The organism is Pseudomonas serbiensis, assembly GCF_030580745.1.
Classification (GTDB): domain Bacteria; phylum Pseudomonadota; class Gammaproteobacteria; order Pseudomonadales; family Pseudomonadaceae; genus Aquipseudomonas; species Aquipseudomonas serbiensis.
This window is the reverse complement of sequence record NZ_JAUQOO010000004.1, coordinates 1-114,865: the sequence shown is the minus strand read 5'-3', so window position 1 is coordinate 114,865 and position 114,865 is coordinate 1. Positions and strand designations below refer to the sequence as shown.

The 114,865-nt window shown below is 58.5% G+C and carries 108 protein-coding genes and 1 riboswitch; of the genes, 41 read left to right on the top strand and 67 right to left on the bottom strand.

Translation table 11 applies throughout. From position 1 onward, the window contains the following. Nucleotides 1-146: 146 nt before the first annotated feature. Entirely contained in the window at nt 147-1,322 is a 1,176-nt protein-coding gene (locus Q6A51_RS07135) for a winged helix-turn-helix domain-containing protein (protein ID WP_304574428.1), read from the bottom strand. Nucleotides 1,323-1,397: 75 nt separating this feature from the next. Beyond that, nucleotides 1,398-2,144, bottom strand: coding sequence for a sulfite exporter TauE/SafE family protein (locus tag Q6A51_RS07130; protein WP_200999910.1), 747 nt, complete (start codon nt 2,142-2,144; stop codon nt 1,398-1,400). A gap of 205 nt (nt 2,145-2,349) precedes the next feature. On the opposite strand from Q6A51_RS07130, the gene Q6A51_RS07125 reads away from it, so the two are divergent. The 3 genes from Q6A51_RS07125 to Q6A51_RS07115 all read left to right on the top strand — a co-directional run bounded on the left by Q6A51_RS07125 (nt 2,350) and on the right by Q6A51_RS07115 (nt 4,532). Next, nucleotides 2,350-2,823, top strand: a complete 474-nt coding sequence (locus Q6A51_RS07125) for a MarR family winged helix-turn-helix transcriptional regulator (RefSeq protein ID WP_304574426.1) — start codon at nt 2,350-2,352, stop codon at nt 2,821-2,823. Nucleotides 2,824-3,067: 244 nt separating this feature from the next. Continuing rightward, a complete protein-coding gene (locus Q6A51_RS07120) occupies nt 3,068-3,487 on the top strand; it encodes an organic hydroperoxide resistance protein (RefSeq protein ID WP_201019379.1) in 420 nt (139 codons plus the stop codon). 25 nt (nt 3,488-3,512) lie between these two features. Continuing rightward, nucleotides 3,513-4,532 carry an alpha/beta hydrolase gene (locus Q6A51_RS07115; RefSeq protein WP_201019380.1) on the top strand — a complete coding sequence of 340 codons (1,020 nt, stop codon included), beginning with the start codon at nt 3,513-3,515 and terminating at the stop codon, nt 4,530-4,532. Nucleotides 4,533-4,598: 66 nt separating this feature from the next. Here Q6A51_RS07115 and Q6A51_RS07110 read toward each other — a convergent pair whose 3' ends face one another. Further along, entirely contained in the window at nt 4,599-5,168 is a 570-nt protein-coding gene (locus tag Q6A51_RS07110; RefSeq protein ID WP_025261272.1) for an elongation factor P, read from the bottom strand. A 99-nt stretch (nt 5,169-5,267) separates the two neighbouring features. Then, nucleotides 5,268-6,401 (bottom strand): elongation factor P maturation arginine rhamnosyltransferase EarP, encoded by a 1,134-nt coding sequence (gene earP / locus Q6A51_RS07105; protein WP_304574425.1) that lies wholly within the window; start codon nt 6,399-6,401, stop codon nt 5,268-5,270. 115 nt (nt 6,402-6,516) lie between these two features. On the opposite strand from earP, the gene Q6A51_RS07100 reads away from it, so the two are divergent. From Q6A51_RS07100 to Q6A51_RS07085, 4 genes are all read left to right on the top strand, one after another. Beyond that, nucleotides 6,517-6,903: a hypothetical protein gene (locus Q6A51_RS07100; RefSeq protein ID WP_201019382.1), complete on the top strand. Its 387-nt coding sequence runs from the start codon at nt 6,517-6,519 to the stop codon at nt 6,901-6,903. Between the two features lie 3 nt (nt 6,904-6,906). Then, nucleotides 6,907-7,389: a GreA/GreB family elongation factor gene (locus tag Q6A51_RS07095; RefSeq protein WP_304574424.1), complete on the top strand. Its 483-nt coding sequence runs from the start codon at nt 6,907-6,909 to the stop codon at nt 7,387-7,389. A gap of 110 nt (nt 7,390-7,499) precedes the next feature. Continuing rightward, complete coding sequence (locus tag Q6A51_RS07090; protein WP_200999917.1) at nt 7,500-7,706, top strand: hypothetical protein; 207 nt, start codon at nt 7,500-7,502, stop codon at nt 7,704-7,706. A 261-nt stretch (nt 7,707-7,967) separates the two neighbouring features. Further along, complete coding sequence (locus Q6A51_RS07085) at nt 7,968-8,507, top strand: PaaI family thioesterase (RefSeq protein WP_201019384.1); 540 nt, start codon at nt 7,968-7,970, stop codon at nt 8,505-8,507. 93 nt (nt 8,508-8,600) lie between these two features. On the opposite strand, the gene Q6A51_RS07080 is transcribed toward Q6A51_RS07085, so the two are convergent. Together Q6A51_RS07080 and Q6A51_RS07075 are read right to left on the bottom strand one after the other, a co-directional pair. Then, complete coding sequence (locus Q6A51_RS07080) at nt 8,601-9,878, bottom strand: HAAAP family serine/threonine permease (protein WP_200999919.1); 1,278 nt, start codon at nt 9,876-9,878, stop codon at nt 8,601-8,603. 253 nt (nt 9,879-10,131) lie between these two features. Beyond that, nucleotides 10,132-11,622 carry a DASS family sodium-coupled anion symporter gene (locus Q6A51_RS07075; RefSeq protein WP_304574423.1) on the bottom strand — a complete coding sequence of 497 codons (1,491 nt, stop codon included), beginning with the start codon at nt 11,620-11,622 and terminating at the stop codon, nt 10,132-10,134. Nucleotides 11,623-11,887: 265 nt separating this feature from the next. Here Q6A51_RS07075 and Q6A51_RS07070 point away from each other — a divergent pair, with 265 nt between their 5' ends. Together Q6A51_RS07070 and Q6A51_RS07065 are read left to right on the top strand one after the other, a co-directional pair. Then, nucleotides 11,888-12,433, top strand: a complete 546-nt coding sequence (locus Q6A51_RS07070) for an RNA polymerase factor sigma-70 (RefSeq protein WP_201019386.1) — start codon at nt 11,888-11,890, stop codon at nt 12,431-12,433. Nucleotides 12,434-12,657: 224 nt separating this feature from the next. After that, nucleotides 12,658-13,224: a TetR/AcrR family transcriptional regulator gene (locus Q6A51_RS07065; RefSeq protein ID WP_304574422.1), complete on the top strand. Its 567-nt coding sequence runs from the start codon at nt 12,658-12,660 to the stop codon at nt 13,222-13,224. Nucleotides 13,225-13,313: 89 nt separating this feature from the next. Here the strand turns inward: Q6A51_RS07065 and Q6A51_RS07060 are convergent, their stop codons facing one another. The 13 genes from Q6A51_RS07060 to mtnA all read right to left on the bottom strand — a co-directional run bounded on the left by Q6A51_RS07060 (nt 13,314) and on the right by mtnA (nt 31,174). Further along, entirely contained in the window at nt 13,314-13,646 is a 333-nt protein-coding gene (locus Q6A51_RS07060; RefSeq protein WP_201019388.1) for a ComEA family DNA-binding protein, read from the bottom strand. Between the two features lie 175 nt (nt 13,647-13,821). Beyond that, nucleotides 13,822-15,825, bottom strand: coding sequence for a polysaccharide biosynthesis protein (locus Q6A51_RS07055; protein ID WP_304574421.1), 2,004 nt, complete (start codon nt 15,823-15,825; stop codon nt 13,822-13,824). 105 nt (nt 15,826-15,930) lie between these two features. Then, nucleotides 15,931-16,947, bottom strand: coding sequence for an MraY family glycosyltransferase (locus Q6A51_RS07050; protein ID WP_304574420.1), 1,017 nt, complete (start codon nt 16,945-16,947; stop codon nt 15,931-15,933). Nucleotides 16,948-17,136: 189 nt separating this feature from the next. After that, complete coding sequence (locus tag Q6A51_RS07045) at nt 17,137-18,579, bottom strand: MBL fold metallo-hydrolase RNA specificity domain-containing protein (RefSeq protein WP_304574419.1); 1,443 nt, start codon at nt 18,577-18,579, stop codon at nt 17,137-17,139. A gap of 405 nt (nt 18,580-18,984) precedes the next feature. Beyond that, nucleotides 18,985-19,227 (bottom strand): lipopolysaccharide assembly protein LapA domain-containing protein, encoded by a 243-nt coding sequence (locus tag Q6A51_RS07040; protein ID WP_200999927.1) that lies wholly within the window; start codon nt 19,225-19,227, stop codon nt 18,985-18,987. A 24-nt stretch (nt 19,228-19,251) separates the two neighbouring features. Beyond that, complete coding sequence (ihfB, locus tag Q6A51_RS07035) at nt 19,252-19,548, bottom strand: integration host factor subunit beta (protein ID WP_003369729.1); 297 nt, start codon at nt 19,546-19,548, stop codon at nt 19,252-19,254. Between the two features lie 321 nt (nt 19,549-19,869). Next, the gene (gene rpsA, locus Q6A51_RS07030) at nt 19,870-21,555 is read right to left on the bottom strand and encodes a 30S ribosomal protein S1 (protein WP_025261287.1); all 1,686 of its coding nucleotides are present in this window, start codon (nt 21,553-21,555) and stop codon (nt 19,870-19,872) included. 122 nt (nt 21,556-21,677) lie between these two features. After that, nucleotides 21,678-22,367, bottom strand: coding sequence for a (d)CMP kinase (cmk, locus tag Q6A51_RS07025; RefSeq protein WP_200999928.1), 690 nt, complete (start codon nt 22,365-22,367; stop codon nt 21,678-21,680). Continuing rightward, a complete protein-coding gene (locus Q6A51_RS07020) occupies nt 22,364-24,607 on the bottom strand; it encodes a bifunctional prephenate dehydrogenase/3-phosphoshikimate 1-carboxyvinyltransferase (protein WP_304574418.1) in 2,244 nt (747 codons plus the stop codon). Before Q6A51_RS07020 ends, cmk begins: the two co-directional genes overlap by 4 nt. Nucleotides 24,608-24,703: 96 nt before the next feature. After that, the gene (gene pheA, locus Q6A51_RS07015) at nt 24,704-25,798 is read right to left on the bottom strand and encodes a prephenate dehydratase (protein WP_200999930.1); all 1,095 of its coding nucleotides are present in this window, start codon (nt 25,796-25,798) and stop codon (nt 24,704-24,706) included. Continuing rightward, a complete protein-coding gene (gene serC, locus Q6A51_RS07010; protein ID WP_221577502.1) occupies nt 25,798-26,883 on the bottom strand; it encodes a 3-phosphoserine/phosphohydroxythreonine transaminase in 1,086 nt (361 codons plus the stop codon). The genes pheA and serC overlap by 1 nt, the downstream gene beginning before the upstream one ends. Nucleotides 26,884-27,065: 182 nt before the next feature. After that, nucleotides 27,066-29,840, bottom strand: a complete 2,775-nt coding sequence (gene gyrA, locus Q6A51_RS07005) for a DNA gyrase subunit A (RefSeq protein WP_200999932.1) — start codon at nt 29,838-29,840, stop codon at nt 27,066-27,068. Nucleotides 29,841-30,097: 257 nt separating this feature from the next. Beyond that, nucleotides 30,098-31,174: an S-methyl-5-thioribose-1-phosphate isomerase gene (mtnA, locus tag Q6A51_RS07000; protein ID WP_201017227.1), complete on the bottom strand. Its 1,077-nt coding sequence runs from the start codon at nt 31,172-31,174 to the stop codon at nt 30,098-30,100. 123 nt (nt 31,175-31,297) lie between these two features. Here mtnA and Q6A51_RS06995 point away from each other — a divergent pair, with 123 nt between their 5' ends. From Q6A51_RS06995 to Q6A51_RS06975, 5 genes are all read left to right on the top strand, one after another. Beyond that, entirely contained in the window at nt 31,298-32,626 is a 1,329-nt protein-coding gene (locus Q6A51_RS06995) for a TRZ/ATZ family hydrolase (protein WP_304574417.1), read from the top strand. 71 nt (nt 32,627-32,697) lie between these two features. Further along, nucleotides 32,698-33,396: a bifunctional 2-polyprenyl-6-hydroxyphenol methylase/3-demethylubiquinol 3-O-methyltransferase UbiG gene (ubiG, locus tag Q6A51_RS06990; RefSeq protein WP_200999935.1), complete on the top strand. Its 699-nt coding sequence runs from the start codon at nt 32,698-32,700 to the stop codon at nt 33,394-33,396. Between the two features lie 3 nt (nt 33,397-33,399). Further along, entirely contained in the window at nt 33,400-34,071 is a 672-nt protein-coding gene (mupP, locus tag Q6A51_RS06985; RefSeq protein ID WP_200999936.1) for an N-acetylmuramic acid 6-phosphate phosphatase MupP, read from the top strand. A gap of 39 nt (nt 34,072-34,110) precedes the next feature. Beyond that, a complete protein-coding gene (locus Q6A51_RS06980; protein ID WP_200999937.1) occupies nt 34,111-34,851 on the top strand; it encodes a YciK family oxidoreductase in 741 nt (246 codons plus the stop codon). Nucleotides 34,852-35,065: 214 nt separating this feature from the next. After that, entirely contained in the window at nt 35,066-35,992 is a 927-nt protein-coding gene (locus Q6A51_RS06975) for a GGDEF domain-containing protein (protein WP_304574416.1), read from the top strand. A 58-nt stretch (nt 35,993-36,050) separates the two neighbouring features. Here Q6A51_RS06975 and Q6A51_RS06970 read toward each other — a convergent pair whose 3' ends face one another. From Q6A51_RS06970 to Q6A51_RS06935, 8 genes are all read right to left on the bottom strand, one after another. Continuing rightward, entirely contained in the window at nt 36,051-37,670 is a 1,620-nt protein-coding gene (locus tag Q6A51_RS06970) for a methyl-accepting chemotaxis protein (RefSeq protein WP_304574415.1), read from the bottom strand. A gap of 404 nt (nt 37,671-38,074) precedes the next feature. Then, complete coding sequence (locus Q6A51_RS06965) at nt 38,075-38,860, bottom strand: TenA family transcriptional regulator (protein WP_201017230.1); 786 nt, start codon at nt 38,858-38,860, stop codon at nt 38,075-38,077. Next, nucleotides 38,857-41,355 (bottom strand): EAL domain-containing protein, encoded by a 2,499-nt coding sequence (locus tag Q6A51_RS06960; protein ID WP_304574414.1) that lies wholly within the window; start codon nt 41,353-41,355, stop codon nt 38,857-38,859. The genes Q6A51_RS06965 and Q6A51_RS06960 overlap by 4 nt, the downstream gene beginning before the upstream one ends. Nucleotides 41,356-41,497: 142 nt before the next feature. Then, the gene (locus Q6A51_RS06955) at nt 41,498-43,315 is read right to left on the bottom strand and encodes an ABC transporter ATP-binding protein (RefSeq protein WP_405046131.1); all 1,818 of its coding nucleotides are present in this window, start codon (nt 43,313-43,315) and stop codon (nt 41,498-41,500) included. After that, a complete protein-coding gene (locus Q6A51_RS06950) occupies nt 43,308-43,940 on the bottom strand; it encodes a DsbA family protein (RefSeq protein ID WP_200999942.1) in 633 nt (210 codons plus the stop codon). The genes Q6A51_RS06955 and Q6A51_RS06950 overlap by 8 nt, the downstream gene beginning before the upstream one ends. A gap of 3 nt (nt 43,941-43,943) precedes the next feature. Beyond that, entirely contained in the window at nt 43,944-44,882 is a 939-nt protein-coding gene (gene trhO, locus Q6A51_RS06945; RefSeq protein WP_201017515.1) for an oxygen-dependent tRNA uridine(34) hydroxylase TrhO, read from the bottom strand. Nucleotides 44,883-45,052: 170 nt separating this feature from the next. Further along, nucleotides 45,053-45,346 (bottom strand): BolA family protein, encoded by a 294-nt coding sequence (locus tag Q6A51_RS06940; RefSeq protein ID WP_201017232.1) that lies wholly within the window; start codon nt 45,344-45,346, stop codon nt 45,053-45,055. Nucleotides 45,347-45,361: 15 nt separating this feature from the next. Continuing rightward, nucleotides 45,362-45,889 carry a DUF2059 domain-containing protein gene (locus Q6A51_RS06935; protein ID WP_200999944.1) on the bottom strand — a complete coding sequence of 176 codons (528 nt, stop codon included), beginning with the start codon at nt 45,887-45,889 and terminating at the stop codon, nt 45,362-45,364. A gap of 181 nt (nt 45,890-46,070) precedes the next feature. Between Q6A51_RS06935 and Q6A51_RS06930 the strand changes: the two genes are divergently transcribed. Both Q6A51_RS06930 and Q6A51_RS06925 read left to right on the top strand, forming a co-directional pair. Next, nucleotides 46,071-47,465, top strand: coding sequence for a class II fumarate hydratase (locus Q6A51_RS06930; protein ID WP_201017233.1), 1,395 nt, complete (start codon nt 46,071-46,073; stop codon nt 47,463-47,465). Continuing rightward, entirely contained in the window at nt 47,458-48,072 is a 615-nt protein-coding gene (locus Q6A51_RS06925) for an NAD(P)H-dependent oxidoreductase (protein ID WP_304574413.1), read from the top strand. The genes Q6A51_RS06930 and Q6A51_RS06925 overlap by 8 nt, the downstream gene beginning before the upstream one ends. A 22-nt stretch (nt 48,073-48,094) precedes the next feature. Here the strand turns inward: Q6A51_RS06925 and Q6A51_RS06920 are convergent, their stop codons facing one another. Both Q6A51_RS06920 and Q6A51_RS06915 read right to left on the bottom strand, forming a co-directional pair. Beyond that, nucleotides 48,095-49,051, bottom strand: coding sequence for a DMT family transporter (locus Q6A51_RS06920; RefSeq protein WP_201017235.1), 957 nt, complete (start codon nt 49,049-49,051; stop codon nt 48,095-48,097). A 105-nt stretch (nt 49,052-49,156) separates the two neighbouring features. Then, on the bottom strand, nt 49,157-49,753 hold the full coding sequence (locus Q6A51_RS06915; protein ID WP_304574412.1) for a tRNA-uridine aminocarboxypropyltransferase: 597 nt from the start codon (nt 49,751-49,753) through the stop codon (nt 49,157-49,159). Between the two features lie 180 nt (nt 49,754-49,933). Between Q6A51_RS06915 and Q6A51_RS06910 the strand changes: the two genes are divergently transcribed. After that, nucleotides 49,934-50,191, top strand: coding sequence for a hypothetical protein (locus tag Q6A51_RS06910; RefSeq protein ID WP_200999949.1), 258 nt, complete (start codon nt 49,934-49,936; stop codon nt 50,189-50,191). Nucleotides 50,192-50,295: 104 nt separating this feature from the next. Here the strand turns inward: Q6A51_RS06910 and Q6A51_RS06905 are convergent, their stop codons facing one another. Then, on the bottom strand, nt 50,296-50,418 hold the full coding sequence (locus Q6A51_RS06905) for a PA1414 family protein (RefSeq protein ID WP_117164006.1): 123 nt from the start codon (nt 50,416-50,418) through the stop codon (nt 50,296-50,298). A 185-nt stretch (nt 50,419-50,603) separates the two neighbouring features. Beyond that, nucleotides 50,604-51,968: a DNA recombination protein RmuC gene (rmuC, locus tag Q6A51_RS06900; protein ID WP_304574522.1), complete on the bottom strand. Its 1,365-nt coding sequence runs from the start codon at nt 51,966-51,968 to the stop codon at nt 50,604-50,606. 1,020 nt (nt 51,969-52,988) lie between these two features. Here rmuC and Q6A51_RS06895 point away from each other — a divergent pair. The 3 genes from Q6A51_RS06895 (at nt 52,989) to Q6A51_RS06885 (ending at nt 55,384) form a co-directional block, all read left to right on the top strand. Then, on the top strand, nt 52,989-53,213 hold the full coding sequence (locus tag Q6A51_RS06895) for a hypothetical protein (RefSeq protein ID WP_201000272.1): 225 nt from the start codon (nt 52,989-52,991) through the stop codon (nt 53,211-53,213). Between the two features lie 254 nt (nt 53,214-53,467). Then, nucleotides 53,468-53,953: a hypothetical protein gene (locus Q6A51_RS06890; RefSeq protein WP_200999950.1), complete on the top strand. Its 486-nt coding sequence runs from the start codon at nt 53,468-53,470 to the stop codon at nt 53,951-53,953. Nucleotides 53,954-54,100: 147 nt separating this feature from the next. Further along, nucleotides 54,101-55,384 (top strand): OmpP1/FadL family transporter, encoded by a 1,284-nt coding sequence (locus Q6A51_RS06885; RefSeq protein WP_201017237.1) that lies wholly within the window; start codon nt 54,101-54,103, stop codon nt 55,382-55,384. 88 nt (nt 55,385-55,472) lie between these two features. Here Q6A51_RS06885 and Q6A51_RS06880 read toward each other — a convergent pair whose 3' ends face one another. The 13 genes from Q6A51_RS06880 to cobO form a co-directional block, all read right to left on the bottom strand. After that, nucleotides 55,473-56,024, bottom strand: a complete 552-nt coding sequence (locus tag Q6A51_RS06880) for a glutathione peroxidase (protein ID WP_201017238.1) — start codon at nt 56,022-56,024, stop codon at nt 55,473-55,475. A 57-nt stretch (nt 56,025-56,081) separates the two neighbouring features. Beyond that, entirely contained in the window at nt 56,082-56,204 is a 123-nt protein-coding gene (locus tag Q6A51_RS06875) for a hypothetical protein (protein ID WP_260417455.1), read from the bottom strand. Next, on the bottom strand, nt 56,201-57,409 hold the full coding sequence (locus tag Q6A51_RS06870; RefSeq protein WP_201017239.1) for an MFS transporter: 1,209 nt from the start codon (nt 57,407-57,409) through the stop codon (nt 56,201-56,203). Before Q6A51_RS06870 ends, Q6A51_RS06875 begins: the two co-directional genes overlap by 4 nt. Before the next feature lie 162 nt (nt 57,410-57,571). Further along, the gene (locus Q6A51_RS06865; RefSeq protein WP_304574411.1) at nt 57,572-58,312 is read right to left on the bottom strand and encodes an adenosylcobinamide-GDP ribazoletransferase; all 741 of its coding nucleotides are present in this window, start codon (nt 58,310-58,312) and stop codon (nt 57,572-57,574) included. Nucleotide 58,313: 1 nt separating this feature from the next. Continuing rightward, nucleotides 58,314-58,886 (bottom strand): alpha-ribazole phosphatase family protein, encoded by a 573-nt coding sequence (gene cobC, locus Q6A51_RS06860; protein ID WP_304574410.1) that lies wholly within the window; start codon nt 58,884-58,886, stop codon nt 58,314-58,316. Next, the gene (cobT, locus tag Q6A51_RS06855) at nt 58,883-59,935 is read right to left on the bottom strand and encodes a nicotinate-nucleotide--dimethylbenzimidazole phosphoribosyltransferase (RefSeq protein ID WP_304574409.1); all 1,053 of its coding nucleotides are present in this window, start codon (nt 59,933-59,935) and stop codon (nt 58,883-58,885) included. The genes cobC and cobT overlap by 4 nt, the downstream gene beginning before the upstream one ends. Continuing rightward, a complete protein-coding gene (gene cobU, locus Q6A51_RS06850; protein ID WP_304574408.1) occupies nt 59,932-60,453 on the bottom strand; it encodes a bifunctional adenosylcobinamide kinase/adenosylcobinamide-phosphate guanylyltransferase in 522 nt (173 codons plus the stop codon). Before cobU ends, cobT begins: the two co-directional genes overlap by 4 nt. A gap of 1 nt (nt 60,454) precedes the next feature. Further along, the gene (locus Q6A51_RS06845; protein WP_304574407.1) at nt 60,455-61,915 is read right to left on the bottom strand and encodes a cobyric acid synthase; all 1,461 of its coding nucleotides are present in this window, start codon (nt 61,913-61,915) and stop codon (nt 60,455-60,457) included. Next, nucleotides 61,912-62,913 carry a threonine-phosphate decarboxylase CobD gene (cobD, locus tag Q6A51_RS06840; RefSeq protein ID WP_304574406.1) on the bottom strand — a complete coding sequence of 334 codons (1,002 nt, stop codon included), beginning with the start codon at nt 62,911-62,913 and terminating at the stop codon, nt 61,912-61,914. The genes Q6A51_RS06845 and cobD overlap by 4 nt, the downstream gene beginning before the upstream one ends. Further along, nucleotides 62,906-63,814 (bottom strand): adenosylcobinamide-phosphate synthase CbiB, encoded by a 909-nt coding sequence (cbiB, locus tag Q6A51_RS06835; protein ID WP_201017246.1) that lies wholly within the window; start codon nt 63,812-63,814, stop codon nt 62,906-62,908. Before cbiB ends, cobD begins: the two co-directional genes overlap by 8 nt. Beyond that, nucleotides 63,811-64,461, bottom strand: a complete 651-nt coding sequence (gene bluB, locus Q6A51_RS06830) for a 5,6-dimethylbenzimidazole synthase (RefSeq protein ID WP_200999961.1) — start codon at nt 64,459-64,461, stop codon at nt 63,811-63,813. The genes cbiB and bluB overlap by 4 nt, the downstream gene beginning before the upstream one ends. Then, nucleotides 64,458-65,753 (bottom strand): cobyrinate a,c-diamide synthase, encoded by a 1,296-nt coding sequence (locus Q6A51_RS06825; protein ID WP_200999962.1) that lies wholly within the window; start codon nt 65,751-65,753, stop codon nt 64,458-64,460. The genes bluB and Q6A51_RS06825 overlap by 4 nt, the downstream gene beginning before the upstream one ends. 10 nt (nt 65,754-65,763) lie before the next feature. After that, nucleotides 65,764-66,375, bottom strand: coding sequence for a cob(I)yrinic acid a,c-diamide adenosyltransferase (gene cobO / locus Q6A51_RS06820; RefSeq protein WP_200999963.1), 612 nt, complete (start codon nt 66,373-66,375; stop codon nt 65,764-65,766). Between the two features lie 92 nt (nt 66,376-66,467). Further along, nucleotides 66,468-66,689: riboswitch (cobalamin riboswitch) on the bottom strand. Nucleotides 66,690-66,794: 105 nt separating this feature from the next. On the opposite strand from cobO, the gene Q6A51_RS06815 reads away from it, so the two are divergent. After that, entirely contained in the window at nt 66,795-68,114 is a 1,320-nt protein-coding gene (locus Q6A51_RS06815) for a PQQ-dependent sugar dehydrogenase (protein ID WP_304574405.1), read from the top strand. Nucleotides 68,115-68,265: 151 nt separating this feature from the next. Here the strand turns inward: Q6A51_RS06815 and Q6A51_RS06810 are convergent, their stop codons facing one another. From Q6A51_RS06810 to Q6A51_RS06785, 6 genes are all read right to left on the bottom strand, one after another. Beyond that, on the bottom strand, nt 68,266-68,814 hold the full coding sequence (locus tag Q6A51_RS06810; RefSeq protein ID WP_200999965.1) for a C40 family peptidase: 549 nt from the start codon (nt 68,812-68,814) through the stop codon (nt 68,266-68,268). A gap of 84 nt (nt 68,815-68,898) precedes the next feature. Continuing rightward, a complete protein-coding gene (locus Q6A51_RS06805) occupies nt 68,899-69,576 on the bottom strand; it encodes a C40 family peptidase (protein ID WP_304574404.1) in 678 nt (225 codons plus the stop codon). 75 nt (nt 69,577-69,651) lie between these two features. Further along, a complete protein-coding gene (locus tag Q6A51_RS06800; protein ID WP_304574403.1) occupies nt 69,652-70,416 on the bottom strand; it encodes an NAD-dependent deacylase in 765 nt (254 codons plus the stop codon). Further along, nucleotides 70,410-71,114, bottom strand: a complete 705-nt coding sequence (gene hda / locus Q6A51_RS06795) for a DnaA regulatory inactivator Hda (protein WP_200999968.1) — start codon at nt 71,112-71,114, stop codon at nt 70,410-70,412. The genes Q6A51_RS06800 and hda overlap by 7 nt, the downstream gene beginning before the upstream one ends. 205 nt (nt 71,115-71,319) lie before the next feature. Next, on the bottom strand, nt 71,320-72,393 hold the full coding sequence (locus Q6A51_RS06790; RefSeq protein WP_201017251.1) for an AI-2E family transporter: 1,074 nt from the start codon (nt 72,391-72,393) through the stop codon (nt 71,320-71,322). A gap of 49 nt (nt 72,394-72,442) precedes the next feature. Beyond that, complete coding sequence (locus tag Q6A51_RS06785) at nt 72,443-73,528, bottom strand: DUF2066 domain-containing protein (protein WP_201017252.1); 1,086 nt, start codon at nt 73,526-73,528, stop codon at nt 72,443-72,445. Between the two features lie 471 nt (nt 73,529-73,999). Here Q6A51_RS06785 and purM point away from each other — a divergent pair, with 471 nt between their 5' ends. The 4 genes from purM (at nt 74,000) to Q6A51_RS06765 (ending at nt 76,852) form a co-directional block, all read left to right on the top strand. Beyond that, complete coding sequence (gene purM / locus Q6A51_RS06780) at nt 74,000-75,058, top strand: phosphoribosylformylglycinamidine cyclo-ligase (protein WP_117185134.1); 1,059 nt, start codon at nt 74,000-74,002, stop codon at nt 75,056-75,058. After that, entirely contained in the window at nt 75,058-75,708 is a 651-nt protein-coding gene (purN, locus tag Q6A51_RS06775) for a phosphoribosylglycinamide formyltransferase (RefSeq protein ID WP_304574402.1), read from the top strand. The genes purM and purN overlap by 1 nt, the downstream gene beginning before the upstream one ends. An 8-nt stretch (nt 75,709-75,716) precedes the next feature. Next, on the top strand, nt 75,717-76,430 hold the full coding sequence (locus Q6A51_RS06770; RefSeq protein ID WP_201017253.1) for a DUF3108 domain-containing protein: 714 nt from the start codon (nt 75,717-75,719) through the stop codon (nt 76,428-76,430). A 242-nt stretch (nt 76,431-76,672) separates the two neighbouring features. After that, a complete protein-coding gene (locus tag Q6A51_RS06765; RefSeq protein ID WP_200999973.1) occupies nt 76,673-76,852 on the top strand; it encodes a hypothetical protein in 180 nt (59 codons plus the stop codon). A 44-nt stretch (nt 76,853-76,896) separates the two neighbouring features. Here the strand turns inward: Q6A51_RS06765 and Q6A51_RS06760 are convergent, their stop codons facing one another. The 5 genes from Q6A51_RS06760 to cysM form a co-directional block, all read right to left on the bottom strand. Beyond that, a complete protein-coding gene (locus Q6A51_RS06760; RefSeq protein WP_201017254.1) occupies nt 76,897-77,436 on the bottom strand; it encodes a DUF2058 domain-containing protein in 540 nt (179 codons plus the stop codon). A gap of 30 nt (nt 77,437-77,466) precedes the next feature. After that, a complete protein-coding gene (gene mazG / locus Q6A51_RS06755; protein WP_304574401.1) occupies nt 77,467-78,300 on the bottom strand; it encodes a nucleoside triphosphate pyrophosphohydrolase in 834 nt (277 codons plus the stop codon). A 73-nt stretch (nt 78,301-78,373) separates the two neighbouring features. After that, the gene (relA, locus tag Q6A51_RS06750; RefSeq protein WP_201017256.1) at nt 78,374-80,614 is read right to left on the bottom strand and encodes a GTP diphosphokinase; all 2,241 of its coding nucleotides are present in this window, start codon (nt 80,612-80,614) and stop codon (nt 78,374-78,376) included. A 158-nt stretch (nt 80,615-80,772) separates the two neighbouring features. Next, the gene (gene rlmD / locus Q6A51_RS06745) at nt 80,773-82,128 is read right to left on the bottom strand and encodes a 23S rRNA (uracil(1939)-C(5))-methyltransferase RlmD (protein ID WP_201017257.1); all 1,356 of its coding nucleotides are present in this window, start codon (nt 82,126-82,128) and stop codon (nt 80,773-80,775) included. After that, entirely contained in the window at nt 82,128-83,030 is a 903-nt protein-coding gene (gene cysM / locus Q6A51_RS06740) for a cysteine synthase CysM (protein ID WP_200999978.1), read from the bottom strand. Before cysM ends, rlmD begins: the two co-directional genes overlap by 1 nt. Nucleotides 83,031-83,274: 244 nt before the next feature. Here cysM and Q6A51_RS06735 point away from each other — a divergent pair, with 244 nt between their 5' ends. From Q6A51_RS06735 to Q6A51_RS06720, 4 genes are all read left to right on the top strand, one after another. Continuing rightward, nucleotides 83,275-86,028, top strand: a complete 2,754-nt coding sequence (locus Q6A51_RS06735; protein WP_201017258.1) for a response regulator — start codon at nt 83,275-83,277, stop codon at nt 86,026-86,028. Between the two features lie 176 nt (nt 86,029-86,204). Beyond that, a complete protein-coding gene (locus Q6A51_RS06730) occupies nt 86,205-87,200 on the top strand; it encodes a 2-hydroxyacid dehydrogenase (RefSeq protein WP_201017517.1) in 996 nt (331 codons plus the stop codon). Between the two features lie 27 nt (nt 87,201-87,227). Then, nucleotides 87,228-87,665 (top strand): hypothetical protein, encoded by a 438-nt coding sequence (locus Q6A51_RS06725; protein WP_200999980.1) that lies wholly within the window; start codon nt 87,228-87,230, stop codon nt 87,663-87,665. Further along, nucleotides 87,662-88,066, top strand: a complete 405-nt coding sequence (locus tag Q6A51_RS06720; RefSeq protein ID WP_201017259.1) for an META domain-containing protein — start codon at nt 87,662-87,664, stop codon at nt 88,064-88,066. The genes Q6A51_RS06725 and Q6A51_RS06720 overlap by 4 nt, the downstream gene beginning before the upstream one ends. Before the next feature lie 55 nt (nt 88,067-88,121). Here Q6A51_RS06720 and Q6A51_RS06715 read toward each other — a convergent pair whose 3' ends face one another. Then, nucleotides 88,122-88,589 (bottom strand): TlpA disulfide reductase family protein, encoded by a 468-nt coding sequence (locus tag Q6A51_RS06715; protein ID WP_201017260.1) that lies wholly within the window; start codon nt 88,587-88,589, stop codon nt 88,122-88,124. 119 nt (nt 88,590-88,708) lie between these two features. On the opposite strand from Q6A51_RS06715, the gene arsC reads away from it, so the two are divergent. From arsC to Q6A51_RS06695, 4 genes are all read left to right on the top strand, one after another. After that, nucleotides 88,709-89,062, top strand: a complete 354-nt coding sequence (gene arsC / locus Q6A51_RS06710; RefSeq protein WP_200999983.1) for an arsenate reductase (glutaredoxin) — start codon at nt 88,709-88,711, stop codon at nt 89,060-89,062. Further along, nucleotides 89,059-89,664 (top strand): NAD(P)H:quinone oxidoreductase, encoded by a 606-nt coding sequence (wrbA, locus tag Q6A51_RS06705; RefSeq protein WP_201017261.1) that lies wholly within the window; start codon nt 89,059-89,061, stop codon nt 89,662-89,664. Before arsC ends, wrbA begins: the two co-directional genes overlap by 4 nt. Further along, nucleotides 89,657-90,073 carry a DUF2069 domain-containing protein gene (locus tag Q6A51_RS06700; protein WP_304574400.1) on the top strand — a complete coding sequence of 139 codons (417 nt, stop codon included), beginning with the start codon at nt 89,657-89,659 and terminating at the stop codon, nt 90,071-90,073. The genes wrbA and Q6A51_RS06700 overlap by 8 nt, the downstream gene beginning before the upstream one ends. Before the next feature lie 145 nt (nt 90,074-90,218). Beyond that, nucleotides 90,219-90,890 (top strand): DNA-3-methyladenine glycosylase I, encoded by a 672-nt coding sequence (locus Q6A51_RS06695; RefSeq protein ID WP_304574399.1) that lies wholly within the window; start codon nt 90,219-90,221, stop codon nt 90,888-90,890. Nucleotides 90,891-90,894: 4 nt separating this feature from the next. On the opposite strand, the gene ttcA is transcribed toward Q6A51_RS06695, so the two are convergent. After that, nucleotides 90,895-91,719 (bottom strand): tRNA 2-thiocytidine(32) synthetase TtcA, encoded by an 825-nt coding sequence (gene ttcA / locus Q6A51_RS06690; RefSeq protein ID WP_025261351.1) that lies wholly within the window; start codon nt 91,717-91,719, stop codon nt 90,895-90,897. 227 nt (nt 91,720-91,946) lie between these two features. Between ttcA and Q6A51_RS06685 the strand changes: the two genes are divergently transcribed. Beyond that, nucleotides 91,947-92,546 (top strand): Yip1 family protein, encoded by a 600-nt coding sequence (locus tag Q6A51_RS06685; protein ID WP_200999987.1) that lies wholly within the window; start codon nt 91,947-91,949, stop codon nt 92,544-92,546. Nucleotides 92,547-92,668: 122 nt separating this feature from the next. Beyond that, entirely contained in the window at nt 92,669-93,163 is a 495-nt protein-coding gene (locus Q6A51_RS06680; protein ID WP_200999988.1) for a SprT family zinc-dependent metalloprotease, read from the top strand. 70 nt (nt 93,164-93,233) lie between these two features. Here Q6A51_RS06680 and Q6A51_RS06675 read toward each other — a convergent pair whose 3' ends face one another. From Q6A51_RS06675 to Q6A51_RS06660, 4 genes are all read right to left on the bottom strand, one after another. Then, the gene (locus tag Q6A51_RS06675) at nt 93,234-94,577 is read right to left on the bottom strand and encodes a dicarboxylate/amino acid:cation symporter (protein ID WP_200999989.1); all 1,344 of its coding nucleotides are present in this window, start codon (nt 94,575-94,577) and stop codon (nt 93,234-93,236) included. 346 nt (nt 94,578-94,923) lie between these two features. Next, nucleotides 94,924-96,267, bottom strand: coding sequence for an ATP-binding protein (locus Q6A51_RS06670; protein WP_200999990.1), 1,344 nt, complete (start codon nt 96,265-96,267; stop codon nt 94,924-94,926). Continuing rightward, the gene (locus Q6A51_RS06665; RefSeq protein ID WP_304574398.1) at nt 96,264-96,941 is read right to left on the bottom strand and encodes a response regulator; all 678 of its coding nucleotides are present in this window, start codon (nt 96,939-96,941) and stop codon (nt 96,264-96,266) included. Before Q6A51_RS06665 ends, Q6A51_RS06670 begins: the two co-directional genes overlap by 4 nt. Nucleotides 96,942-96,952: 11 nt before the next feature. Beyond that, the gene (locus Q6A51_RS06660) at nt 96,953-97,303 is read right to left on the bottom strand and encodes a hypothetical protein (RefSeq protein ID WP_304574397.1); all 351 of its coding nucleotides are present in this window, start codon (nt 97,301-97,303) and stop codon (nt 96,953-96,955) included. 172 nt (nt 97,304-97,475) lie between these two features. Between Q6A51_RS06660 and Q6A51_RS06655 the strand changes: the two genes are divergently transcribed. Next, nucleotides 97,476-98,264, top strand: a complete 789-nt coding sequence (locus Q6A51_RS06655; RefSeq protein WP_201017264.1) for a dienelactone hydrolase family protein — start codon at nt 97,476-97,478, stop codon at nt 98,262-98,264. A 79-nt stretch (nt 98,265-98,343) separates the two neighbouring features. Next, nucleotides 98,344-99,069, top strand: coding sequence for a 4'-phosphopantetheinyl transferase family protein (locus Q6A51_RS06650; RefSeq protein WP_201017518.1), 726 nt, complete (start codon nt 98,344-98,346; stop codon nt 99,067-99,069). A gap of 1 nt (nt 99,070) precedes the next feature. Here the strand turns inward: Q6A51_RS06650 and fhuF are convergent, their stop codons facing one another. From fhuF to Q6A51_RS06635, 3 genes are read right to left on the bottom strand one after another with little or no spacing between them, the layout of a single operon-like run. After that, complete coding sequence (gene fhuF, locus Q6A51_RS06645; protein ID WP_304574521.1) at nt 99,071-99,796, bottom strand: siderophore-iron reductase FhuF; 726 nt, start codon at nt 99,794-99,796, stop codon at nt 99,071-99,073. Further along, nucleotides 99,754-101,364, bottom strand: a complete 1,611-nt coding sequence (locus Q6A51_RS06640) for an ATP-binding protein (protein ID WP_201017265.1) — start codon at nt 101,362-101,364, stop codon at nt 99,754-99,756. The genes fhuF and Q6A51_RS06640 overlap by 43 nt, the downstream gene beginning before the upstream one ends. 5 nt (nt 101,365-101,369) lie before the next feature. After that, nucleotides 101,370-102,107 carry a response regulator gene (locus Q6A51_RS06635; protein ID WP_304574396.1) on the bottom strand — a complete coding sequence of 246 codons (738 nt, stop codon included), beginning with the start codon at nt 102,105-102,107 and terminating at the stop codon, nt 101,370-101,372. A 681-nt stretch (nt 102,108-102,788) separates the two neighbouring features. Here Q6A51_RS06635 and Q6A51_RS06630 point away from each other — a divergent pair. Continuing rightward, complete coding sequence (locus Q6A51_RS06630) at nt 102,789-105,701, top strand: ribonucleoside-diphosphate reductase subunit alpha (protein WP_201017267.1); 2,913 nt, start codon at nt 102,789-102,791, stop codon at nt 105,699-105,701. A 233-nt stretch (nt 105,702-105,934) separates the two neighbouring features. On the opposite strand, the gene Q6A51_RS06625 is transcribed toward Q6A51_RS06630, so the two are convergent. Continuing rightward, the gene (locus Q6A51_RS06625) at nt 105,935-106,813 is read right to left on the bottom strand and encodes a LysR family transcriptional regulator (RefSeq protein WP_221577444.1); all 879 of its coding nucleotides are present in this window, start codon (nt 106,811-106,813) and stop codon (nt 105,935-105,937) included. Between the two features lie 99 nt (nt 106,814-106,912). Here Q6A51_RS06625 and Q6A51_RS06620 point away from each other — a divergent pair, with 99 nt between their 5' ends. From Q6A51_RS06620 to Q6A51_RS06610, 3 genes are all read left to right on the top strand, one after another. Then, on the top strand, nt 106,913-108,082 hold the full coding sequence (locus tag Q6A51_RS06620; protein WP_201017269.1) for a mandelate racemase/muconate lactonizing enzyme family protein: 1,170 nt from the start codon (nt 106,913-106,915) through the stop codon (nt 108,080-108,082). 95 nt (nt 108,083-108,177) lie between these two features. Next, on the top strand, nt 108,178-109,485 hold the full coding sequence (dctA, locus tag Q6A51_RS06615; RefSeq protein ID WP_304574395.1) for a C4-dicarboxylate transporter DctA: 1,308 nt from the start codon (nt 108,178-108,180) through the stop codon (nt 109,483-109,485). Between the two features lie 719 nt (nt 109,486-110,204). After that, a complete protein-coding gene (locus tag Q6A51_RS06610; protein ID WP_201017272.1) occupies nt 110,205-111,452 on the top strand; it encodes a ribonucleotide-diphosphate reductase subunit beta in 1,248 nt (415 codons plus the stop codon). A 116-nt stretch (nt 111,453-111,568) separates the two neighbouring features. Here the strand turns inward: Q6A51_RS06610 and Q6A51_RS06605 are convergent, their stop codons facing one another. Both Q6A51_RS06605 and Q6A51_RS06600 read right to left on the bottom strand, forming a co-directional pair. Next, nucleotides 111,569-113,170, bottom strand: a complete 1,602-nt coding sequence (locus Q6A51_RS06605; protein ID WP_304574394.1) for a 5-guanidino-2-oxopentanoate decarboxylase — start codon at nt 113,168-113,170, stop codon at nt 111,569-111,571. Beyond that, nucleotides 113,167-114,684, bottom strand: a complete 1,518-nt coding sequence (locus Q6A51_RS06600; protein ID WP_201000007.1) for an amino acid ABC transporter permease/ATP-binding protein — start codon at nt 114,682-114,684, stop codon at nt 113,167-113,169. Before Q6A51_RS06600 ends, Q6A51_RS06605 begins: the two co-directional genes overlap by 4 nt. Between the last annotated feature and the right edge of the window lie 181 nt (nt 114,685-114,865).

Here is a 114,865-nt window from a genome sequence, read left to right as displayed (position 1 = left end):
AAGGTCAGACAAGGCGAAAACAGGCGAGGAACGGTCGGAGTCGCGCTCGACTTTACGTGTTGTAAATGAGCATTGCGATGGGGGCGCCCAGCCCGGACTCGCGCACGAGCCTGTTTTCAACGCAGCATGGCCGAGCACAGTAGTTTTCACACGGTCTGTACGATTCGTATATCTGGCAGCCCCAGCCAGTCGGCCAACTGGCGCAGGTTGCGGGTCAACGCCTCTCTGCCCTCCTCGCCCAACCCGCGCGCCTCTTCATGCACGGCATGCACCGCCAGACAGCCTGCCGCCCGTTCGGAACGAAGGTCGACCCGCGCGGCGATACGCTCGTTGTGCAGGAACGGCAAGACGTAATAGCCGTAAACCCGCTTGTGCTGTGGCGTGTAGATCTCCAGTCGATAGCGGAAATCGAACAGCCGCTCGGTGCGCGCACGCTCCCAGATCAGTGAGTCGAACGGCGACAGCAAGGCGCTGGCCGACACTTTTCGAGGCTCCGGGATATCCGGCAGACAGAAAGCAGGCTGTTTCCAGCCTTCGACCCGAACCCTTTGCAACTCGCCCGTTTCGACCAGCTCGGCAAGAGCCAGACGGCTGGGGAGCGGATCCTGTCGAAAATAATCCCGCAGGTCCTTTTCCGTACCGACGCCCAAGGCCTTTGCCGCATGCAGCAACAGACCACGCTGGGCCTGGGCCTCGTTGATTTCCGGCTGATCGAGGATGGTAGCCGGCAACACTCGCTCCGGCAGGTCATACAGACGCTCGAAACCTCGACGCCCGGCCACCGTGACTTCACCCGCAGCAAACAACCATTCCAGCGCAAGCTTCTCGGCACTCCAGTCCCACCAGGGGCCTGCGCGCTCCTGTCGGGAACTGAGGCTGCCAGCCCCCAGCGCACCCCGCTCATGAACAGCCTGCAAGACTCTCTCGATAACCGGCTGCTGCTCACGACCAAAGCGGGCCAGTTGCTGATAAATGCCTTTGCCCTGGCCTGCACGCTTCATCCGCCAGCGCATCAGCGGATAAAGCTCGACGGGGAGCAGCGATGCCTCGTGCCCCCAATACTCGAACAACGTGCGATGCCGCCCCTGACTCCAGGCAGCCTGATCCAGCAACGTCTGCGAATAGTTGCCCAATCGTGAATACAACGGCAGGTAGTGTGAACGAACCAGCGCATTGACCGAGTCGATCTGCACCACACCGAGTCGCCGGATCAACTGCGCGACGTGGCTGGCCTTGATGGTGGCTGGCGGCTGGCGCCCACTGAAACCCTGAGCAGCCAGTGCCAGGCGACGTGCTTGCTTGAGGGATAGCTCTACAGACATTCAAGACTCCCGACTTAGCCTGCAACGCTAGCCGATTATGCGACGCTCTGTCAGGGCTTTAAGCGTAGAAAGACCTCAGAGCTTGAACATCAGGATCACGGCACAGAACACCAGAAACAGGCAGAACAGGTAGCGCAGCAGCCGCTCTGGCATCGAGTGCGCCAGCTTCACGCCCCAACTGACACTGGCCAGGCCACCAATTGCCAAAGGAATGCCCATGGACCAATTGACATGGTCATGCAGCGCATAGGTGAACAAGGTAATCGCCGTGCTCGGCACCGCCAGCGTCAAGGCAAGCCCCTGCGCAACAACCTGAGTCGCACCGAATACGCTGGTGAGAATCGGCGTGGCAACCACCCCGCCGCCAACCCCGAACAACCCACCGGTGACGCCAGAGCCGACTCCCAGAAGCCACAGCCAGTTGACGTGACGCAACTGCGTACTGGCCTGCCCCTTGCGCGAGAACATCTGGGCAAGGTTGAAAATCGTCAACAGGATCAGGAAAACCACGAATCCGATACGCATGTGTTGCGCATCGACCCTGACCGCCAGCAGGGAGGTCAACCAGGCCAGGAAGAAACTGGGAATGACAAGCATCAACGCATTGCGTAACAGCACACGATTGCGCTGGTTATAACGCCACAAGGCCAGCAAAACGTTGGGCAACACCATCAGCAATGCCGTGCCTTGCGCCAATTGCTGATCAAGCCCGAACAATACTCCCAGCGCCGGAATTGCGACCAGTCCACCACCAATTCCGAAGAGCCCACCCAGGGTGCCCATCGCGGCCCCCATCAATACGAACATCACAACTTCAATCACACCACGCCCCCAGTCAGCCCACGGGTGTGAATGCTACGCAGTCTTGGCCCGCAGGCATACGATCAATGCATGAGAATCCATCGGGATCCTGTGCCTGGGCCGGCTACGATTCGCATCCAGCACCCACGATCGTCCTGATTTATCTGGCGCATTAAAGATCGCAGCACTAAATTAGATACATTTTCACCGCTTACGAGGATTGGCCATGAATGCCGAAGACCGTCTTGACCCCGATACTTCTGCCGATTGCGACTCGTTGCTGCTCGATAACCAACTGTGTTTCGCCCTCTACTCCACTTCGCTGATGATGACCAAGGTCTACAAACCCTTGCTCCAGGCACTGGGGCTGACCTATCCGCAGTATCTGGCGATGATGGTGCTGTGGGAAAAAGACGGCTTGACCGTCGGTGATGTCAGCACGCGCCTGCTGACCGATCCCGGCTCATTGACGCCACTGCTCAAGCGTCTCGAAACCGAAGGCTTCATCAGCCGCACCCGCAGCAAGGAAGACGAGCGAGTGGTCTTGCTGCATCTGACAGAACAGGGACGCGCTCTTCAGCAAAAGGCCAGAGACGTTCCCGGCTGTATCCTCTCGTCCAGCGGACTGACTCTGGATAAATTGCGCGTGCTGCAGAGCGAGCTGCTGGAGCTGCGTACCCAACTGCATGACAGCCTTTAAGCGAAGCGCAAGCCATCCCGTGCCTTGCGGCGCCATGCCGACGAACGGCAAAAAAATCATAAGCCTTTGTTTTAAATAGATTTAAATCCATGTCCGGATGACGATTCCATCCTTGCGGATGCGTAGGCAGCCCTGATTTTCAAAAATTAACTTGCGCGCTAAATATTTGCGCTATAAATTTACAGCCACTTAGTTAGCGCACAATATTTTTGCGAACAATCAAACCAACCTGCGAGGTAATGCCATGAACACTCTCTATACCGCTGTTGCAACTGCTACCGGTGGCCGTGACGGCCGTGCTGTTTCCAGCGACAAGATCCTCGACGTCAAACTGTCGACCCCTAAAGAACTTGGTGGCGCAGGCGGTGAAGCCACCAACCCGGAGCAACTGTTTGCTGCCGGCTATTCGGCCTGCTTCATCGGCGCCCTGAAATTCGTCGCTGGCCAGAGCAAGCGCAGCATTCCGGCAGACGCTTCGATCACTGCTCACGTTGGCATTGGTCAGATTCCAGGCGGCTTCGGTCTGGACATTGATCTGCACATCAGCCTGCCGGGCCTTGAACAAGCCGATGCCCAGCAACTGGTCGATGCCGCTCACCAGGTCTGCCCTTACTCCAACGCTACCCGCGGCAATGTCGACGTACGTTTGCATGTAACCGTCTAAACCCGCCCAGGCACAGGAGTCGAACATGAAAACCTTCAGCAAAGTCTTGACCTGTACTCTTCTGGCCCTGTCCGTTGGCAGCGCCTTTGCAGCCGGCAGCACAGACATCGAGCACAACACTCAGGCCTTTCTGGATGCCTTGAACTCAGGTACCGGAAAGCCCATCGAGCAGTTGTCGCCCAAGGATGCCCGTGCGGTATTGGTCGGCGCTCAAGCCGGGGTCAAGCTGACGCTGCCCAAGGCCGAGGTCAGCGAGAAAACCATCAAGGTGGACGGTCAGTCCATCAGCCTGAACATCGTGCGACCTGCCGGTGTGAAGGGGACCTTGCCGGTATTCATGTTCTTCCACGGCGGCGGCTGGGTTCTGGGGGACTTCCCGACTCACGAACGTCTGGTTCGTGACCTGGTGGAGGGTTCCGGGGCAGTGGCGGTCTTCGTCAACTACACACCATCACCGGAGGCGCATTACCCGACGGCAATCAACCAGGCCTATGCCGCGACCAAGTGGGTCGCCGAGCATGGCAAGGAAATCAATGTCGATGGCAAGCGCCTGGCCGTAGCGGGTAACAGTGTCGGCGGCAACATGGCGGCAGTGGTCGCCCTGATGGCCAAGGACAAGGGCACTCCGGCGCTCAGATATCAGGTGCTGCTATGGCCTGTCACGGATGCCAACTTCAATACCGGTTCCTATGACCAGTATGCCGAAGGGCACTTCCTGACTCGCAACATGATGAAGTGGTTCTGGGACAACTACACCACTGACGCGGCGCAACGTAACGAGATCTATGCCTCGCCACTGCGCGCCTCCATCGATCAGTTGAAAGGTCTGCCACCTGCGCTGGTACAGACAGCCAGTGCAGACGTCCTTCGCGACGAGGGTGAAGCCTATGCCCGCAAGCTGGATCAGGCTGGAGTGGCTGTCACGGCCGTACGCTACAACGGCATGATCCACGACTACGGCTTGCTCAACGTGGTCAGTCAGGTGCCCGCTGTTCGTTCCGCGATGCTGCAAGCTTCGCAAGAGCTGAAAGTACATCTGAAGTAAAACCGGCAGAAACAAAAAACCCGCATCGCTGCGGGTTTTTTGCGTATCGGGGTTACAAGACCATGCTTATTTGGCACGGCCTTTGTAGGAACCGCCGTCACGGGTGTCGATCTCGATCATGTCGCCGATTTCGATGAAGTCAGCAACGCTCAGCTCGGTACCGTTTTTCAGTTTGGCAGGCTTCATGACCTTGCCCGAAGTGTCGCCACGAGCGGAACCTTCGGTGTAGTCGATCTGACGCACGATGGTGGTCGGCAGCTCTACGGAAACCAGACGCTCTTCGAAGAACACAGCTTCGCAAACGTCGGTCATGCCTTCTTCGACGAATGGCAGAACGGCTTCGATGTCTTCAGCGTTCAGCTCGTACATGGTGTAGTCAGTGGTGTCCATGAACGTGTATGAGTCACCGCTGATGAAAGACAGGGTGGCTTCTTTACGATCCAGGATCACGTCGTCCAGCTTGTCGTCAGCGCTGTATACGGTTTCAGTCTTGTAACCGGTCAGCAGGTTCTTCAGCTTGGTCTTCATGATCGCGCTGTTACGACCGGACTTGGTGAACTCGGCCTTCTGGACCAGCCAAGGATCGTTGTCGATACGAATCACGGTGCCGGGTTTCAGCTCTTTACCAGTTTTCATTGCATATATCCGAATTTGGATTGAAATAGCCAAAGGCTCTGTACGAGAAATAGCCTGCGCAGGCACTTTTCGTACAGAGCCTGATATCAAGGCCGCGTATCATAGCGAATTTCGACAAAACTGTACTAGCGCCGCAGCAAGATCGGTTTGCGAGGCCTGTTCCAGACACCAGCGCTCGGCATGTTTTTCGAGTTCGGCCCAGTGAACGCCCAGCGCCAGCCAGCTTGCCCCAAGATCCCGGCCCGCACTCCAGGCCTGCCACAACTCATTCAGCGCTTGCCCGGCAGCAGGCGAAAGCCCGGAGAGGTAAAGCTCCAGAAAGGCATCTAGCTTGGGCAAATGGGCATCGCCTTCCTGCTGATAGATATGCCACAGCATCGGACGCCCCGCCCATTGGGCACGCACGAAAGAGTCCTCACCCCGCACGACATTGAAATCACAGCACCAGAGAAGCCGGTCATAGTCTTGCTGTCGGACGAATGGCAACACCTGAATGCAGAGGGCGCCACGTTGCTGCAAAGCTCCGGCCTGCAAGGCATCGGTCCCCAGCCAGCGCTGCACATCACCCAGCACACGACCTTCGGGCACCAGCAAATGGGTGGGGCGTTCATCATTGGCCAGCAGATCCAGCCAACTGCCAATGCCGGGGTTTTCGTAGGCAAACACCGAAATCAGGCGAGCACCGGCACACGGCTCGACACCCAACTGCTGCAGGAAATCTTGCTGTGCCGACTTGTCATGCTGAAAAGCCTGACGCTGCGCAATGAGCCCCTGCTCACGCAACAGACCGCCGGTCGTCTCGCGAAAGCCGGGAAAGAAAAAGAACTTCTTCAAGCCGCTCGACTGCAACGAAGGCAGACCATGGCAGCCGGTGACCCATTCTTCAGCGCTCAGATAATCCAGGTTCAGCCACAAAGGCCTGGGCGAACGCTGCAACATCGCGTCGGTGTACACGGGTGGCAGGCGGCAGGCAAAAGCCTCGATCACGACATCCGGCACCTGCGTATCCACCCAGGACTCGGGCCAGTGACAGACGCTCACGCCCTCCTGCCACTGCTGCGCCGCCTCGGCACTGGCCTGAGGATACAGGCGCACAAACGCCGACAGATCGTCGATCCACAGGCGTACGCTTATCCCATGCTCGGCCACCAACTGGCGGGCCAGACGCCAGGTCACGCCGACGTCGCCATAGTTATCGACGACGCTGCAAAAAATGTCCCAAGAGGCTTTCATCCCGGCTCCCTGAGGCTGGATTGATAAAAACGCTGATTGTCCTTCAGAACAACAGGTTTCCACCAGCGTAAGGCATGGCACAATTGCCACTGTCGCCCACGTCTGGAGTCCAGCCATGCCGTCCTACCCAAACCGTCGCGAACTGTATGTCTCCCTGAAGCTGATCCTCTGTATAGCACTAGGCATCTGGCTGGGAGCAATGGCGGTCGCGCTGACGGGCATGCTGTATTACAAGAATCTGCCCCCGGCCCAGATACAGGCGCTGGAAAAAGCCGCCGCTCAACTGCGGGCACCTGCTGCGCCGCCGGTCGAGCCGGAAAACACCATGTTCCAGAAATACGAGCAGAGCCTTCGGGAAAGCGAAGCCCGTCAGGCGCGTGAGCAGGCCCAGGAGCAACAGCAGAAAAACTTCAGTCGCTCGAAATGCGACTTCTGGATGCAGCAGGACCGCACGGCCCCCAGCGATAAAAGCCGGGCGGGCATCAATCAATACTGCGGATAGACCATGAACAAGGCAGACGTTCTACAACAGATTATCGACAGGCTGAAAATCGATCTGGATATCGCTCTGCGTGCAGCGCAGACCGCTTATGAAACCGCGACCCACGAAGAAAACATCGCCGAGAACAAATATGACACGCTAGGGCTGGAAGCTTCCTACCTGGCAGCGGGTCAGGCTCGCCGTGTAGAAGAAATTCGTCAGTCGCTGGCGCTTTACCAGGGCTGGACCCTCAAGCCATTCGATGACGCACGCGGTATTCAGACAGGTGATCTGGTCGCCCTTGAGGCCAGCAGCGATCAACCGCAATACCTGTTCATTGGCCCGGATGCGGCCGGGCTGAAGATCAATTCAGACAATCAGCCGATTACTGTCATCACCGCACGCGCCCCTCTGGGCCAGAATCTGCTGGGCAAATCTGAAGGTGATACTGTAGAAATCACCATCAATGGCAACCGCCAATCCTTTGAAGTCACTCAAGCTCTGTGACACGCCCGTCATTTTCAGGGTTCCCGCACAGAGTTTTTGTGGGTAATGTAAACCGCTGTTAAACAGGGGCTACACCGCAGCAAGCAAGGACTAAATCAAGGAGATATTTCATGACGAACGTCATCGCCTTTCCTGACGCCCATGAACGTGATCGCCTGAAGTCCAGCGAAGAACCGGCGTTAAGATACTTGAACAAGAAAGAGCGGCTGCTGATCGATCAACTGCGTTCGACCAGCCATGCAGGACGCCAGTATGTGTATGACTATGCGAGCATCATGCACCTGTCAAAACCTCTGTACCCGGAGCCGGTGGATTAAAACACTAGCTCATCCATAGCACTGCCTGACTGAACGGGCAGTACGGCAATCCGCAACTTGGGGCATTCACGCCCCAATGATGCATTCCTGTACCCGCGCTTTATAAACAGCCCTCCTCCCTCGCCACTGCCTTCGCGTACCTGCTGCGCTCGAACGGCGGCACGCCATCCTTTTTTGCGCTTTACATTGCTGCAACAATCAAATAAATATTATGAGCATAATTTTTCTGACAATCCCTGTTCCGCTCAGGAGTAAGGCGCCATGCAAAACCTTTCGCGCGATGAAAAACTTGCTTTATGGCATGAGGAAGAAAGATACATGCGGGCGCGTCTGGGGCCGGTGGGTACTACCAGCCTTGCTGAAGTGGCCGCACTGGAACCTGTCGATTTTCTGGAAGGCATCGGCCGGGGTGAATTCCCCTCCCCTCCGATTGGCGATCTGATGGACTTCATCCCGTTGCAGTGGCTGCCTGGCCTGTTCATTTTCCAAGGCACACCCGACAAGCGTCACTACAACCCGCTTGGAAGCGTGCATGGTGGATATGCCGCAACATTGCTGGACTCATGCATGGGATGCGCTATCCATACCCAACTCAAGAAAGGCCAGGGCTACACAACCCTCGATTTGCGGATCAGCTATGTTCGAGCACTGAGCGACAAGGTCGGACCGGTAAGGGCCGAAGGCAAAGTCATTCATCTTGGACGTTCGACGGCGCTGGCCGAAGGCCGTCTGTATGACGTGGATGATCGTTTGTACGCCACCGCCAGCACGACCTGCATGATTCTGGACATGAACCGGTAAGTTGGGCGTAGCGCAAGGATCTGGCAGGAAGGGAATCTGAAACCAGGTAAACCTTCCACAGAGTCAGAGCAGACTCTGTGGAAGATCAATGGCTTACTGCAACAGCGAATAAACCAGCGCGGTAATCGCCACGATGCCAGCCGTTACCACGAAGATGTTGGAGAGCTTGCCAGCGTATTGACGCATGGCAGGAACCTTGTGGATGGCATACATCGGCATCAGGAACAGCAACGCCGAGATAATCGGACCACCCAGGGTTTCAATCATGCCCAGGATGCTCGGGTTGAGTGTCGCGACCAGCCAGCACACCAGCAGCATGAAACCGGCAGTCACTCGGTCCAGGGTACGAGGCGCAGGACGACGACCGGTTTTCACGATCAGACCTTTCAAGCCTTCGCTGGCACCGATGTAGTGACCCAGGAAGGACTTGGCGATGGCCACGAACGCAATCAGCGGTGCGACAAAAGCGATGGTCGGGTTGCTGAAGTGGTTGGCCAGATACGAGAGGATCGAAATGTTCTGCGCCTTGGCTTCGGCCAGTTGTGCGGGCGACAGGGTCAGCACGCAACTGAACACGAAGAACAGCACCATCACCACCATCAAACCGTGGGCACGGGCCAGAATCTGCGAACTGCGCACATCTGCGTTCTTGCCGTACAGGCGCTTCTGATCCACGGCAAAGGCTGAAATGATCGGCGTGTGGTTGAAGGAGAACACCATCACCGGAATCGCCAGCCACAGCGCCGGCAGGAACGCCGATGGCTCAGGCAAGGTGGTCGCGGTGCTCAGAATGCCGCCGGTCCAGTGCGGAATCAGGTACACCGACAGAAACACAAGCGCCACGATGAACGGATACACCATCAGGCTCATGGCCTTGACGATCAGTCTCTCGCCACAACGCACGACAGACAGCAGGCCAAGAATCAGCAGGAAGGCAAGCAACGCCCGCGGCGGAGCCTGTACGTGCAGCTGGTGTTCGAGAAAACTGGTGACCGTGTTGGTCAGCGCCACGCTATAGATCAGCAGGATCGGGAAGATCGCAAAGAAGTACAGCAGCGTGATCATTGCACCGGCGCTCTTGCCGAAATGTTGCTCGACCACTTCGGTGATGTCGGCCCCGTCACGTCCGGAAAGAACGAAGCGAGTCAGACCGCGGTGTGCATAAAACGTCATGGGAAAAGCCAGCAACGCCAGCGCCAGCAACGGCCAGAAACCACCGATACCTGCGTTGATCGGCAGAAACAGGGTGCCGGCACCGATAGCGGTACCGAACAGTCCCAGCATCCAGGTTGTATCGTGACGACTCCACGCGGCTATGCTCGCGGGTTCTGCATCCAGGCGTTCTACGACGCCATTGGCCTGATCATTCATCCGGTCTAGTCTCCGTGGCCGGTTATTCAAATCGGGTGGGACATATCGAAACTTGGCAGTTAAAGGTCCCACCCAAAACAGGGGGCCGCGATTGTCAGGGATCACGGACAGAAATCAAAGAGTTATCAGACCGAAAGCCCGATCGTGAGGAGGAAATGAACGGGGATGTGCGAAGGCATCCTGGCTTGTCCCGGATATCTGTTACAGGCCGGGTAAAGACAGAACATTCCCTACCCGACCTGACGATTGCGGATTACATCCAGCCAAGCCACTTCCAGTACGTCATGCCGAATACCAGCATCAGTACATAACCAATGATGGTCATGGGAATACCGACCCTGGCGAACTGACGGGCATTGAAGGTTTCCGTCCCCAGGCAGACCATATTCTGCGGCGCATTGATCGGCAGGATAAAACCGTAGCTGACCGCAAACCCCAGCAACATGGTCATACCCAGCCGGTTGAAATCCCCTGGCAAGGTTTGCAGCACTGCAATCAGGATCGGCAATAACGCCGAGGTCAAGGCCGTGGCGCTGGCAAACCCCAGATGAATCAAGATCAGAAACGCGCCCAGAATGGCGAAGATCCCCAGCGGCCCGACCTGATCGAGCCCGGTTCTGCCGACCACCTGGCCTCCCAGCCATTGACCGGCCTGGGTCGTCAGCAAAGCCGTCCCCAGACTGATACCGACACCGAACACGATCACTGTGCCCCAGGGAATACGTGACTGCACATCCTTCCAGGTCATGACACCCCAGCGCGGCAGAAGCAGAATCACCAAGCCTGCATAAGTCGTGGAGGTCGTATCGAAACTGTGCAACTTGCCCTCGGTCGACCAGAACAGCAGCAACAGTACAGAGACACTCAATAAACGTTTCTGCGCGCCGGTCATCGGGCCGATATCAGCCAGCGATTGCGCAACCGCTTCCTTGCCGCCGGGAATGCTGTCGCTTTCCGGCGGCAAGAGCTTGAGGACCAGCAGAATCAGTACACCCGACATGATCAAGGCCCAGGGTGCGCCGGCGATCAGCCAGTCGATCCAGGAAACCCGCTGCCCAAGCATCTTGTCCATGAAACCTGCCGTCAGCAGATTCTGCGCGGCTGCCGTCTGGATACCGATGTTCCAGACGCTGGTGCCCTGGGCCACGATAATCATGATCGCCACCGCGATATTCGAGCGTTTGTCGACACCAAATGCCGCAATCACCCCCATCATGATGGGCACGACACAGGCACTGCGCGCCGTTGCGCTGGGCACCACAAGACTGAGCAGGATCGTCACGGCAATCGCGCCGATCATGATCCTGCGGGTGCTGGTGCCGATTCGCGACAAGGTCACCAGCGCGATACGCCGATCCAGCCCGGTATGGGTCATGGCGGCGGCAAGAAAGAGCGCACCTGTCACCAGCGCCAGTGCCGAATTGGAAAATCCGCTCAGGGCCATGGTGATCGCTGCGGACGATCCATAAACCACTGACGGGTCTTGCAAGGTAGGAGCCGAGCCGACCAGGAACGCCATGAGCGAGGTGATCATGATTGCGCTGGCTTCGTAGGAAACGGCCTCGGTAATCCATACCACTACGGCAAAAGCCAGAATCGCCAGCATCCGCTGACCGGCAACTGGCAAGCCTGCGGGCATGGGCAAGAACAACACCCCGATCATGGCCAGTACACCGATCACCAGACCGACCGGAATCCTTACCTTGTCCGGCGGTGCTTCAGGCGTATCTACAGAGGCGTTCATGCTGATTCCTGTATCCCATTCCATCGAAATTCACGCCCGCAAAAACGGGCACTACGGTCCCGGCCATTCTGGGCCCGTGTCGGCTTCATGCCTTTGATATCAGTCAAGCCAGGATCAGATGCCCCATCCGTGAGGAAAGAGCCCCGGATATCTGAAATTAGTTACTAACTACAATTGACAATGATTATCATCCACACTAATTTGTTGCGCGATATGTCGGGGCCTCCCTGCAAACCTCTGCTGCCATTGCTGTCAGGTGATTTCCATGCCGGAACGACTAACCACAAGTACGTGTGATACTCCTCTGCTACAGGCTTTCGTCGAAAACCGTACGATCCTGGTCAAGGTCGCAACCCGTATCACCGGCTGCACGTCCCGTGGAGAAGATGTCGTGCAAGATGCTTTCTTCCGTCTGCAATCGGCCCCTGAAATCACCTCGTCGATCAAGGCCCAGCTCAGCTACCTGTTTCAAATCGTGCGCAATCTGGCCATTGACCACTATCGCAAGCAGGCGCTTGAGCAGAAGTACTCCGGCAGCGAAGAAGAGGGGCTGAACGTGGTCGTGCATGGTGCATCCCCCGAAACCTCACACATCAACTTTGCAACGCTGGAGCACATTGCCGACGCATTGGCTGAGTTGCCCAGCCGCACTCGATACGCCTTCGAGATGTACCGCCTGCATGGTGTGCCGCAAAAAGAGATCGCCCGGGAACTGGGGGTGTCACCGACGCTGGTCAACTTCATGATTCGCGATGCGCTGGTCCATTGCCGCAAGGTTTCGCGCCAGGATGCGTCGTCCCCGTCCCCCTGATCCCCCTCTGACGAGCGGTATCATCCTTTCGTAGTATGCCGATCGGCAGGTTCTGCCTTGCGTAAAAACACGTAACATGAGCCCATCTTGAACTTGCATTGCCAAATGTGTCTAACACCCGGATGCTGTAAATGCGATTTAAGAAATCATCGCTGCATCGATTAACCTATCCATGTGAAAATACGCAGTAACAATTTAAGAGCCATAGTCGGGAGGCTCACCACATGCGTTATGCCCTGGATCACAAAGCCCAAACCCATGAGCGCATCATCAAGGAAGCGTCGGCACGCTTTCGCCGTGACGGTATTGGTGCCACAGGCCTGCAGCCATTGATGAAAGCGCTGGGCCTGACCCATGGCGGCTTTTATGCCCACTTCAAATCCAAGGATGACCTGGTAGAGCAGGCCCTGCGTAGCGCCGCGAAAGAAGCGGAGGAAACCATCGGCAAGTTCTTCGCCATGGAAGACCCGCTGTCTGGCCTCATCGACCTGTACCTCTCGACCGAGCACCGCGACTCTCCCGAATCAGGCTGTCCGCTGCCAAACATTTGTGCAGAACTGGGGCAGACAGGCAAACCCAGCATAACCACCGATGAAATCATCCTTCATCTGCAATCGTCATTTGCCAAGGTATTGCCAGGGGAAAACACCGAGGAAAGAAGCATCAGCATCCTGTCGACACTGGTTGGAGCCCTGGTACTGTCGCGCAGTACTCAGGACGCCAAACTGTCGGAGCAGATTCTGAACAACACACGCGACAGGCTCAAACAGGAAATAAAAGAGGTTCGTTGAGCGTCCAACCCGCGAGGCTGGAGCTGCACGAGCGTCATTCCCGTGCAGAGGATGAAAGCTCGGCGATTGACCGGACTTTCAAGGCGCTATCATTCAACCGCCAACTTGTCGCGATTCTTGTCCAGAAGAGCCTTGCCAATGCCCTTTACTTCAATCAGTTCTTCGACGGATGCAAACTCACCGTTGGCTTCCCGATAAGCAACTATCGCACTGGCTTTATTTTTACCGATACCCACAAGTTCCTTTTGAAGTGTGTCGGCATCGGCCTTATTGATATTGACAGTTCCGGTTTGCTGTTGCTGGGCAACAGAATGAGGGGCAACGGTATCAGTCATCATCTGGCCAGCAGGTGCCGCCGTAACGGCAACCGAGAAGCTGGCAAGCAAGGCAAATAACAACGAGGACAAAAAATCAGTTCGCATAGATAACGCTCCATAGGATTCAAAGGCAGCACTCCAAATGCCGCCCTCATAATCTAGACCACTCGTTATCAGTATCAAAGGAACGGAAAGTGTCTACTTGTTTCCACTTTCAGTTTAAAACAGTGAAACATTTTAATTGCATGAATATATATTCAAGATATTAATGCGCACCTGCTTACTTCAAGTCAGCTCCCCGGCGACGCTCCTGATATATCCAGTCAACAATTTCCCCTTCAGGGCTATAGCCACTGACCGTTTCGCGCAGCAATTGGCGAACACTGTTGTAATCATCTTGATCAACGGCTTCAAGTAACGCCGTCAGTTGCCCTTTCAACACATCCCATTGCAGATGATCTTCGTTGGCGCTCATGATCATCGGGTGCTCGGTGGCCACGACGTTTTCACCAATGAGCAATTCCTCGTAAAGCTTTTCCCCAGGGCGCAAGCCTGTGAACTCGATGGAGATATCGCCTTGGGGGTTCTTCTCCGAGCGAATGCTCAGGCCTGACAGATGAATCATCTTTTCGGCCAGTTCGGTGATCCTGACGGGCTCACCCATGTCCAGAACAAAGACATCACCTCCCTGCCCCATCGAGCCCGCCTGAATGACCAGTTGCGCCGCTTCGGGAATGGTCATGAAGTAACGGGTGATCTTCGGATGAGTGACTGTTACCGGCCCGCCAGACTGGATCTGCTTGTGGAACAGCGGAATCACCGACCCCGAAGAACCCAGCACATTGCCAAAGCGAACCATGATGAAACGGGTCTTGTTGACCTGATGGACATTGGCCACGTCACCAAAGATCACCGGTGCGGTTTCACGGCTCAATGCCTGCAGGATCAGCTCGGCAAGCCGTTTGGTACTGCCCATGATGTTGGTCGGCCTGACAGCCTTGTCGGTAGAGATCAGGACGAAGTTGGAAACTCCGGCCTGCAAAGCCGCCTGAGCCGTATGAAGGGTGCCCATGACGTTATTGGCAACCCCCTCTGCAATGTTGTGCTCGACCATCGGCACATGCTTGTAGGCGGCGGCGTGATAGACCGTATCGACCTTCCAGGTCCTCATGATGTCCAGCAGCTTTGGAGGGTTACGTACAGACGCCAGAATAGGCAGCAACTTGACCCGCAAGGATTCACGCGCCACACGCTGCTCAAGCTCCGACAAGATGGAGTAAAGATTGAACTCGCCATGGTCGAGCAACAGCAGCTTCGTAGGCCCCAGCTCCAGTATCTGCCGACATAACTCCGAACCAATGGAACCGCCCGCCCCCGTCACCAGGACCGTCTGCCCCTTGATGCAATGCTCAAGCAGGTTTTCCCTGGCGGGCACAGGGTCACGCCCCAGAAGGTCCGCGATGTCGACCTCTTGAAGGTCATCGACCTTGACGCGCCCCGAAGCCAGATCCATGAACCCTGGAACACTTCGCACGTGCAGAGGAAAGCCCTCCAGAAACCCGAGAATCTCTCGACGGCGCCCACGTGAGGAAGACGGAATCGCCAACAGAATTTCCTGCGCACCCGTGACTTCGATCATGCGCTGGATATGTTTGGGCCTGTAAACGTGCAACCCGGAAATCACGCGGTTGGAGATCGACCTGTCATCATCGATGAAAGCAACGGGGCGCATGAGCCTGCCCATTCGCAAGGCTGCCACCAGTTGATTGCCTGCGGCACCAGCGCCATAGATGGCGACCTTTGGCAGGCCATCGTCGCGATTGGCGAAAGGCATGTGTTGTGCGGCCACGAACCAGTCGCCGAGAAAATACTGCCGCATGGCCAGGCGCAGGCCGCCGATCATGATCATGCTCAGCCACCAGTAGTTGAACATGATCGAACGGGGAACCACATGCTGGTGGTTGCTGTACAGATAGACCACGCACCCAAGGACGAGCGCAGACAGCGTTACGGCCTTGATAATCGCTATCAGAGCATCGTTACCGAAATAACGCATGACCGCGCGATACATCCCGAACCGGATAAACAGCGGGATGGCAATGATCGGCGCACTGACGAAAAGCCAGGTGTGTTTTTCAAGAGGGTTGATCAGGTCCTCAACGCCCAGACGAACGACAAATGCCATCCACAGAGCAAACCAGACCAGAAAGAGGTCAGCAACGACTTGAACTATTCGCTTTCTCCGCCGCGGCAAGGCCAGCAGCAAAGCTCGTAATCTGTTCATGCCTCCACGACCTCTCGATCCTCTACAAAACGTTACACCCGATATCCGAAGCAAATGCAGACATGCAATGTCTCAATTTAGATGAAAAAGCGCTAATACTTAAACTCAATTGGATTCCAGGCGGCCCGCATCGAATTTAAGGGCCAATATGACGAGCGGCACATAGGCAATCAGCAAGCCCGTCGAACCGTCGCCATCGAATAGCGAAACCCACAACGCCACAGGCAGAAGCCAGAAGACATTGATAAAGCCGACAGCCAGGGTCACCGGAAGGTGCCTGCCATAACGACGCGAGGCGAACTGATACGCATGGCTTCGATGGGCTTCGTATACCTTGTCTCCACGCAACAGACGGCGGGCAAGCGTCACAGTGGCATCGACGATAAATACCCCCAGCAAAATCAGCCAGGCCCAGAACAACTGAGGTGAAGCCCATGCAGCCTGCAGGGAAAGCACGCCCAGCGCGATGCCCAGAAACCCGCTGCCTGCATCGCCCATGAATATCCGTGCAGGAGGAAAATTCCAGTAGAGAAACCCCATCACCGCAGCAGCCAGCAGTACAGGCCCCCACAGCAACTCGCCAAAGCCGCCCAGTACATAAATGAGGCTGACACCGCCACAGACCGTTACCGCCTCGATGCTCGCGATGCCATCGATGCCGTCCATGAAGTTATAGAGGTTCAGCATCCAGACCAGGTAAAAAGCGGCAAGAACATGGCCGACAATCCCGAGGTCGAGGGTGAAACCAAAGAAATCGAGTGGCGCCAATCCTCCCAGCCAGGCAAGCGCCCATGCCGCCGCACTGAAATGCCCCAGCAAACGCCAGCGTGCGGCGATGTGCCCATGATCGTCCATGAAACCGATCACGGCGACCAGTCCGCCCGCACCAAGGATGGCCATCAGAGCCGAAAACGGAATCCGGTCTCCAAGCCCCAACAGCAGAATGGCAAGCAAAAAGGCTACAACAATGGAAACCCCGCCGCCTCGCGGTGTGGGAATCTTGTGTGAGCTACGAGCATTTGGGATATCCATCAGGCTTCTGGACAGGGCGTACCTGCGAAGCACTGCCGTCAACCCTAAAGATAAAACCGCTACAGCGACTACCGAAAACCACTCAACCATTTTTTGCGTTCCAGAAAAGACCGTACTGTTTCTTCCATCGTGTCATTCACCCCCAGCAGTGATGCCCACTTGAACATCGTACAGGTTTTGGAAATATCGACCTGCAAAGAATCACAAAGCTTTTGTGAAAAACATGCCTTGCCCTGTATTACGCGCCCTGAAAACCAGAATGACTTTCAGCGTACGGGCTCAAGGTATGACCAACTCCAGACGCCGGTTTGCCAGTGAGTACTTTCGATTTAAAACATTGCCCAGCGCCTTCTTGGCACTCGCCTCGCCATGTACCAGCCTTATCTGCGCTGGCCACTCGGCCATGTCCGTTACAAATCTGACCAGTTCCTCCTGATCCGCATGCGCGGAATAGCCCGCCACGGTAGAGATACCGGCACGAATCTCGAAGCGTTCTCGATCAAGCTCGACATACCCGCCCACAGGGCCATGCTTCTGGATCGCAGCCCCTGGCGTGCCCTTGGCCTGATAACCGACAAAAACCACGTTATGCCGCCTGTCTCCCAGCATGGCTTTCAGATAGTTCACGATCCGCCCGCCGGCACACATGCCATTGCCTGCGATAACAATAGCGGGTCGTGCAGTACTGGCCAGATAGTTGACCGTCTGCAAATGCCGGGCATGGCTATCGATGGTAATCAATTGAGAAAACCCCAAAGGCCGTCTTCCGCTCTTCAAGCGCTCTTGAGCATCCTCATCCCAATAGTCCTGAAATGCCTGATAGACCCCGGTGAAGCGGCTGGCCAGAGGGGAGTCGAGAATGATCGGGAGCTGCGGCCAGTCCATCGGCAAGACAGACGTGTCAGCAGGCCCGACATCCTGATCGGACAGCCTGCCCGGCAGTGTCTTGCGACGCAGGATATCTTCCAGCTCGTACAGCAACTCCTGAGTGCGACCAATGCTGAATGCGGGAATCAAGACCGTGCCATGATCCTCCAGAGCCTGGTCAATCACCTGCTCAAGACGCAATTGCCGCGTGCTGCGGTCTGCATGAAGGCGATCGCCATAAGTGCTCTCCAGCACCAGAATGTCAGCCTGCTCGGGTGACTTCGGGGAAGGAAGCATCGGTGCATGAGCAGCGCCCAGATCCCCCGAAAACACGACACGCTCCGTACGCCTTTGCAGCGGATAGTGCAGATCGCACTCGATATACGCAGAGCCCAGGATATGTCCTGCACGTTGCAAACGAACCTTGCAGATCAGCGAATCAGTATTGACCAGAACAAACCAGTGATCGAAGGGCAAGGCAATCACGCGCTTTTCAATCAGCGCCAGATAGCGGTCAATCTGCTTGCGGTCATGGTGAAACTCAATCTTGAGGAGATCTTCCATTACCAGAGGCAGCAAATGCGCAGAAGGCTCGCTGCACAGTATCGGGCCTTGATAACCCGCAGCCAGCAACCCGGGAATTCGTCCTACATGGTCGACGTGTACATGAGTGACAATGAAAGCCTTGATGTCAGCTGGCGAAAAACCGAACTTGCCTGTGTCCGGCACCACACTTTCATGTTGAATCGCCCCACAATCAATCAGCAGGCTACTGGCAGATTCCATGAACAACTGGTGACAAGAACCCGTGACACTATTAGTTGCGCCATGATGAATGATTTCAGGGAAAGACATGCAGCCACCTGTTCTATAAGTCGGCCCCTATGAATAACGTCAGGGCGTGACATCGAATGATTGAAAGATGGCCTATTCTGCGCTGCAAAGACTTATCTTCAAGTCTTGACATGCGAGCACAAGAACAACAGAAAAATCGCCTGACATGGATAAACGACACTAAACAGCCCGTAGAGCGGGGCAAACTAAAAACAGTCTAAAAAAGACTACGAACAGGAATTAACTTTCTCTAAGAACAACAAGAAAATTCCTACAAATAAAATCAGCACATAACTTATCAAGTAAAAGACGAGCCTGGCAGCCCCATCAAGTAAAACGCAAGGAATGCCCAGAATCGGGAGAAGACACAGAAAAGCCAGGCTCGCGTAAGCTTCTCGTACAACAGCAGGCGCCGGGATGCCTGCTCTAAATTGAACGAGCCGAGCGCGTACGCTTTTTACGCAGGCTTACCAGCCAGGCAAGTACAGGCCCGACCAACATCCCCAGCAGGAGCGCCAGAACGACAGGGATGGCCTGGGAAAGCCGAGGGGCAGACCAGCCGAAAAAAACCAACGTGACAGGCTGCTGATTCTCAAGCATGAATACCGTCGTTGCCAGAACGACAAGCAACACAACGACGATCAAGATGATTCGTTTGAAGATGTGCATCCGCTGGTCCTTTAGTTATCGGCCTCAGAGGCCCTCTTCTTCATCCTCGTTGACTCGATCCCGCAACTCCTTGCCTGGCTTGAAGTGAGGAACGAATTTTCCGTCAAGACTGACAGACTGGCCCGTTTTAGGATTGCGCCCTACCCGCGGTGCGCGGTAATGCAGGGAGAAGCTGCCAAACCCGCGTATTTCGATGCGGTCGCCTGTTGCCAGGCACTGAGACATTTGTTCAAGCATGGTCTTGATGGCCAACTCGACATCCTTGGATGAGAGCAGCCCTTGATGGGTGACAATTCGTTCGATCAACTCCGACTTCGTCATATTTTTCCCTTCTTTTTCAAGCAGCTAGATCAGCGCTCCGAAGGTTTTAGCATGACCGGATGATTTTGAACAGCCCATGTATTGACTTATGTGAACTCATATCAACCAGGCATGAATCCATGACAGGAGCATGACTGCAAGGGCGGGAATGGAGGACAAGGACAGTGACGCGAGGCAGGATGCGGCCTGCAAGGCATCTGGAGGCGTTTAAAACGTTTAAAGCACCCAGACAGCGGCTACAGAAACCCAGCGTTATAACCCCCAAATAGCGCCCACAAAAAAGGGCGACCGAAGTCGCCCTTTTTCATGGTCAAGCAGAACTTAGTTCTGTTTTTCCATTTGCGCGCGCAGCAGGTCACCAATAGTGGTTGGACCAGTGCTTTCAGCAGCTTCAGGCTTGCTACGCAGGCTCTGGATAGCTTCTTTCTCGTCTTCAACGTCTTTCGACTTGATGGACAGGCTGATTACGCGGCTCTTGCGGTCAACGCTGATGATCTTGGCTTCGATCTCTTCGCCTTCTTTCAGAACGTTACGCGCGTCTTCAACGCGGTCACGGCTGATTTCGGAGGCTTTGAGGGTAGCTTCGATGTCGTCGGCCAGAGTGATGATGGCGCCTTTGGCGTCAACTTCTTTAACGGTACCGCGAACGATAGCGCCTTTGTCATTGACAGTGACGTACTCGGAGAACGGATCGCTTTCCAGTTGCTTGATACCCAGGGAGATACGCTCACGCTCTGGATCAACAGACAGGATTACGGTGTCGAGCTCGTCGCCCTTCTTGAAGCGACGTACGGCTTCTTCGCCCACTTCGTTCCAGGAGATGTCGGACAGGTGAACCAGGCCGTCGATGCCGCCGTCCAGACCAATGAAGATACCGAAATCGGTGATCGACTTGATGGTGCCGGAGATTTTATCGCCCTTGTTGAACTGGCCAGAGAAATCTTCCCACGGGTTCGATTTGCACTGCTTGATGCCCAGGGAGATACGACGACGCTCTTCGTCGATGTCCAGAACCATGACTTCCACTTCGTCGCCAACCTGAACGACTTTGGACGGGTGGATGTTCTTGTTGGTCCAGTCCATTTCGGAAACGTGTACCAGGCCTTCCACGCCTTCTTCCAGCTCTGCGAAGCAGCCGTAGTCGGTCAGGTTGGTTACACGCGCGGTAACGCGGGTGCTTTCCGGGTAACGAGCCTTGATAGCAACCCATGGGTCTTCGCCCAGTTGCTTCAGACCCAGGGAAACACGATTGCGCTCGCGATCGTACTTCAGGACTTTTACATCGATCTCATCGCCAACATTGACGATTTCCGATGGATGCTTGATACGCTTCCAGGCCATGTCGGTGATGTGCAGCAGGCCATCGACGCCACCCAGATCGACGAATGCGCCGTAATCGGTGAGGTTCTTGACGATACCTTTGACTTGCTGACCTTCCTGCAGGGACTCGAGCAGTGCTTCGCGCTCTGCACTGTTCTCGGCTTCCAGGACGCTGCGACGGGAAACGACAACGTTGTTGCGCTTCTGGTCCAGCTTGATGACCTTGAACTCGAGCTCTTTGCCTTCCAGGTGCGTGGTGTCGCGCACTGGACGGACGTCAACCAGAGAACCTGGCAGGAACGCACGGATGCCGTTAACGTCGACAGTGAAGCCGCCTTTAACCTTACCGTTGATAACGCCCTTGACCACTTCTTCAGCTGCGAAAGCCGCTTCCAGAACAATCCAGCACTCGGCGCGCTTGGCTTTTTCGCGGGACAGCTTGGTTTCGCCAAAGCCGTCTTCTACCGCGTCCAGCGCAACGTGAACTTCGTCACCGACCTTGATGGTCAGCTCGCCAGCGTCGTTGTAGAACTGCTCGAGCGGGATGACGCCTTCGGACTTCAGGCCAGCGTGTACAGTTACCCAGTCGCCGTCGATGTCGACAACGATACCGGTAATGATGGCGCCCGGCTGAAGGTTCAGGGTTTTTAGGCTTTCTTCAAAAAGTTCTGCAAAGCTTTCGCTCATTTTAATTCCTGTTGATCAAGGGCGAAGAATACGCCCATCTGCCACGTCCCAGACAACGTGGGTTTCGTTCATGTAAAAGGAAGCTGGCAGGACTAAATCTGGTCGCCTGTGCAGCTCCTTGATCACCCGGCGATATCGCGTAGCGCGACCTCACTCAGAATGCGTTCCAGCACCTGCTCGATGGATAACTCGGTGGAATCCAGCTGTATGGCGTCATGCGCCGGCTTTAGCGGAGCTACCGCTCGCTGGGTGTCGCGCTCATCGCGCGCACATATCTCATCTAGCAGACTCGACAGACTAACATCATCACCCTTGGCCTTCAACTGCAAGTAACGACGACGTGCACGCTCCTCGGCACTGGCAGTGAGAAAAATCTTCAGGGGCGCGTCGGGAAACACCACCGTTCCCATGTCGCGGCCATCGGCAACGAGCCCCGGCTCTTCCTGAAACGCACGCTGGCGCTGCAACAACGCATCACGCACTGCGGGCAAGGAAGCAACCTGCGAGGCACCGCTGCCAATCTGCTCGTTACGGATGGCATGGGTAACATCCTCACCCTCAAGGATGATGCGCTGCCCCTGACCACCGGAAGTGGTCTCGAACTGCACATCAAGATGTGCCGCCAGCAGCTTCAGCGCCTCTTCATTGGTCAGATCGACACCGTGGTTGCGTGCAGCAAAGGCCAGCAAACGGTAAAGAGCGCCGGAATCGAGCAGACACCAGCCCAGATGCTTGGCAAGCAAACCGGCAACAGTGCCCTTCCCCGAGCCGCTAGGGCCGTCGATGGTTATAACGGGTGCTTTGATTTTCACTTTTGATCCTCTTGCGCGACACGCATACCGACTTGAGCGCACAGCGCCAGAAAATTGGGAAACGATGTGGCGACGTTCGCACAATCGTGGATACGGATCGGTGCCGATGCCCGCAATGATGCAACACTGAATGCCATTGCAATGCGGTGATCGCCATGAGCATCGATCTCGGCACCGCCCATGGAACCGCCTTCAATAATAATGCCATCCGGCGTCGGCTCAACCTTGATACCCAACGCCAGCAGACCGTCGGCCATGGCCTGAATCCGGTCAGACTCCTTGACTCGCAACTCCTGAGCACCGCACAGGACAGTGCGCCCCTGGGCACAGGCCGCTGCAATGAACAGCACCGGAAACTCGTCGATGGCCAACGGCACCAGCGCTTCCGGGATATCTATACCTTTCAGGGAAGCAGAGCGCACGCGCAGGTCCGCAACAGGCTCACCTCCCACTTCACGCGGGTTTTCCAGGGTGATATCACCGCCCATCAGGCGAAGAATATCAATAACACCTGAACGTGTCGGATTGACGCCCACATGCTCAAGCAGCAGCTCGGAACCCTCGGTAATCGAGGCCGCCACCATGAAAAACGCTGCCGAGGAAATATCCGCCGGCACTTCTATACGGGTCGCGACCAGTTTATGCCCGGACTCGACCGAAACCTTGTTGCCCCCGACCGACAGCGGATAACCGAAGCCACGCAGCATGCGCTCGGTATGATCGCGTGTAAGTGCCGGCTCGCTGACCACTGTCTCGCCGTGCGCATACAAACCGGCCAGCAACAGGCAGGACTTGACCTGCGCACTGGCCATTGGCGTAGTGTAGGCCTGACCCGAGAGTTTTCCTGCACCATGAATGGTCAGTGGCGGACGGCCATCGGCAGCCGTTTCGATGACAGCACCCATTTCACGCAAAGGATCGACCACACGACTCATGGGGCGCCTGGAGAGCGAAGCATCACCCGTCAGGGTACTGTCGAAATCCTGCGCGGCCAGCAGCCCCGACAGCAGACGCATGGAGGTTCCGGAATTCCCCAGATAGATCGGGCCGGGCGCAGCTTTCAGGCCGCGCATGCCGACACCATGGATCGTCACGCGACCATGATGCGGGCCTTCGATCACCACGCCCATGTCACGGAAGGCCTGCAAGGTCGCCAGAGCGTCCTCACCTTCAAGAAAACCTTCGACCTCGGTGGTGCCTTCAGCCAGAGAACCCAGCATGATCGAGCGGTGGGAGATGGATTTGTCACCCGGCACTCGAACATTGCCGCTGACACGGCCCCCGGGGCTGGCAACAAAGACCAGATCATCCGTGCTGGTAGGCTCTACATAGGCGCGACGGGCGAGAATCTTGCCGAAATGCTCCCGGGCAACCCGCGCACGGGTAAACACGCCCAGCAACTGATGCCCATCGCCTGTATCCACGGCGTCACGCAAGGCATCGAGGTCACTACGGAATGTATCCAGCGTTCGCAGCACCGCCTCGCGGTTGGCCAGAAAGATATCGTGCCACATCACCGGATCACTGCCTGCGATGCGGGTGAAATCACGAAAACCGCCTGCTGCGTACCTGAATATCTCCAGGTTCTCGTTACGCTTGGCCAGAGAATCCACCAGACCGAATGCCAGCAAATGCGGCAAGTGACTGGTCGCAGCCAGCACCTCATCGTGACGCTCGACCTGCATGTGCTCGACATCGGCACCCAGTACCGACCAGAGGCGATCAACCAGCGCCACGGCATCGGGATCGGTCTCGGCCAACGGCGTCAGGATCACCTTATGCCGCCGGAACAGCTCGGAATTCGACGCCTCGACACCACTCTGCTCGGAACCCGCAATCGGGTGCCCCGGCACGAAACGGGTCGGCATATGGCCGAACGCAAGCCGCGCAGCCCTGACCACATTGCCCTTGGCACTGCCGACATCCGTCAGGATGGCATTGCCAAGATCAAGGGGAGCCAGCAGCGCAAGCAGCTTTTCCATCGCCAGGATAGGAACTGCAAGCTGAATGACATCAGCGCCACGACAAGCGGCAGCCAGATCATCCTCGCAACGATCCACAACCCCCAACTCAACGGCCAGCTTGCGTGAGCGCGGGTCAAGATCGACCCCCACCACCTCACGGCACAGACCGCTTTCGCGAACACCTTTGGCAAAGGAGCCGCCGATCAAACCCAGACCGACGACCACAAGCCGACCAATAACAGGTCGAACGGACTGCACCGACGTGAAATCAACCACGCGCAAAAACCTTGTGACTGACACCCGCGCAAGGCGAACGTGTTTGCACACCCGGCAACGCCGGAGTGAAGAAATCGCTGCTCATGTATCGTCTCTTCAAAGAACCGCTTTCGGGTAGGAACCCAGCACCTTCAGTGCAACGGCTTCATGACTGATCTTCTCCAGCACCGCCTTGACCAGCGGATCCTGGTGGTGCCCCACGAAATCGATGAAGAACACATAAGTCCACTTGCCACTGCGCGAAGGACGGGTTTCGATGCGGGTCAGGTCCAGCCCGTTCTCATGGAACGGCACCAGCAGCTCATGCAAGGCACCCGGCTTGTTGCTCATTGACACAATGATCGAGGTCTTGTCGTCACCGGTCGGCGGCACTTCCTGATTACCGATGATCAGGAACCGCGTGGAGTTGTCGGGACGATCTTCGATCTTCTCGGCCAGACGTGTCAGACCATACAGGCTGGCTGCCATGTCTCCGGCAATGGCGGCGGAATTCCACTCGCTCTTGACCCGCTTGGCCGCTTCGGCGTTGCTGGCAACAGCGACACGCTCGACATTCGGGTAATGGGCATCCAGCCACTTGCGGCATTGCGCCAGCGACTGGGCATGGGAATAGATGCGGGTAATGCTTTGAGTCTTGGTGCTCTCACCGACCAGCAAATGGTGGTGAATACGCAACTCGACCTCGCCACAGATGACCATGTCGTGTTCGAGGAAGCTGTCGAGGGTGTGATTGACCGCGCCCTCGGTGGAGTTTTCCACCGGCACTACGCCGAAATTCACTGCACCGGCAACCACTTCGCGGAACACTTCATCAATAGCTGCCATGGGCAGGCTGATGACGGCATGCCCGAAATGCTTCATGGCCGCGGCCTGGGTAAACGTCCCTTCAGGCCCCAGATAAGCGACCTTCAGCGGCTGTTCCAGCGCCAGGCAGGAAGACATGATTTCGCGGAACAGACGCGCCATCTCTTCGTTACTCAGCGGACCACGGTTGCGATCCATGACACGCTTGAGAACCTGAGCCTCACGCTCCGGGCGATAGAACACAGGCACTTCGCCTTCCGCCAGCGAGGACATTTTCACCCGCGCCACTTCCTGCGCGCAGCGAGCGCGCTCGCTGATCAACTCCAGAACCTTTTCGTCCAGGCTGTCGATGCGGACTCGCAGCGCCTTGAGTTCTTGCTCGGACATCAGCCGTGTTCCTTCTCGAAGTCTTTCATGTAGGTCACCAGCGCATTGACTGCATTGATGTCGACAGCATTGTAGATGGAAGCACGCATGCCGCCGACCGAGCGATGACCCTTGAGGTTGAGCAGGCCATTGGCATCGGCACCCGCCAGGAACGGCTTGTCCAGGCGATCATCGGCCAGACGGAACGGCACGTTCATCCAGGAGCGATCGGGCTTGTTGATAGGGTTGCTGTACAGCTCGCTGGCATCGATGAAGTCATACAGGGTGCGCTTCTTGACTTCATTGAGCTTGCCGATGGCCTCGACGCCACCCTGCTCCTTGAGCCACTCAAAGACCAGACCCGACAGATACCAGGCCAGGGTCGGCGGCGTGTTGTACATCGAACCGTTATCGGCTGCGACCTTGTAGTCGAGCATGGTCGGGCAGAGCGCACGGGCACGACCGAGCAAGTCTTCACGAATGATGACGACGACGATACCGCTCGGGCCGATGTTCTTCTGGGCGCCGGCGTAGATCATGCCGAAGCGCGAAACGTCCACCGGACGGGAAAGAATGTCGGAGGACATGTCCGCGACCAGCGGAACGTCGCCGGTTTCCGGAATCCAGTCGAACTCCAGGCCACCGATGGTTTCGTTCGGCGCGTAATGAACGTAGGCAGCGTCCCTGGACAGCTTCCACTCGTTCTGGCCAGGAATGGCAAAGTAGTCGTAGGGCTTGGCGCTGGCGGCGACATTGACCGTACCGTAGCGCGAAGCCTCTTCAATTGCCTTCTGCGACCAGATGCCGGTATCAATGTAGTCGGCCTTGCCGTTTTCCGGCAACAGGTTCAGGGCGATCTGGGCAAACTGCTGGCTGGCACCGCCTTGCAGGAACAGCACCTTGTAGTTCGAGGGGATGGTCAGCAGGTCGCGAAGATCCTGCTCGGCCTTGGTGGCGATGGAGACGAACTCATCGCTGCGATGGCTCATCTCCATCACGGACAGGCCCTTGCCGTGCCAGTCCAGAAGCTCCGCCTGGGCACGCAACAGAACCGCTTCAGGAAGCGCAGCAGGGCCTGCGCAAAAGTTAAAGGCTCGCTTGCTCATATCCACTCTCGTCAAATGCGTTGGGTCTTACGCGCTTCTTTGTCGAAGCAGGCCGGACAGCTGTTGGCCACTTCTGCAGGAATACGTATTCGGCCACACGACCGAATGTCGCAAGGGCTGAGTCACCTGTAATGCACATGCATTCACAGACGAGCCAGCCCTTACCGGATTTACGTTACAACTCAGCCTTGAGATTCGTCATCGTCAGTCGCTGCATCGACTTGCAGGTCGTCAGCATCATCCGGCTCGACAACGGTGCCATCCACGATTTCACCGTCAATCTCTTCGCCTTCAACTTCCGATGGCTCCTGGACACGCTCCAGACCCACCAGGGTTTCGTCGCTGGCAAGCTTGATCAAGGTGACGCCCTGAGTGTTGCGATCCAGTCGGGACACTTCGTCGACACGGGTACGAACCAGCGTGCCCTGATCGGAAATCAGCATGATTTCCTCGCCTTCCTGAACCTGCACAGCGCCGATCAGCTTCCCGTTACGCCCCTTGGTGACCATGGCGATAACGCCCTGACCGCCACGACCGCGACGCGGGAACTTGCTCAGCAAGGTGCGCTTGCCGAAACCACGCTCGGAGGCCGTGAGAATCTGTGCGCCCGACTCGGGGATCAGCATGGAAATCAGTCGGCCCTTGCCGATCTTCATCCCGCGCACACCGCGAGCACCACGACCCATCTGACGAACATCGCTCTCGGCGAAGCGGATAACCTTGCCCGCGTCGGAGAACAGCATGACTTCCTTGGCGCCGTCGGTGATCGCAACAGCGATCAGGGTGTCGCCTTCCTTCAGTTTCAGGGCGATCAGGCCGCTGGAACGAGGACGGGAGAACTGTGCCAGAGGCGTCTTCTTGACCGTACCGAAGGCTGTAGCCATGAAGATATAGGCGCCAGTCGGCTCGGCAACCAGCTCAGGAGTGTCACCGTCTTCTTCGTCGACTTCCTCGGCCTCGACAACTTCACCTTCGATCACCGCATCTTCGGCATCTTCCAGCTCGTCATCGGCACCCGAACTCTGTTGCAGCGCCTCAAGATCGATCGGCAGCATGGCGGTGATGTACTCACCTTCGTCCAGCGGCAGCAGGTTGACCAAAGGACGTCCGCGAGCAGCACGGGATGCTTCCGGAATTTCGTAAGTCTTGAGCCAGTAGACCTTGCCCTTGCTGGAGAACATCAGCAGCGTGGTATGGCTGTTGGCGACCAGCAGGTGAGCGATGTAGTCCTCATCCTTGACGCCGGTAGCCGACTTGCCTTTACCGCCACGGCGCTGAGCCTGATAGACCGCCAATGGCTGGGTCTTGGCATAGCCGCCGTGGGAGATGGTGACAACCCGCTCTTCTTCGGTGATCAGGTCACCCAGAGTCAGGTCCAGACGCGCATCGAGAATCTCGGTGCGGCGCACATCGCCATATTCGGAACGAATCAGCTCCAGCTCTTCGCGGATCACTTCCATCAGGCGCGTGGCGCTGCCGAGGATGCGGATCAGCTCGCCGATCTGGCCGAGGATTTCCTGATACTCGGTGAGCAGTTTTTCATGTTCCAGGCCGGTCAGACGGTGCAGACGCAACTCAAGAATCGCCTGTGCCTGTTCTGGCGACAGGAAATACTTGCCATCACGCAGACCGTACTGCGGATCGAGGTTCTCCGGACGGCAGGAATCAGCACCGGCACGCTCGACCATTTCAACCACTGCGCTGGATTCCCAGGGAGTGCTGACCAGTGCTTCCTTGGCTTCAGCCGAAGACGGCGAGGCCTTGATAAGGGCGATGACCGGGTCGATGTTCGACAAGGCAACGGCCTGACCTTCGAGAATATGCCCGCGCTCACGCGCCTTGCGCAGCTCGAAGACGGTACGGCGGGTAACCACTTCACGACGGTGACGAACGAACGCTTCCAGCAGATCCTTGAGGTTGAGGATTCGCGGGCGGCCGTCGATCAACGCAACGATGTTGATACCGAACACGCTTTGCAACTGGGTCTGGGCGTAGAGGTTGTTGAGGATGACCTCAGGAACCTCGCCACGGCGCAGCTCGATGACCACGCGCATACCGTCCTTGTCGGACTCGTCGCGCAGCTCGGTGATACCTTCGAGTTTCTTCTCTTTTACCAGCTCGGCGATCTTCTCGATCAGGCGGGCCTTGTTCAACTGGTACGGCAGCTCGGTGATGACGATCTGCTGGCGACCGCCCACCTTGTCGATATCCTCGACGATCGAACGGGCACGCATGTAAATGCGGCCACGACCGGTGCGATAGGCCTCGATGATGCCGGCACGGCCGTTGATGATCCCCGCTGTCGGGAAATCCGGGCCGGGAATGTACTGCATCAACTCATCGACAGTGACTTCGGGGTTGTCGATCAGGGCCAGACAGCCATCGATGACTTCACCGAGGTTGTGCGGCGGGATGTTGGTCGCCATGCCCACGGCAATACCGCTGGAACCGTTGACCAGCAGGTTGGGAATACGGGTCGGCATGACCGCCGGGATCTGCTCGGTGCCGTCGTAGTTCGGCACCCAGTCCACGGTTTCCTTGTGCAGGTCGGCCAGCAGCTCGTGAGCCAGCTTGGTCATGCGCACTTCGGTGTATCGCATCGCCGCGGCGTTGTCGCCGTCGACCGAACCGAAGTTGCCCTGACCGTCTACCAGCAGGTAGCGAAGCGAAAATGGCTGCGCCATACGAACGATGGTGTCGTAGACAGCGGTATCGCCATGCGGGTGGTACTTACCGATTACGTCACCAACCACACGAGCGGATTTCTTGTACGGTTTGTTCCAGTCGTTACCCAGCTCGCTCATTGCGTACAGCACGCGCCGGTGCACGGGCTTCAAGCCATCGCGCGCATCCGGCAGTGCTCGCCCGACGATCACGCTCATCGCGTAGTCGAGGTAGGACTGTTTCAGCTCGTCTTCGATATTGACCGGGAGGATTTCTTTGGCCAGTTCGCCCATGAGAAGCCTGATTCCTTTTTCTGGTGAAACCTCGTACATCCATACGGGATAGACGAAGCTCGCCGCCGCCGGCATTTGCCAGGCAACGACTTACGACAAATCAACGAGTTATGCCATGGATCTGCGCAGTAAGGGCGACTACTGATAGCGCCGTTGGAAACCGCCGGATATTACCACAATCGCTGTCACGCTCCTATCCTTTGAAAGCGCTGAAAACAAGCCGCCCCGAACGAGGGAGCGGCCAGACTGCGAAACGATCAATGCAAGTGCTTGCGGCTCATGAGCTGGGCCATCTTGGCGGTATCAGGACGCTCGACGATGCCCTTTTCGGTCACGATGGCGTCGATCAGATCGGCCGGCGTCACATCGAATACCGGATTGAAGGCCTCGACATCAGCCCCCACGCGATGACCGCCCACTTCGAGCAGTTCACGCCCGTCACGCTCTTCAATGACAATGTCTTCGCCGCTGGGCATATCCATATCAATCGTAGAGCTTGGCGCCACGACCATGAAACGCACGCCGTGGTGCATGGCCGCAACGGCCAGCTGATAAGTGCCGATCTTGTTGGCCACATCGCCATTGGCGGTAATGCGGTCGGCACCGACGATGACCCAGGTAATGCCCTTGGTACGCATCAGATGCGCGGCTGCGGAGTCGGCATTGAGGGTGACCGGAATCCCCTCGTTCGCCAATTCCCAGGCCGTCAGACGCGAACCTTGCAGCCAGGGCCGGGTTTCGTCGGCATAAACATGCTCGATCATGCCTTCAAGATGCGCGGCACGGATCACGCCCAGCGCAGTACCAAAGCCGCCCGTCGCCAGGGCGCCCGTATTGCAATGGGTCAGGACTGCCTGCAGGTTGCCCTGATGCTTGCGAATGAGATCCGCCCCCAACTGCGCCATGGTCAGGTTGGCTTCACGGTCGCTCAGATGGATCGCCACGGCTTCGGCTTCCAGAACAGCCAGAGGGTCATCCCCTTCCTTGAGCCGTTGCAGGCGGTCGCGCATCCGGTTCAGCGCCCAGAAAAGATTGACGGCCGTGGGGCGCGAATCCGCGAGCAGCGAGAAGTCTTCCTCCAGCGCTGCCTGCCAGTCACCACCCGCCGCGAACCTCGCACGCGCGCCCAGCACAACGCCATAGGCTGCCGCGATACCGATTGCAGGCGCGCCGCGCACTACCATCGAGCGAATCGCTTCGGCCACTGCCGCAGCACCGTTATAAGCGTGCCAGGTTTCCTCGAACGGCAGCACACGCTGATCCAGGAGATACAGAGTGTCATCTCGCCAATCGATGGCCTTTACCTTCTCCGCAGCCAATAGCCGATCGCGCATTACCACCCACTCCATCTCGAAAATCCAAAGCCCGGAATCAAAAGGGGACGATTATAGCGAGCCGACCGCGAAGGTGCTCGGGTATACTTCGCCATTATTGCAATAAGCTCTGGAAGCCCTGACATGCCGAACGCGACAGCACCGCTCGACCTCCTGCTCCTGCCCAGCTGGCTGGTGCCGGTCGAACCTGCAGGCGTGGTACTCAAGGATCATGGACTCGGCATCCGCGATGGCTGCATCGTTTATATAGGCCCCAGAGCCGAGGCATTGAAACACAACGCCCTGCACGTGCAGGAGTTGCCCGGCATGCTGCTCACGCCAGGGCTGATCAATGCCCACGGCCACGCGGCAATGACCCTTTTCCGCGGTCTGGCCGATGATATGCCGCTGATGACCTGGCTGCAGGACCATATCTGGCCTGCCGAAGGCAAATGGGTCACCGAAGATTTTGTACGCGATGGCACGGACCTGGCCATTGCCGAACAGATCAAGGGCGGCATCACCTGCTTCTCGGACATGTACTTCTACCCCAAGGTTGCCGCAGACCGGGCCCATAGCAGCGGTATCCGCGCCCAGATCACCGTGCCGGTGCTGGACTTCCCGATTCCGGGAGCCAGGACCACCGACGAATCCCTGCACATCGGGGTCGAGCTGTTCAACGACCTGATCCATCACCCGCGCATCAAGATTGCCTTCGGCCCACATGCGCCCTACACCGTCAGCGACGAAAATCTGGAAAAGGTCCGGGTCATCGCGGACGAACTCGATGCCATGATTCAGATGCATGTGCATGAAACAGCCTTCGAGGTCGAGCAATCCCTCGAACAACGCCAGGAACGCCCACTGGCGCGACTGAACCGCCTCGGCATGCTCGGGCCGCGCTTCCAGGCCGTACACATGACGCAAATCAGCGACGACGACCTGGCTTTACTGGTAGAAAGCAACTCCAGCGTACTGCATTGCCCGGAATCCAACCTGAAACTGGCCAGTGGCTTCTGCCCGGTGGAGCGCCTGTGGCAAGCCGGCGTCAACGTTGCGGTGGGGACCGATGGCGCAGCCAGTAACAATGACCTGGACCTGCTCGGCGAAACACGCACTGCGGCCTTGCTGGCCAAGGCTGTCGCGGGCTCGGCAACAGCGCTGGATGCGCATCGGGCATTGCGCATGGCGACCCTGAACGGCGCACGCGCCCTGGGCATCCAGGCCGAGACGGGCTCGCTGGAAATCGGCAAGGCGGCCGATATCGTCGCGTTCGATCTTTCCAGGCTGGAGCAGCAACCGATCTATGATCCAGTGTCACAGCTTATATACGCCACCGGCCGCGACTGCGTGAGCCATGTCTGGGTGGCCGGCAAGCAATTGCTCGACAATCGCCGCCTGACACGAATGGACGAATCGGCGCTACGCGAGACCGCGATTGCCTGGAGCAAACGCATTGGCGGCGCAAACTGAATACATGAAGGCCTGGCCTGTCTGATCGCCGGGCCTCTGAAAACGAATTTCAAGTTCAAGAGGTAACCCCCATGAGCAACGTCGACCGCGCAGAAATCGCCAAATTCGAGGCACTGGCACATCGTTGGTGGGATCGTGAAAGCGAATTCAAGCCGCTGCACGATATCAATCCGCTTCGGGTCAACTGGATCGACGAACGAGTCAATCTGGCGGGCAAGAAAGTGCTCGACGTCGGTTGTGGCGGCGGCATTCTCAGCGAGGCCATGGCCCAGCGCGGTGCTACCGTGACCGGCATCGACATGGGCGAAGCCCCATTGGCCGTGGCCCAGTTGCATCAGCTCGAATCCGGCGTGAACGTCGAGTACCGCCAGATCACCGCCGAAGACCTGGCCGAAGAAATGCCCGAGCAGTTCGATGTGGTGACCTGCCTGGAAATGCTGGAGCACGTACCGGACCCTTCTTCCGTGATCCGCGCCTGCTATCGCATGGTCAAGCCCGGCGGCCAGGTGTTCTTCTCCACCATCAACCGCAACCCCAAGGCTTACCTGTTCGCGATTGTCGGCGCCGAATACATCATGGGCCTGCTGCCACGCGGCACACATGACTTCAAGAAATTCATCCGCCCGTCGGAGCTGGGTGCCTGGAGCCGCGATGCCGGCCTGCAGGTCAAGGACATCATCGGCCTGACCTACAACCCGCTGACCAAGCACTACAAGCTGGCCTCGGATGTAGACGTCAACTACATGATCCAGACACTGCGGGAGGCATAAGGCATGCGCTTGAGAGCGGTTCTATTCGACATGGACGGCACATTGCTCGACACCGCACCGGACTTCATCGCCATTTCCCAGGCGATGCTGGCCGATCGTGGCCTGCCAGCAGTCCCGGACAAGCTGATTCGCGATGAAATCTCGGGCGGCGCCAAGGCCATGGTCGCGGCAACCTTTGCCATGTCCCCGCAGGATCCGGCCTTCGAGGCCCTGCGCCTTGAGTTTCTGGAGCGCTACCAACGTGATTGCGCGGTCCACAGCCGACTCTTCGACGGCATGGCAGAACTGCTGGCCGACATTGAAAAGGCCGGCCTGATCTGGGGTGTTGTAACCAACAAGCCCGTGCGTTTCGCCCAACCGATCATGGAACAGCTCGACCTGGCCCAACGCTCGGCGCTGCTGATCTGCCCCGACCATGTGACCTACAGCAAACCTCACCCGGAGCCACTGATCCTGGCTTGCAGCCAGCTTGATCTGGACCCGGCCAGCGTGCTGTTCGTGGGCGATGATCTGCGCGACATCGAGTCCGGTCGCGATGCCGGTACCCGGACTGCCGCTGTGCGTTACGGCTATATCCACCCCAACGACAACCCCGATCACTGGGGCGCCGATGTGGTTGTGGATCATCCACTGGACCTGCGCAAGGTTCTGGATAACGCGCTGTGCAGTTGCTGACAGCGGCTTGAGCCTTATTTACAGCTACAGAGGTTTCTCATGTTCGATTACTCCGCTCGCCCTGAACTGCTCAAGGACCGGGTAATTCTGGTCACCGGCGCGGGTCGCGGCATTGGCGCAGCGGCAGCAAAGACCTATGCAGCCCATGGCGCTACGGTTTTACTGCTGGGCAAGACCGAAGCCAACCTGACTCAGGTGTATGACGAGATAGAAGCAGCAGGCCATCCTCAGCCTGTGGTCATTCCGTTCAATCTGGAAACCGCCCTGCCCCATCAATACGATGAACTGGCGGCGATGATCGAAACCGAATTCGGCCATCTCGACGGCCTGCTGCACAATGCCTCGATCATCGGCCCGCGCACGCCCGTGGAGCAGTTGTCCGGCGAAAACTTCATGCGCGTCATGCACATCAACGTCAATGCGATGTTCATGCTTACCAGCACCTTGCTGCCACTGCTCAAACTGTCCAGCGATGCTTCGGTGGTATTCACCTCCAGCAGCGTCGGTCGCAAGGGACGCGCCTATTGGGGTGCCTATGGTGTGTCGAAGTTCGCCACCGAAGGCCTGATGCAGACTCTGGCCGACGAACTGGATACCGTCGCGCCGGTCCGCGCCAACAGCATCAACCCCGGAGCAACCCGCACCAGCATGCGTGCGCAGGCCTATCCAGGGGAAAACCCCATGGACAACCCGACACCCGAGGAAATCATGCCGGTCTATCTGTACCTGATGGGTCCAGACAGCACAGGCATCAACGGCCAGGCATTCAACGCGCAATAAAGCCCAGCGCCAAAGAAGCCTGCCTTGGCGGAAATCCGTCACGGCAGGCTTTTTCATGAAGGCGCCAAGTCAAAAAATCGTCAATTCTTTTTCAAAACCTCTTCAAGCTCTTAAATAAACAATAAAATTCAACACGTTATAAACATACCAACAACATGGCACGACTTTCGCTCTAGCCCTCACAAGCCAGCAACGATGTGATAGGAGTGAAGCCATGAGTTCTCCGACCGGCCCCCAGGCAATTGATTTCGATACTGCAAAATTGCAAAGGCAGGGCTTTCGCAATCGACCAGCGGCTTCTCTTCCTCCTGTAGACCTGCCCAGACTCACCCAGCAACTGAGCCTGCAATTACAAAGCAGCCTGGAAGCGGAAAAAATTCTCGGCATGTTCTTCCGTGGGGTTCAGCGTCTTGTGCCGCTATCCGCACTGATCTATGAACACCCCCGCAGCGACCTGCATATGCAACTGGGCGAAGACGCAGAGCACAAGGCTCATTACACGCTGCGTCACAAGAACGAATGCCTGGGCTATCTGGTGTTCCAGCGCTCCAACGCCTTCAGCGAACAGGAACTGAGCGAACTTGAATCACTCATGACCTGCCTGCTCTACCCCATGAAAAATGCCCTGCTTTATCGTATCGCCATGCAAAGCGCGCTACGCGACCCATTGACCAACACCGGCAACCGGATCGCGATGGACCAGAACCTGCTGCGGGAAACCGAAGTGTCGCATCGCAACAAGCAGCCGCTTTCACTGCTGATGCTGGATATCGACCACTTCAAGAACGTCAACGATAACTACGGCCACAAGACCGGCGACGAAGTGCTTCGCATCATCGCCCATACGCTCAAGGCTCAGTTGCGCAACATAGACCGGGTGTTCAGGTATGGCGGAGAGGAATTTGTGATCGTGCTTGCCAACACCGATCGCGATTGTGCGGCAATGGTCGGTGAGCGTCTGCGCCAGGCCGTGCTGGAACTGGAGTTCCACGAGTGCAATACCGCACTCAACATCACCATAAGCCTGGGCTGCTCGACCTTGCTGCCCGCAGAGTCCGCCGACAGCCTGCTGCGCCGCGCCGACAACGCCCTGTATGTCGCCAAGCGCGAAGGCCGTAATCGCCTGACAATGGCAGGCTGATTGCCGATGCATGAGCGCCCCCTCGAAACGAAGGGGGCACAAGGGCAAGTGCAACAGGTTATGCACTCAAACGTGAGATTACGTCATCAAGGCCTGCTGAAAGACCGCGCAAGTCATGACTGGCACTTTGAGTACGTTTGACGTTGTCCTGATTGGTTACGGCGATAGCGGTAATTTCAGTCAGGTTACGCGAGATATCTTCTGCCACTGACGTCTGCTCCTCGGCAGCAGTGGCGATCTGGCGGTTCATGTCACGGATGTTTTCCACTGCCACAGTGATGCGCTGCAAGGTTGCACCGGCATGAGTGACCTGCTCGACACTCTCCTCACTACGGGCCTGACCGCCCTGAATGGCCAGCACCGCATCGGTAGCGCCGGTCTGCACCGAACTGATGATCTGATTGATCTCGGCCGTGGACACAGCGGTACGTTGCGCCAGGGTACGCACTTCGTCGGCCACCACCGCAAAACCACGTCCGGCATCTCCGGCACGCGCGGCTTCGATGGCCGCATTGAGCGCCAGCAGGTTGGTCTGCTCGGCGATGCCACGAATCACTTCCAGCACCTTGCCGATTCGACCGCTGTCTGTTTCCAGGCGCTGAATGACATTGGCGGTGGAGGAAATTTCATTGCGCATGCGGGTTATGGTGGCAATGGTCGACTGCATGACCTTCTCGCCATCCTGCGCGCTGTGATCGGCGTCATCCGCCGCACGCGCCGCGTCCGCAGCATGCCTGGCGACTTCCTGAGCCGTTGCCGACATTTCAGTCATGGCTGTGGCAACCTGATCGGTACGCTCAAATTGCTCATGAGTGCCTTGAGCCATCAGCGCAGCAATGGCATTCAATTCCCCGCCAGCAGCGTCCAGTTCAGTGGTGCTGCGCTTCAGGCGATTGAAGGTGTCGGCCAGAAAATCGCGCAAGGTATTGGCGGCCACAGCCAAACGACCCAGTTCGTCCTGGCGCACCACCTCGACACGCGCACCAAACTTGCCTTCGCTCAACTGAGCCACATACTCGATCAGCATGCGAATCGGCGCGACCAGGTTGCGATTGACCATCCACAGCGCCAGCAATCCGACCAGCAGAGCAGAGGCCAGCATTACCGTAGCACCAACCAATATGGTCTGGTCAGCCTCTTTGCTGATCGCAACCGACTGGGCATCACTGGATTTGTGCAGTTGATCCACCAGACTGGCCATCTGCTCGCTGGTCGGGCGATCCACGCCCTTGACCGCGGCATCGCCGATCGAAGCATCACCACCAGCAGCCACGAATGCATCACGCCCCGTGCGGTAGGAAGCGCCCAGGGTTCGATGCTCCTGCTGCAGCCTCTGAACCTGATTTTTCAGCGCAGCGTCCGTACCTTTCATATCAACGAGCTGGCCCAGCGTGCCCTGCACCTTGCGCTCCTGCTCTTCAAACTGAGCCCAGAACTTGTCTCGCTCCGCAGGAGTCTTGCCACGCAGCAGTACGTTTTTCCACTCCTGAACCTGGACCTTGAACTGAAGGTTGGCTTCGTCGACCAGTTGTGAAGCACGGATCGGGCCTTCAAGCAGGCTGCGATAGGACTGCACGTTATCGGAAAGGAAATTGAAACAAGCCAGCGCGATGACCAGCACCAGCGCAAGGCTGCCGCCGAGCAAGCCAAGAATTTGGAGCCTCAGGGATTTGGACATGATGATGATCTCTGGAGAACACGGATCTGCGAAGGTGTGCAGATAGATGGCAGGCCACATCCCTGTACAACCGTTTTCAATCCGGTGTGTATGCCCTATGAGATCCCCATCGGCGTAAGCCGGTCTTTCTTTAAAAAGAGCGACGACTGGAAGGGAGCGGTGAAAAACGTCAAAAACCAACCGCCGAAAAGCCGCCGATGTGAACTGTCGCGGCCAAGGCCCCTCCCGCAAGTGACTGCCAATCAGTCAAAAATCATAAATCACTTTGTGGGAGGCAGCTTGCTGGCGACTTCATGTACAGACGCAGAATATCTGCCGGTTTTCAAGGTCTTTTCGCCAGCAAGCTGCCTCCCACAAGTTTTGTTTGGGCCTTAACTGATCGGCATTACTCCTGCCGAGAGGTATCAGGCCTCAACCGCCGTGGCACGTTCCCGCGCTGGCTTGGCCTTTTCTAGCTGCAGGCAGCTCTCAAGAAACAGGTACATGTAGTCATAGCTCTTGATGGTCGCCTGGCGCAATTCCGTCTGGAGTTGCACACTGGGGTTGTTGCCCGCCAGGGTGCAGATGATCTCCAGCGCCTCCCATGGGTGCGCATCATCATACTGAGCGTGCATTTTGAGCCATTTCATGGCGCGTTTTCGGGTTTCTGCCGGGAAACCCTCGGCATATACGTCCGTGGAGCAGACGATGGCCGCCCACTCCCCTGTAGCGCCTTCGATTGCATAGTTCGTCGCGGCCATGGCTACGGCCAGAGAGTCCGAGGAGCTGGTCTGCCAGCACCAGTGACTCAATGCATGCAGCTCGGGTGCCACGCGCTGGGCGTGCAGGTCGTCGAGGCTCACGCCATGGGCATCAGACCAGTTCACCCAGTAGTCGGCATGATTGAGTTCGACGCGGATATTGCGCATCAGCCAGCGACGCGCCATGTCTTCGCCAGGATGACGGCCGAAACGGGTTTTGGTCAGGTTCTTGGCCATATAGACGGCGAACTGCTCGACCACCGGCCATCCGCCAATCAGGTAATGACGCATGACCTGAGGGCTCAGACGCCCGTCGCGCATTCTCTGATAAAGCTCATGCTCGACCACTCGGGTCTTGGCAGCACTGCAATCCTTGATTAACTGTTGCGCCCATGCCGGATAACTGCTGGCTTCCATGAGCGGACCGGTTCTATTGAAAGTGTCGATCACTGTGCGGCTCCCTTTTTTGTTGGTTGTACCGAGTTGGCTTGATGCCCCTGCGCATCGGCCACTGAAGAGGCCGGGCGTGCAGGCTGGGTGTACAGACTTTCACACGTCAACAGCTCTGGACGAGCTATCAGATACCCCTGTGCAAAATCCACACCTATTTCCTGCAGAGCTGCCTCAATCTGCGGGGTTTCAACAAACTCGGCAATTGTTTTTTTGCCCATTACATGACCGATATGATTGATGACATCGACCATGGCACGGTTGATCGGATTGTCGAGCATATCCTTTACAAAACTACCATCGATCTTCAGAAAATCGACGGGCAGATGTTTCAGATAGGCAAAGGAGGACATGCCGGCGCAAAAGTCATCGAGAGAGAACAGGCAACCCAACGATTTAAGTTCATTCATGAAGCGGATGGCACTTCCCAGATCAGCAATTGCGCTGGTTTCGGTCACCTCGAAACAGATCATGCTCGGCGAAACACCGTAAGTCCTGAACTGAAGCTTGAGGTAATCCAGAAATGCTTCATCGCCAATACTGGAGCCGGACAGATTAATGGCACAGAGCGCCTGTGGCATCTGATGCCTTGGGTCGTTCATGCATTGCGCAATGACCCTGAATACATTCTGCACAACCCAGCGATCAAGCGTGGTCATCAGCCCATACCGCTCGGCAGCCGGGATGAAACTGTCCGGCGAAACCATTCGCCCCGACTCGTCCCGCAGCCGCAACAGGATCTCGATATGCCGAAGCCCGTCGTCAGGCTGGCGGAGCGAGGCAATTTCCTGGGTGTACAGGCAAAAACGGTTTTCATCCAGGGCCATGTGCAGACGCTGGATCCAGGCCATTTCGCCGGAGCGCATTGAAAGTTCGGAATCGTCGGGGTGATAGACCTGAACCCGGTTGCGGCCCTTTTCCTTGGCCATGTAGCACGCCATGTCCGCCGCTCGAAGCGAGGCTTCCAGGGTGGTCGGAGCATCACCTATATGCACCAGTCCAATACTGACAGTCGTCACGAATGGCCGCCCTTTCCAGACGAAGTGCATGTTCTGCACCATCAGGCGCAGGTTCTCGGAGATTTCCAGTGCCGTGTGTGGCGCACAATTGCGCAGCAGGATGCCAAACTCATCGCCCCCCAAACGAGCAAGGGTGTCACCGTCACGGATGCCCTGAGGCAGCATGCGACAAAGGTGCCTGAGCAATTCATCCCCTGCGGCATGACCATTGGTGTCATTGACCAGTTTGAACTGATCCAGATCCAGAAACATCAGGCAGTGGCTTTGCCCCTCGGACTCAGAATGGCTGAGCATCTGTTCCAGGCGATACTCGAACTCACTGCGGTTGACCAGCCCGGTCAGCGCATCATGCGCAGCCTGCCATGAAAGATTGGCAATGTGCTGGCGCTCCTGGGTCATGTCATGCAATACCAGAACCGCTCCACTGATCTCACCGTCGCTGTAGATCGGCGAACCGACCAGTGCGACCAGCACCGTGCTGCCATCCAGACGCTGGATCAGCTTGCAGTTCACCCCGCCGCCCTTGAGCCTGCCGCTGAGGATGTGCTCCATCAGCGTCGAACTGTCCTTGTGATCATTTTCATCGAGCAGATTGAACAGCGCAGCCAGCGGCAGCCCGATGGCCTGACTGTTTCTCCAGTGCGTCAGGCCTTCGGCGGCAGGGTTCATGTAAACGATGAAGCCTTTGACGTCAGTGGTAATGACCCCGTCGCCAATCGATTGCAGAGTGATCTGCGCCCGGTCCTTTTCCAGTTGCAGCGCATGGGCAAAGACATGGCGCTGTGCAAGCAGTTTGTGTACACGCAGCAGCGCCAGAAGGATCAGCACCAGCGCGGTGACCAGATTGATGATGACCAGTAACCAGAGAATGAATCTCGAACCTTCCCCCAGAGCATCGCTGAAAGCCTTGGCAACGGGAGTGACCGCCTCATTGATCGCATTGATCCGGGCGTGCCATTGCAGGGCGTCCTCGGGGCTTGCCGAGCCTTGGGCGACTCTGCCACGGATAGTGCGGGCCAGGTCATCGAGTCGGGCAAGATAATCATCGCCCATGGTCCACCAGCGAATGGCCTTTTCCATATAGCTGAAATCGTGGAAGTTCAGGTACAGCCAGATGATGCCGCCCACATCATCCGGGTGATTACCGCCCTGAAGAATGGCCTTTCTCGCATCCGCCAATGAGGGTTCAGGCTGATTCAGCGCTTCGCGCAGGGCATGACCGCCTTGCGGGATGGCAATAGCCTGCTGGTACTTCAGATAGTCGCGCTCATCATGACTGTCGACATAAAGCCCCAGATAATGAATGGCATCCTTCTGGCCTTTGGACCAGAGACTTTCGCCCACGACATAGCTACGCACTGCAGACAAGGTGTACAGGCTCACGCATCCAAGCAGCGCCTGAAAAAGCGCGACGGCAACGAAAGGCCATACAATGCCCAGTAGACGGGGCTTCGAGAGAGACCGCGGCTGCTTCATGGGTTCACTTCACCACATGACTGATTGAATGTCCTGCCCTGAGACTAGGCCAAATCCATCAATCGGGACGAGTGATTTTCCCGGATTTTATACAAGGTGCAACATTGCGCACAAAGCAGGCGTGTCATTCGCGCTGGAGCGATCAGATCTGCTGCAGGTGGCCGTATAGTTTGGCGTAAAGGCCGCCCTCTGCAATCAGTTGCTGGTGATCGCCATCTTCGGCGATACGGCCACCGTCGAATACCAGCACCCGATCAGCCTGTTTAACCGCTGACAGGCGGTGAGCAATGATCAAGGTCGTGCGGCTGCGCAGGAAGCGCGCCAAAGCCTTGTGCAGGTTGTATTCGGTGGCGGCATCCAGCGCCGAAGTCGCCTCGTCCAGGATGACGACTTTCGGATCGGACAGAACCATTCGCGCAATCGCCAGCCGCTGCCGCTGCCCACCGGACAAACGCACCCCGGAACGCCCCACGATGCTGTCCAGGCCTTCGGGCAACAGGCGAATGGCCGACTCAAGCTGAGCGACCTCAAGCGCCGCCCAGCAAGCCTCATCCGTACAATCGCGCCCCATGGTCAGGTTGGCGCGTACGGTATCGTTGAACAACGCCGGATGTTGCAGCACCACCGCAACATGTTCGCGCACCCGCTCCAGACCGATCTCCTGCTGGGTGGAGCCGCCAAAACGGATAGTCCCGGTCTGCGCGCTGTACAAGCCCAGCAACAACTGCACCAGGGTACTTTTGCCGCCACCACTGGCGCCGACTATCGCCACCTTCTCTCCGGGCGCAATCGACAGATCCAGCCGGTCCAGCACCAGATCCTCGCCATAGCCGAAACTCAGGCCTCGCACCTCGATGCCCACGGTTTCCCGGCCCTTGAAGGGGTCGACGACACCGGGATATTGCGGCTCGTCATCACGGGCCAGCAGTTCATTGATCCGGGTCAGCGCCCCACCGGCCGCGTAATAGGCGTATTGCAGGTTCAGCAGTTGCTCCACCGGCGCGATCATGAACCACAGATAGCTGAATACCGCGAGCATCTGGCCAATGGAAAGATCCGAGAACAGCACGGTCAGCATCGCGGCAGCACGGAAAATATCGATACCGAACTGGAACAGCAGGCCGCTGGCCCGGCCGGAAGCATCGCTTTTCCATTGCGAATTCACTGCGTAATCGCGCACTTCCCGAGCGCGCAGCCCAAGGCGCCCCAGGAAAAAGCCCTGCCGATTGCCAGCACGCACTTCCTGAATGGCATCAAGGGTTTCACTCAGGGCCTGGGTAAAACGCGAAGTGCTGTCGTTCTCCAGCTTTTTCAGATGCTTGACCCGCTTGCCCAGCTTCACCGTGGCAAAGATCACCAGTGGGTTGAACAGCATGATCAGCAACGCGAGCTTCCAGTGCATCCACATCAGAATGCCGGCCGTACCCGCCAGGGTCAGGGTTGCCACCAGAAAGCGACTGAGGGTTTCGCCGACGAACTTGTCCAGCGTATCCAGATCGGTGACCAGATGCGTCGTCACCATGCCGCTGCCAAGGCTTTCATACTCGCGCAGGGAAATACGCTTGAGGCGTTCGATCAGGCGCAGGCGAATGCGGTAGACGATATCCTTGGCCAGACGAGCGAACAGGCGCGCCTGGAGGACATTGAACAGCAAAGCCCCCGCCCGCAGAACCAGAGTCAGCACCAGCATCAGGCCGATATAGCCCACCGCCTTCTGCAGGCCTTCGGGCAAGGCATGGTCCATGATTCTCAGTGCCGCGTCGCCACGCCCCAACAGCACTTCATCCACCAACAGCGGCAGCAGCAACGGAATCGGCACACTGCACAGCGTCGCCAGCACAGCCACGCCGTTGGCGATCCAGAGGGCTTTTTTATGACGTAATGCCAGCCGCCGGATCTCGGCCCAACTCAAGCTGTCGCTGCGGGGCTCTGGCTGCTTGGGAGAAGGCTCGTCACGCACTGGCGGCACGCTCCAGCCATCGCCCAAGCAATGGCGCCAGCTCGTTCAAGGGTTGGTAACCATTGGTCAGCAACGCGAATTGACCGTTGTGCTCGGCGAGCAGGGTCGGGAAACCGGCAATACCCAGACCCTGCACCCAGGCGAAGTCGGCAGCCGTGGCCGCTCGCTGTTCAGCGCTGTCGAAAGCATCCGCAAACGACTGACGGGCAAGCCCCGCCTGCTCGGCCAGCTCGACCAGCAACGGGGCATAAGTGACATCACGCCCCTGGGTGTAGAACGCCAGCTGAATCAACTTGACCAGCTCCCACGCTGCTTGCGGGTCAAGGCTGCGGGCCGCGCACACCGCCCGACAGGCGGGTGTGGTGTCATAGACGAAACCGTCCGGCAAGGCACCCTCGAAACGAAATGGCTGCCCTGTGGTTTTCCCCACGCTTTCCCAGTGTTCAAGAATGTAACGCCGCGTCGACGAGTCCAGCGCCGCCGTGCCAGAGCGCAAACCGCCCATGACCAGATGCAGCGGAACGCCCACCGCCCGAGCCTGTTGTACCAGTGCATCGGCAACCGGAGTGAACCCCCAGCACCACGAGCACATCGGGTCCATTACATAGATCAGGCGGGAGGACATGGCTCAGGCCTCGGATTGCAGACGGTAGTTATGACCAATCGGGTGCGGTTGGTTACGGGCTTTGGCCAGCTCGATCTGCTTTTGCCGATCAATGGCGCTGCGACGGGTCTTCTCGCTCAGGGTGTCCCAGCAATGCGGGCAACTGATGCCAGCAGAATAATGCTCGCTGGCGCGGTCTTCGGCACTGATCGGTGTGCGGCAGGCATGACATTGATCGTAGTCGCCTTCGCTCAGGTCGTGACGCACCGTGACACGGTTATCGAACACGAAGCATTCGCCACGCCACTGGCTTTCTTCCTGGGGCACTTCTTCGAGGTATTTGAGAATCCCGCCCTTGAGGTGATAAACCTCCTCGAAGCCCTCGCCCAACATGTAGCTCGACGCCTTTTCGCAACGAATGCCACCGGTGCAGAACATCGCGACCTTCTTGTGGACGGCCGGATCGAAGTGTTCCTTGATGTATTCTGGAAACTCGCGGAAGGATGTGGTCTTGGGGTCGATAGCGCCTTCAAAGGTGCCAATGGACACTTCGTAGTCGTTACGGGTATCGATCAGCAGCACTTCAGGATCGGTGATCAGGGCGTTCCAGTCCTTGGGCTCGACATAAGTGCCGACGCTCTTGTTGGGGTCCACGCCTTCGACGCCCAGGGTGACGATCTCTTTCTTGAGCTTGACCTTGGTGCGGTAGAACGGCTGCTCGTCGCAGAACGATTCCTTGTGATCGATATCGACCATGCGCGGATCGTTTCTCAGCCAGGCCAGCAGGCCGTCGATGCCTTCACGGCTACCGGAAACCGTACCGTTGATGCCCTCCTCGGCGATCAACAGAGTGCCCTTGATGCCATTGGCAATCATGGCCTGCAACAGAGGCTCACGCAGGGCGACGTAATCGCTGAGGGTCACGAATTTGTATAGCGCAGCCACGACGATCGGCTGAGTCATCGGCTCTTGAGTCATGTATCTCTCCTGGTGGTGACCCTCGTAAAGGGCCTACCGGGCAAAAAAAATCCAAACGAAAAACGCACCGGCCATGCGGCGCGGTGCGGATTCTAGCAAAACAGGTGTCAGGCAGGTATCAGGATATTGCTACGGACCGAACCCCGAGGCCTGGATCAGTGACCGCCAGCGCAGGTCGGCGAAGCCGGCGCTGCACCGACCTTTGCCCATTCCTCAGGCGTGTAGGTATGCAGCGCCAGGGCGTGGAACTCGCCCATGAGGCTGCCCAGCGTGCCGTAGACTTTCTGATGCCGCTTGACCGAGTTCAAGCCCTGAAACTGGTCGCAGACCAGAACAGCCTTGTAATGCGTCTGCTGACCACGGCTGTGCATGTGGCTCTCGTCGAGCACTTGCAGGTGCTGCGGCTGAAGCAGCGCAAGCGCCGACTCGATTCGTTGTTGCATGGTCATGACAAAGCTCGCCTGTCAGGGTTTCTTGGGCGCAGCCGGGGCTGCGGCTTTGGCAGGCTCCAGTTCTGCGGTCATGTCGGCGAGCAGCTTGTTGACGACCGGCACGGCGCTTTCCAGCTTGCTCTGGGTCAGTTGGGCCGATTGCTGAGCCAGCTCAGGCATTTTGGTCATCACTTTCTTGCCCAGTGGCGACTGGTAGAACGCAACCAGATCCTTCAACTCGCTTTCGGTGAAGTTGGTCGTGTAGAGCTTGACCATGTCCGGCTTGATCTTGTTCCAGCCGATAGCCTGGTCGAGAGCGGTATTGGCCTTGGCCTGATAGGTTTCCAGCAGGGCTTTTTTCGATGCAGGCGCCTTGGTTTCAGCAAAGCGCTGGGCAAACATCTGCTGAACCTGCGCGTAGACCGGAGCACCCAGCCTGTCAGCGTTGGCAAGCTTGAGGAAAGTTTCGGCACTGGCGTTGTGGCTGGCGGTGTCGGCGAGAACCTGACCGCTGGCACAAACCAGGGCTACCGCGGTACAGATGGCACGAAGACGGGTCATCGAATTTCCTTAATCTGACAAACGAGGCATTACCTCAAGGCCGACCATTCTGCGCTTATGTTCGCTTTTGGCTCAACCCCCGCTTAACTGAGTGGTTAAAAACCGCCCCTGAACAGACAGCGCGGGAACCCTGCCGGACTATGGGCACCTAACCTTCACGCACCTTAAAGGAGTAAGACCAGTGAGCCGTACCGAAACAGACAGCATTGGCCCGATAGAAGTCCCTGAAGACGCTTACTGGGGTGCACAGACCCAACGGTCGCTGATCAACTTCGCCATTGGCGATCAGTCCATGCCCCTTGCCGTCCTGCATGCCCTGACCCTGATCAAGAAAGCCGCCGCCCGTGTCAACGACCGCAATGGCGACCTCCCCGCCGATATCGCCCGGCTCATCGAGCAGGCTGCCAACGAAGTGCTCGACGGTCAGCATGACGCGCAATTCCCGCTGGTGGTCTGGCAGACCGGCAGCGGCACGCAAAGCAACATGAACGTCAACGAGGTGATTGCCGGTCGGGCCAACGAACTGGCTGGTCAGGGTCGTGGCGGCAAGAGCCCGGTCCACCCCAACGATCACGTCAATCGCTCACAAAGCTCCAATGACTGCTTCCCCACAGCCATGCATATCGCGGCCGCACAAGCGATCAAGGAGCAACTGCTACCCGCCATCGCCGAACTGTCCAATGGACTTGCCGAGCAGTCGACACGGCATATCAAACTGGTGAAAACCGGTCGCACCCACATGATGGATGCCACGCCGATCACCTTCGGGCAGGAATTGTCGGGCTTCGTGGCACAACTGGATTATGCCCAGAAAGCCATCCGTGCAACCCTGCCCGCCGTCTTCGAGCTGGCGCAGGGCGGCACCGCAGTGGGCACCGGCCTGAACGCCCCCAAGGGGTTCGCCGAAGCCGTGGCAGCAGAGCTGGCGGCATTGTCAGGACTTCCGTTCGTCACCGCGCCCAACAAATTCGCGGCACTGGCAGGCCACGAACCCCTGACAGCCCTGTCCGGGGCGCTCAAGACCCTGGCCGTCGCCCTGATGAAAATTGCCAACGACCTGCGCCTGCTGGGTTCCGGCCCACGCGCCGGGCTGGCCGAAGTGCGACTGCCTGCAAATGAGCCGGGAAGCTCGATCATGCCTGGCAAGGTCAACCCGACCCAGTGCGAGGCCCTGTCGATGCTGGCCTGTCAGGTCATGGGCAACGATGTGACCATCGGTTTCGCCGCCAGTCAGGGCCATCTACAGTTGAACGTCTACAAACCGGTCATCATCCACAACCTGCTGCAATCGATCCGGCTGCTGGCCGATGGTTGCCGCAACTTCAACGAGCATTGCATCGCGGGCCTTGAGCCCGATGCCGGGAAGATGGCCGAACACCTGGAACGCGGCCTGATGCTGGTTACCGCCCTCAATCCTCATATCGGTTACGACAAATCGGCGCAGATCGCCAAGAAAGCCTATAGCGAAGGATTGACCTTGCGTGAAGCCGCCCTTGCCCTGGGCTACCTCACCGACGAGCAATTCGACGCCTGGGTGCGACCGGAAAAAATGCTGGAGGCGGGTAGCAATGGCTGACCCCAAAAGTGGTGCAACACCCTTGGAAGGCAGTGGGAAACGCATCCTGATGATTTACGGAACACCGAAGACCGTCAGTTTCTGCCATGCCCTGGGTGATGCCTACTCGCAGGGAGCACGCAGCAAAGGCCATGTGGTGAGAGCGCTCAGGCTCAGCGAACTGACGTTCGACCCGATCCTGCACAACGGCTACGAGCAGAGTCAGAACCTGGAACAAGACCTGCTCGAAGCCCAGCGCCAGATCCACTGGGCCGAACATCTGGTATTCGTCTATCCCGTTTCATGGGGTGGGCTACCGGCCTTGCTGAGTGGTTTCTTCGACCGGGTCTTCATGCCCGGTTTTGCCTTCAAGGCCCATGGTCGCCGGCATCCGTCCAACGAATTGCTCAAGGGCAAGTCTGCTGAACTGCTGGTGACCATGGACACCCCGCCCCGCTATTTCCAATGGATATACGGCGCCCCGGCCCATCGCCAGATGATCCGGACGATCCTGGCCTTTTGCGGGATCAAGACAAAACGCCTGAACGAATTCTCACCGATACGCACATCCACCGAAGAACAACGCCAGCAATGGCTTCGGCAGGCCGGGCAACTGGGTCGGGAGTAGGAAAGAATCGGGCGGCGGGATGCTACACCGCCAGCCGCTGCTTCCTGGCCTTCCAGCCTGCAATCATCGACGGCCCCAAGGCGGTCAAGGCCGAACCCAGCACCACCAGCACCGCACCGCCATACCCCAGCGCATTGATCTCTTCGGCCTGCACATAGTCCGGCCACAACCAGGCAGCCACCGCAACCGAAGCCAGCGTCACCAGCGGCGTCAGGGCCAGGGTCGCGCTGACACGTGATGCCTCCCAATGAGCCAGAGCCTCGGCAAAGGCGCCATAGGCCACCAGCGTGTTCAGGCAACAAGCCAGCAACAACCAACCCTGCAACGGGCTCAACTGCAAAGCCTCCATCGGATGCGCCCAGGGCGTTATCAACAGCGCACAGAACAGATAGATCACCATCATGACCTGCAACGAGTTCCACACTGTCAGCAATTGCTTCTGGCTCAAGCCATAGAACGTCCAGACCACCGCAGCCAGAAAGACGATCAGGACCCCGGCGGTGTAATCACTCAACGAGGTGAACAGCTCCACAAGACGCTCATTGAAGAACAGGCCAAAACCGGTCAGCAGCACAAACAGGCCAATGCCCTGCCCAAGAGTGAATCGCTCCTTGAACAGAAAGATGCTGCCGAGCAGCAACAGGATCGGGCCCGTCTGAATCATCAGTTGTGTGGTACCCGGGCTCAGCAGCCGCAACCCCACCAGATACAACACATAGTTGCCCACCAGCCCCAACACAGCCAGCAGCACCAGAACCTTGCCCTTGCGCCCCAACACCTTGAAGCTCGGCAGCCGCTTGACTGATGCCAGCCATATAAAGAGCAGGACGCCGGATACCAGCAGACGGAACCAGGTCACCGTCACTGGATCCATCGCCTGAAGCACTTGCTTGAGCTTGACGGGCAGAATGCCCCAGAGAAAAGCGGTCAACAGGGCAAGACAGAGGCCATACACCCAGCGGCCGGAGGAAATGTGCATCGGTCATTCCATGTCAGACAAAACAAAGTTGTCAGTCTAGGCACAGATTGCCGGTACTCACAGATACAGCTGGGAACACATAACGTCCCCAAGTGTTTTTGCGGCTCACTTTTCCGAGTGATTACGCTGATAAGTCTCGTCGCCCATGGCCTTGATCTGCCCTTCGATCAAGGCATCGAAAGGCTGTAGCAGCGCGCAGAAAGAATCCCCGCCCTCAAGGGTTTGCAAGGCATGGGTGATCGCTTCCAGAGTCGACAAGGCATCCGGCCCGGGCGCCTTGCGCAGGCGATAACGTGAAACCGGAGCCGAGCCCAGCGTCACTCTGGGCAGCGCGGCCAACAGCGGGTTGAGGTGCAACAGCTTTCGCGCCTTGCGCCAGGTGCCATCTGGAACCACCAACAGCGTTGGCAGATCCTGATCGGCATAGGGTGCCATCACTTGCGCATCATCGCCCGGAAACAACAGGCGGGCCTGATAACCGGGCTGGTTCAACAACACATCCAGATCCTCGAATACCTCCCCCACCACCAATCGGGCATTGACCAGCCCAAGGGTGGCCAGGCGTGCAGTATTCAAGGCATGGCTGACTTCACTGGGATGCTGCAGCACCAACACACGAGTGCGGCTGTCCAGTTGCGGAATCAAGGCGCAAAGACAATGGTTGTCTGGACGCAGACAGCACTCGCAACGGGCACGGGACATGGTTTTCTCTTCAGTTGCAGACAAGGCGCGCAGTCTAGCCGATCACCTGACTGGCCTGAACCCGCTATCGGACACCCGTCGCCCAGCACAGGCCGCCAGCAAACTTCAGCTAGCCTGAAACCGAGGGCTGGCTTATCCGAAGTTCCCGTAATCCTGACATGATTAAAATCCGGGGCTTCCATGAACCGCGAGGACATCAACCAAAGGGTGCTCGACGTTCTGGGAGTCATTCTTGTGGACAAATCTGCGCTGCGCGACGATGTGACCTTCAAGGATCTCGTTCTGGACGAGGAGGATATAGATGAGTTTTTCGGGCGCCTGGGAGAAGAGTTCGACTTCAAGTTCCCGGCCTTCATAAGGGCGCGCGCCCTCGACAAGCCCGAGCATCTATCGCTGCCCATGGTGGTGGATCTGATCGTATTGATGCGCCAGATATAGCGCCAGGAAAAAAAGACAATTGCAAGCAGATAACGGGACACGGCCTTGCGTCCCGCTCGGATTGAGCGCCAATACAGGTGACCGCGATTGCGGTCGACCAAGGCTTATCGACGTGGGCGGCGACGCTCGTCCTCGGCGCGCACAGGTACAGGTTGCAGTTTGGGCCGCTCAATCAAACCCAGTGCAACACCCAGATCATGGAGCCATTCTTGCAATTTGCTGTTCATAACGCCCCCTTGAGGGAAAAGCCAGGCAACCGGCCATGTGCCCATTGCTACTACTGATCATAGAAGCAAGTTTTCATTTAGCCGAGTGTCTCGGAAAACATTTTTCCCGATGGAATCAATGTGACATCTCTGCGCGTTTCCTTCTAGTCTTTACGACAGACGGTTTTACGCGGCTCACCCTGCCCTTACTCAGGTAAACGCAACACGCCATCTTCGTCAGTCATGGCACGTTCAAGCAGGTCTGGCGGCAGGTTTTTGCTGGCCCGCGCGCCCAACAATCTGAGCTGCTCACTGCGGCTGACCAGATTACCGCGGCCCTCCGTCAATTTGTTGCGGGCAGCGGAATACGCTTTATCAAGTTGTTGCAAGCGGTTACCGACCTCGTCCAGATCCTGAATGAACAACACGAACTTGTCGTACAGCCACCCTGCCCGCTCCGCGATTTCCCTGGCGTTCTGGCTCTGGCGCTCCTGCTTCCACAGGCTGTCGATGACCCGCAAGGTGGCAAGCAGCGTGGTCGGGCTGACAATCACGATATTACGATCGAACGCTTCCTGGAAAAGGTTGGGCTCAGCCTGCAATGCTGCTGAAAACGCCGCTTCTATGGGCACGAACAGCAAAACGAAATCCAGGCTGTGCAGCCCTTCAAGCCGCTTGTAATCCTTGCCGGACAAACCTTTGACATGATTACGCAAGGACAGCACATGCTGCTTCAAGGCAGCCTGCCCGATCACCTCATCAGCCGCCGACACATACTGCTGATAGGCCGTCAGGCTGACCTTAGCATCGACCACCACCTGCTTGTCGCCCGGCAGCATGATCAGAACATCCGGCTGGAAACGTTCACCATCAGGCCCCTTGAGACTGACCTGGGTCTGGTACTCGCGGCCTTTCTCCAGACCGGCATGCTCAAGCACCCGCTCCAGAATCAGCTCCCCCCAGTTGCCCTGGGTTTTCTGGCCCTTGAGTGCGCGGGTAAGGTTGGTCGCCTCATCGCTCAGACGCAGGTTCAACTGCTGCAGACGTTCAAGCTCCTTGCCCAGGGAAAACCGCTCGCGGGCTTCGCTCTGATAGCTTTCCTCGACGCGCTTCTCGAATGACTGAATGCGCTCCTTCAGCGGGTTGAGCAGTTGCCCAAGCTGTTGCTGACTGGTTTCAGCGAAGCGTTGCTCGCGCTCATCAAAAATCTTGCCCGCCAGCTCGGCAAACTGGGCGCGCAACTCATCACGCGAACCCTGAAGATCGTTCAGGCGCTGCTGATGGCTTTCCTGCTGTTCGCGCAACTCGGCATTCAAAGCGGCACATTGCGCATCCAGACGGCGCAGCTCGGTTTCCTTGCTGGCCCGTTCGAGGTTCCAGCCATGAGCGGCATCGCGGCCGTTATCGCACTCCTGGCGCAACAGTTCGACTTCACGGCGCACGGCAGCAAGGTCGGCCTGCCGGGCAGAATTTGCCTGGCTCAGGTCGCTGATCTCGTCGCGGCTAGCGTCCAGTTGGGCGTTAAGGCCGTCCTGCGCCATCTGCGCCATGCTCAAGCGTTCATCGAGCAACGCCGTATCGGCCTGCTGACGCGCCAGACGCCGCTGCAATTGCCAGACCCACGCCAACAAAGGCAGCGCCGCCGCACCAAGCCCCAGCAACAGGCTGTTCAGGTCCAAGGCCATAACGACTCCATACATGCCGGATCAGTGCCTTCGGCATTGTGAACAAAAGAAGATTCAGAAACGTCTCCGGGACAGAGACTGCGACTCAAGGCAGGCATGATAGGCATTGCGGGGGCAAATCGGGGGACATAACTCTACTCTCTTTTAGCGCAAGGTAAACCCTGCATATAACCGCTTCATGTGACGGGACAATCCACAGAAGCTGTGGATAACTCAGTGGACAACCCCCCTTTAACCCTCGCAAACGTAGATAGAACGGGGGCTGCGCTCAAACTGACGATTTTTTCACCAGTAAAAAAAGCGATGTTTTTCATTGACTTAATAATTCACCACAGTAAATCAAACTCTTAGGGTCGTATGTGACAGTGATGTGGCAGCTTGTGCCGCTAATGTGTACAAGTGGATTTTCACGAGACCCGTACAGACCACCCGACAAGAAAAAATATTTACAGATACCCCTTTCATTACTCTGGATATTGCATTAGTATCCGCGCCGTTAGTACCAAGCTGAAAATCAATTCCGGTCGATAAGTCCCCCGACAAGCGCTACTCCATATGGAAGCGGTGTCGACAACAAGGGATCGACCACCTCGATGGTTTCCAGGCATGTCCTGCGCAACATTGGCCCACAAGGGCAAAGCGTAATCATGGCCTGCACTGACCAGCCTGCAATTGATCAGGATCTTCACCCGAGCGTCGAACCTTTGCTCGTGTTGTGTTGCCTGCCCTCCTAAGTACCTACCTGTCAGCCAGGGCGCCATACGATAAAGCGCGCTTCAACTGACTGCCTTGTTCCAGTCAGGTTCTTCGCCCGGCCCGCTTCGACACTCAAGCCAGCCCGCGTTTACTGGAGCCTTTATTGATGCACGGTATTGTTCCGTGTCGTTTCAGGAAACACTTTCAATGATGACTACTCATATCCAGACCCAGGATGCCATCCGCACCCTCACCCACGCTTTCGCTCCAATGGACTGCCTTATCATGGCCGCCCGCAAAGGCTCCTTCAGCTTTACCATCGTCAATGAACACGGTATTGCCCGCCATAGCGAACGCCTCTACCCCGATCAGTACTCCAGCGCCGCGCCGCTGCAGGCTGTGATAGAACGCACCCGCCAGGCCCTGACCGCCTGAAGCCTCTGGCTACCCTCAAAAGCCCCGCCCTCAAAAGCGGGGCTTTTTAATATCTGCCGGACCAAGCTAATCGCCAACCGATCTATAGGGTCGGGGCGTAAAACCTAAAACGATGTAAAACATAATTTTACATTCCAAATATGAGACTACACTTCAACTCAAGCGGCCTCTGGCTGCTTCCAACGGGCCCGATCCGATTCACCGCTGCCACGCATTAGGGTCCGTTGGCCATTACCTTGCGAGCTGACTGTCTTATGGGTATTGCAGCCATAGAATTATGCCGTCATGTAATCCGCCCGACCCTGATCTACCTGGATCGCCAGAACGCCTGCGCCGAATCCCTGCTTCTGGGCATAGCGGCAAGCCAGTCATCCCTAGGCGATGCGCTGGACAGCAGACGCGGCCACGGCCTGTACCGCATCCCGGAACTACGGCACCGACAGCTTTGGGACAATTACCTGGCACAAGACCCGGACCTCGCCAGCCGCGTGCGCGGCCTTGCCAGCCAGCATGCCTTCCTGAGCGGGCCGCATCTGGAACTGACCGTCAACCTGCGCTACTCCACCGCCATTGCCTGGATGATGATCGAAGCCCAGACCGTCACCTTGCCCACCGAAGACGATGCATTGGCCATGGCCAGAATCTGGCGACAGATATTTCAACCGCAAGGACGATTACGAGACTTTGTAACCGCTTGGCACTCTTGCGTAGCACCTATTTATTTATCGCAACAAGCATGATTGCCAAAAAACAAAGTTCTGGAAAATTCCTGCAATATTATCGGATTGTCCTACAAAAATAGCTCTAAATCGGGCTCTTCAGCCCACTAGCGCGTTCTTGAAAATGTTGGTAATTTCCGCCCCGTGATCAACAAAGGAGTTCTAATAATGAGAATAACGACAAAAGCAATTCACAGGACAACACTTGGTCTAGCCATTGGCCTGGCATCTTCCCAACTATTCGCTTCTGGCTTTGCAATCAACGAACAAAGTATCAGTGCCATGGGTACCGGTTTTGCCGGACGCTCCTCCTCCGCAGAGGACGCCAGTACCGTATTCGGCAACCCGGCCGGCATGTCCCGTCTCAAGCGCGAACAAGTCAGCGTTGGCGCGGCGGCAATCATCGCCAAGACCGATATCAGCAATGCCCGCAGCACTTTCACCGGCAGCAATGACGGCGACATGGTGCCGGTCGTTGGCGTGCCCATGGGTTACTACGTCAAACCACTCGACGATCAATGGGCCGTCGGCCTGGGTGTCTATGTGCCGTTTGGCCTGGTCACCGACTATGAAAACGGTTTCGCGGGCCGCTACTGGGCCGACAAGAGCCACGTACAGGTCGTCACCTTCCAGCCGACTGTCAGCTACGCCTTCAACGATCGGGTTTCCATCGGTTTCGGCCCGACCATCAACCGCATCGAAGGCGAACTGACCTCTTCGACCGTCAACGCCGCTTCTCAGGGCACAAACGACGGCAAGGTCAAGATCAAGGGTGACGATGTCGCTCTGGGTTTCAACGTCGGCATCCTGGTCCAGGCCACAGACACCACTCGCCTGGGCCTGACTTACCACTCCAAGGTCGACTACAAGCTCGAAGGCAAGACCAAGATCGAAGGTAGCAGCTTCAGTATCTTCAACGGCCAGAAGTACGACGCCTCGCTGGATATCAGCACACCTGAGTCGGTGGATTTCTCCATCACCCAGCAACTGGATGAAAACTGGACCGTCTATGCAGGCAGCACCTGGACACGCTGGAGCCGCCTGAAAGACATCACCGTCAACAACAGCGGTGTTCAAGCAGTTCTGGGTGGTGCCAACGGTCCTATCGGACGCATTTCCGAAGAACAGGACTGGCATGACACCTGGGCCCATGCCATCGGCGCTTCGTACAAGGTCAATAAAGAGTGGACCTTGCGCACCGGCTACTCCGTCGACCAGTCGCCTACCAACAACGAGCACCGCTCTCCACGCATTCCGACCGGTGATCGTCAGATCATCAGCTTCGGCGCTGGCTGGACCCCGAGCGACGCGATCACCATTGATGTCGCCTATTCCTACCTGTGGGAAGACGAAGCCAAGATCCGCAACTCCAGTGCCACCAAAGGCACCTACAACGCTGACTACAAGAACAGCGCCCACGGTATCGGTACTTCGCTGACCTATCGCTTCTGATGACACCCGACCGAAGCAGGCTGAAAAGCCTGTTCCGGCCACGAAAAAGCCCGCGACCATCACTGGTCGCGGGCTTTTTCGTATCAGGTCATGGCTTTGAAGCGATAGCCTTCTCGATGGCTGCAATCAGCTCCGGGTCGTCGGGCTTGGTCATGCTGGAGAAATTGGCGACCACCTTGCCCTGGCGGTCCACCACATATTTATAGAAGTTCCAGCGCGGCGCACTGCTCTGCTCGGCCAGCACCTTGAACAGATGCGTTGCATCATCACCCCTGACCGGCTGCGGCTCGGTCATGGTGAAGGTCACGCCGTAATTGACGTAGCAGACCTTGGCGGTTTCCTCTCCGTCCTTGGACTCCTGTTTGAAGTCATTGGACGGAACACCGAGCACTTCCAGCCCTTGGGCCTTGTAGCGCTGACTCAACTCCTCAAGCCCCTTGAACTGTGGGGCAAAACCGCAAAAGCTGGCGGTATTGACCACCACCAGAGGTTTGCCGGCAAAGCGCTTGCAAAGGTCGATGTTTTCCTTGGCACGCAGCTTGGGCAACTCGCCCTGCAGCAATGGCGGGCAATCGGCAGCCATCGCAGCACCGCTCATGGCGAACAGCAGAACAGGGACAGAAATCCAGCGTATTTTCATCAAGGCATCCCTACATTATTGTCTGGAGAGACACGCTACTCCTTGAAGAGCCTGCACTCAACAGGCACCCAGCCCCAACTGCAAGGCCGCCAGCCCGACCTGTTGCCAGGCCCACCAGAGCAACGCCAACACCACGGTGCCGCTCAGCACCGCAGCCAGCACAGGCCATGACAGATTCACGCCACGCTACCCTGAGGTTGTAACCGAGCCACCGGCCGCTCACGCACGGGCCAGTTCAAGGCCGCCGCCATCAGGCTGAGCAGAATGGACACCTGCCAGATCAAATCGTAACTCCCGGTATGGTCATACACGAGCCCGCCCAGCCAGCCACCCAGGAAGGAGCCCAACTGGTGGAACAGGAAAACAATACCACCAAGCATCGACAGATTGCGCACACCGAACAGCGTCGCCACCGTACCGTTGGTCAGCGGCACAGTCGACAGCCACAACAAGCCCATTGCTATACCAAACAGATAGGCCGTCGTTTCACTCAGCGGAACCCACAGGAACAGCACGATCACCACTGCGCGCAGCAGATAGAGCGCAGTCAGCAAACGCGGTTTGGACATGCGTCCACCCAGCCAGCCTGCCGTGTAAGTGCCGAAGATATTGAACAGCCCGATCAAGGCCAGCACCGTGGTCCCGACCTTGGCCGGCAAATGTTGATCGACCAGATAAGCAGGCAAGTGAATGCCGATGAACACGACCTGGAAACCACAGACGAAAAAGCCCAGGGCCAGCAACCAGAAACCCGAATGGGAACAGGCCTCGCGCAATGCTTCACCCAAGGTCAACTCACTGCCAGCCGAAGCCGCCGGGCTGTCCTTGAGCATGCTCACCAGCGGCAGAATCAAGGCAACCATCAAACCCAGCACCAGCAAGGTACTGGACCATCCCAGCCAGCTCAGAAGCCCCAAAGTCCCCGGCAGCATGGCGAACTGGCCGAACGAACCGGCAGCACTGGCTATCCCCATCCCCATGCTGCGCTTCTCGGGTGGCAAGGCGCGGCCTACGACACCCAGAATGACCGAGAAAGACGTCCCGGACAGGCCAATCCCGATCAAGATACCGGCACTCAGGGAAAGGCTCGCAGGCGAATCTGCCATGCTCATGCAGATCAGGCCCGAGGCATAAAGCACGCCGCCGATAAACACCACCTTCGCCGCACCGAACCGATCCGCCAAGGCACCGGCAAACGGCTGCGCCAGTCCCCACATGAGGTTCTGCAGGGCAATGGCAAAGGCAAAGACTTCCCGTCCCCACCCGAACTCGGCACTCATGGGCGCCAGAAACAACCCGAAACCATGCCGGGTCCCCAGGGACAGCGCGAGAATCAACGCACTGCCCAACAGAATCCAACCGCTGGTACGCCAGACCGATGTCATTGTTTTTATGCTCCCCAAGGCTCGACGGACACTATTTACGTGGATATACCCGCAAATAATCACAACGCGAAATTACGCCTCGCGGGATGGCTGTGTCAATAGATTACAGGTGTCATCTTTCGCGAATGAATTCGCTCCTACACGGCACCGGCAGGAGCGAATTCATTCGCGAAAGACCAACACAACCGCCAACAAAACCAACACCTCCAACAACTCCAGCAAGGCACCCGCGGTATCACCGGTCGTCCCGCCCAGCCGGCGCAGCATCAACTGGCGCAGCCAGAAGAAACCCGCAGTTGCCACAACCACAGCAATCAATCCGGCCCAGCCACCCAGTAACACACAAGCGCCCGCACTGATCAGCAAGACCCACTGCCCGGTGCGCTTTGGCAGATGATCGGCCAGCGCCTGCCCAAGACCGCCCGCCCGAACATAAGGAGTGCCGAGAAACAGCCCAAGCATGGCGCTGCGCCCGATCAGCGGAGCCAACAGCAAGGCGATGCTGTTTTGGTTTTCGATCAAGGCCAGAATGGCGGTGAACTTGAGCAGCAGGACCAGCACCAGTGTCACCACGGCAACAGGCCCGCTGCGCGGGTCTTTCATGATGCTCAGGGTTCGTTCACGGTCGCCAAAGCCGCCCAGCCAGGCGTCGGCGCTGTCTGCCAGGCCGTCCAGATGCAAGCCACCACTTAGCAACACCCAAGCCGTCAGCAGCAACGCGGCATGCAGCATCAGTGGCGCGCCGTCGAGCACGACGTTCAGCATCATCAACAGCACACCGAACAGCACGCCCACCAGCGGGTAGAACAACAGCGAGCGTCCCAGCTCCTGAGGCTGCGGCATACCCGGCAGCCGAATCGGCAAGCTGCTGAGAAATTGCAGGGCGATCCAGAACGGCAGCATCTCAGTTCTCCGTCAACACGCCGCCAGCGGCAACCTTGATGGACAGCAGCGCGCCGTGACCGACCACGACCTGCAACAACTGCTCGCGAGGCAAGCCCCGCGCCTGAGCCAGCAAAAGGCGCATCACCCCGCCGTGGCTGACCAGCAACACTCGCTCACCGGCATGGCGCTGCTGCAAAGCCTGAACCGCGCCCAACACCCGCTCCGAGAAGTCCACAACCCGCTCGCCATTGGGCGGTGTGAAAGCGTAAGGATCTTCCCAGAACAACCCCAGCCCTTCGGCGTCGGTTTCCATCAGTTGCGCGGCACTGTGCCCTTCCCAGTCGCCGAAATGCAGCTCTTGCAAGCCCGGCTCAAGATGCAGCGGCAACGCCAGTTTGTCCGCAAGCTCTTCGGAAAAACGCGCACAGCGCTGCAAGGGCGAGCTGTAAATCCGATCCCACGGGCCTGCTTGTGCAACGGCCTCGCGCATCTGCTGCCAGCCCGTCGCAGTCAGGGCGTCGTCCAGGCTGCCGCGCAGGCCGCCACCCAGTTCGGTTTCACCGTGACGCAACAGGTCCAGATGCAATGTCATGCCGGACGATCCGCCACAGCTGCTTCGGCGAAAGTCGCCATGCCGTTGTGCAGTTCACAGGCCAGCCGCACCAGCGGCACCGCCAAGGCTGCGCCGCTGCCTTCACCCAGGCGCAGGCCCAGGTCCAGTAAAGGCTCAGCCTGCAAAGCCTCCAGCAAATGACGATGCCCAGGTTCCGCGCCACGATGACCAAACAGCAGCCAGTCGCGGCAGGACGGATTCAGACGCACAGCGACCAGCGCCGCAACGCTGCAAATGAAACCATCCACCAGCACCGCGATGCCTTCCTGCGCACAGGCCAGATAAGCACCTGCCAGCGCGGCAATCTCGAAACCACCCAGGCAGAACAGGCTTTGCAACGGATCGCCCGCCTGCTCGGCATGCAGGACCAGAGCACGCTCGATGACCTCGCTCTTGTGCCGCACGCCCTCGGCGTTCAGGCCAGTACCAGGGCCGACCAGCAATTGCGCCGCGCACTCCAGCAACGAACAGGCGACAGCACTGGCCGCTGTGGTGTTGCCGATCCCCATTTCGCCGCCGATGAACAGCTCGGAACCCGCGGCCTTGGCCCGCAACACACTGTCGCGCCCGGCCTGCATGGCCGCCAGCCCCTGCTCGACCGTCATGGCCGGGCCATGGGCAAAATTGGCGGTGCCTGCGCCAATGCGCAAATGCCGCACACCGGGGAAATCCACAGGCGATACGGTGCCCAGATCAACCACGTCCAGTTGCGCCGACAACTGCTTGGCCAGCACGCTGATCGCAGCGCCGCCGTTGACGAAGTTATGCAGCATCTGCCCGGTCACTTCCTGCGGATAAGCCGAAACGCCTTCCGCCACGACTCCGTGATCACCGGCAAAAATCGCAATCCACACCTGATCGGCCTTGGGTTTGACTCGCCCTTGCAAGCCTGCTAGCTGAACCGCCAGCCGCTCCAGTTGCGCCAGCGAACCGGCCGGCTTGGTCAGTTGCTGCTGACGAGCCAGAGCGGCTTCACGCATCGGCACATCGATGGCCTGAGCGGGCTTGAGCCACCAGGAATTACTCATAATGCGGTTCCTTTCAAAGTCAGAGGCAAGCCGGCAACGGTCAGCACCACACGCTGACAACGCTCGGCAATGGCCTGATGCAACAGCCCGGCTTCGTCGACATAGCGGCGGGTCAGTTCACCCAGCGGCACGACGCCCAGCCCGGTTTCGTTGCTGACAAAAATGATTTCGCCCGGCAGTTCGCCCAGGCACTCCAGCAGCGCATCGCGCTCCTGAACCAGACGCTCGGGATTATCGAGCATCAGCAGATTGGTCAGCCACAGCGTCAGGCAGTCCACCAGCAGGCAGTGCCCGGTTGCGGCGTTTTCGCGCAGGACACGGGCCAGAGCCAGTGGCTCTTCGACCAGCCCCCAACTGTCGGGGCGACGCTGACGATGACTGATCACGCGCTGACTCATCTCGCCGTCCAGCGGCTGGCTGGTGGCGATATAAATGACGCTCAGTTCCGATTCCGCCGCCAGTTTTTCAGCCAGGCGACTCTTGCCCGAACGGGCACCACCCAGGATCAATTGCAGCATTTCAATTCGCCTCCAGGCCGCACAGCTCGCGCAACAAACGGCCATCGAGGTGTTTTTCCACCAGGTCGGCCAGACGCTCGATATCCCGCTCGCGCAGCCCGTGATAATCCACCTGCTGCACATCCTGCAAACCCGCCCAGCGCAGCAGTGCGCTACACGCGGCAGGCGACTCGAACAGGCCATGCAGATAAGTCCCGAAAATCTGCCCGTCAGCACTTTGCGCGCCGTCACTGCGGCCGTCGTCCAGACGTACGGCTGCGTTTTCCAATGCAGCACCGCTGGTGACACCTGCGTGGATTTCATAGCCACAGACTTCGGCGTCTTCCAGCACCAGACGTCCGCGCACATTACGCAACTGCTTCTCGGCTTCCAGCACCGTGCTCATGTCCAGCAAGCCCAGACCGGGGCTGGAACCTGCCGCGCCCTCAAGGCCCAACGGATCATGCAACTGCTGGCCCAGCATCTGCAGGCCGCCGCAAATGCCCAGCAGCTTGCCGCCATAGCGCAGATGCCGATCAATGGCAGTGTCCCAGCCATTGGCGCGCAGGTAAGTCAGGTCGCTGCGCACACTTTTCGAGCCCGGCAGGATGATCAGATCAGCAGGAGGCACAGGCTGACCGGGGCCGATGAATTGCAGATTGACCTGCGGATGCAGGCGCAGCGGATCGAAATCGGTGTGGTTGCTGATGCGTGGCAGCACTGGCACCACGACATTCAGCACTTGCTCGACCTTGTCGGCCTGGCGTCGATCCAGGCCGTCTTCGGCTTCCAGATGCAAATCCATCACATACGGCAACACACCCACCACCGGCTTGCCGGTGCGCGCTTCGAGCCAGTCCAGCCCCGGTTGCAGCAGCGCGATATCGCCACGAAAACGGTTGATGACAAACCCTTTGACCCGCGCCTGCTCGCTGGGCGACAGCAACTCCAGCGTACCGACCAGATGCGCGAACACGCCGCCGCGGTTGATATCGGCGACCAGCAACACCGGGCAATCCACCGCTTCGGCAAATCCCATATTGGCGATGTCGTTGGCGCGCAGATTGATCTCCGCAGGCGAACCGGCACCCTCCACCATGATCACTGGATAAGCCTCGCCCAGGCGCTGGTGCGACTCCAGCACCGCTTTCATCGCGATCTCTTTATAGCCGTGATAGGCCACCGCATTCATGGTAGTGACAGCGCGACCATGAATGATGACCTGCGCGCCGGTATCGCTATTGGGCTTGAGCAACACCGGGTTCATGTCGGTGTGGGGTTCAAGCCCGCAGGCCTGGGCCTGTACAGCCTGGGCACGACCGATCTCCCCGCCGTCTGCCGTCACCGCGCTGTTGAGCGCCATGTTCTGCGGCTTGAACGGCACCACCTTGACGCCCTGACGGGTCAGCCAGCGACAAAGCGCGGTTACCAGCGTGCTTTTGCCAGCATCGGACGTCGTGCCTTGCACCATCAACGTGGTCATGGGGTTTCCTTGCGGTATTCAAGCAGTACATTTTCCAGGCGCAGCCAGTCGGCCTCTTCGCAAGGCAGACCAAAACGCAGACTGGTGACCGAACCCTCACCATCGAACAAGCGCAGCAACACGCCACGCCGGGCAAAGAAGTCATGGAGGGCTTGTGCCTGCTCCGTAACCACCCACTGGAACAGCGCGCAGCCACCCTGCGGGCTCAGGCCGTTATTGCTGAGCAATGTCGCCAATCGCTGGCTGGCCTGATCGCAGCGCAAGCGCTGCCGGGCATGGCCTTCCAGATCACCCAGGCACACCTGACCCAGAATCCGTGTCGGGCCGCTGACCGCCCAAGGGCCGATCTGCTCCGCCAACGATTTCAACAGGCCCGGCTCAGCCAGCACGAAACCCAGCCTTACACCAGCAAGGCCAAAGAACTTGCCGAACGAACGCAACACGATCAAACCAACCCGCCAGGTTTCGGCCGCCAGACTCGCGTCAGGCGTGTTATCCATGAATGCCTCATCGACCACCAGCCAGCCGCCGCGCTCGGCCAGACGAGCGTGCCATTCCAGAAGACGTTCCGAGGTCAGGTGCAGGCCCGTGGGATTGTTGGGGTTGACCACCACCAGCACGTCTAGGCTGTCCAGGAAGTATTCCACTTCATGTTCCCGGACTTCGCGCACCAGAAATCCGCTTTTGCGCCAGGCATGGGCATGTTCGGCATAACACGGCGACAGGACCCCGACCCGGCAGGTACTGCGCACACGTGGCAGTGCCTGGATCGCCGCTTGCGACCCGGGCACTGGCAACAGATGAGGCGCGCCGTAATAAGCACAGGCTGCGGCCTCCAGACCATCATCGTTTTCCGGCAAGCGTGCCCAGGCCTGTGGCGCAATGTCTGGAATCGGCCACGCCCAGGGCGCGATGCCGGTGGACAGGTCCAGCCAGTCAGCGCGGTCGATACCGTAATGTTGCGCTGCCGCCCGCAGGCGACCACCGTGCTCAAGCATAGAACTCGGCCCCCATGCACAAGATCAGCAACCACAGCCAGACGCCTCTCTGCACCAGTTGCCAGCCGCGGTCGATAGCATTCGCATCGGCCGGCACACCCTCGCCCAGTTGCGGACGCTGATGCAGCTCACCGTGATAGATCGCCGCGCCACCCAGCTCAACACCCAGGGCACCGGCACCGGCCGCCATCACAGGCCCGGCATTGGGGCTGTCCCAGGTCGGCCCTTGGGTTCGCCAGCAACGCAAGGCAAGGCGAGTCTTGCCCAGCAGTGCGTAGGTCAAGGCCACCAGACGCGCAGGAATGTAGTTGAGCAGGTCATCGATTTTCGCCGCCGCCCAGCCGAAGCGCTCGAAACGCTCGTTGCGATAACCCCACATGGCATCCAGCGTATTGCTCAGTCGGTACAGCACAACGCCGGGCGCACCGGCCACCGCAAACCAGAATAGCGCGGCAAACACCGCATCGCTGCCGTTTTCCAGTACGGACTCGGTTGCCGCCCGAGCAACTTGCGTCTCGTCCAGTTCGGTGGTCTGGCGGCTGACCAGATAACCGACCCGGCGCCGCGCCTCCTCCAGATTGCCCGAGCGCAGGGCCTGAGCAACCGGCTCCACATGTTCGCCCAGGCTGCGCAGCCCCAGCGCACAATACAGCGCCAGAATTTCCACCAGCCAGCCGACATAGGGCAACCAGCTCAAGAGTGTTGCCAGCAGGGTCAATGGCACCACGGCCAGAAACCAGGCCGTGACGCCATGGCTGCGCCAGCCGCGACCGCCGGAATTGAAACGCTGCTCTATACGGTCGGCCAGACGACCGAACGCCACCAGCGGATGTGAGCGTTTCGGCTCGCCGAGCAACGCATCCAGCGCCACACCGGCAACGCTCAACAGCGCCACACTCATGGACTCACTCCCCATTGATTTTCATACAGCAATTCATTGAGTGGCCGAGCCTGCGCCCAGCCTTCCAGCACCAGCATCGGCGCAGGATAAAACTCTTTCACCGGCCCCAGACACAGAATCGCCAGGGGTTTTGCGCCTTCGGGCATGCCCAGCAGGCTGGCCAGTTGCTGTGGGTCGAACAGCGACACCCAGCCCATGCCCAGCCCTTCGGCGCGGGAGGCCAGCCACAGGTTCTGGATCGCGCAGGACAAGGACGCCATGTCCATTTCCGGCAAGGTCCGGCGACCGAAGATATGCTTCTCGCGATCCTCCATGAGCGCGGCGACCAACACCTCGGCGCAATCGCTGATGCCCTCGACCTTGAGCTTCATGAATTCGTCGGCACGCTCGCCCAGGGCCTCGGCGGTACGCACCCGCTCCTCCTCCACCTGAGCCTGCATCTTCACCCGTAATGCCGGGTCGCTGATGCGGATAAAACGCCAGGGTTGCATCAAACCGACACTGGGCGCCTGATGCGCCGCCTCAAGCAAACGTGCAAGCAGTTCAGGCGCCACGCTGCCGCCACTGAAATGACGCATGTCACGACGCTCGGCAATCGCCCGATATACCGCTTCCCGCTCCTGGGGGCTGAACGCTTGATCGGTCATGGTGTAAACAGCGCCGCAACCGCCTGGGGATTGGAAGGGAAATAGAAGTGAACGTAAGAAGCTGTCAGGCGCCCATCGCGGTACACCGCCTCTGCGCCTCGTCCGCCATTGGGGCTGACGCCACGGGCAATGGGCTGCAACTCGGTGCTGGTCAGGGAATGGTGATAGGTGTGTCCGCGCAGCAAGCCTTCAGGCAGCTCGACCGCTTGCAACGCCAACGCCGCCAGACGCTTTTGCATCACCGCCTCGCCATTCAGCAAGCCTACCAGTTCTGCCCGCTGCCCTTCGACATCGGTCAGGGCATCGAGCAGATACAACATGCCGCCGCACTCGGCCAGGATCGGCTTACCCGCCTGATGATGGGCACGAATCGCCGTCAGCATCGGAGCGTTTTCGGCCAGAGCAGCATGGTGCAGCTCCGGGTAACCGCCAGGGAGATACAGGCTGTCGGCCTCGGGCAACCGGCTATCGCGGATCGGCGAGAAGAACGACAGCTCCGCCCCCATGGCTCGCAGCAGGTCAAGGCTCGCACCATAGGCAAAGGCAAAGGCCTCGTCACGAGCAATCGCGATACGCACGCCAGCCAATAAAGGTTCGGCAGGCACCGGATCCGGCGCATTGAAAGTCACAGCGGGCGGCAAGGCCACTTCACAGGTGCTGGCCAGCGCATCGGCGGCGGCATCCAGACGCAGGTCCAGATCGTTGAGTTCACTGGCCTGCACCAGCCCCAGATGACGGCTGGGCAATTCGATACCGGTTTCACGGGACAGCGCGCCATACCAGCGCAGGCCTTCAGTCAGGCTGCCTTCGAGCAGTTGCGCATGACGCACGGTGCCGACCCGATTGGCCAGTACCCCGGCGAACGGCAAGTCCGGCTGGTAACGCGCCAACCCCAAAGCCAGCGCCCCGAAGGTCTGGGCCATGGCCGTGCCATCGATCACGCCCAGCACCGGAACGCCGAAATGACGAGCCAGATCGGCACTGGATGGCGTGCCGTCGAACAGCCCCATCACACCTTCGATCAGGATCAGGTCTGCCTCATCGGCCGCTTCCCACAACAAGCGTCGGCTTTCGTCGGCACCCACCATCCATAGATCCAGTTGATAGACCGGCGCGCCGCTGGCCCGCTCCAGAATCATCGGGTCCAGAAAGTCAGGCCCGCACTTGAACACACGGACCTTGCGGCCCTGATTACGGTGCAAGCGTGCCAGCGCAGCGGTGACCGTGGTCTTGCCCTGCCCGGACGCGGGCGCGGCAATCAATACTGCCGGGCAATGACGCGGCGCTCTCATAACGGTTTACTCACAACTCGATGCCTTTTTGCGCACGAATTCCGGCCTGGAACGCATGCTTGACTACGCCGATCTCGGAAACGGTATCGGACAGATCGATCAATTCGGGTTTGGCGCCACGGCCAGTCACCACCACATGCTGCATCGGTGGACGGGCTTGCAGGTCACTCAGTACTTGTTCCAGATCCAGATAGCCGTGCTTGAGGGCGATATTCAGCTCATCGAGGATCACCAGCCCGATGCTCGGGTCGCGAAGCATTTCACGGGAAACTTCCCAGGCGGCTTCAGCGGCAGCGATATCACGCTGACGATCCTGGGTTTCCCAGGTGAAACCCTCGCCCATCACGTGGTAACGCACCTGCTCGGGGAAACGCCGGAAGAACAGTTCTTCGCCAGTGCTGTTGCGGCCTTTGATGAACTGCACCACGCCGCACTGCATGTCGTGCCCCATGGCCCGGGCGAGCATGCCGAATGCAGAGCTGCTTTTACCCTTGCCATTGCCGGTCAATACCAGCAGCAAGCCACACTCGTTGGGAGCGTTGGCAATACGCTCGTCAATTACCGCCTTCTTGCGCAGCATGCGCGCCAGATGACGTTCGTCACGTTCGGGGGATTCGTTCATCTCAGCTCTCCGCTTGAGGGCACGCGAAAGCAGACGGAAGGACAGCATCAGACAGCACGGCAAAGCCCTGCGCAGAGCATCGCCCGCCGTGATGCTGTTGAGTGGATCAGGCCGGTCTCCGGGCTCATGAGCAGGCATCTGCCTTCTCTGCGCGCCTTCCCGTGTCCTGGGACACAGTGGCATCGAGCGCAGTCTTGACTCATTTACCGTTGCGGGGGCAGCGCCGGGATCGGAGTTGCAATGCCTCCTCACCGGCTTCCCTGTTTCACTTTGCCAATCGAGGACTGCAAAGCACCTGAAACAAGCCGCGAAGGGTAGAGGGTTGGGGTGGGAGCGTCAATCGACACAACAGGATTGAACCTCGACAGTGCAGGTATCTCCTATCTTTTAACTGACCACTGACCGTTATGGAGATCGGCATGTTCACACTTAAACCACAGCTTGCCTTGCTGCTTCTGGTTGCCGGGGGCCTTGTAGCCTGCGGCGAGTCCTCGACACTGCAAGTCTCGGATGGCACCGGCCCTTCGCCCAGGCTGCCCGAGCCGAACAAGACCCTGATCCCAACCGTCAATATCGCGCCCGCCGTGGGCTGGGAAAAGAACGCCAAACCGGTCGCAGCGCCCGGCACTCAGGTCGCGGCTTTTGCCGAAGGGCTGGATCACCCGCGCTGGCTGTACGTGCTGCCCAATGGCGACGTGCTGGTTGCGGAAACCAATGCACCGCCCAAACCCGACGACTCCAGAGGCATACGCGGCTGGGTCATGGAAAAGGTCATGAACCGTGCCGGGGCTGGCGTACCCAGCGCCAACCGTATCACCCTGCTACGCGACAAAGACCACGACGGCGTGGCCGAGACCCGCACGGCCTTTCTGCAAAACCTCAACTCGCCCTTCGGCATCACCCTGGTCGGCAACAAGCTCTACATAGCCGACACCGACCGCCTGATCAGCTTCCCCTATGAAACCGGCCAGACCTCCATCAGCGCCCAGCCGACCAAGGTCGTCGACTTGCCTGGCGGCACGCTCAACCATCATTGGACCAAGAACGTGATTGCCAGCAAGGACGGCAGCAAGCTGTATGTGACGGTCGGCTCCAACAGCAATGTGGGCGAAAACGGCATGGATCAGGAAGAAGGCCGCGCCGCGATCTGGGAAGTGGACGCTGCCACCGGCCAGCACCGGATTTTCGCCTCGGGCCTGCGCAACCCCAATGGCATGGACTGGGAACCGCACACCGGCAAATTGTGGACAGCCGTCAACGAGCGCGACGAGATCGGCAGCGATCTGGTGCCTGACTACGTCACCTCGGTTCAGGATGGCGGCTTCTATGGCTGGCCCTACAGCTATTACGGCCAGAATGTAGATGTGCGGGTCAAACCCCAGAAACCGGAACTGGTCGCCAAGGCCATCTCCCCGGATTACGCGGTCGGTCCGCACACGGCATCGCTGGGGCTGGTGTTCGCCGATGGCAAGACACTGGCGGCGCCGTTCAACGAAGGCCTGTTCATCGGCCAGCACGGCTCATGGAATCGCAAGCCACACAGCGGCTATAAAGTGGTGTTCATCCCCTTCAGCGGCGGCAAACCCACTGGCGCACCAGTGGATGTACTGACCGGCTTCCTGAGTGCAGACGAAAAAGCCCAGGGGCGCCCGGTGGGTGTGGTCAATGACCAGCATGGCGGGTTGTTGGTAGCGGATGATGTGGGCAACAAGATCTGGCGGGTAACGTCGGTGAAATGACCCACGCCCCGGTAGAGGCTCTGCGCTCGGTCATGCCGCGTTGAAAACAGGCTGAGTAGGAGCGAATTTATTCGCGAGAGGCCTGTACATCCGAAGAAAATGTATAGGCCTTCAATGACGTCTCGCGAATGAATTCGCTCCTACGCGGGTGTTAATTATGCAGTTGTGCGTTCTGCGCCAGGTTCGAGGGCTGGATCACGCGCTTGGCGTTGAGATAGGCCTTTTGCCAATACGGCTTGTCCAGGCTGTCCAGCTTCACCGTGCCACCGGTCGCCGGGGCATGCACGAAGCGCCCCTCTCCGACATAGATGCCCGCATGGGAAACCTGCGAGCCACCCGATGTTGCGAAGAACACCAGATCACCGGATTGCAGTTGTTCACGCCCGACATTCGGCGCACCCATCACGATCATGTCGCGGGTGGAGCGCGGCAACGAGATACCCGCCGCGTCACGATACACATAGCCGATCAGGCCACTGCAATCGAACCCCGAATCCGGCGTGTTGCCACCCCAGCGATAAGGCGTGCCGACCAGCCCAAGCGCACGGAACAGTACGTCTTCGGCAGCCTGGGAGAGAACTTGCGGGGGAGCAGAAAGCACCGGGCGTTGAACGACACGGGACTGAGGAGGTGGCGAGCTGGCACAAGCACCCAGCAACGCAGCGATGGAGATGACCGCCAGACGTAACGTAATCGACATAACCACAACAACCTGATCTGGATGCGGCCTACGCTGCCGAGAATCGAAAAAGGCAGACAGGCTCATGCCTGTCTGCGTATCACATCATTTATGGCGCTTGATTGTAGTCGATGTCATTGCAGTGGTCTGGGCCGGCTCACTGGAAGGAGCCATTGCCAGAGCACGCTTGGCTTCGATGAAGGTCTTGCTCCAGTAAGCGTCATCGAGGCTGTCGATGCGCACACCACCACTGCGGCGGCTGCTGGAATGGATGAACTGATCGTCACCCAGGTAAATGGCTGCGTGGCTCACACGACCGCGACCACGGGTGCTGAAGAACAGCAGGTCACCGGGCTTGAGGTCATTACGCGAAACCAGAGGCGCATTCACGTTGATCATTTCGCGAGTGGAACGCGGCAGGCTCATGCCAGCCTCTTCGCGGAACAGATAACCGATGAAACCGCTGCAATCGAAACCCGAAGTGGTCGAAGAACCACCGAAACGGTAGCGCGTACCGATCAGGGACTTGCCACGCTCAAGGATGCTGTCGGCCAGAACCGGCAACTGGTAAGGCTTGTTGTCAGCAAAACCGGCCAGTTCGTCTTCGGTGGCGAGTTCTTCCTGCAACATGGCTGCGTCTGCACGGCGAGCAGCAGACTGCGAGCTGGTGGAATTCGTGTACTGCGGTTGTTGCTCTTGAGATACCGGTAAATTGGCAGAGCAACCAAACAAAAAAGTAACGAGTGCGAGGGGCACGAGGGGTGCGAAGCGAACTACTTGCATGGGCACGACCGTGGCTGAACTGTTAAGAAGGCGAGACTATGCCCGCTATCAAGATGATTTGCAAATTCAATCGAATCAAATGTGACTTATGAGTTTTTCCATGACATGTGCCGCTCGGCACTTCAGAAAAACGTCCATCTGCGCGCTGTGATCGGTGGCCGCCGGATTGATTTCTGCGGTGAATCCCCCGCAAATACGGGTGCGCAGCACAGGTTCGTGGATATAGGGGAAGCTGGCGGTGGTGCCAATGCTCAGCACTGCATCAAAGCCTTTGGCCATCTCCTCATAAAGTGTTTCAAGAGCTTGCTCCGGCAACATCTCCTGAAACAGCACGACGGACGGTCGCAAAACGCCACTACATTTCTCGCACAAGGGCGGCAACGGACGTTGCAGGTGTTCACTCAAATGAGGGTCTTTTTCGCCACAGGCCTGGCAAAAAAGTGGAGCAATTTGCCCGTGGATCTCGATCAGGCGCTCAGGCGGGCTGCCTGCGGCGCGATGATAGCCATCGACGTTCTGGGTCAGCACCCAGCATTCGGGCTTGATCCTCTGCAATTGAGCAATGGCGTAATGCGCAGCATTGGGCTGCCCGCCAAGACAGGCCTTGCCCAGCTCGGCAATGTACTTCCAGCACAGTTCGGGATCACGGCGCAGCATCGGCCCCGACAAGGCCACCTCGATCGGCAGGCCATCATCGGTCTTGCCGTTATACAGCCCGCCAACACCGCGATAGGTCGGCAGACCCGAATCAGCCGAAAGCCCCGCGCCGGTAATCACCAGGATCCGCTGAGCATGGCGCAGTGCTGCCGCCGTCTGCATCAGCAAGGCCTGATCTACCAACCCAGGGTTTCCTTCAAGAAGGGAATGGTCAGCTTGCGCTTTTCCTGAAGAGAGGCCTGATCAAGACGCTCCAGCAACTCGAACAAGGCGCTCATGCTGCGCGTGCCGCGGGTGAGGATGAAATGCCCGACTTCGTCGGTCAGGTGCAGGCCGCGACGGGAAGCACGCAGTTGCAGGGCGCGCAGCTTGTCCTCATCGGACAGAGGGCGCATCTGGAACACCAGCGCCATGGTCAGTCGGGATTTGAGGTCAGGCAGCTTGACCGGCAACTCGCGTGGCGACTGGGAGGCGGCGATCAGCAGGCGACGCCCGCTGTCACGCAAACGGTTGAACAGATGAAACAACGCTTCTTCCCACTCCGGCTTCCCCACTACCGCTTGCAGGTCGTCCAGGCAAACCAGCTCGTACTGCTCAAGGTGATCGAACAGCTCGACGCCTTCATCGATCACTTCGGCCAGGGGCAGATACACCGAAGGCTCACCCATCTGCTCGAAGCGCAGGCACGCAGCCTGAAGCAAGTGCGTACGACCCACGCCATCCTTGCCCCACAGATAGATCAGGCTTTCCGTCCACCCCGCATCGGCCTCGCACAGGCGCTCGACATAGCCGAGTGCCGCAGCATTGGCGCCGGGATAGTAATTGATGAAAGTGGCGTCATCACGCAGACGAACACTCAGGGGCAGCTGAATCGGTTTCATGCTGGCTGACACGGTTCAGGCGAACCGCTAAGGGCCTCTGGGAAAGTGCGCAAAGTTTATACCCGTGACGGCGACGGCACAATGCGCCATACCCCAAGCAAAATCAAAGACTTGCGCTTTGGCGCTACAAACCTTCGCCAACCGGGCCTGCATGACCCTGTTGGCGAAAATGTCTGAGCGCCGGATTCAGGAGAACGACAAAGCTCTATAGATCAGGGTCTTCCATGCCGCCGTAGACTTCGGAGCTCTTATAAATGTCATGAATATGACGCACCAGCACCATGATCACTGCCGCTACCGGCAACGCCAGCAGAATGCCGGTAAAACCGAATAGCTCGCCACCGGCCAGAATCGCAAAGATCACTGCCACCGGATGCAGACCGATCCGGTCGCCCACCAGCAACGGCGTGAGCACCATGCCTTCGAGCATCTGGCCAATCATGAACACGGCAACGATGCCCAGCAGCGGATACAGCTCGCCGCCGAACTGGAACAACCCGGCAACCAGTGCAGCACCGATACCGATCACAAAGCCCATATAAGGCACGATGGCCGCAAGCCCAGCGATCACGCCGATCAGAAGTCCAAGCTCAAGACCGACCAGCATAAGGCCAGCCGCGTAGATCACACCCAGACCGACCATCACCAGCAACTGGCCACGAATGAACGCACCCAGCACCTCATGGCATTCGCCGGCCAGTTTCACGACCTGATCCTCACGATGACGAGGCAGCAGGCCACGGACCTTGCCCATCATCAGGTCCCAGTCACGCAGCAGGTAGAAACACACCACCGGGATCAGCACCAGATTGGTCAGCCAGCCGATCAGCGCAAGGCTCGATGCCGTGGCTTGCGACAACACCACGCTGACGATATCCCCCGCCTTGCCCATGTGCTCGGAAATTGCCGTCTTGACCTTGTCGAACTTCCAGAAACCGTCAGACAAGCCGAACTTGGCTTGCACCCACGGCAAAGCCGTATGCTGCAACCAGTCGAGAATCTGCGGGGCCAGCTCATAAAGACGGAACAACTGCTTGGCCAGCATCGGCACCAGAACCAGCAGCAGCGCCATCAGCACCAGCGTGAACAGACCGAATACCGCCACCACCCCCAGCGTTCTCGACATCCCTAACCTTTCAAGACGATCAACCAGCGGATCACCCATATAGGCCAGCAGCAGCGCTACCAGAAACGGCATCAGAATCGGATGCAGCATAAATATGAACGCAGCCAGCAGAGCAATCCCGCCAAGCAAGTACCAACGCCTTGTATCAGTCATCAATGACCCCAACCCCAGGAAAAAACGTACTCCGGCACTCTTTGCCAGGCTACCAACGGAAATACAGTTGCGGTGCAGACACCGGGACAATCGTTGGCGCGCCGGCAGAAGGAGCAGGCGGCGCACCGGCATCGACTGGCGCGGCTGGAGCAGTTGGCGCAGTGGTAGCGGTCGCAGCTTCGCTGGCAGGCACTTCCTGCAATTTTGCCAGGGACAATTGCGAGCGTAGCTGCTCCGGGCTGCTCGTGACTTCAAAAGTCACGCGATCAGCCTCGACCGACTGGAGCCTGGCGCCAAAGGGTTCAAGCAGATTAAGCAATTGTGCATAACGCTCCAGCGTCATGCCTTGCACCTGGAATACCAGCCCGGTGGACGCCCCCGGCTTGGCCACAAAGCGTGGCGCCAGACGCTGGCTCACTGCCAGAAGAACGGAATCGGCCAACGCTTCTGGATTGGCGCCGGTGGCGGTGCCCTGCTCGCGCTGATCACCCAGCCACAACCGCCACTTGCCCTGCCATTGTCCGGCCTCTTCCTTGGCATGCACGGCAAGAATGGCGTCGGCGCCATAACGCTCGGAAGCTTCTTTCAACGGCGTGACATCGTTGCTTTCAAGATGCTGCGCCGTACCAATGCCCTGCTCGCTCAGGTCAGCCAGCGGCAGACGCAAAGGCATGCCACGATGCTGGGCTGCACGGCGCAGGGGCTCGGCAGAAGTCTGGCCATCGCCGACCAGATTGGAACCTTCGGTGGAGTCCAGCAGCCACCAACCCAGGATCGACGGGCGATTGCTGCCCCATATCGACAGGCCGGCCTGACGCAGGGAACGGTCGGTAGTGGCCGGATCGAAATCCACCAGCAGGGTTTCAGGCGGGCCGGCTTCATAGCCGTACTGGCTGATGATCTGTTGCGGATCCTTGCGCAACTCGGCCAAGGCCGAACCCTGGGCAGCCTTGGTATCGCCGGTCAGGCGCACTACCAGTGTTTCAAGGGCAGCCTGAGTCGCGCGGGTACGCTCCTCGGGCGACTGGCCGCTGACAGTTTCACGCACTTGATACAAATTGCTCACGGTCTCGGCAAGGCCGGGCAGGCTGAACAGGGACAGGCAGCCGACGAAAAGGAATCTAGAAAAACGCATGGACAGTTCCCGAACGGAAAAAACGGTATTTACAGGCGGTGTGAAAACGTAGCGAGCGAAGGTCAGGCAAGGCGAAAACAGGCGAGGAAGCGGAGTCTACGTGTTGTAAATGAGCATTCCGAGCCTGTTTTCAACGCAGCATGACCGAGCGCAGTAGTTTTCACATAGCCTGTTGAGACCGTATAAAGATGCTCAACATGCCTCAGACAGCAGGTCCTTGCCAATCATTCACATAAAATTACAGCTTATTAAGGAAGGCCTGAATCGCCGATCCGGATTTTATTTTTGCCTGATACCCCCCTGCCCGTCGGCCCAAGGATGGCTCACGGGCAGCAAGCCTGATAAAATCGCGCGCCTTCGCAGACTGGCGATGGTGGCGGCCTGAAATGGCACTGCGCGAAAGCGCAACCTTGAACCGGCCCCGCCGCAGCGGTCGATACCCCCGAATCCCCCCTAAAGGCCTGGATTTTTATGAGCAAGCAACCCTCCCTGAGCTACAAAGACGCCGGTGTAGACATCGACGCCGGTGAAGCATTGGTCGAACGCATCAAGAGCGTCGCCAAGCGCACCAAGCGTCCGGAAGTCATGGGCGGCCTGGGAGGTTTCGGCGCCCTCTGCGAAATCCCGGCCGGCTACAAACAACCGGTTCTGGTTTCCGGCACCGACGGCGTAGGCACCAAGCTGCGTCTGGCCCTGAACCTGAACAAGCACGACAGCATCGGCATCGATCTGGTCGCCATGTGCGTCAACGATCTGGTGGTCTGCGGTGCAGAGCCCCTGTTCTTCCTCGACTACTACGCCACCGGCAAGCTCAACGTCGACACGGCGGCTCAGGTCGTGACCGGTATCGGCGCGGGCTGTGAACTGGCCGGCTGCTCGCTGGTTGGCGGCGAAACTGCCGAAATGCCTGGCATGTACGAAGGCGAAGACTACGACCTGGCCGGCTTCTGCGTCGGCGTCGTGGAAAAGGCCGACATCATCGACGGCTCGAAAGTCGTTGCCGGTGACGCCCTGCTCGCTCTGCCATCGTCCGGTCCGCACTCCAACGGTTACTCGCTGATCCGCAAGATCATCGAAGTGGCAGGTGCCGATATCGAAAACATCCAGCTGGACGGCAAGCCCCTGACCGACCTGCTGATGGCGCCAACCCGCATCTACGTCAAGCCGCTGCTCAAGCTGATCAAGGAAACCGGCGCGGTCAAGGCCATGGCCCACATCACCGGTGGCGGCCTGCTGGACAACATCCCGCGTGTACTGCCGGAAGGCGCACAAGCCGTGGTCGACGTTGCCAGCTGGCAACGCCCTGCGGTATTCGACTGGTTGCAGCAGCAAGGCAACGTCGAAGAAAACGAAATGCACCGCGTCCTGAACTGCGGCGTCGGCATGGTTATCTGCGTTGCTCAGGAGCACGTTGAAACCGCCCTGAACGTACTGCGCGAAGCGGGCGAGCAGCCTTGGGTCATCGGCCAGATCGCCACCGCCGCCGAAGGCGCAGCACAAGTCGAGCTGAAGAACCTCAAGGCGCATTGATGTCTGCCACCTGCGATGTCGTAGTGCTGCTTTCCGGCACCGGTGGCAACCTGCAAGCCATGATCGACAGTTTCAAGGACGGGGCCAGCCCCGTCCGTATCCGGGCCGTCATTTCCAACCGTGACGATGCGTTCGGTCTGCAACGCGCCAGAGACGCAGGTATCGAAGCCTGCGTCCTGGATCACAAGGCATACGAAGGCCGCGAAGCCTTCGATACCGCCCTGATGAAACTGATCGACACCTTCAAGCCACAGCTCGTGGTACTGGCCGGATTCATGCGCATCCTGACGGCGGACTTCGTTCGTCACTACCAGGGTCACCTGCTCAATATCCACCCTTCCCTGCTCCCTCGCTACAAAGGCCTGCATACCCATCAGCGGGCTCTGGAAGCCGGGGACACCGAACACGGCTGCAGCGTGCATTTCGTCACCGAGGAACTCGATGGCGGACCACTGGTCGTACAGGCTGTGATTTCGGTAGAGTTGCAGGATTCGCCAGCCACACTTGCGCAGCGAGTCCATGTTCAGGAACACCGGATTTACCCGCTGGCCATACGCTGGTTCGCCGAAGGCCGATTGAGGCTTGGCGATGAAGGCTCATTACTGGATGGCAAGCTGCTTCCGCCCACCGGACACTTGATTCAAAACTAGGAGATACCATGCGTCGTGCCTTGCTCTTCGCTTTCGCTCTGTTCGCACTGCCTGCGGCACATGCAGCAGATCTTCAACCCTTCTCCGCAAGCTATACCGCCGACTGGAAACAGCTTCCAATGAGCGGTACAGCCGAACGCAGCCTGGAAGCCGGCCCCAACGGCACCTGGACCCTCAACTTCAAGGCCTCGATGATGATCGCCAGCCTGACGGAAGTCAGCACGCTGAAAGTCGACAAGGACGTGATGCTGCCTCAGACCTACAACTTCGAGCGTAGCGGCCTGGGCAAATCCAAGAAGGTTGATCTGGCCTTCGACTGGAACGCCAAGTTCGTGACCGGCAGCGACCGTGGCGACGCGATCAAGCTGCCGCTCAACCGTGGCGTTCTCGACAAGTCCACCTACCAACTGGCCCTGCAGCATGACGTGGCAGCCGGCAAGAAGAGCATGAGCTATCAGGTCGTCGATGGTGACGAAATCGATACTTATGACTTCCGTGTGCTGGGCTCGGAAACGGTCGCCACCAAGGCAGGCCAGGTCGATGCCATCAAGGTCGAGCGCGTACGTGACCCGACTCAAAGCAAGCGCACCACCGTGCTGTGGTTCGCCAAGGATTGGGACTACCTGCTGGTCCGCCTGCAACAGGTCGAAACCGACGGCAAGGAATACAACATCATGCTGCTGGACGGTACTGTGAATGGCAAGGCTGTGAAGGGTAGCTAAGCCTCTTTCGCGAATGAATTCGCTCCTACAGCAGGGGCGAATTCATTCGTGAACCCTTCATGAAGAATCCTTCATTTCCCCCTCGCAAAACCTGAAAGCCCCGCCATTCAAAGCCTCCAGCCCCGCAAAAAGTTCAATGGGCCAGTACCGCAAAAATTGCCTGTTTACTTAGCAAGCTAACCGATTCTATAAAAGAGGCCTGCGACACATCGCCGCAGTTTCTAGAGTCAGGAGCTATCAATATGACCGTAAAAGTTACTGAGCGTGACGAAGCCCACCTCTCTCATGAAGCCGTTGCCGATGGCATTCAGATCTGGGACGTTTACCAACAAGACCAGTTGGTCGGGATGTTTCACGTAGAGTCGGACGCCTATCGTTACAAGGCGGAGCTGGAAGAGCAGGAAAACCAGCGGACTCACTAAAATTCGAGAGAAAAACAAAACCCGCTAAAAGCGGGTTTTGTTCCTTACCACATCAGGTCGTCAGGTACCTGATAAGCCGCGTACGGATCGTCGGCATCCGGGGCTTCGGTTGGCGTGTTGAGCAACACGATACGACGCGGATCGCGCTCCTGAATCTTCAAAGCCGCTTCACGGGGGATGATTTCGTAACCACCGCCATGATGCACGATGGCCAGCGAGCCGCTGCTCAGCTTGTTGCGCATCAGGGCGTTGACCGAGATACGCTTGACCTTCTTGTCATCGACGAAGTTGTAGTAATCCTCGGTGGTCAGCTTGGGCAGACGCGAGACTTCGATCAATTGCTTGATCTGCGCGGTGCGGGCCTTGGCCTCGGCCTTCTCCTGCTGCTGACGATTGAGCTCCTGGTCGCGCCTGGCCTTTTCGGCCTGAGCCTCTTGGGCCGCACGCTTTTGCGAGTCGTCGATCTGAATCTGGCCCTTGTGCGCCAGACGCTGTTCTTTCTGCTTTTCTTTGCCGACCTGCTTGGCCTGCTTTTGGTTGACCAGACCTGCCTTGAGCAACTGGTCGCGAAGGGAAAGGCTCATTGTCTACTCGCTTATGCAGATACCACACGCTCAGCCGCAGCCGGGCGCGTTCTTTTCCTGACGTTTGGCTTCGCCCCACAGAGCGTCCATTTCTTCGAGAGAGCACTCTTCGATGGGACGCCCGGCATGATGCAATGCCTGTTCAATAAATCGGAAGCGCCTGTCGAATTTGCCATTGGCCGAGCGTAGCGCAGTTTCCGGGTCAACTTTAAGATGCCGGGCCAGATTGACGACCACAAACAGCAAATCGCCGACTTCCTCGACCATGCCCTGGGCGTCGTCCTCGGCCATGGCTTCAAGTACTTCATCGAGCTCTTCACGAATCTTGTCGACCACCGGCAAGGCGGCGGGCCAGTCGAAACCGACCTGAGCAGCACGCTTTTGCAGTTTGACCGCACGGGACAGCGCCGGCAAAGCCGTGGGCACATCGTCGAGCAACGAAAGCTGCTCGGGCGCACCCGCCTTCTCGGCGCGCTCCTGAGCCTTGATCTCATCCCAGCGCCGATTGACCTCTTCGTCGGTCAGGCGCGGTGTTTCCAGCGGCGCATACAGCTCGCCGGTCGGGAACACATGGGGATGACGTCGCAGCAACTTGCGGACGATGCCGTCTACAACACCCTCAAACTCGAAACGGCCCTCCTCTTTCGCCAACTGGGCATAGAAGACCACCTGAAACAGCAGGTCTCCCAACTCACCGGGAAGATGATCGAAATCGCCCTGCTCGATGGCATCGGCCACTTCATAAGCTTCTTCCAGCGTATGAGGCACGATACTGGCGTAAGTCTGCTTCAGATCCCACGGACAACCGTATTGCGGGTCGCGCAGACGGGACATGAGATTGAGCAGATCGGTGATTGAATACATGGGGGTCCGTGTCTGGCTGGTTCGCGAATGAATTCGCTCCTACGGTAGGAGCGAATTCATTCGCGAAGGCTTATCAAGGCGTCCTGTTGCGCCGTGTCTCGATGATGTTCGGCAACTGGGCAATACGCCCCAGCAATCGACCCAATGCATCCAGCCCCGGAATCTCGATGGTCAGTGACATGAGTGCGGTGTTGTCTTCCTTGTTCGAGCGGGTGTTGACAGCCAGAACGTTGATCCGCTCGTTGAGCAGGACCTGGGTGACGTCACGCAGCAGCCCGGAGCGGTCGTAAGCGCGGATGATGATGTCCACCGGATAGGTGAGCACCGGCACTGGCCCCCAGCTGACCTGAATGATTCGCTCGGGTTCGCGGCTGCTCAGTTGCAGCACCGACGCACAATCCTGACGGTGGATGCTCACGCCGCGGCCCTGGGTGATATAGCCGACAATGGCGTCCCCCGGCAGCGGCTGGCAGCAGCCGGCCATTTGCGTCATCAGGTTGCCGACGCCCTGGATCTGAATGTCGCCGCGCTTGCCCGGCTTGTAGCCGGTGGCCTTGCGCGGAATCAGCTCCACATCGTTGATACGCTCAGGCTCGACCTGCTGCTGGGCAAGGTTGACCAGTTGCGCCAGACGCAAGTCGCCTGCACCGAGGGCGGCGAACATGTCTTCGGCCGTCTTGTAGTTGGCCTTGTCCGCCAGCTTCTCGAAATCCACCAGCGACAGCGCCAGACGTGCCAGCTCGCGCTCAAGCAGGGTTCTACCCGCCGCAACGTTCTGGTCACGGGCCTGCAACTTGAACCAATGGACAATCTTGGCCCGCGCCCGCGACGTGGTGATGTAACCCAGGTTCGAGTTCAGCCAGTCGCGGCTCGGGGTCCCGTGCTTGCTAGTGATGATCTCGACCTGCTCACCGGTCTGCAGGCTGTAGTTGAGCGGCACGATCCGGCCATTGATCTTCGCGCCACGGCAGTTGTGGCCGATCTCGGTGTGTACCCGATAAGCGAAGTCCAGCGGTGTCGAGCCCTTGGGCAGGTCGATGGCGTGGCCATCCGGGGTGAAGACGTAAACGCGATCCGGCTCGATATCGACCCGTAACTGCTCCGCCAGACCGCCGATATCCCCCAGCTCTTCGTGCCATTCCAGCACCTGACGCAGCCAGGAGATTTTCTCTTCGTAGTGATTGGAGCCGGATTTGACGTCGGTGCCCTTGTAGCGCCAGTGCGCACAAACACCCAGTTCGGCCTCTTCGTGCATGGAATGCGTGCGGATCTGGACTTCCAGCACCTTGCCTTCCGGCCCGATGACGGCGGTGTGCAACGAGCGATAGCCGTTTTCCTTGGGGTTGGCGATGTAATCGTCGAACTCCTTGGGAATGTGTCGCCACAAGGTATGCACGATCCCCAGCGCGGTGTAGCAGTCGCGCATTTCCGGGACCAACACCCGAACGGCACGCACGTCATAGATCTGGCTGAAAGCCAGGCCCTTGCGCTGCATTTTGCGCCAGATGGAATAGATGTGTTTGGCACGCCCGCTGATGTCGGCCTTGACGCCGGTGGCCAGCAGTTCGTTTTCCAGTTGCGACATCACATCGCTGATGAAGCGCTCACGATCCAGGCGCCGCTCATGCAAAAGCTTGGCGATCTGCTTGTATTGCTCAGGCTCAAGGTAGCGGAAAGACAGGTCTTCCAGCTCCCACTTGATATGACCGATGCCCAGTCGATGGGCCAGAGGCGCATAAATGTCGAAGACTTCACGGGCCACGCGGTTGCGTTTTTCGTCGTCGGCATTCTTTACCGCACGAATCGCACAGGTACGCTCGGCCAGCTTGATCAGGGCCACGCGCACGTCATCGACCATCGCCACCAGCATCTTGCGCAGGTTTTCCACCTGCGCCTGACTGCCCAGCACCAGAGACTGGCGAGGGCTGAGGCTGGCACTGATCGCCGCCATGCGCAGTACGCCATCAATCAGCTTGGCGACCGTCGAGCCAAATCGCTGTTCGACATCCTGCAAGGGAATCACGCCTTCGCGCACACCCCGATAGATGACGGCTGCGATCAGGGAATCCTGATCGAGCTTGAGGTCAGCCAGGATTTCCGCAATTTCCAGACCGGTCTGGAAACTGGAAGTACCGTCTGCCCAATGATTCTTTAAAGCGTTGTCCTTCTGCTCGGCTTGCCGGGCAAATTCGCAGGCCTCTTTCATGGCCTCCCGGTCCAGGACCAGATCGACGCTGACAATATGATCAAGCCATGCGTCGAGGTTGATACTGCCGTCTGTGTTTATCGGCTGGTGCGCTCTCACCTGTACCATGCTGCTTACCTTCCCTACGGCGCGATGAATAGCGCCATCAGTCGCCAGCCTTCTTGAGCGAATGCCACTTGCCGGGCAAGCAAGGACCGGCATTCGCGGGCCAGTCGGATTAAACGAGATTCCCTGTCAGCAGCTGACTCGATCCAATGAACCGCTGCTCACTTACTCGCTTCAAATAAAGCCATCGCCTCGACATGGGCCGTCTGTGGAAACATATCGAGAATTCCGGCACGTTTTAATCGGTAGCCCTGATTGACCAATTCGACCGTGTCGCGAGCCAAAGTTGCCGGGTTGCATGAAACATAAACCAACCGTTTGGCGCCTGATTTCCTGATCTGGCGCACCACTTCAAAAGCCCCGTCGCGCGGTGGGTCCAAGAGTACCGCAGAAAACCCGTCAGCGGCCCAGCTTGCTTGTGTCAGCGGCTGGGAAAGATCCGCCTGAAAAAAACTGACATTGTGCAGATCATTACTCATTGCATTGGCAGAGGCACGCTCGACCATGGTCGCAACCCCCTCGACCGCAACCACCTCCTGCGCCATCCCGGCCAGCGGCAGGGCAAAGTTGCCCAGGCCACAGAACAGATCCATCACTCGCTCGTCAGCCTTGGGTGCCAGCCACTGCAAGGCCTGCTCGATCATCGCGGTATTCACCGCCGCGTTGACCTGAATGAAATCCCCCGGCCTCCAGGCCAACTGCAGATTCCATGGATCAAGATGATAGCCCAATGCCTGTTCCGGGTCTGCCGGTTGCGGCTCGCCTTCGCCATGCAGCCAGAGTTGCGCGTCATGCTCCTTGCAGAACCCTTGCAGCATGGCCAGATCACCCTCGGCCAGAGGCGCGGTGTGACGCAGCAACACGGCAATGGAAGAGCCGCTGAACAATTCAACGTGACCCAGCGACTGAGGTTTGATGAAGCTTTTCAACAAGGCAGGCAGTTGCGTCATGATCGGTTGCAAGGCCTGTACCAGCACCGGGCAATGCTCGATGCTGACGATGTCCTGACTGGCTGCCGCACGAAAGCCCACATCCAGCCGTCTGGCCTTGGCATCCCAGCGCACGGCGATACGCGCACGACGACGGTAGGCCAGCTCGGAACCGGCAAGTGGAGCGGCCCATTCGTCCGGCTCGACACTGGCGACCCGCTGCAACTGCTCGGCCAGCATGCGCTGTTTCAGGGCAAGCTGCTCGTCATGGGGCACATGCTGCACGCTGCAACCACCACAACGGCCAAAATGCTTGCACGCCGCAGGACGGCGCATGGCACTGGCCTGCAAGACTCGCTCGGTGCGCGCTTCGACAATCTTGCCATGGGCATTGAGCACCCGCGCCTCGACCTCCTCTCCCGCCAGGCTACCCGCGACAAACCAGGTCTTGCCGTCGAGAAAGGCGATACCGCGTCCGTCGCTGGAAAGGCGCTCGATGGTCAGCCGCTGTTTCTTGCCAGCAGGGATCTGCGCAGCCTTGACGCCTCCAGCGGGTTGGAAGCGCAGCCCTCTTGGTTGCCTGGCCATCAGTTGGGCGCGTCGTAGACGCCGGTCGACAGGTAACGGTCGCCACGGTCACAGATGATTGCGACCATGACCGCATTTTCGACTTCAAGAGACAGGCGCAACATGCCAGCCACAGCACCACCGGACGAAACGCCACAGAAGATGCCTTCCTCGCGGGCCAGTCGGCGCATGGTGTCTTCGGCTTCAAGCTGGGCCATGTCGATGATGCGATCGACACGATCAGCCTGATAGATGCGCGGCAGATATTCGTGAGGCCAGCGGCGGATGCCGGGGATCGCAGCGCCTTCCATGGGTTGCAGGCCGACGATCTGCACGTCGGGGTTCTGCTCCTTGAGGTAGCGCGAGGTACCCATGATGGTCCCCGTGGTGCCCATGGAACTGACGAAATGGGTAATGGTTCCACCGGTCTGCTGCCAGATTTCCGGGCCGGTACTGGTGTAATGCGCCTCAGGGTTGTCACCGTTGGCGAATTGATCGAGCACCTTGCCACGGCCTTCGGCCTGCATGCGTTCAGCCAGATCGCGGGCGCCTTCCATGCCCTCTTCCTTGCTGACCAGAATGAGTTCTGCGCCATAAGCCGTCATCGCGGCCTTGCGCTCAGCACTGGAGTTGTCGGGCATGATCAGGATCATGCGGTAACCCTTGATCGCCGCGGCCATGGCCAGAGCGATGCCGGTATTGCCGGAAGTGGCTTCGATCAGGGTGTCACCCGCGTGGATCTGGCCGCGCAATTCGGCACGGGTAATCATCGACAGCGCCGGGCGGTCTTTTACCGAGCCAGCCGGGTTGTTACCTTCGAGCTTCAACAGGAGGGTATTGCTGGTATTACCCGCGATGCGTTGCAGGCGCACAAGCGGGGTGTTGCCGACGCAATCGGCAATGGTTTGATACTGCAAGGTCATGGCGTATTCGCGATCCAGACTGCGGGGGGCACTATCATAACGGCAAACGCCCAAAGCCCATATCACGCAAAGTGCGCTTCTTATCACCAAAAGGAATAAGTGGTGTTTTTTGGCTTCTGTCTCTCAAGCCTTGACTTCCCGCAACCCCAAGAACGTATCGGCATGTAATATGCGTTACAGGGTCAGCAGCTAGACTGCGCTGAACCGATATCGACGGACTGATTCTGAATATCTGGAGAAAGCTGTGCTGACCAAACTGGGTATAAAAGGCCGCGTATTACTGCTGACTATTTTGCCGGCCAGTTTGATCGCGCTGATGATGGGCAGCTACTTCACCGTGATGCAGCTTCACGAGTTGCAGGGTCAACTGCTGCAACGCGGTGAAATGATTGCCCAGGAGCTGGCCCCGCTGTCCGCGCCCGCACTGGGCCGCAAGGACAAGACACTCCTGAGCCGCATCGCTTCCCAGACGCTGGAACAGGCAGACGTGCGCTCGGTGTCCTTTCTCGACCCTGAGCGCAATACTCTGGCACACGCCGGCCCGAGCATGATTGCCCCGGCCCCCATCGGTAACAGCACCCAGTTGCTCAACAACTCGGCCAACGATGCAACCCGCTATTTGCTGCCGGTCTTTGGCAATCAACGCCACCTGACCAGCGAAATCATCCCGGCCGAAGCCGACCGGCTGCTGGGTTGGGTGGAACTGGAAATTTCCCACAACGGCACTTTGCTGCGTGGCTATCGCAGCCTCTTCGTGAGTACGCTGCTGATCGCCTTCGGCCTGGCACTCACCGCCATTGTTGCAGTACGCATGGGCCGCACCATCAATGAACCCCTGAGCCAGATCAAGCAGGCGGTGTCGCAACTCAAGGATGGCAACCTCGAAACCCGCGTGCCGCCCCTGGGCAGCGCTGAGCTGGATGTACTCGCGTCCGGCATCAACCGCATGGCCTCGACGCTGCAGAATGCTCAGGAAGAATTGCAGCACAGCATCGATCAGGCCACCGAAGACGTCAGGCAGAACCTTGAAACCATCGAGATCCAGAACATAGAGCTGGATCTGGCGCGCAAGGAAGCGCTGGAGGCCAGCCGGATCAAATCCGAATTCCTGGCCAACATGAGCCATGAAATCCGTACCCCGCTCAACGGCATTCTGGGCTTCACCCATCTGCTGCAAAAAAGCGAGCTGACTCCGCGCCAGCGCGATTACATGAACACCATCGAGAAGTCGGCCGACAGCCTGCTGAGCATCATCAACGAGATTCTCGACTTTTCCAAAATCGAGGCCGGCAAGCTGGTTCTGGAAAACGTGCCTTTCAACCTGCGGGACCTGTTGCAGGACACCATGACCATCCTGGCGCCTGCGGCCCATGCCAAGCAGCTTGAACTGGTCAGCCTGGTTTACCGCGACACACCACTGTCACTGTCCGGCGACCCGCTGCGCCTCAAGCAGATCCTGACCAACCTGGTCAGCAACGCGATCAAGTTCACCCGCGAAGGCACCATCGTCGCCCGGGCCATGGTCGAGGATGAAACCGAAGAACACGCGCAGTTGCGCATCAGCGTTCAGGACACCGGCATCGGCTTGTCCAGCCAGGATGTACGCGCTCTGTTCCAGGCATTCAGTCAGGCGGACAACTCGCTGTCCCGGCAACCGGGCGGCACCGGCCTTGGGCTGGTCATTTCCAAACGCCTGATCGAACAGATGGGTGGCGAGATTGGCGTGGACAGCACGCCGGGCATCGGTTCGGAATTCTGGATCACCCTGACGCTGCCCAAAGCCCGTGACGAAGTGGATGATCTGCTGCACAAGCCGCTGGAAGGCGTTCGGGCCGCGGTGCTTGAGCACCACGACCTTGCTCGTCAGGCTCTGGAGCATCAACTGGAAGACTGTGGGCTTGAAACGCTGATCTTCAACAATCTGGAAAACCTGCTCAACGGCGTTACCGCCGCCCACCAGACACCGACGGCAATCGATCTGGCCGTGCTGGGCGTGACGGCCCATGAAATCCCGCCGGAGCGCTTGCGCCAGCACATATGGGACCTGGAAAACCTTGGCTGCAAGGTGCTGGTGTTGTGCCCGACCACCGAACAGGCGCTGTTCCAGTTGTCGGTGCCCGATGTCTATAACCAGTTGCAGGCCAAGCCAGCCTGTACCCGCAAGCTGCAAAAAGCCTTGTCGGAGCTGATTGCCCCGAAAGTAGTGCGCACCGACGTTATCCAGCCGCTGGCCAGCCGTCCGCCGAAAGTCCTGTGCGTGGACGACAACCCCGCCAACCTGCTGCTGGTACAGACCCTGCTTGAAGACATGGGCGCTCTGGTGGTTGCGGTCGACAGTGGCTATGCCGCGCTGCATTGCGTCCAGACTGAAACCTTCGATCTGGTGCTGATGGATGTACAGATGCCCGGCATGGACGGGCGTCAGGCCACCGAGGCGATTCGTCTCTGGGAACTGGAGCGCCAGTGTACTTCCCTGCCGATCGTCGCCCTGACCGCCCATGCCATGGCCAATGAAAAACGCTCCCTGTTGCAAAGCGGCATGGATGATTACCTGACCAAGCCGATCAGCGAAAGGCAACTGGCCCAAGTGGTGCTCAAGTGGACCGGGCTGGCCTTGCGCACTCCGCTGCCGGAACGCCCGTCCGACACTCAGCAGAGCCATACCGGCCCGCTGGTGCTCGATCATGAAGAAGGGCTGCGTCTGGCAGCCGGCAAACCCGATCTGGCCACCGACATGCTGGCCATGCTGCTCGCGTCCCTGGATGCCGACCGCGAAGCCATTCGGCTGGCCAGAGCCGCCGAAGACATTCAAGGCCTCATCGAGCGCGTCCATCGCCTGCACGGTGCCACTCGCTACTGTGGCGTGCCACAACTGCGCGCCGCCTGTCAGCGCGCTGAAACCCTGCTCAAGCAAGATGCACCACAGGCTGGCGATGCGCTGGACGATCTGGATAAAGCCATTACCCGACTGGCCGTCGAGGCACGTGTCACGGCCTGAAATTCAGTGATGTGGGGGCAGCTTGCTGGCGACAGGGCCAGTGAAGCCAAAACATTTTTATCGGCTTCAACGCCCCCGTCGCCAGCAAGCTGCCTCCCACAGTCAACGAACTGACCTGGCAACATTTAACGCAGACAGAGCGAATAAACTCGTTTCTACAAGGAAGACCCATGACCCTGCGCACCCTGATTTTCAGCAGCCAGACCTACGACCGGGAAAGCTTCCTGGCAGCTCAAGCGCCCGAAGGCCTTGAAGTGCATTTCCAGCCGGCTCGCCTGACCCTCGAAACCGCCACACTGGCCAACAACTACCCGGTGGTATGCGCCTTCATCAATGATGACCTCAGCGCCCCGGTGCTGGAGCGTCTGGCAGCCGGCGGTACAAAGCTGGTCGCCCTGCGTTCTGCGGGCTACAACCATGTGGACCTGTCTGCCGCAGAACGCCTTGGCATCAGCGTGGTACGGGTTCCGGCCTATTCGCCCCATGCCGTGGCCGAACATGCGGTGGCCTTGATCCTGGCCCTCAATCGCCACCTGAATCGTGCCTACAACCGCACCCGCGAAGGTGATTTCAGCCTGCACGGCCTGACCGGTTTCGACCTGGTGGGCAAGACGGTCGGCGTGGTCGGCACCGGTCAGATCGGCGCAACTTTCGCGAAGATCATGTCAGGCTTCGGTTGCAAGCTGCTGGCTTACGATCCCTGCCCGAATCCGGAAGTCCAGGCCCTGGGCGCCGAATACCTGAGCCTGCCCGCCCTGCTTGAACAGGCGCAGATCATCAGCCTGCATTGCCCGCTTACCGAGCAGACACGCCACATGATCAACCAGCAATCCCTGGCGACCCTGCAACGCGGCGCCATGCTCATCAATACCGGCCGGGGCGCGCTGGTGGAAACACCCGCACTGATCGACGCGCTCAAGACCGGGCAACTGGGTTATCTGGGGCTGGATGTGTATGAAGAGGAAGCGCAACTGTTCTTCGCCGACCGTTCGGACCTGCCCTTGCAGGACGATGTGCTGGCGCGGCTGCTGACCTTCCCCAATGTCATCATCACCGCCCATCAGGCCTTCCTGACTCAGGAAGCACTGGGCGCGATTGCCCGGACAACTCTGGACAACATTGCAGCCTGGAATGCAGGTACTGCGCAAAACCGGGTCCAGGCGCAGCCGTGATAAGATGCGCGGCAATTTGGAGGACCCATGGTCGAACACGATTTCCGCTACAGCATGCTCAACCCGCAGCACACACTCATCGAGTGCCGTACGCTGGGGCCTGGCCGCTATCAAGTCACCGGTAACGGCGGCTCGATTCACAACAATGATCAACTGCTGGTGACCATCAAGGGCAGCAAGAGCCTTTATATGCGCCTGGCCGTTGAGAAAGTCCGGCACCTGATCAACCCGCCCGGCCAATGGGTCGCGGTAGCCAATGGCCCGGCATTCGATGAACTGTCGATCCATCAATGGAAAGTCAATTGCGACAGTTGCTCTGCCGAACTGGACTTCGAGTTCATGGTCGAGAGCAAGCTGGGCACCAAGGCCCAGAAACCCGCCGCCGTTGCACGCATCGCCGAGCTGGGCTGGAAGACCGAAGGTGAAAAACACACATGCAGAAAGTGTCAGGAGAAAGCGGCATGAAACACCTGGCTGTACTGAGCCTGATCGGTAGCGCCCTGCTGGCTGGCTGTGCGACTGAGCCCAAACCCATCGAACAGGATCAGAGCTATGTACTGGAGTGGATCGGCGAACGTCCGCTGATCGACTCCAGCCGGCTGACCATGACCCTGGGTGCCGATGGCCGGGCCTACGGCAATGCAGGCTGCAACCACTGGTTCGCACCCTACACCCTGCAAGGCCAGACCATCAGTTTCGGCCCCATCGGCAATACCCGCAAAATGTGCGTACCGCCTGTGATGGAGCAGGAGCAGCGCTTCCTGAAAGAGCTGAGCAAAGTGCAGCGCTGGGATATTTCCCCCATCGAGCAGTTGCGCCTGTGGCCTGCGGAAGGCAAGCCATTGCGGTTCTGGCCTGAAGACTGATCAAGCCACACCCTGTGGGAGCGAATTCATTCGCGAATGAATTCGCTCCCACACGTCAGCCCTCGCCGCGTAACGCCTTCAACTTGTCAGTCACGCCCTGGGCTGTCTGCTCACCCAGCAACTGCGCACGCATCTTGCCTTTGTCGTCGATGATGTAGGTCACGGGCAGCGCTTCGGAAGGCGGCAGGTTGTAGCGCTCGGCCGGGTCCTGGGCCAGCACGGTGAATTTGATCCCCAGGGCATTGGAGGCATTTTTCAGGTCATCACCCTGCAGGTTGTCGAAATTGACGCCCAGCACACTGACCTTCCTGTCCTTGAGCTCTTCGGACAAGTGATTGAACTCTGGAATCTCGGTACGGCACGGACCACACCATTCGGCCCAGTAGTTAATCACCAGCCAATGGTTGTCGATACGCTCGCTGGCAACCTTCTGGCCGTTCTGGTCTGTGCCCAGATCAGCGCCACAGCCACCCAACAGTAAACTGCCGACAAACATCGCTACCGCTGCCAATCGCCTCGCCATCTGTGCTTCCTTCCTCGACTTTCTCTATAAAACGGTTCACCGAGATGCGCCTGATCATGTCGACCTGCGCCATCGCACAGGTAGAATACGCGCCACTCTACGCAAGATGCGACCTGCAAATGACTGATCTGAAGCTTTATCACAACCCGCGCTGCTCGAAATCCCGCGGTGCGCTGGAACTGCTGCAGGCCCGTGGCCTGACTCCGGACATCGTTCTGTATCTTGAAACCCCACCGGATGCCGCACAATTGCGCGAGCTGCTGGGCAAGCTGGGCATTGGCGCACGGCAATTGCTGCGCAGCGGCGAAGATGACTACAAGGCCCTGAACCTGGCTGACCCAAGCCTGAGCGACGAGCAACTGATCGCGGCCATGGCCTCCCATCCGAAACTGATCGAACGGCCAATCCTGGTCGCTGGCGACAAGGCCGTCATCGGCCGTCCTCCAGAAAACATACTGGAGCTATTGCCGTGAGCACGCCTTATATTCTGGTTCTGTTCTATAGCCGCAACGGTTCGACCAGCGAGATGGCCCGCCAGATCGCTCGCGGCATTGAAATGGGCGGCATGGAAGCACGCCTGCGCACCGTGCCCGCCGTTTCTGCAGACTGCGAAGCCACAGCATCGGATATTCCGGAAAACGGCGCGCTGTATGCCACGCTGGACGACCTGAAAAACTGCTCCGGCCTGGCGCTGGGCAGCCCGACCCGCTTCGGCAACATGGCCGCGCCGCTCAAATACTTTCTGGACGGCACCAGCAACCTCTGGCTGACCGGCGCCCTGGTGGGCAAACCGGCCAGCGTGTTCACCTCCACCGCCAGCCTGCATGGCGGCCAGGAAACCACCCTGATGTCGATGCTGCTGCCCTTGCTGCATCACGGCATGCTGGTCATGGGCCTGCCTTACAGCGAAGCCGCTCTGCTGGAAACCGCCGGTGGCGGCACACCTTACGGCGCCAGCCATCATGCGGGGCCTGACGGCAAGCGGCCGCTGGATCGTCATGAAACCGAACTGTGCCGCGCCCTTGGCCAGCGTCTGGCAAAAACCGCGTTGCAACTGGAGACGCCCCGTGGCTAAAAAGCCCAAAGTGCTGCCACCCAGGGAATGGCTGGAGCCACGGGTACGCATCAGCCGGGCCGCTAGCCTGATCTGCTTTCTGGGCATGATCGCCCTGCTGTCGGTGTATTACCTGTTTATCGCCGACCTGCATGGCGCCCGTCCCCATGTGATCCTGGCCGTCGAGCTGTTGCCCTTGCTGTTGCTGGCACCCGGCATGCTACTGGGTAAAACCCGAGGGCACTCCTGGACCTGTTTTGTCATCAACCTGTATTTCATCAAAGGCGCCCTGGCAGCCTTCGACCCGAACCGCTGGCTGTTCGGCGTGCTGGAAATGCTGGCCAGTGTGGCGGTATTCATCAGTGCGTTGTTGTATGTCAGGTGGAAATCACAACTTGATCGCACCGACCAAATAATGCCTATCCGTTAAGGTCATAAATCACTTTGTGGGAGGCAGCTTGCTGGCGACTTCACGTACAGACGCAGAATATCTGCCGATTTTCAGGCCTTTTCGCCAGCAAGCTGCCTCCCACAAGTTTTGTTTGTGACTGATCCCACCTGCTTATGGAGAACCGATGCACGATTACAAATGGCTGAACGAATACTGCCTGAACCGTTTCGGCTCCGCCAAGGCACTTGAAGCACTGCTGCCGGTGCCGCATACGCCCAAACAACTGATGGCTTTCAGCGATGATCGCTATCTGTCGACCATGGCCCTGCGGGTATTTCGTGCTGGCTTGAAACACAGCCTGGTAGATGCAAAATGGCCGGCTTTCGAGGAAGTTTTCTTTCGCTTCGATCCAGAAAAGGTCGTGCTGATGGGTGCCGATCATCTGGAGCGACTGATGCAGGACACCCGCATCATTCGCCACCTGGGCAAGCTCAAGAGCGTGCCGCGCAATGCGCAACTGATTCTGGATATTGCCCAGGAACACGGCAGCTTCGCCAAATTCATCGCCCAATGGCCAGTCGATGACATCACCGGCCTGTGGCAATACCTGGCAAAGCACGGTAATCAGATGGGCGGGCTTTCAGCGCCACGCTTCCTGCGCATGGTGGGCAAGGACACCTTTATCCCGAGCCAGGATGTAGTGGCCGCCCTGAACGCGCAGAACATCGTCGATAAAGTACCGACCAGCAAGCGTGATCAGGCCATCGTGCAGGACGCCTTCAATCAGTGGCATGCCGAAAGCGGGCGACCGATGTGCCAGCTTTCAGCGATGTTGGCGTTTACCGTGAATCACTGACAGGTCAGATATTCACCACATTGACGAACCGCGAGGCTGCGGTCTCGTCCATGCGCAGGCTGGTGAAGTCGAACAGGTTGCGGTCGGCCAGTTGCGAAGGATGGACGTTCTGCAAGGCGCGGAAGATGCTTTCGGTACGGCCGGGCGTCTTGCGCTCCCACTCGATGAGCATTTCCTTGACCACCTGACGTTGCAGGTTTTCCTGCGAGCCGCACAGGTTGCATGGAATGATCGGGAACTCCTTGAAGTCCGAATACGCCTGAATGTCCTTCTCATGGCAGTAGGCAAGCGGGCGAATCACCACGTTGCGGCCATCGTCGGAGCGCAGCTTGGGCGGCATGGCCTTGAGCGAACCGTTGAAGAACATGTTGAGAAAGAAGGTTTCGACGATATCGTCGCGGTGATGCCCCAGCGCCATTTTGGTGGCACCGATTTCATCGGCGAAGGTGTACAAGGTGCCGCGGCGCAGGCGCGAGCACAGCGAGCAGGTGGTCTTGCCTTCCGGGACCAGCTCCTTGACCACCGAATAGGTGTCTTTTTCGACGATGTGGTACTCGATGCCCAGAGTGGCCAGATAGGCAGGCAGCACATGCTCCGGAAAGCCCGGCTGCTTCTGGTCCATGTTCACGGCTACGATCTCGAACTTGATCGGCGCGACCTTCTGCAGGTGCATCAGCACGTCGAGCATGGTGTAGCTGTCCTTGCCACCGGAGAGACAGACCATCACCTTGTCGCCATCTTCAATCATGTTGAAGTCGGTAACCGCTTCGCCGGCCAGCCGACGCAGGCGTTTCTGCAGTTTGTTCTGATTGACTGAAAGGGTGCCCATGATGCTGGTGGTATCCGCTGGTGACTTCGGGGAAAGGGCAGCCATTTTACGCACAACCGGCGAATCGTTAAACAACTGGCTTATCGAAGCAGGCTATTAACAGCCCCCTGCAAATGGCCAAACACTCTAAGCCCGCCGCTCTTCCCCTTGCCATGCTTTCTATACTCCGTGGTGAGGTCGCATTTCAGGCTTGTGGCCTTCAATCCACGAGATGAAGGAGTAACCCTATGATCCATCACGTATGGGGATTGTTCACGCATCCCGATCGGGAATGGAGACAGATACGTGGCGAAGAAGAAAGCATTGGCCACATGTACCTCACTCACACCCTGATCCTGGCTGCGATCCCGGCGGTTTCCGCCTATATAGGCACGACACAGATCGGCTGGGTGATCGGAGATCGACCGCCAGTCATGCTCACCCATGGCAGCGCGATATGGATGACGCTCATGTCATATATCTCCATGTTGCTGGGCGTTGCGGTGATGGGCGGCTTCATTCACTGGATGGCACGCACCTACGACGCCACGCCCACTCTGGCAAGGTGCATCGCTTTCGCCACCTATACGGCCACGCCGCTGTTCATCGGCGGGCTGGCGGCGCTCTATCCGCATATGTGGCTAGGCATGCTGGTGGGGACAGCAGCCATTTGCTACACGGTCTATCTGCTCTATGTCGGCCTGCCGACCTTCATGAATATTCCCTCCGAGGAAGGCTTCATGTTTTCCAGCTCCATCCTCGCCGTGGGCCTGGTGGTGCTGGTCGCGATCATGGCATTTACCGTCGTGCTGTGGGGAGTCGGGGTCGGCCCGGAATATACCAGTTGAACCATCGTCAGGCGGGCAGCGCACCCATGCGGCCCGCCGCAGCGCCCAACCATCTGGCGGTTGGGGTTTTCAGCCCCACACTGCTTTACGGCATACTTGAGGCATCTGGAGAGCCACACAGCATGCCTGAGCAAATCAACTCCCGCGTCGAAACCTGTTACCAACAAGCCGAAGCCTTTTTCAAACGCACTTTCAAACGCCCTGTCGTCAGCCTCAAGCTGCGCGGCCAGAAAGCCGGCGTCGCGCACCTGCACGAGAATATGCTGCGCTTCAACCCGCAGCTGTATCGGGAAAACACCGAAGACTTCCTGCGCCAGACCGTGCCGCATGAAGTCGCCCACATGATTGCCCATCAGCTTTTCGGGGACCGTATCCAGCCCCATGGCGAAGAGTGGCAACTGATCATGCGCGGCGTGTACGAGCTGCCGCCCAACCGCTGCCACACCTACGCCATCGAACGGCGCAGCGTGACCCGTTACATCTATCGCTGCCCCTGCGCCGGGAGCGACTTCCCCTTCTCGGCGCAACGCCACAACATGGTTTCCAAAGGCCGGCGCTACCTGTGCCGACGCTGCCGCCAGACACTGGTTTTCAGCGGTGAGACCCGCGTGGAGTAATCCCGCCCCGCAGGAATCGCAGGTATAAAAAAACCCATCCGAAGATGGGTTTTTTATCATTCAGCGCGTGTCAGACGGTCTTGCCAGTGTCGACAGGAGCCGGGCCTTCAGCGACACCCAGGTCATCTTCATGACGGGTTTCGACGATGGAAGTACCACCGGAAGCCAGTTCGGCCTGCAGCTTGTCGTTGTCCAGCTCGCCAACCCACTTGGCAACAACCAGAGTTGCAACAGCGTTACCTACCAGGTTGGTCAGGGCGCGGGCTTCGGACATGAAGCGGTCGATACCCAGGATCAGCGCCAGACCGGCAACCGGCAGGTGGCCTACGGCCGACAGGGTTGCAGCCAGAACGATGAAGCCGCTACCGGTCACGCCAGCAGCACCTTTGGAGGACAGCAGCAGCACCAGCAACAGGGTGATCTGGTGAGAGATGTCCATCTCGGTGTTGGTCGCCTGAGCGATGAACACGGCAGCCATGGTCAGGTAGATCGAGGTGCCGTCCAGGTTGAAGGAGTAACCGGTCGGGATAACCAGACCAACCACCGACTTCTGAGCACCCAGGCGCTCCATCTTGATCAGCATGCGTGGCAGGGCGGATTCCGAAGAGGAAGTACCCAGTACGATCAGCAGCTCTTCACGGATGTAGCGGATCACCTTGGAGATGGTGAAACCGTGAGCACGGCAGATGGCGCCCAGAACCAGCATCACGAACAGGAAGCAGGTGATGTAGAAGCAGATCATCAACTGACCGAGCTGCACCAGGGTACCCACACCGTAGGCGCCGATGGTGAAGGCCATGGCACCGAACGCACCGACAGGCGCCAGCTTCATGATCATGTTGATGATGTTGAACATCACGTGAGCGAAGCGATCGATGAAGTCCAGGACCGGACGGCCATAGGCACCCAGGCGATGCAGGGCGAAGCCGAAGATCACCGAGAACATCAGGACTTGCAGGATATCGCCGTTGGCAAACGCGCCGACGATGGTGTTCGGAATCACGTTGAGGATAAAGCCGACGATGCTCTGGTCTTTACCGGCGGTGACATAGGCAGCAATCTTGGAGGCATCCAGAGTGCTGACGTCGATGTTCATGCCGACACCCGGCTTGACGACGTTGACTACTACCAGACCGATGATCAGGGCCAGAGTCGAAACGATCTCGAAGTACAGCAGTGCATAGCCACCGGTCTTGCCGACCGATTTCATGTTCTGCATGCCGGCGATACCGCTGACGACCGTACAGAAGATGATGGGGGCGATGACCATCTTGATCAGTTTGATGAACCCGTCACCCAGCGGCTTCAAGGCCTTGCCGGTATCTGGATAGAAGTGGCCGATCAGGATACCGATGACAATCGCTACGATTACCTGAAAGTACAGTGTTTTGTAGAAGGGCTGACGAGTCGTCATTGTTGTTATCCTCAAGGGCGTCGTCGGCATCTCACCTGATGCACGCGAGCCTATAAAGCACTAACCCTCCTGCACTGGAGGGATTTGTTGTGTCGAGTTTGCACAGGGCAGTTCTCTACGACGACAAGTAGCAAGCGGCGTGCCACTCCTGGAAAAAATCATCCAGAGCCCGGATCACAAGGCGTCGCTGTATAAACACTAGTATGAAAAGGCCATGACAGTGGCGGTTTTCCGCCGATAGCGAATAAAAAAACCGAAAGGGTGGCGGGTATCCGCCTAATGGAGGTTGTGATTGTCGACCAGAGCATCCCCCGTCGCGGCCAAGGCCCCTCACACAAAACGATGATCACGCCAGAAAATGAATCCTGAACACCGCCCCGCCCAGCGGAGAATCGCCCAGGGTCAGGCGGGCGCTGTAGCTTTCGATGATGTCCTTGACCACCGCCAGCCCGATGCCCTGCCCCGGATTCTGGCGGTCAAGCCGCTCGCCGCGCTCAAGAATGCGCGCTCGCTGGCGCAGCGGGATGCCGGGACCATCGTCCTCGACGCACAATTCGTCACCCGTTGCAGATGACTGAAAACTGACCCTGACTTCGCCAAGGCAGAGCCGGTAAGCGTTTTCCAGCAGGTTGCCGAGCATTTCCAGCAATGCGCCCTCTTCCATCGGCACCTGGCATTGCTCGGGCAGGTCCAGCGTGACCTTGACCTGCTTGTCGCGGTAAACCTTCTCCAGAGTGTTGCACAAGCTTTCGACCACCGGCCGCAGCATGACGTGATGCCGCACCAGACCGCTCTTGCGCAGGCTGGCGCGTTGCAATTGGTAACCGATCTGCTGGCTCATACGCTCGATCTGCGACTGCAGAACCCTGGCCTGCTCCACATCTTCCGGGCGTTTGGCGATGTTCTCACTGACACCCTGCAACACCGCCAGCGGTGTTTTCAGGCTATGGGCCAGGTCCCCAAGAGAATCACGATACCGGGTGCGCTGCTCGCGCTCGCTACGTAACAGGCGGTTCAGGGAGTCGGTCAGGCGTAGCAATTCGCTGGGATGCTCTTCACTCAAGCTATCGCGGGCGCCCGCCTCAACCTGATCCAGCTCCTGACTCAAGCCCTTGAGCGCTCGCAGCCCCCAGGTCAGCCCAAGCCACAGCAACCCCAGCAGCACCAGCAAGGCCCCGCCAAACCCCAGGTACAGTTTCTGTCGCAGGCCAGCGATGGTTTCCTGATAGTCGCGCAAGGGTTGCAGGGCCACGATACTGAACGCCGCATTGCGCCCGCCCAGCAGGCGAATCTCGGCGTCATAGACGAAATACTCGTCGCCGTTGGCTTCCTTTATCTTGGAAAACTGACTGCCCTGGCCGTCATAGTGCGGGTGGTATTTGATGTTTTCACCTTCAGTGCCCAGCGAGCGCCAGACCAGTTGGCCCTGAAGGTTATAGATATAGCCAAGCAAACGGCTGCCCGGCAGGTTGAACTGTTCGCTGGGCAACAGCGATGGCATCAGCAGGCGTCCGTCTTCGACACGCGCGGCTGAAATCATGGTCGTCACATCCGACGCCAGACGCTGCTCGATTGCGCCACGCAATGCAAGGCTGAACGCGCCCTGCAAGGCAGGCAGCATCAGCAACATGAAAATCACCGCCAGAGTTGCAGCGGCCAGCATCAAACGCAGGCGCAGTGAACGAATCATATACAGCGCTCAGTGAACAGATACCCCATGCCACGCACCGTATCGATAGGTTTGAATGCCACGCTACCTTCCAGCTTGCGGCGCAGGCGCCCGACCAGCACCTCGATCACATTCGGATCACGCTCATCGTCGTCAGGGTACAACTGCTCCATCAGGCGCTCCTTGGGCACCACTTGCTGGTGATGAAGCATCAGGTATTCGAGAATCCGGTATTCATAGGCCGTCAGCGCCAATGGCTGTTCGTCCAGTGCGGCCTGTTTGCGATTGAGGTCAAGCAACAAAGGCCCCGCCGTGATGGTCGACTGGATGAAGCCACTGGAACGACGCAACAAGGCATTGAGTCGCGCTTCCAGCTCCTCGAACTGGAACGGCTTGACCACGTAATCATCCGCACCGGCAGCCAGCCCTTCGACCTTGTCCTGCCAGTTGCCGCGGGCGGTGAGAATCAGGATCGGAAACGCCTTGCCTTGAGCACGCAACTGGCGGATGAGATCCAGCCCGCCAATACCCGGCAATCCAAGATCGATCACAGCCAGATCATGATTGAACTGCCCGACCTGATACAGCGCCTCCTCGGCATTGGCCACCGCCTCCACCACATGGCCCGCTTCGGTCAAGCGAGTCCACAAATGATGACGTAGCAGCGCCTCATCCTCGACCACCAACAACTTCATGCAGCTCTCCCCTAAGACAAATAATGAAACGACATTGCCGAATCGGTACTCGACAGCATCGTGCTCAAGGGCAAACGCTGTTTTACATCATATCCGCCCAGCAGGGCCTCGCGGCTGACAGACACGCCATTGTAGGTGCCTGAAAGACTGCCATAAATAGCCGGCGAATAGAGCGCCCCTGTTGAAGAAACCAACGGCTCATGCTGACCCAGACCATGGCTCCAGCCATTGGCATCGTCAAGCCTCTCGCTGGTTTTACCGAACTCGATACGTGCCGGCTCCAACCGCCCATCACTGGCCTGCGCCGCAGCACTGCCACCCAGAAAAGCCAACGCCAGGAAAAACTTGTTGATGTTCAACATAAGGACTCCTTTTGCGATCGGGGACACTGTCAAAGTACGATTTCACAGTAGCCCCCATGGCCTGAACTGTTACTGAACGCGCTCTGAACCTGCGCTGAACACAAGTACAGGATAAAAAAGCGGAATCGTCTAAGCTGTGCCCTTTATTCCCTCCTGCTAGAAGGAACTGAACATGCGTGTGTGGATTGCGTTGATCATGATGAGCCTCACCGGCCTGGCCCAGGCAGCGATCAAGACCGAACAGATCGATTACAAAAGTGCCGACGGTACAAAACTGGTGGGTTACTACGCCTACGACGACGCCATCAAGGGCCAGCGCCCCGGCGTGCTGGTGGTTCACGAATGGTGGGGGCTGAACGATTACGCCAAACGTCGCGCACGCGATCTCGCCGCACTGGGTTACAGCGCTCTGGCCATCGACATGTACGGCGACGGCAAGAACACCGAACACCCCAAGGACGCTCTGGCCTTCATGCAGGCAGCTCTCAAGGACAGCGATGCAGCAGACAAGCGCTTCGACGCAGGTCTTGAGCAACTGAAGAAACAGCCACAGACCAACCCGGCAAAGATCGCTGCCATCGGCTACTGCTTCGGCGGCAAGATCGTGCTTGATGCGGCACGTCGCGGCGAACCACTGGCGGGCGTAGTGAGTTTCCATGGCGCGCTGGTAACCAATACGCCTGCCAAACCGGGCATCAAGGTTCCAATGCTGGTAGAGCATGGCGCCAAGGACAGCATGGTCACGCCTGAACACGTCCTTGCCTTCAAGAAGGAAATGGACGACGCCAAGGCTGACTACAAGTTCGTCAGCATCGAAGGCGCGAAACACGGCTTCACCAACCCCGACGCCGACCGCTTGAGCCACGGCGACCATGGCGGCCCGGACATCGGCTACGACAAGGCCGCCGACCAGAGCTCGTGGGCGGACATGCAAGCGTTCTTCAAGAAGATATTTGGTTGATCAACCTTTCGCGAATGAATTCGCTCCTACAGAACTGTGTAGGAGCGAATTCATTCGCGAAGCAAATACAATGCATCCCATGACTCAAATCCCGACATTCCCCACCTGCTGCTCCGAACCCACGCGACACTGGCCTCTGCCACACGCCGTGCCGGGTGCAATATTGGTCAGCAGTCATTTCGACCCGCAAAAACTGGTCGAAGGCGATTTCCAGCGTTGCGCCATCGCGCCGCCCGCCAGCATTCAGCGCTCGGTCGCCAAGCGTCAGGCGGAATTCCTCGCCGGTCGGCTCTGTGCCCGTGAAGCCTTGCGACAACTCGATGAGCGCCTGTACGTCCCCACTATTGGCGAAGATCGAGCGCCGATCTGGCCGACCGATATCTGCGGCTCGATTACCCACAGCACCGGCTGGGCAGCCGCCATCGTTGCGCCCAGACAACAATGGCGCGGGCTGGGGCTGGATACCGAAAACCTGTTGAGCACCGACCGAGCCACACGGCTGGCCGGGGAAATCCTCACCGCCGATGAACTGGCCGCCATGGCCGCAGGCCCGCAAGAAGAAATAGCGCTACGGGTCACCCTGACCTTCTCGATCAAGGAAGCGCTGTTCAAGGCGCTCTACCCCATCGTGCAGAAACGCTTCTACTTTGAAGACGCGCAACTGCTGGAATGGTCAGCCGATGGCAGCGTACGCCTGCGTCTATTGATGGACCTGTCCAGTGAATGGCACAGCGGCAAGGAACTGGAAGGCCAGTTCAGCGTGCAGGATCAGCACTTGTTGAGCCTGGTCAGCATCGCAGCCTGAATCAGGCCGGCAACGGGCAATGCTCGCAGCGCCCGACCCACTCGACCTGATAACTCAGGCAGCACGTGCGGCGCTGACGACGCTGCCCGCTATAACTCACCGCCCTGAACAACGGGTTGCGCCTGCCGTCCGGGCGCACTCGCGCAGCCAGCAACGCCTGCCCTGCCTCCAGCGATACCTCGCTGCACTGGCCCAGTTGCACCAGACAACCTTCCAGATAATCCCCGACGCTGCACCAAAGCACTCCCCCGGCCAAATCACCATAAGCACTCAATGCCTCAATGAACGGTTGCAGGTTATCGTCCAGCAGGCTGGCGAAACGCTGAAAGGGATCGACCGGTAACTCACCCCATGCCGCCCCCTCGCCCAGCAGCTTCACTCCCGTCGGCACACCCCGCTCATCCAGCGCCACCGCCACCTGATCCGGATGCAACGGCCAGTGCCAGCCGTGAACAAGGCTGGCAACCACCAGCGGCGGAATGGCCTGCATGAAGTAATACTTGGCCCATTGCGACACCAGCACCGGCAAATGAGCGGCCATCAAATCCGGCCCGTAAAGCCCGGTCAGTAACGCATCCAGCGAGTCCTTGCGAAGCAAATCGGGCAACGCCATTACCCGTCGCGGATCATCAGCCGCCAGCAGCGTCTGCCCGAATCGCGCCAGCGGCCCAGCGAACAATGTGTTCATCGCGATTCCTGAATGCGCGGCCAGACCAGCGTGAAACAGGCGCCGCCCAGGCTGCCGCTGCGGTCGATGGATGCGCGGCCTTCGTGCCAGTTGATGATTCGCCGCACGATGGACAACCCCAGCCCGTGCCCGCCGGACGCTCGGGTGCGGCTGTCATCCAGACGCATGAAAGGCGTGAAGATTTGCTCCCAGGCACTTTCCGGCACGCCGGGGCCGTCGTCTTCGACATCGAGGCGACAGCATCCCGGCTCCAGTCGATAGCTGATGCTGACTTGCGACTCGGCATGGCGCATGGCGTTGCTCACCAGATTCTGCACCGCCCGATGCATGTAACGAGGTTCGGCATCCACCCAGGCTGACTCGCCCACGGTGGTTATCACACATTCGCCACGCGCGACCCGGACATTGGCGCGCAAGGGCGCCAGTTCCGCGATCACCCGATTGATCAACAGGTCCAGATCGATACGCTGGAAATTCAGGGTCGGCGCGCCCTGCTCCAGTCGCGCATAGGTCAACATCTCGTCCACGAGCTTGTCGAGGTCCTGAATGTCGTGGTCCATGCCGGTCATGTATTTCTGGCGGGCCTCAGGCGTGGCTGCGTCCTGAATCATCTCCAGACCAAAGCGCAAACGCGACACTGGCGTGCGCAGTTCATGGGACACCGCACGCACCAGTTCGCGCTGGATCATCAGCGAGCGCTGCAAGTGCTCGGCCATGCTGTTGAACGCGGCTGCCAGACGCCCGATGGAGTCGGAGCCTTCGGTGGGGACCCGCGTTTGCAGGCTGCCTTTGGCGATCAAAGTGGCAGCCGCTTCCAGCGCCTGTACCCGTCGTTCAAGAGGCCGCACCAACAGGTAAACCACCACGCCGATAAAACACAGCCCCAACAGGGCAATCAGCACCAGCAGTTGCGGCGGATAAGGATTCATCTGGTACAGCGGGCCGATTTCCAGCACCCAGTTGGTATCGACGATCCCGGACAGCACGCGGATGGAATCACCGCCCTTGCCCAGCGCCATGACCGTATCGCCCTCATAGACACGCCGGCGCTGATCGTCATCCAGATCGGCCTGATCCAGTGCAATGAGGTTCAGATCAAAGCCAAAGCCCTTGCTCACCCGCAAGGCTTGCAGCCGGGCCGGTTGTTCATCGACCGGCAGGCGCACCAGTTCGTCGATCAATAAATAGATGGTGGCCCGCGCCAACTGCTCAGTGATTTGCTGCACCTCGCCGGTCAGCAACAAGTGCTCATTATCACTGAGCTGACGATAGACCCTGGCCGCATGCGGGCCGATCTGCTCGACCACCACCTGCCCGCGCTGCAAGCGGCTGCGGGCACTGCTGTCCAGGTTTGCCTGTTCGACACTTTGCAGGCTCAGTGGAATCCCCAACAAGCGTTCCCATACCGCCAGCGCACGACGACGCTCGATGTCATTCAAGGGGATCAGGTTATCGGCCATTACCGTAAAGGTGCCGTGGGCCAGCCGCTCGCGGTATTGCCCGCTTCGCTCCTGATTGAGCAGATGCAGCGCCAGCACCCCGAGCAAGGCCACCAACACCAGTACGCCCAGCATGCCGCCATAGATGCGCAGAAAAATGGAGTTCATGGGGGTCAGCCGTTCAGGACAAAGCTGTTCATGTCCTGCGCGGCTTCAGGCACAAACAGATAGCCCTTGCTGCGCACCGTTTTGATCAGACGCGGGTGAATCGGATCGTCGCCGATACGCGGGCGAATGCGCGAAATACGCACGTCGATGGAGCGGTCCTGGCCGTCATAGCCCACACCACGCAAGGCCGTGAAGATTTCTTCCCGCGACAGGATGCGCCCGGCATTGGCGACCAGCAGCCACAACAGATCGAACTCGGCACCAGTCAGCTCGATGCTTTGATCCCGCAGCCAGGCCTCGCGCAAGGCGTTATCCACCACCAGCGGGCCGAACACCAGACGGCGCAACTCGGCGGCAGGCACTTGCGGTGCTTCACTGCGCCGCAGCAAGGCGTGGATGCGCGCCAGCAACACGCGCGGGTGAACAGGTTTGCAGACAAAATCGTCAGCACCTGTGTCCAGCCCCTGGATCTGATCGGAATCGTCGGTGCGTGCGGTGAGCATCAGGATCGGCCCGTCATAACGGCCGCGCACCTTGCGGCAGATGCTCAGACCGTCTTCGCCGGGAAGCATCAGGTCGAGGATCACCAGATCCGGCTGCTCATCAATGATGCGCGCCGCCGCCAGAGCGCCATTGCCCTCGATGGCCACGCTCAGGCCGTTGCTCTGCAGATAATCACAGGTCAACTCGGCCAATCGCTGATCATCTTCGACGATCAGCACCTGCCAGTTTTCTTGCTCCACAAGCTGCCTCCTGATTGTTGTTATGCAAGGCGTTTTCTATCGCATCGGTGGAGGCGATTGTAGCAAGCGCTGGGACAAGCACACGACATGCCAGAGCGGCCTTGCACGATGCGTTTTTTGTGATAGGGTTCGCGCCCGCAAAAATCCGCTCAGAGCCGCCAACAGATGTAAAAAACAATGACAAACGGTCCAGCTCAGTAGTTATGCGGCCTACACGCGATATGGGCGATTCATACACAAACTACGCACAAGCTTATCCACAGGCTGTGCGTTGCAATTGATGTCCCAAACGCATTATCTTGTAGCCCGATCCGAAGCGACACCCTACATGTAGGGTTTTGTGGAGAAACGCCAACACAACTCAATCGAGAAATTCAAGCATTTTTCTTGTGCCTGCACGGTTGAACTTTAAGACGTGTTCAATAGCCCAATCGACCGCGCCAGCCTTTGGCAAGCCGGTACACGTTTTGCAACATCAAATGAGCAATATTCATCAGATTTTCAAGGGAATGGCCATCGAACCATTCCCCTTTTGACTTCAAAGCCCGGGAGCGATGATCAAGCGCTCCTTTCTCCGTTTTGAAGTCCTTTGCAGTCGCCCCTTTTGGCGGCTGAATGCCTCAAGACGGATCGGTGGGTGGCCTGGCTGCCCAAACAAACTTAAAGAACGTGGAGACACCCATGCAAACAGACACAACTCGCGAGAACTCGCCGACCAATGCGCCGCAATCGAGCCAGGGCCAACAGGACCTGACCGCGACCGCACCTGGTCAACTGCGCGTGATCAAGCGTAACGGCACTGTTGTTGCGTACACCGATGACAAGATCACCGTCGCTATCACCAAAGCGTTTCTTGCAGTTGAAGGTGGCAATGCTGCCGCCTCGTCGCGCATCCACGACACCGTTGCACGTCTGACCGAGCAGGTCACCGCGACCTTCAAGCGTCGCATGCCATCGGGCGGCACCATCCACATCGAAGAAATCCAGGATCAGGTCGAACTGGCCCTGATGCGTGCCGGTGAGCAGAAAGTCGCTCGCGACTACGTCATCTACCGTGACTCCCGTGCCAAGGAGCGTGCTGGCCGCGCGACCGAAAGCGAAGTCCAGGCTCACCCGTCGATCCGCATCACTCGTGCCGACGGCAGCCTGACGCCGCTGGACATGGGTCGTCTGAACACCATCGTGACCGAAGCGTGCGAAGGCCTGGCTGAAGTCGACGCCAACCTGATCCAGACCGAAACCCTGAAAAACCTGTACGACGGCGTTGCACTGAAAGACGTCAACACCGCACTGGTCATGACCGCCCGTACTCTGGTCGAGCGTGAGCCGAACTACTCGTTCGTCACCGCCCGCCTGCTGATGGACACCCTGCGTGCCGAAGGCCTGAGCTTCCTGGAAGTCGCCGACAGCGCCACGCACCACGAAATGGCCGACCTGTACGCCAAGGCCCTGCCTGCCTACATCGCCACCGGTATCAAGTACGAACTACTCAACCCTGTGCTGGCAGACTTCGATCTGGTCAAGCTGGGCAAGGCAATCAACCACGAGCGCGACCAGCAGTTCACTTACCTGGGCCTGCAAACCCTGTATGACCGTTACTTCATCCACAAGGATGGCGTGCGTTTCGAACTGCCGCAGATCTTCTTCATGCGTGTGGCCATGGGCCTGGCGATCGAAGAGAAAGCCAAGGAAGATCGCGCCATCGAGTTCTACAACCTGTTGTCGTCCTTCGACTACATGTCGTCGACCCCGACACTGTTCAACGCCGGTACCCTGCGTCCACAGCTGTCCAGCTGCTACCTGACCACCGTGCCGGATGACCTGTCGGGCATCTACCACGCCATCCACGACAACGCCATGCTGTCCAAATTCGCAGGCGGCCTGGGCAACGACTGGACTCCGGTTCGTGCTCTGGGCTCCTACATCAAGGGCACCAACGGCAAGTCGCAAGGCGTCGTACCTTTCCTGAAAGTGGTCAACGACACCGCCGTTGCGGTCAATCAGGGCGGCAAGCGCAAAGGCGCTGTCTGTGCCTACCTGGAAACCTGGCACATGGACATTGAAGAGTTCATCGAGCTGCGCAAGAACACCGGTGATGATCGTCGTCGTACCCACGACATGAACACCGCCAACTGGATCCCTGACCTGTTCATGAAGCGCGTCTTCGATGACGGCCAGTGGACCCTGTTCTCGCCATCGGAAGTACCGGACCTGCACGACCTGACCGGCAAGGCCTTCGAAGAGCGTTACGAGTACTACGAAGCCCTGACCGAGTACCCAGGCAAGATCAAGCTGTTCAAGACCATCCAGGCCAAGGATCTGTGGCGCAAGATGCTCTCGATGCTGTTCGAGACCGGCCACCCATGGCTGACCTTCAAGGACCCGTGCAACCTGCGCAGCCCGCAGCAGCACGTGGGCGTGGTCCACAGCTCGAACCTGTGCACCGAGATCACCCTGAACACCAACAAGGACGAGATCGCGGTCTGCAACCTGGGCTCGATCAACCTGCCGAACCACATCGTCAACGGCAAGCTGGACACCGACAAGCTCAAGCGTACTGTCGATGTAGCGGTTCGCATGCTCGACAACGTGATCGACATCAACTACTACTCGGTACCGCAGGCGAAGAACTCCAACTTCCGCCACCGTCCGGTCGGCCTGGGCATCATGGGCTTCCAGGACGCGCTGTACCTGCAGCACATCCCGTACGGTTCGCAAGCGGCCGTCGAGTTCGCCGACACTTCCATGGAAGCGGTCAGCTACTACGCCATCCAGGCATCCTGTGACCTGGCGGACGAGCGCGGCGCCTACGAGACGTTCCAGGGTTCGCTGTGGTCCAAGGGCATCCTGCCACTGGATTCGCAACAGATCCTGATCGAAGCCCGTGGCCAGAAGTACATCGATGTCGACCTGAAGGAAACCCTGGACTGGGCGCCGGTACGTGCCCGCGTTCAGAAAGGTATCCGTAACTCGAACATCATGGCCATCGCACCGACCGCGACCATCGCCAACATCACCGGCGTATCGCAGTCGATCGAACCGACCTATCAGAACCTGTACGTGAAATCGAACCTGTCGGGCGAATTCACCGTGATCAACCCGTACCTGGTTCGCGACCTCAAGGCACGCGATCTGTGGGACTCGGTCATGATCAACGACCTGAAGTACTACGACGGTTCCGTACAACAGATCGAGCGCATTCCGCAGGAGCTCAAAGAGCTTTACGCCACCGCGTTCGAAGTGGAAACCAAGTGGATCGTCGACGCCGCAAGCCGCCGTCAGAAGTGGATCGATCAGGCTCAGTCCCTGAACCTCTACATCGCTGGCGCTTCGGGCAAGAAACTGGACGTGACCTACCGCATGGCCTGGTACCGTGGTCTGAAAACCACTTACTACCTCCGTGCCCTGGCTGCGACCAGCACCGAGAAGTCGACCATCAACACCGGCAAGCTCAACGCAGTATCGAGCGGCGGCCACGGCCCGGACGACTCCGCGATCACCGCGCCACGTCCAGCCGAAGCAGCACCCGCCGGCCCGGCCCCAGTGCCAAAGGCCTGCGCCATTGACGAGCCGGATTGCGAAGCTTGCCAATGACACTCAGGTAACAAAGCGCTGAAACACCATCAACCCTCTGCTCATGCAGGGGGTTTTTGGTTTATGGCAGCCTGAAAAGCGCGATCATTCAGGGTCATAAATCACTTTGTAGGAGACACCTTGCTGGCGACGCTTCTGTGTACAGACGCAGAGTTTCTGCCGGTTCACAGGCCCTTTCGCCAGCAAGCTGTCTCCCACCAGTTTTGTTTAGGCCTTAAGTGATCGGCGTTAAATCAGTTGCTGCCGATCCGCGCCCAGAACTCTTCGGCAGATTGGCTGAGTGGCGCTGCCGGGCGAGTCAGATGAATTTCCAGAGGTATATCCCAGCTTTCGTCGAGGGCTCTGACCAGACGCCCATCGAGTATTTCCTGCTCGGTGAGGCTCTTGGGCAACCACGCCACGCCTTTGCTTTCAAGGGCCATGGACATCAGCACCGCCGCGAGGTGGGTACTGAAAAGCGGTTTGAGGTGCAGGTAGTCTTCCTTGCCACGCAAGCGGTGAGCGACGATGCGCCCCAGGCCAGACTCATGGGTGTAAGCGAGGTAAGGTAACGCCGCGGGAGACGTACCGAAGTTGGCAGAAGCACTCGCCAGAGGAACGAGCACGTCCTCACCCACCTTCTTGCCGATGAACTGATCAGGTGCCAGCAAAGGCGGTACATCGGGGTGGCGGTGGCAGAGCAGAAACTGAACCTGCCCATGTATCAGCATCTGTTCACAGACAGCCATGCTGTCGGAGTGCAGTTGCACCGACTCGATGGGGGCACCGTTTTCCGAGCTGCGAAGCCACTTGGGGAAAAATGTAAACGACAGGGAGTGAGTGGCCGCGAATTGCAGGGACCTGGCGGCCACCCCCGCTACCTCCTGAGCCTCGTTGCGTATCCGGTACAAACGTCTGGCAGCCTCCTGAGCAGCGGGCAGGATTTGCCTCCCCGCATCGGTCAGGATGGCTCCCTGAGGTGTACGCACAAACAACTCAACTCCCATCCAGTTTTCCAATGAACGCACTCTGCGGCTGAAGGCCGGCTGAGTGACATGGCGTGCTTCAGCGGCACGGACAAAGCTGCCGTATTCCGCAAGCGCTGAAAAGTCTTCGAGCCAGACGAGTTCCAAGGGCAATGCCTCCTGTGCATAGGGCGCGGCATTAATAGCATTGGGCGGGTGTCATCGCAAAGCATAACGTGGGGTCATCAACAACAAGAGGAACCCGCCATGCGTATCGTGGACATTCGTGAAAAAACTGTCTCTATCGCCTCCCCCATTGCCAACGCCTATATCGATTTCTCGAAGATGACCTGCTCGGTTGTCGCCGTGGTCACGGATGTGATCCGCGATGGCAAGCCTGTCATCGGCTACGGCTTCAACTCCAATGGCCGTTATGGCCAGGGCGCCCTGATGCGCGACCGGTTCCTGGCGCGTATCACGGAAGCTGACCCAGACACCCTCATCGATCATGAAAACAACAACCTGGACCCGTTCGCCATCTGGAAAACCCTGATGACCAACGAAAAGCCAGGCGGTCACGGCGAGCGCTCGGTCGCCGTCGGCACCATCGACATGGCGGTATGGGATGCCGTCGCCAAGATTGAAGGCAAACCGCTGTATCGACTCCTGGCCGACCGCTACCGTAACGGCGTGGCCGATGACAAGGTCTGGGTCTACGCAGCGGGCGGTTACTACTACCCCGGCAAAGACCAGACCAAGCTCAAGGCAGAAATGCAGAGCTATCTGGATCGTGGCTACGACGTCGTCAAGATGAAGATTGGTGCAGTGCCACTGGACGAAGATATCCGCCGCATCGAGGCCGTGCTCGAAGTGGTCGGTGACGGTCGTCGTCTGGCGGTGGATGCCAATGGCCGTTTCGATCTGCAGACCGGTATTGCGTACGCCGAAGCCATCAAGAAGTACAACCTCTTCTGGTACGAAGAGATCGGTGACCCGCTGGACTATGCGCTGCAGGCCGAGCTTGCCAATCACTACGAACTGCCCATGGCGACGGGTGAAAACCTGTTCTCCCACCAGGATGCCCGCAACCTTCTGCGCCACGGCGGCATGCGCCCTGATCGCGATTACCTCCAGTTCGACTGCGCCCTGTCCTACGGGCTGGTGGAATACATGCGCACCCTGAAGGTGATGGAAGAAATGGGTTGGTCTTCGCGCCGTGTGGTGCCGCACGGTGGTCACCAGATGTCCCTGAACATCGCAGCGGGCCTGCACCTGGGCGGTAACGAATCGTATCCGGACGTGTTCCAGCCTTTCGGCGGCTTCGCTGACGGAATCCGCGTGGAAAACGGCTTTGTAGGCCTGCCGGATATTCCAGGTGTCGGCTTCGAAGCGAAATCCGCCTTGTATGCCGTCATGCGCGAGCTGGGCGAAGGCTGATCCCTCTTGATCTGCGGCCCCTGTCGAAGAGGCCGCGGATCAATCACCCAACGCCAAGCCACATGCCCATCACAACAATAAAATGAGGTGCTTCCGTGGAAACTTCCAAGTCCCGCTGGTACAGCCAGCTGTATGTGCAGGTGCTTATCGGCATCGTGATCGGTGCCGCAATCGGTTACTTCGTGCCGGATATCGGAGCCAAGCTGCAACCCTTCGCCGATGGCTTCATCAAACTGATCAAGATGCTGTTGGCACCCATCATTTTCGGTACAGTCGTCGTGGGTATCGCCAAGATGGGCAGTATCAAAGAGGTCGGGCGGATTGGCGTGAAAGCGCTGATCTACTTCGAGATTCTTTCGACCATCGCCCTTGTTCTCGGCCTTGTTGTGGTCAACATCGTGAAACCTGGCGTAGGGATGAACATCAACGCCAGCGCGCTGGATGGAAGTGCGATCAGCAAGTACAGCCAGGCGGCAAGCGAGCAAGGCGGCACCATTGAGTTCTTCCTCAACATCATCCCCCATACCTTCCTGGGCGCATTCTCCAATGGGGTGATGCTTCAGGTTATTCTGCTCTCGGTCCTGATGGGGGTAGCCCTGGTTCAAATGGGCGAAACCAGCAAGCCGCTGATCAACACCATTGATCTGTTCCTGCAAGGCCTGTTCAAGATCGTTGCGATGGTCATGCGCCTGGCTCCGCTCGGGGCCGGTGCCGGCATGGCGTTCACCATTGGCAAGTACGGGATTGGTACCTTGCTTTCACTCGGCCAGTTGCTGGTCGCGCTCTACATCACGACCCTGATTTTCATCGTAGTCATACTGGGTGCGGTTGCCAGATGGTCGGGCATGCCCCTCATGCAGTTTCTTCGTTATTTCAAAGATGAAATTCTCATCACTCTGGGAACCTGCTCGACTGAAGCCGTACTGCCGCGAATGATGGTGAAACTTGAAAAGCTCGGCTGCAAGAAATCCGTGGTGGGCATGGTGCTGCCAACGGGGTACACCTTCAATGCCGACGGCACCTGCATCTATCTCACCATGGCCGCCATCTTCATCGCCCAGGCGACCAACACGCCCCTGACCTTCATGGATCAGATGATTCTGCTGGGCGTATTCCTGCTGACCTCAAAAGGCTCGGCCGGCGTGGCGGGTGCGGGCTTCGTAACCCTCGCAGCAACGCTCACAACCATCCACTCCATTCCTCTGGTAGGCCTAGTCTTGCTCCTGGGCATCGATCGGTTCCTGAACGAAGCACGAGCCGTGACCAACCTGATCGGCAATGGCATCGGCACCCTCGCCATTGCCAAATGGGACAACTCGTTCGATGTCGAAGCCTGCGAGCGTGAAATCGCCGCCATGAAGGATGAAAAGGCAGCCAGAAAGGCATTACTGGCGCAAAAGTAACCTGCAAGGACTCCGGTCATGGCGTTGCAAACACGGCCATGACCGGTAGCAGTTTACGCACGGCCAGACCACGCCGAACCGATAGCACTCCATAATCTCTCTGCTGGCCATTCGTCGATTTACCGACAGGAAAATCGACAGCATTCAGGCGCATGAAATTTTCGCATTCCTCTGAGAGCCACTGTCTACGGGCAGGTGCAACTCTTGACCCAGATCATGCTCTAAACAAACGCTCGGAAAACGTGGCCAATGAGCCATTGCCGGAAAAGCCCGGGCACTATATCCTGCGTTTCCAATTGTAAAAAACACTACATAAGGGATTTCCGCTTCGTTTGTCGCCCATTTTCGGTGCAGTGAAAATGCACGTGCAAACCTGAAAAAAAGCGCGAAATCACACAGCAAACTCATTACGGATGAACAAGCTGCGGGGAAAAATCTGTATACTCCCGCCCCTTGCTCCAGGGTACTCAAATGACCATTTGCAAATGCAAAGCTGGCTCACCTGAAAGCAACCCCAAAGACCCGTATTGCTCGCTTGTGAGCCAACGCCACAAGCTCATTGAACGACCGACAATTTCATAGATCGGCCGATCACGAAAAGACTCCGAGTAAACCTCGAAAAATCACTGCCAGCGTGCACCGTTCGCAACGCTGGCGATCCACACTTGAAAATCCAAGCGGTTGCCGCTGGCACCCTCACGCACAGGAGCTTTACCACCATGCTGAGCTGGGACGAATTCGACAAAGACGAAGGCGAAGTAGCCTCCAAACCCAACCAGGCTGCACAGGCTCACGACGCCACGATGGACCGCCTGGACAGCGCCGGTGGCGCTGCGGCACTGGAAGCCCGTGCAATTACCGCCAACGACTCCGCCGCCCTGATCCGCGCCAAGAAAGCGCTGGACGCTCTGGACGTTGCCGAAGGTCTTGCTGAACTCGAAGGTGCCTCGGCCCGCGTCGCGGTCGATGAAAAGCGCATGATCAACTGCCGCGCCGACCTCAACCAGCTCGTGCCTTTCAAATATGACTGGGCATGGCAGAAGTACCTGGACGGCTGCGCAAACCACTGGATGCCGCAAGAAGTCAACATGACCGCCGACATCGCCCTCTGGAAAAACCCGGAAGGCCTGACCGACGACGAGCGCCGCATCGTGATGCGCAACCTGGGCTTCTTCTCCACCGCCGACTCCCTGGTTGCCAACAACCTCGTGCTGGCCGTGTACCGCCTGATCACCAACCCCGAGTGCCGCCAGTACATCCTGCGCCAGGCCTTCGAGGAAGCGATCCACACCCACGCTTACCAGTACTGCATCGAATCGCTGGCCATGGATGAAGGCGAGATCTTCAACATGTACCACGAGATTCCATCGGTCGCTAAAAAAGCAGCCTGGGGCCTGAAATACACCCGCTCGATATCCGATCCGAAGTTCGAGACCGGCACCGTCGAAACCGACAAGGAACTGCTGCGCAACCTGATCGCCTACTACTGCGTTCTGGAAGGCATCTTCTTCTATTGCGGCTTCACCCAGATCCTCTCCATGGGCCGCCGCAACAAGATGACCGGCGTCGCCGAGCAGTTCCAGTACATCCTGCGCGACGAGTCCATGCACCTGAACTTCGGCATCGACGTGATCAACCAGATCAAGATCGAAAACCCGCACCTGTGGGATAACGAGATGAAGGAAGAAGCCACGCAGATGATCCTGCAAGGCACCCAGCTGGAAATCGAATACGCCCGCGACACCATGCCTCGCGGCGTACTGGGCATGAACGCAGCGATGATGGAGGACTACCTCAAGTTCATCGCCAACCGTCGCCTGTCGCAGATCGGCCTGAAAGAAGAATACCCGGGCACCAACAACCCGTTCCCATGGATGAGCGAGATCATGGACTTGAAGAAAGAGAAGAACTTCTTCGAGACTCGGGTTATCGAGTATCAGACTGGCGGTGCGTTGAGCTGGGATTGATCGGCTCTTCTTCTCTTCGCGAATAAATTCGCTCCTACCGCCGTAGGAGCGAATTCATTCGCGAAAAGCCTCCCACAATTGCGTGGGAGGCAGCTTGCTGGCGACGGCTTCTTCACTCACGGCGCAAACGGTGGTGCTTCGTTGATTTCAATGATCAGCGGGCGATCATCAGGTGCTTCGCGCAGCAGGGTCTGCAAGTGTGCGTGATCCTGGGCACGTTCGGCGGCACAGCCGAAACCTCGGGCAATTGCGAGGAAGTCCGGGGTGTAGATGTCCACGCCTAGCGGTGTGATGTCCCGGCGCTCCATGTAGCGCTTGATCTCGCCATAGCCCTGGTTATTCCACAACAGCACGATGATAGCGATTCGCGCTTCCACGGCACTGGCCAGTTCTGGCAGTGTGAACTGGATGCCGCCATCCCCCATCAGGCTGATTACCGCTCGTTCAGGCTCGGCCAGTTTAGCGCCGAGTGCGGCGGGCAGGCCGTAGCCCAGCGTGCCGTAGCCGGTGGAGGCGTTGAACCAGCGGCGCGGGCCGTTCAGTTCGACCAGGTGATTGCCGCTGTACACGGTCTGTGTCGAATCCCCGACAAAACGCGCCTCGGGCAACACTTCCAGCACACACTCAAATAACCGCCGGTAATGCGCCCAGCCGCTGAAATCCTCAGCCAGTTGTTTGCGCACCGCAGCCGCTCGCTGAGCTCCCGGACTGTCGGGGCTTGCAGCACGGGCCGGCAACTCGGCCAGCAAGGCACGCATCGCCTGACGGGCATCGCTGAGGATGGCCAGGCTCGGCGCATGGTTGCGAGTCAGTTGTTCGGCATCGATATCGATACGGATCAACTCACCGCCAATCCGAAAATTACCGTCGAACACCACGTCATAATCGGTCTCGCCCAGTTCAGTGCCAATCGCCAATACCACATCAGCCTCCAGCGCCAGTTGCCGCACCGGCACCAGTGACTGATTGCTGCCCAGCAACAACGGATGATCCGCTGGCAGCAGGCCTTTGGCGTTGATGGTCAAGGCGGTCGGCGCATCGAGACGGGCCGCCAGCTCGCGAGCCTCATCCATGGCCGCGACGCAACCGCCGCCCAGCAGCAAGAGCGGGCGCCGCGCCGAGCGCAAGCGTTCTGCCGCTTCATGAATGGCTGCAAGGTCCGGCGCCGGTCGGGCGATGATCTGGCGTGGCAACAAGGCCAAGTGATCGGCGGGCGCGGTGATGATGTCCAGCGGCAACTCGATGTGTACCGGCCTCGGGCGCTGGCTGTCGAAGACTGCAAAAGCACGCGCCAGCACGGCGGGCAACTCTTCGACGCTCATCAGGGTATGGCTGAAGGCACTGACACCCGCGACCATGGCGCGCTGGTTCGGCAGTTCATGCAGATACCCGTTGCCCAGCCCCAACCGCGCCCGCTCGTTGACACTGGAAATCACCAGCATCGGAATCGAGTCGGCATAGGCCTGGCCCATGGCGGTGAGGATATTGGTCATCCCTGGCCCGGTGATGATGAAACACACACCCGGCTTGCCGCTGACCCGCGCATAACCATCGGCCATAAAACCCGCGCCCTGCTCATGGCGCGGAGTGATATGACGGATGCCGCTGCCCGGCAACCCGCGATACAACTCAACAGTGTGTACGCCGGGAATACCGAACACGGTATCGACACCCCAGGCATGCAGTTGCTGGACAAGAAATTCACCACATGTGGTCATGCTGTCGCCTCCTGTTCCAGACCGATAAAGCGGCGCACCCGTGGGTCACCCTCGTTGCGGATCGACGTCGGCGAAGCATCGGTCACCACATGACCGTTTTCCATGAACACGATGCGGTCGGAAATCGATAGCGCAAAATCCATTTCATGGGTCACGATCAACATGGTCATGCCGTCGCGGGCCAGGTCACCGATCACCTTGAGCACATCGCCCACCAGTTCCGGGTCCAGCGCCGAGGTAGGCTCATCGAACAGCATGATATCTGGCTCCATGGCCAGGGCACGGGCAATAGCCACCCGCTGTTGCTGACCACCAGACAACTGATGCGGGTATTTGTCGGCATGGGCCAGCAGCCCGACCCGATCCAGCAGCGCATGCCCCTTGCGGCGTAGCTCATCGGAACCGGCCAGGCCGTGATAACGCGGCGCGAGGATGACGTTATCGAGGATGGTGCGATGCGGAAACAGGTTGAAGTTCTGGAACACCATGCCAATGCGCCGAATACCCTGGCGGATGACCGGTGCATCGTCACGCTTGCCTGCCTTGATGAAGTCATTGCCGAACAGCACGATCTCGCCACGATCAATGCTTTCCAGGCTGTTGATGGTGCGGATCAGCGACGTCTTGCCCGAGCCGGACGGGCCGATGATGGAAATCACCTCACCGGGCTTGACCACAAGGTCGATGCCCTTGAGGACTTCGTGATTGCCATAGCGCTTGTGAATACCGCGCAGCAACAAGGCATCGGGTTGCCCTGGCGCTGGCTCGTAACGTTTTTTGCTGGCACTCACCGGTTGGCGCAGGGCCTGGGCTTGCGTGTCATCGAGGGTGCGGGCGTTCTTGCGTGACAGGTCCAGATGACGCTCGGCCCATTGCAGCAACCAGCCGAACAGCGTGACGATCAGCACGTAATAAATGGCCACGGCCGCCAGGGTTTCCAGCACCAGAAAGTTCTGCGCGTACAGGCGCTGGCCGACCAGCAGCAACTCATTCAGGGAAATCACCGACACCAGCGAAGTGAGCTTGACGATGGTCACGTACTCGTTGGTCAGCGTCGGTAAAGAGATGCGGATAGCCTGGGGAATGATCACCAGCCGCTGCGCGCCGATCCCGCGAATACCCAGCGCCTTGGCCGCTTCACGCTGGCCCTTGAGCACCGACAGCAAACCGCCGCGATGGATCTCGGCCATGTAGGCGGTTTCGGTCAGCACCAAGGCGATAAGGCCGGAATAGAACGGCTGCGAAAGCACGCTGCCAGTCACAGGAAACAACTGCGGCAGGTTGTAGACGAACACCAACAGCACTAATAACGGAATGCTGCGAAACAGCCAGATATAAAAACTCGCCGGCATGCGCAACCAGGCGTGGCCGGACAGTTTGGCACTGGCCAACAGAAAGCCCAGCACCAGCCCGATGGACCAGGACAGAGTGCTCAACTGAACCACAGTAAGGCAGGCTTTCCAGAAGGCAGAGACAGAAAACAGCGAGAAAAAATAGGCCCAATCAAATGCCATGATGACCTCAGTGAATAAGGTGAATACAAAGGCTCTGGAGCCATCGACGCAGAACGGGAGTGGGAGGGGGGGGGGGGGGGGGGGGGGGGGGGGGGGGGGGGGGGGGGGGGGGGGGCCGGGGGGGGGGCGCCCCCCGCCCCCCTCATGCTTGTGTGAGGGCGATAGCCCCGCGGTCTGTGAC

Bases quoted from the DNA above. Each gene is read 5' to 3' on its own strand.
- Q6A51_RS07135 (WP_304574428.1), bottom strand. From the start codon at position 1,322: ATGTCTGTAGAGCTATCCCTCAAGCAAGCACGTCGCCTGGCACTGGCT.
- Q6A51_RS07125 (WP_304574426.1), top strand. From the start codon at position 2,350: ATGAATGCCGAAGACCGTCTTGACCCCGATACTTCTGCCGATTGCGAC.
- Q6A51_RS07120 (WP_201019379.1), top strand. From the start codon at position 3,068: ATGAACACTCTCTATACCGCTGTTGCAACTGCTACCGGTGGCCGTGAC.
- Q6A51_RS07115 (WP_201019380.1), top strand. From the start codon at position 3,513: ATGAAAACCTTCAGCAAAGTCTTGACCTGTACTCTTCTGGCCCTGTCC.
- Q6A51_RS07110 (WP_025261272.1), bottom strand. From the start codon at position 5,168: ATGAAAACTGGTAAAGAGCTGAAACCCGGCACCGTGATTCGTATCGAC.
- earP (WP_304574425.1), bottom strand. From the start codon at position 6,401: ATGAAAGCCTCTTGGGACATTTTTTGCAGCGTCGTCGATAACTATGGC.
- Q6A51_RS07100 (WP_201019382.1), top strand. From the start codon at position 6,517: ATGCCGTCCTACCCAAACCGTCGCGAACTGTATGTCTCCCTGAAGCTG.
- Q6A51_RS07095 (WP_304574424.1), top strand. From the start codon at position 6,907: ATGAACAAGGCAGACGTTCTACAACAGATTATCGACAGGCTGAAAATC.
- Q6A51_RS07090 (WP_200999917.1), top strand. From the start codon at position 7,500: ATGACGAACGTCATCGCCTTTCCTGACGCCCATGAACGTGATCGCCTG.
- Q6A51_RS07085 (WP_201019384.1), top strand. From the start codon at position 7,968: ATGCAAAACCTTTCGCGCGATGAAAAACTTGCTTTATGGCATGAGGAA.
- Q6A51_RS07080 (WP_200999919.1), bottom strand. From the start codon at position 9,878: ATGAATGATCAGGCCAATGGCGTCGTAGAACGCCTGGATGCAGAACCC.
- Q6A51_RS07075 (WP_304574423.1), bottom strand. From the start codon at position 11,622: ATGAACGCCTCTGTAGATACGCCTGAAGCACCGCCGGACAAGGTAAGG.
- Q6A51_RS07070 (WP_201019386.1), top strand. From the start codon at position 11,888: ATGCCGGAACGACTAACCACAAGTACGTGTGATACTCCTCTGCTACAG.
- Q6A51_RS07065 (WP_304574422.1), top strand. From the start codon at position 12,658: ATGCGTTATGCCCTGGATCACAAAGCCCAAACCCATGAGCGCATCATC.
- Q6A51_RS07060 (WP_201019388.1), bottom strand. From the start codon at position 13,646: ATGCGAACTGATTTTTTGTCCTCGTTGTTATTTGCCTTGCTTGCCAGC.
- Q6A51_RS07055 (WP_304574421.1), bottom strand. From the start codon at position 15,825: ATGAACAGATTACGAGCTTTGCTGCTGGCCTTGCCGCGGCGGAGAAAG.
- Q6A51_RS07050 (WP_304574420.1), bottom strand. From the start codon at position 16,947: ATGGTTGAGTGGTTTTCGGTAGTCGCTGTAGCGGTTTTATCTTTAGGG.
- Q6A51_RS07045 (WP_304574419.1), bottom strand. From the start codon at position 18,579: ATGTCTTTCCCTGAAATCATTCATCATGGCGCAACTAATAGTGTCACG.
- Q6A51_RS07040 (WP_200999927.1), bottom strand. From the start codon at position 19,227: ATGCACATCTTCAAACGAATCATCTTGATCGTCGTTGTGTTGCTTGTC.
- ihfB (WP_003369729.1), bottom strand. From the start codon at position 19,548: ATGACGAAGTCGGAGTTGATCGAACGAATTGTCACCCATCAAGGGCTG.
- rpsA (WP_025261287.1), bottom strand. From the start codon at position 21,555: ATGAGCGAAAGCTTTGCAGAACTTTTTGAAGAAAGCCTAAAAACCCTG.
- pheA (WP_200999930.1), bottom strand. From the start codon at position 25,798: ATGTCCGAGCAAGAACTCAAGGCGCTGCGAGTCCGCATCGACAGCCTG.
- serC (WP_221577502.1), bottom strand. From the start codon at position 26,883: ATGAGCAAGCGAGCCTTTAACTTTTGCGCAGGCCCTGCTGCGCTTCCT.
- gyrA (WP_200999932.1), bottom strand. From the start codon at position 29,840: ATGGGCGAACTGGCCAAAGAAATCCTCCCGGTCAATATCGAAGACGAG.
- mtnA (WP_201017227.1), bottom strand. From the start codon at position 31,174: ATGCGCGATCGGCTATTGGCTGCGGAGAAGGTAAAGGCCATCGATTGG.
- Q6A51_RS06995 (WP_304574417.1), top strand. From the start codon at position 31,298: ATGCCGAACGCGACAGCACCGCTCGACCTCCTGCTCCTGCCCAGCTGG.
- ubiG (WP_200999935.1), top strand. From the start codon at position 32,698: ATGAGCAACGTCGACCGCGCAGAAATCGCCAAATTCGAGGCACTGGCA.
- mupP (WP_200999936.1), top strand. From the start codon at position 33,400: ATGCGCTTGAGAGCGGTTCTATTCGACATGGACGGCACATTGCTCGAC.
- Q6A51_RS06980 (WP_200999937.1), top strand. From the start codon at position 34,111: ATGTTCGATTACTCCGCTCGCCCTGAACTGCTCAAGGACCGGGTAATT.
- Q6A51_RS06975 (WP_304574416.1), top strand. From the start codon at position 35,066: ATGAGTTCTCCGACCGGCCCCCAGGCAATTGATTTCGATACTGCAAAA.
- Q6A51_RS06970 (WP_304574415.1), bottom strand. From the start codon at position 37,670: ATGTCCAAATCCCTGAGGCTCCAAATTCTTGGCTTGCTCGGCGGCAGC.
- Q6A51_RS06960 (WP_304574414.1), bottom strand. From the start codon at position 41,355: ATGAAGCAGCCGCGGTCTCTCTCGAAGCCCCGTCTACTGGGCATTGTA.
- Q6A51_RS06950 (WP_200999942.1), bottom strand. From the start codon at position 43,940: ATGTCCTCCCGCCTGATCTATGTAATGGACCCGATGTGCTCGTGGTGC.
- trhO (WP_201017515.1), bottom strand. From the start codon at position 44,882: ATGACTCAGCCGATCGTCGTGGCTGCGCTATACAAATTCGTGACCCTC.
- Q6A51_RS06940 (WP_201017232.1), bottom strand. From the start codon at position 45,346: ATGACCATGCAACAACGAATCGAGTCGGCGCTTGCGCTGCTTCAGCCG.
- Q6A51_RS06935 (WP_200999944.1), bottom strand. From the start codon at position 45,889: ATGACCCGTCTTCGTGCCATCTGTACCGCGGTAGCCCTGGTTTGTGCC.
- Q6A51_RS06925 (WP_304574413.1), top strand. From the start codon at position 47,458: ATGGCTGACCCCAAAAGTGGTGCAACACCCTTGGAAGGCAGTGGGAAA.
- Q6A51_RS06920 (WP_201017235.1), bottom strand. From the start codon at position 49,051: ATGCACATTTCCTCCGGCCGCTGGGTGTATGGCCTCTGTCTTGCCCTG.
- Q6A51_RS06915 (WP_304574412.1), bottom strand. From the start codon at position 49,753: ATGTCCCGTGCCCGTTGCGAGTGCTGTCTGCGTCCAGACAACCATTGT.
- Q6A51_RS06910 (WP_200999949.1), top strand. From the start codon at position 49,934: ATGAACCGCGAGGACATCAACCAAAGGGTGCTCGACGTTCTGGGAGTC.
- Q6A51_RS06905 (WP_117164006.1), bottom strand. From the start codon at position 50,418: ATGAACAGCAAATTGCAAGAATGGCTCCATGATCTGGGTGTTGCACTG.
- Q6A51_RS06895 (WP_201000272.1), top strand. From the start codon at position 52,989: ATGACTACTCATATCCAGACCCAGGATGCCATCCGCACCCTCACCCAC.
- Q6A51_RS06890 (WP_200999950.1), top strand. From the start codon at position 53,468: ATGGGTATTGCAGCCATAGAATTATGCCGTCATGTAATCCGCCCGACC.
- Q6A51_RS06885 (WP_201017237.1), top strand. From the start codon at position 54,101: ATGAGAATAACGACAAAAGCAATTCACAGGACAACACTTGGTCTAGCC.
- Q6A51_RS06880 (WP_201017238.1), bottom strand. From the start codon at position 56,024: ATGAAAATACGCTGGATTTCTGTCCCTGTTCTGCTGTTCGCCATGAGC.
- Q6A51_RS06870 (WP_201017239.1), bottom strand. From the start codon at position 57,409: ATGACATCGGTCTGGCGTACCAGCGGTTGGATTCTGTTGGGCAGTGCG.
- Q6A51_RS06865 (WP_304574411.1), bottom strand. From the start codon at position 58,312: ATGCTGCCGTTCTGGATCGCCCTGCAATTTCTCAGCAGCTTGCCGATT.
- cobC (WP_304574410.1), bottom strand. From the start codon at position 58,886: ATGACATTGCATCTGGACCTGTTGCGTCACGGTGAAACCGAACTGGGT.
- cobT (WP_304574409.1), bottom strand. From the start codon at position 59,935: ATGAGTAATTCCTGGTGGCTCAAGCCCGCTCAGGCCATCGATGTGCCG.
- cobU (WP_304574408.1), bottom strand. From the start codon at position 60,453: ATGCTGCAATTGATCCTGGGTGGTGCCCGTTCGGGCAAGAGTCGCCTG.
- Q6A51_RS06845 (WP_304574407.1), bottom strand. From the start codon at position 61,915: ATGACCACGTTGATGGTGCAAGGCACGACGTCCGATGCTGGCAAAAGC.
- cobD (WP_304574406.1), bottom strand. From the start codon at position 62,913: ATGCTTGAGCACGGTGGTCGCCTGCGGGCGGCAGCGCAACATTACGGT.
- cbiB (WP_201017246.1), bottom strand. From the start codon at position 63,814: ATGAGTGTGGCGCTGTTGAGCGTTGCCGGTGTGGCGCTGGATGCGTTG.
- bluB (WP_200999961.1), bottom strand. From the start codon at position 64,461: ATGACCGATCAAGCGTTCAGCCCCCAGGAGCGGGAAGCGGTATATCGG.
- Q6A51_RS06825 (WP_200999962.1), bottom strand. From the start codon at position 65,753: ATGAGAGCGCCGCGTCATTGCCCGGCAGTATTGATTGCCGCGCCCGCG.
- cobO (WP_200999963.1), bottom strand. From the start codon at position 66,375: ATGAACGAATCCCCCGAACGTGACGAACGTCATCTGGCGCGCATGCTG.
- Q6A51_RS06815 (WP_304574405.1), top strand. From the start codon at position 66,795: ATGTTCACACTTAAACCACAGCTTGCCTTGCTGCTTCTGGTTGCCGGG.
- Q6A51_RS06810 (WP_200999965.1), bottom strand. From the start codon at position 68,814: ATGTCGATTACGTTACGTCTGGCGGTCATCTCCATCGCTGCGTTGCTG.
- Q6A51_RS06805 (WP_304574404.1), bottom strand. From the start codon at position 69,576: ATGCAAGTAGTTCGCTTCGCACCCCTCGTGCCCCTCGCACTCGTTACT.
- hda (WP_200999968.1), bottom strand. From the start codon at position 71,114: ATGAAACCGATTCAGCTGCCCCTGAGTGTTCGTCTGCGTGATGACGCC.
- Q6A51_RS06790 (WP_201017251.1), bottom strand. From the start codon at position 72,393: ATGACTGATACAAGGCGTTGGTACTTGCTTGGCGGGATTGCTCTGCTG.
- Q6A51_RS06785 (WP_201017252.1), bottom strand. From the start codon at position 73,528: ATGCGTTTTTCTAGATTCCTTTTCGTCGGCTGCCTGTCCCTGTTCAGC.
- purM (WP_117185134.1), top strand. From the start codon at position 74,000: ATGAGCAAGCAACCCTCCCTGAGCTACAAAGACGCCGGTGTAGACATC.
- purN (WP_304574402.1), top strand. From the start codon at position 75,058: ATGTCTGCCACCTGCGATGTCGTAGTGCTGCTTTCCGGCACCGGTGGC.
- Q6A51_RS06770 (WP_201017253.1), top strand. From the start codon at position 75,717: ATGCGTCGTGCCTTGCTCTTCGCTTTCGCTCTGTTCGCACTGCCTGCG.
- Q6A51_RS06765 (WP_200999973.1), top strand. From the start codon at position 76,673: ATGACCGTAAAAGTTACTGAGCGTGACGAAGCCCACCTCTCTCATGAA.
- Q6A51_RS06760 (WP_201017254.1), bottom strand. From the start codon at position 77,436: ATGAGCCTTTCCCTTCGCGACCAGTTGCTCAAGGCAGGTCTGGTCAAC.
- mazG (WP_304574401.1), bottom strand. From the start codon at position 78,300: ATGTATTCAATCACCGATCTGCTCAATCTCATGTCCCGTCTGCGCGAC.
- relA (WP_201017256.1), bottom strand. From the start codon at position 80,614: ATGGTACAGGTGAGAGCGCACCAGCCGATAAACACAGACGGCAGTATC.
- rlmD (WP_201017257.1), bottom strand. From the start codon at position 82,128: ATGGCCAGGCAACCAAGAGGGCTGCGCTTCCAACCCGCTGGAGGCGTC.
- cysM (WP_200999978.1), bottom strand. From the start codon at position 83,030: ATGACCTTGCAGTATCAAACCATTGCCGATTGCGTCGGCAACACCCCG.
- Q6A51_RS06725 (WP_200999980.1), top strand. From the start codon at position 87,228: ATGGTCGAACACGATTTCCGCTACAGCATGCTCAACCCGCAGCACACA.
- Q6A51_RS06720 (WP_201017259.1), top strand. From the start codon at position 87,662: ATGAAACACCTGGCTGTACTGAGCCTGATCGGTAGCGCCCTGCTGGCT.
- Q6A51_RS06715 (WP_201017260.1), bottom strand. From the start codon at position 88,589: ATGGCGAGGCGATTGGCAGCGGTAGCGATGTTTGTCGGCAGTTTACTG.
- arsC (WP_200999983.1), top strand. From the start codon at position 88,709: ATGACTGATCTGAAGCTTTATCACAACCCGCGCTGCTCGAAATCCCGC.
- Q6A51_RS06695 (WP_304574399.1), top strand. From the start codon at position 90,219: ATGCACGATTACAAATGGCTGAACGAATACTGCCTGAACCGTTTCGGC.
- ttcA (WP_025261351.1), bottom strand. From the start codon at position 91,719: ATGGGCACCCTTTCAGTCAATCAGAACAAACTGCAGAAACGCCTGCGT.
- Q6A51_RS06685 (WP_200999987.1), top strand. From the start codon at position 91,947: ATGATCCATCACGTATGGGGATTGTTCACGCATCCCGATCGGGAATGG.
- Q6A51_RS06680 (WP_200999988.1), top strand. From the start codon at position 92,669: ATGCCTGAGCAAATCAACTCCCGCGTCGAAACCTGTTACCAACAAGCC.
- Q6A51_RS06675 (WP_200999989.1), bottom strand. From the start codon at position 94,577: ATGACGACTCGTCAGCCCTTCTACAAAACACTGTACTTTCAGGTAATC.
- Q6A51_RS06670 (WP_200999990.1), bottom strand. From the start codon at position 96,267: ATGATTCGTTCACTGCGCCTGCGTTTGATGCTGGCCGCTGCAACTCTG.
- Q6A51_RS06665 (WP_304574398.1), bottom strand. From the start codon at position 96,941: ATGAAGTTGTTGGTGGTCGAGGATGAGGCGCTGCTACGTCATCATTTG.
- Q6A51_RS06660 (WP_304574397.1), bottom strand. From the start codon at position 97,303: ATGTTGAACATCAACAAGTTTTTCCTGGCGTTGGCTTTTCTGGGTGGC.
- Q6A51_RS06655 (WP_201017264.1), top strand. From the start codon at position 97,476: ATGCGTGTGTGGATTGCGTTGATCATGATGAGCCTCACCGGCCTGGCC.
- Q6A51_RS06650 (WP_201017518.1), top strand. From the start codon at position 98,344: ATGACTCAAATCCCGACATTCCCCACCTGCTGCTCCGAACCCACGCGA.
- Q6A51_RS06640 (WP_201017265.1), bottom strand. From the start codon at position 101,364: ATGAACTCCATTTTTCTGCGCATCTATGGCGGCATGCTGGGCGTACTG.
- Q6A51_RS06630 (WP_201017267.1), top strand. From the start codon at position 102,789: ATGCAAACAGACACAACTCGCGAGAACTCGCCGACCAATGCGCCGCAA.
- Q6A51_RS06620 (WP_201017269.1), top strand. From the start codon at position 106,913: ATGCGTATCGTGGACATTCGTGAAAAAACTGTCTCTATCGCCTCCCCC.
- Q6A51_RS06610 (WP_201017272.1), top strand. From the start codon at position 110,205: ATGCTGAGCTGGGACGAATTCGACAAAGACGAAGGCGAAGTAGCCTCC.
- Q6A51_RS06605 (WP_304574394.1), bottom strand. From the start codon at position 113,170: ATGACCACATGTGGTGAATTTCTTGTCCAGCAACTGCATGCCTGGGGT.
- Q6A51_RS06600 (WP_201000007.1), bottom strand. From the start codon at position 114,684: ATGGCATTTGATTGGGCCTATTTTTTCTCGCTGTTTTCTGTCTCTGCC.